Origin of the sequence: Lentzea sp. NBC_00516 (genome assembly GCF_036346835.1) — a bacterium.
Classification (GTDB): domain Bacteria; phylum Actinomycetota; class Actinomycetes; order Mycobacteriales; family Pseudonocardiaceae; genus Lentzea; species Lentzea sokolovensis.
The window spans coordinates 7872874-7986584 of sequence record NZ_CP107840.1 but is presented as its reverse complement, the minus strand read 5'-3'; the positions used below and the strand labels follow the sequence as shown (position 1 = coordinate 7986584).

Genomic DNA, 113711 nt, shown 5'->3' with positions numbered 1-113711 from the left:
GTACAGCAGGTACATCAGCACGGCCACGACGATCGCCGCCGCCGCCGAGAACCACTTCCGGCGGATGAGCTGCCAGACCACGATCACGCCGAGCAGCAGCACCACGCCGTAGACCAGCGCCAGCACCGTCTCGCCGCCCGAACGCAGCTGCAGGCCGTCGGCGTAACCGAACAGCGCCGCACCACCCAGCAGACCACCGGGCCGCCAGTTGCCGAAGATCATCGCGGCGAGGCCGATGTAACCGCGGCCGCCGGTCTGACCCTCCAGATAGGACAGCTGACCGGGGTTGAGCACCAGCGCGGCGCCACCCAGGCCGGCGAGACCACCGGAGACGATCACGGCGACGTACTTGTGGAAGTACACCTTGACGCCCAGCGAGTCCGCGGCGTGCGGGTTCTCGCCGACCGAGCGCAGGCGCAGGCCGAAGCGGGTGCGCCAGAGCAGCCAGTACGACAGCGGCAGCAGCAGGATCGCGAGCATCGTCAGCGGCGAGACGCCGGTGACGAGGCCGCGCAGGATTCCCGCGACGTCCGAGATGAACAGGCGCTGGTCCGCCTCGAGCCCGCCGAGCCAGTCACCGAGGCCCGCCGCCGAGAACGTGTCGAACGGCGCGACCGGCGGAGACTGGCGCGGGTTGTGCGACACCGGCAGGAAGATCAGCGTCGACAGGTACTTCGTCAGACCGGCGCCGAGCAGGTTGATCGCCACACCGGAGACGATGTGGTTGACGCCGAACGTGACCGTGGCGATCGCGTGCAGCAGGCCACCCAGCGAACCGAACACGATCGCCGCGATGACACCGGCCCACGGACCCCACTGGTAGCCGGCCCACGCCGCGCCCCAGGTGCCCATGATCATCATGCCCTCGAGGCCGATGTTGACCACGCCGGCGCGTTCCGCCCACAGGCCGCCGAGACCGGCGAGCAGGATCGGCAGCGCGAGCCGGACCGCCGTCTGGGTCGTGCCCGACGACGTCAGCTGCGGAAAACCGGTCTGGTACGAGGTGATCGACAGCAACGCGATCGCGCCCGCGACACCGAGCATGGCGACGGCCCAGCCGGGAACCTTGCGCTTGCGGGGCGCCGCCGGGATGTGCGGCTTCTCTTCCAACGTCGAGATCACGCGGCACCTCCGACAGTTCCGAGCTCACGGCCGACGCGACGCTGCTCCGAGGCGAGCTCGAAGCGACGCACCACCTCGTAGGCGACGACGACCGACAGGACGATCGAGCCCTGCATGATGGTGACGATCTCCCTGGGCACACCGACGTTGTCGAGCGCGAGGCCCGACTTGTCGAGGAACGCCCAGAGCAGCGCGCCGAACGCGATGCCACCGGGGTGGTTGCGGCCGAGCAGCGCGATCGCGATGCCGGAGAAGCCGATGCCCGCGGAGAAGTTCAGGCTGAAGGTGTGGTCGCGGCCGAGCAGTTCCGGCAGCGAGATCAGGCCCGCGATGGCGCCCGAGAGCAACATCGAGACCAGCACCATCTTCTTGGCGTTGACGCCACCGGCCGACGCGGCGGTCGAGGACTCGCCGGACGCGCGCAGCTCGAAGCCGAACCGGGTCTTGTTCATCATGACCCAGTAGCCGATGCCGAGGGCGATGGCCACGAAGATGAAGCCGAACATCGTGCCGCCGCCACCGAACGAGATGCCGGGCATCCAGCCGCTCTCCGGGATCTCGGCGGTGCGGATGTTGTTGCCCCGCAGCTCACCGAAGACGTCCCGGCGGATCAGGTATGCGGACAGGCCGATCGCCAGGCCGTTCATCATGATCGTCGAGATGACCTCGTTGACGCCACGCGTCACCTTGAGGATCGCGGGGATCGCGGCCCAGGCGGCACCGGCGATCGCGGCCACGATGATGATCACCATCGTGTGGATGCCCGTGGGCAGCGCGATCGAGCCGCCGACGACCGCGGCGACCACGGCCGCGACGCGGTACTGGCCCTCGACACCGATGTTGAACAGGTTCATCTGGAACCCGATCGCCACCGCGAGCGCCGCGATGTAGTAGATGCCCGTCGAGTTGAGGATGTCGACGAACGTCGTGCCCTTGCCGACCTGCGTCACCATCGCACCGAACGCGCTGAGCGGGTTCGCGCCGGAGATGATGAGCGCCACGCCGCACAACAGCAGTGAGAAGACGATCGCCAACGCGGGCGGCAGGAGTTTGCCGCGCAGGTGTCCCATCAGTTCTCGCCTTCCTCGACGACAGCGGTCTCCTGGACCGCTGCGCTCGTGCTGCCCGCACCGGTCATAGCGCTACCGAGGTCTTCGGGCGTGACGGTGTTCGGGTCGGCGTCGGCCACCAGGCGTCCGCGCAGCATGACCTTGATCGTGTCCGACAGGCCGATCAGCTCGTCCAGGTCGGCGGAGATCAGCAGCACGGCGAGACCGGCGGCACGAGCGCGCTTGATCTCGTCCCAGATCAACGCCTGCGCGCCGACGTCCACACCGCGGGTCGGGTGCGAGGCGATCAGCAGCACGGGGTTGCCGGACAGTTCGCGGCCGACGACGAGCTTCTGCTGGTTACCGCCGGACAGCGCGGCGGCGGGCACGTCGATGCCGGGCGTGCGGACGTCGAAGTCCGCGACGATCCGCTCGGTGTCCTTCTTCGCGCCGTCGGTGTCGAGCCAGATGCCCTTGGCCGTGGGCTGACGGGTCTGGTAGCCGAGGATCCGGTTGTACCAAAGGGGTTGCGTGAGCAGCAGGCCGTGGCGGTGGCGGTCCTCCGGCACGTAGCCGATTCCCGCCTCGCGCCGGGCCAGCGTCCCGAGCTTGGTGAGGTCCTTGTCCTGCAACGTGATCGTGCCGCTGCCGGCCTTGCGCATGCCCATGATCGTCTCGACGAGCTCGGTCTGGCCGTTGCCCTCGACGCCGGCGATGCCGACGACCTCACCGGCGCGGACCACCATGTCGACGTCGTCCAGGATCGGCCGCGAGCCGTCCGGCGTCATCAGCTTGAGGCCCTTGACGTCCAGCACGACCGTGTCGGTGACGGTGGACTCGCGGGTCTCCGGGCTGGGGAGTTCGCTGCCGACCATCATCTCGGCGAGCTGCCGGGAGCTGACGGTCTTCGGGTCCGCGCTGCCCACGGTCGTGCCGCGGCGGATCACCGTGACGGAGTCCGCGATCGCGCGGACCTCGTCGAGCTTGTGCGAGATGAACAGGAACGTGTAGCCCTGCTCCTGCATGCCGCGGACGGTGTCGAAGAGCTCGTTGACCTCCTGCGGCACGAGCACGGCGGTGGGCTCGTCCAGGATGATCACCTTGGCGCCGCGGTAGAGCACCTTGAGGATCTCGACGCGCTGCCGGTCCGCGACGCCGAGCTGCTCGACCAGGACGCCGGGGTCGACGTTGAGCCCGGTTTTGCCGGAAAGCTCGATGATGCGCGCGCGGGCCTTCTTACCGATGCCGTGCAGAGCCTCGGCACCCAGGACCACGTTCTCCTGGACGGTGAGGTTGTCGGCCAGCATGAAGTGCTGGTGCACCATGCCGATGCCGGCCTTGATGGCGTCGGACGGGGTGCGGAACCGCACCTGCTCGCCGTTCACCTCGATGGTGCCCTCGTCCGGCGGCTGCATGCCGTAGAGGATCTTCATCAGGGTGGACTTGCCCGCGCCGTTCTCACCGCACAGGGCATGTACCTCGCCACGGCGGACGGTCAGGTGCACGTCGCTGTTGGCGACCACACCGGGGAATCGCTTCGTGATGCCGGTGAGCACCACCGCGGGGGGATCGTCCGTCCGTGCGGACGTGGAACTGCTCATCGTCGAGTGCTCCTCCTACCACGCACCAGGCCCTGTGAGGGCAGATCCTCACAGGGCCCGGCAACGTGCAAACGACTTGAACGGCAGACGGACTACGGCTTGTCCGCGACCTTGATCTTGCCCTCGATGATCTGGGCCTTGTAGCCCTCGAGGATGCCCTGCAGCTTCGCGTCGATCTTGCCACCCGACGTGGCGTAGCCGACACCGTCCACCTTCAGGTCGAAGACCTTCGGCAGCGAGGTGAGGTCGTTCTTCGCGACGGCCTTGATGAAGTCGTAGACCGCGACGTCGACGCGCTTGAGCATCGAGGAGACGATGACGTCCTTCGTGTCGGCGACGGTCGCCTGGTTGTACTGGTCGGAGTCGACGCCGATGGCCAGCACGCCACCCTGCTTGGCGGCCGAGAAGATGCCCTTACCGGACGCGCCCGCGGCCTGGTAGATGACGTCGGCGCCCTTGTCGATCTGACCCTTCGCGGCTTCCTGACCCTTGGGGGCGTCCTGGAAACCGGTGAAGTCACCGGCCGGGGTGATGTACTTCTTCTCGACCTGGATCTTCGGCGCGGCGGCCTTGGCACCCTGGATGTAGCCGGCCTCGAACTTCTGGATCAGCGGGATCTCGACGCCGCCGACGAAGCCCACGTGGCACTTCTTGCTCTGGTACGCGGCGATGACGCCCGCCAGGAAGGAGCCCTCCTGCTCGGCGAACACCAGCGGCGTGACGTTCGCGGCGCCGTCGACGGCCGAGTCGACCAGGCCGAACTTGACGTTCGGGAACTCCGCGGCGACGAGCTTCATCGACTCGGCGTAGGCGAAGCCGACACCGATGATCGGGCTGAAGCCCTCGGAGGCCAGCTGACGCAGACGGGTCTGCTTGGCCGACTCGTCCTCGCTCGGGGCGGCGGACAGCTCGCGCGTGTTCTCCTTCTTCACACCGAAGTCGGTGAGCGCCTTGTCGAGACCGGCGGCGGCGGAGTCGTTGAACGACGCATCGCCACGGCCACCGATGTCGTAGGCCAGACCGACCTTCAGCGTGCTCGCGTCCACCTTGTCACCGTTGGCGGCGCTGGTGTTCGAAGTGGCAGGCGCGGTCGGGGCCTCGGCGAACTCGCAAGCGGCACCAGTACCCGTGCCCGAGCTGGTGTTGCCGCCACCCGAGTCCTTCGCGCAGGCGGCCATAGTCATCACGCTGGTCAACGCGATCGCGGCGACCGCGACACCCCGCATACGACGACGCACGGCTCGTCTCCTCCCTGAGGTTCCTCCCCAACGACGTTGTTGGGTCCTAGACGCGGCACCGTACCTCTTAGTAACCAACCTCGTTGCCGTCAGCACCTACAAAGACCCCTATCGGTTACGCATTCGACGCTTTGGCCGTACCAGTGGTGATCACTCGTGTTCGGCGCGTGGCGAAAACTCCTCTTCGACCGCTTCCTCGTCCCGATCTTCGTCCGAACGGCCCAGTTCCGCCCGGCGTTGAACCGGCCGCGGGCCTCCCGACGTGTACGGGATGGCAAGTGCCCTTGCCGACGACGGCGGCCCGGACCAAGGCGGAGGTCCTGGCCGCCGTCCTCTTGTGCCGTTTTGTGGCGTGGACCGCATTTCGGAATCGATCAAGACCGCTTGGTGGATCGACAGCGTGTCTCATCGATCACAGAGCGGGTGCGCCTGCTGGGTCGGTTCCGACGTGCGGGACTAGGATTTTCCGGTCATGGTCGGGAAGAACTGTTGCCGACCCACCACCACTGACGTTGGAGGTCGCGGCGCATGACCAGCGCAGGCGCACCCGAGCGGTCGGGCACCACCCGAGGGGGTGGGACGCTCTACCGCGGTGATCTGGGCATGTGGTCCTGGGTCGCCCACCGGATCACCGGTGTCCTCACGTTCTTCTTCCTCTTCACCCACGTGCTCGACACCGCACTCGTGCGGGTGTCACCGAACGCGTACGACGCGGTGATCGAGACCTACAAGAACCCGATCGTCAACCTCTTCGAGGTCGGCCTCGTCGGCGCGGTGCTCTACCACGCGTTGAACGGCATCCGGGTCATGCTGGTCGACTTCTGGGAGAAGGGCGCCAAGTACCAGCGGGTCATGCTCTGGACCGTGCTGGCCGTCTGGGTCGTCGTGATGATCCCCGGCTTCTACTTCATGATGGAGCGCACGATCTCCGACCTGGTTGGGGGTCACTGACCATGTCACTCGCACTCGACAAGCCCCGCCAGCCGCGCCGTCCCGCGGCCCGCCGCGGCAACGGCGAGCTCTACAGCTGGCTGTTCATGCGCCTCTCCGGCCTGCTGCTCGTGGTCCTGGTCCTGGGCCACCTGTTCATCATGAACATCCTCGACGGCGGCGTCCACAAGATCAACTTCGGCTTCGTCGCCGGCCGCTGGGCGTCCCCGTTCTGGCAGTTCTGGGACCTCGCGATGCTCTGGCTCGCGCAGATCCACGGCGGCAACGGCGTGCGGACGGTCATCAACGACTACGCCCGCAAGGACTCCACCCGGTTCTGGTTGAAGATGCTGCTCTACGTGTCGATGGTCCTGATCATCTCGCTCGGCACGTTCGTGATCTTCACCTTCGACCCGAACATCTCGAACTGACCCGCGCGGGGAGCCCACCACAATGCAGTTCCACAAGTACGACGTGATCATCATCGGCGCTGGTGGTGCCGGAATGCGCGCGGCGATCGAGTCCGGCCAGCGCGCCCGCACCGCGGTGCTCACCAAGCTCTACCCCACGCGTTCGCACACCGGCGCGGCTCAGGGCGGCATGTGCGCCGCCCTCGCCAACGTCGAGGAGGACAACTGGGAGTGGCACACCTTCGACACGATCAAGGGCGGCGACTACCTGGTCGACCAGGACGCCGCCGAGATCATGGCGAAGGAGGCGATCGACGCCGTTCTCGACCTCGAGAAGATGGGCCTGCCGTTCAACCGGACGCCCGAGGGCAAGATCGACCAGCGCCGGTTCGGCGGCCACACGCGCAACCACGGTGAAGCCGCCGTGCGCCGCGCCTGCTACGCCGCCGACCGCACCGGCCACATGATCCTGCAGACGCTCTACCAGAACTGCGTCAAGCACGGCATCGAGTTCTTCAACGAGTTCTACGTGCTCGACATCTGCCTGACCGAGACGGAGAACGGCCCGGTCTGCACCGGCGCCGTCGCCTACGAGCTCGCGACCGGCGAGATCCACGTCTTCCAGGCCAAGTCCGTCGTGTTCGCGACCGGTGGTTTCGGCAAGGTCTTCAAGACCACGTCGAACGCCCACACGCTGACCGGCGACGGCATGGGCATCGTCTTCCGCAAGGGCCTGCCCCTGGAGGACATGGAGTTCTACCAGTTCCACCCGACCGGCCTCGCCGGTCTCGGCATCCTGCTGACCGAGGGTGCCCGCGGCGAGGGCGCGATCCTGCGCAACGCCTCGGGTGAGCGGTTCATGGAGCGCTACGCCCCGACCATCAAGGACCTGGCGCCGCGCGACATCGTGGCCCGCTCGATGGCCCTCGAGGTGCTGGAAGGCCGTGGCGCCGGCCCGAACAAGGACTACGTGCTGCTGGACTGCACGCACCTCGGTGCCGAGGTCCTGGAGACGAAGCTGCCGGACATCACCGAGTTCGCCCGCACGTACCTCGCGGTCGACCCGGTCGTCGAGCCCGTCCCGGTGTACCCGACCGCGCACTACGCGATGGGTGGCATCCCGACGAACATCCACGGCGAAGTGCTGCGGGACAACGACAACGTCGTTCCGGGCCTCTACGCCGCGGGTGAGTGCGCCTGCGTGTCCGTGCACGGCGCGAACCGCCTGGGCACGAACTCGCTGCTGGACATCAACGTCTTCGGCCGCCGGGCGGGCATCGCCGCGGCGGAGTACGCGCTGTCGCGTGAGGCGCACGTCGACCTGCCGGAGAACCCGGCCGCGTCGGTCGAGGCCCAGGTCGCCCTGGCGCTGTCGGAGCACGGCCAGGAGCGCGTGGCGGACATCCGCACCGAGCTGCAGGCCACGATGGACGCCAACGCGTCCGTCTACCGCACCGAGGACACGTTGAAGAAGGCACTGCACGACGTCCAGGCCCTGAAGGAGCGCTACGCGCACATCTCCGTTCAGGACAAGGGCAAGCGCTTCAACACGGACCTGCTGGAGGCCGTCGAGCTCGGCTTCCTGCTGGAGCTGGCCGAGGTGCTCGTGCACGGCGCACTGGAGCGCAAGGAGTCCCGCGGCGGTCACGCCCGCGAGGACTACCCGAACCGCGACGACACGAACTTCATGCGCCACAGCATGTTCTACAAGCAGGGCGACGGTCTGACCGCGGACATCCGCATGGACTTCAAGCCCGTGACCTTTACCCGGTACAAGCCGATGGAGCGCAAGTACTGATGACCGCCACCGCTGAAACCACTGCAGGCTCGCGCGGCTCTCAGCCGGCGGTTCCGGACGGCGCTGTCACAGTCACCGTCAAGATCCGCCGGTTCAACCCGGAGTTCGACGACGAGCCGCGCTGGGACTCGTTCGACATCCCCGCGCTCCCGTCTGACCGCGTGCTGAACCTGCTGCACCACATCAAGTGGTACGTGGACGGGACTTTGACGTTCCGCCGCTCGTGCGCGCACGGCATCTGCGGCTCGGACGCGATGCGCATCAACGGCGTGAACCGCCTGGCGTGCAAGGTGCTGTTGAAGGACCTGCTCGAAAAGGGCGACAAGCACACCACGATCACCATCGAGCCCATCAAGGGCCTGCCGGTGCACAAGGACCTGCTCGTCGACATGGAGCCGTTCTTCGAGGCGTTCCGCGCCGTCAAGCCGTACCTCGTCACCTACGGCAACGAGCCGACGCGCGAACGCATCCAGTCCGCCGCCGACCGCGAACGGTTCGACGACACGACGAAGTGCATCCTGTGCGCCTGCTGCACCACCTCGTGCCCGGTCTACTGGTCCGAAGGCTCGTACTTCGGCCCGGCGGCGATCGTGAACGCGCACCGGTTCATCTTCGACTCTCGGGATGAGGGTGCTGAGGAGCGGCTCGACATCCTCAACGACATCGATGGTGTTTGGCGTTGCCGGACCACGTTCAACTGCACCGATGCTTGTCCTCGTGGGATTCAGGTGACCAAGGCGATTCAGGAAGTCAAGCGGGCGTTGCTGTTCAAGCGCGTTTGATGGTTTTGGGCCTGGTTGAGGCGCCGCGTTCCCGTTGGGGGCGCGGCGCTTCGCCGTTTGGCGGGGTGATGTCCTGGGTGGGCGGGTGCGGGTCGGCTTGCGTTGGTTTGTCGCGTTCCAGCGGGGTTGGTCGCGTTCCGTGCGAGTGGTCGCCTTGCGAGGGTGGGCGCGCGGGTAGTGACGAAGTGCGGGGTTGCGATTGGGGCTTGACCTTGAGCCTCTAGCTGGGCGCGTAGTCGGCCTCAAAAGCCGGGGTGAAGAGCGCCCCGGCCGAGCCCAGACAGGGTGGCACCCAGCCCCTCAAGGTCAAGCCCCAATCGCCGTGAGCGGGGTGCACCGCTACCTGGCCCTGAAGGTTCAGACGGCTCGCTTCGCATCGCCACGCCAGGCTTCGTACGTGGTTGCTTTGCGAGGGGCCGCGCCTGGCGGCACCGCGCGGGTCGTTTTGCGTTGGCAGGCTCGGCCGTGCGGGTCGGCTTGCGGGCGTCCGTCGCGTCCAGTGAGTGGAGTGGTCGCCTGCCGTGCTTGCGTCACCTTGCGTGCGTTGGTCGCGTTTGGACGTTCAGGCGCCTTGTGCCTCCACTACGTGCACCGGTGGGCGGGGTCTTGCCGCGGCTGCCTTGTGTGCGGCCTTCAGTTCGCATGCCACCGCGTCCGGTTCGTTCCGCAGGCGGGTCGGGAGTGTTTGCAGGACGAGGATTCCCGCTGCCGCGTAACGACTGTTGCGGGCGAGGGTGCGTTCGTAGTCGCGCGGGCCGTAGTGGAATGCTTTTGAGTCGATCTCCCAGGCCAGGCCCACGTCGTCGTACCAGGCGTCGGGTCTGCCGATGAGCACGCCGTCGGCGCTGGTGATCGTGGCGTTCCAGTGGGGTGTGGTCAGGCGGATTCGACGGGAGAGGCGGCGGGCGTCCCGTTCTGCCACGGATTCGGCACGGCCCAGTTCGCGGAGGACGGTGCGGACCAGCTTGGTGCCGAAGCGGTTGGTTCGGGCCTCCGCTCGGAGGTCCTGTGGGGTGCAGCGGCCTCGTTGGACGGCGGCTGCGATCAGGGCGGTGGCCTCGTCCTCGGAGCGCAGGAAGCGGCAGGCGTCGACCACGGCTCGGGCCGCGGACACCACCGGGTAGCCGCCCACGTCTGAGGACGCGGGCATGGGTGATGATCGTTCGAGGATCAGGGTGCCGCTGCCTCGGGCCGTGCCTGGGACCAGGACGTGGATTTCCGGGGCGCGAGTGGGGAGGCCGTGGCGGCGGCAGGCTTCTGCTCCGGTGACCACGGCTCCTGGGCCTGCGCGCAGGAGGGCCGCGGTCAGCTGTTGGTCCGGGGTGGGCGGGCCGTTGTGCAGCAGCACCACTCCTGGGTACATGCGCTGCCACGGCCCGCCCGCGGTACATCGTCGCCACGGATTGGTGACGCCCAGTGACTTCAGGGCGCCGGCACTGATCACGCCGAGATCGCTGCGTTCGCGCAGGTGTTCGATTCGCACGTCACCAGTGTGACGAGGGACACCGACAGTTTTCGGGAATCAGCGCCGGGAAGGTCGCCTGGCGCGGTCGAGCAGCATCAGAGCCGTGCCGCCTACGAGGAGCAGCACGCCGAGCAGGAGCAGCCACGTGGTGGAGGCGCCGGTGTTGGCCAGGCGGTTGTCCTGGTGGACCGGGGGCTTCGCCACCGGCGGAGTCGCGACCAGCGGCTTCGTCGTGTGGGGTGTGGTGGTCTGCGGTGTGGTCGTCGTCGACGTGGTCGAGTCCGGCGGCGTCCAGGTCGTGGTCGACGTCGTCGAACCTGGTGTCGTCGTGGTCGACGACGTGGTCGAACCCGGCGTCGTCGTGGTCGTGCTCGTGGACGTCGAGGTCGTCGTCGTGGTCGTCGTGGTGGTGGTCGTCGAGTTCGTCGAACCCGGCGGCTTCTCGGTGGTCGTGGTCGTCGTGCAAGGGGTGGTGGTCGTTGTCGTCGGGGTGGTCGTGGTCGACGTCGGAGGCTCTTCACCTCTCGGCGACGGCGCACGCCAATCTGGGCGTACCTTCGGGCACCACGCAGCGGCGCACACCTGGCCATCCCCGGAGGCCGAAGCTTCCGGGGCGGCACCGTGCAGTGAGACGAGCGTCAACACTGCCCCGGCGGCGAGCACACCGATATAGGCGATACGTGACATGCCACGGATGGTTGCGCGCGAGTACAGCGGGTCGGGTCAAAAGTGCGCCCACATCACCCGCCAGAGCCGGTGACATCCCCCGATCAGGTCCAGAAGACCGCGATGCCCACGTTCAACACGACCAGCGACGCGGCGGTCGGCAGCAGCCAGGACGGGGCCTTCGGCTTGCTGACGTTGATCGCCACGACGGCGGCGATGGCCACGACGACCAGCAGCTTCACGCCGATCTTGACGTGGTCGTACTTCACCGAGTCGACCAGCGGATCGATGGCCACCAGTGCGACACCGGTCAGCAGCTGCAAGGCCGCGCCGTGCAGCCAGCCCTTGTTGACCGGCGCGTCCTTGCCGGCCCTGGCCTGCAACATGATCATCGCGACGAGCATGCCCATGCCGAGCAGGTGCAGGAACACCAGCAGCAGGCGTACGAACTCCACAGCGTTTTCCTTATCGACGTCGAGTGGCCAGGAATCCCCGCACGCCCAGCACGCCGATGACGGTGCCGAACACGAGCGAGGCGATCACGAGCACCAGGTGGACCGTGAAGAACGCGGTAGGTCCGTCGCTGAACGAACGGGGGTCGTTCCAGATGTTCTTCAGGAAAGTGGGCCAGATCACCCACGACCACAGTCCGAAAGCCACCAGGAAGAGTGACATCGGGCGCGAGAGCTTCACACCGACCAGTATCAGACGTGGTGCGTGCAAGCGGCTAAACGGGGGTGGATAGCCTGAACGTGTGCCCTTCCCAAAACGGCTCATCGTCGCCCTGGTCCTAGCAACGGCCACAGCCGCGTTCGCCGCACCGACGAGCACCGCACAGCAGGCCGCCGGCTCGGCTCAGTGTGAGAACCGCGAGACCCCACCTCCACCGGTGGACACGTCCGAACAGCCGGCGCCCGGCCAGAAGGCCCCGCTAGCGCTCGAGGTGCCGGAAAAGCCCATCGGAGGCGACCGGCTGGGCGAGTGCGGCCTGATCCTGCCGCCGAACTCCGGCCAGCCGCCCAGCGGCATCACCGCGGCGTCGTGGCTGCTCGCGGACATGGACAGCGGCGCTGTCATCGCCGCGTACGACCCGCACGGCCGTCAGCGTCCCGCCAGCGTCATCAAGGTGCTGCTCGCGATGGTCGTCGCCAAGGAACTGCGGGGCGACCTCGTCGTCACCGCCAGCGCTGAGGACACGCAGCAGGAATGCACCTGCGTGGGTCTGAAGGACGGCGGCCAGTACACGGTCCGCCAGCTGCTGCACGGCCTGCTGCTCACCTCGGGCAACGACGTGGCGCACACGCTGGCCCGTCAGCTCGGCGGCGTGCCGAACGCCCTGCGCAAGATGAACGCCATGGCCAAGGAGCTCGGCGCCCTCGACACCCGCGCCGTGACGCCGTCGGGCCTCGACGCCCCCGGCACCAGCACCTCGGCCTACGACGTCGGCCTGATCTTCCGCGGCGCGATGAAGTACGAGGAGTTCTCCTCGGCCATCAAGCTGCAGCAGTCGCAGTTCCCCGGCCGCAACGGCGGCACGATCATGCTGCAGAACGACAACCGCCTGCTCACGAACTACGAGGGCGCGCTCGGCGGCAAGACCGGCTTCACCGACGACTCCCAGCACACGTACGTGGGCGCCGCCGAACGCAACGGCCGCCGTCTCGTCGTCGTCCTGCTGCGCGGTCAGCAGACGCCCACGCGCGTCGACGCCCAGGCCTCGAAGCTGCTCGACTACGGCTTCGCCATGGGCCCCGGCGGCGTCGGCAAGCTCGTCGACGGAGCCCCGCAGCCGAAGCCGAACGTCGTCCCCACCCAGGACAGCGCCGACGCCCAGGACGTGGCGGTCACCGACCCGCGCACGGGCCGCCCGACGCCGACCGCGTTCGGCACCGTCGGCCTGCCCATCACGGCCGTCGCGGTCCTCGGCCTGCTGGCCGGTCTGGTGCTCTTCATCCGCAGCAAGCGCGCCAAGGCTGCCAGGGCACGCCGTCAGGCCGCGCAGGCGGCACAGGGCGTCTGAGACACCTGAGAAGACGGCCCCAGCGCACTCGCGCTGGGGCCGTTCTCGTTCTGAACGCTACTTGCGGCGCCACCGGAGGCCGAGCAGCGCACCGGCCACCGCGCCGGCGCCGAGCATCAACGACGGCGAAGGTCCGGACCGCACCGAGACCACGGGCGCGATCACCGCGGGCGGGGGCGCCTTCACGACCTCGGGCTCGCGGTTCTCCTTCGCGGTGGCCGTCCAGGCCGTGATGAACAGGACGAACTGCGCCACGAGGTTCGCGAACACGAGCACACCGATGACGGACCCGAACGCGGCCGAGGTCGGCGACTTGGTCGTGAACGACAGGAAGATCGTCGCCGTCTGCTTCAGGACCTCGAACCCGACCGCTCCGGCGAACGCCCCGCGGATCGCGCTGCGCCACCCGACGGGCTTGCGCGGCAGCCGCGAGAGCACCCACAGGAACACGAGCCAGTTCGCGAGCAGCGACAGGATGATCGTGCCGATCCGCAGCAGGACGTGCGCCCAGCCGGCGTTCTCCAGCCCCATCCACCTCAGGATCAGCTCCGCGAACCCGGTGCCCAGCGCCGTGATGCCGAACGACAGCACGATCGCGAGGCCCAGACCGACCAACGCCAGCAGGTCGCGCCACAACGTGCCGAGGAACGGCAGGTTCTCCTTCGCGTGGCCCCACTGCGCGGTCAGGGCGTCGCGGAGGTTGCCCATCCAGCCGAGACCGGAGTAGGCGGCGCCGATCAGGCCGATGATGCCGACCGTGCCCTTGGACTCCAGGGCGGTGGTGACGGCGTCGTTGAGCTGCTTGCTCAGGTTCGGGTCCGGCACCGCCTCGGTGATGGCCCCGCGCAGCTCAGCCAGCAGATCCGGCTGCGACTGGAGCACGAAACCCGCGATGGCGAAGCCGATCATCAGGATGGGCACCAGCGACAGCACGCTGAAGTACGTCACCGCGGCGGCGTAGTGCGTGCCGTATCTCTCGGTGAAGCGCTCATAGGCCAGCATGATGTGGTCGAGCCACGCGTACTTCCGCCGCCACTTGTCCACGCGTAAGAAGCTAGTGCACTTGCACTACTCAGGCAGAACAAAGCCGATCTTCTCGTACGTGCGGCGCAACGTGCCGGAGGCGACCTCACGGGCGCGTTCGGCACCGGCGGCCAGAATCTTGTCCAGCGACGCCACGTCGTCGAGGTACATCTTCACGCGTTCCTGCACCGGCGTGACCCACTCGGTGAAGACCTCGCCGAGGTCCTTCTTCAGGTCGCCGTAGCCCTTGCCGTCGTAGTCGGTGACCAGCGACTCGACCGTCCGGCCGGTCAGGGCCGAGTAGATCGTCAGCAGGTTCGAGACGCCCGGCTTGTTCTCGACGTCGAAGAGGACCTCGCGGCCCGTGTCGGTCACGGCGGACCGGATCTTCTTGGCCGAGCGCTTCGGGTCTTCCAGCAGCTCGACGACACCGCCGGGCACCGACTTGCTCATCTTCGCCGTCGGGTCCTGCAGGTCGAAGATCTTGGCCGTGTCCTTGACGATGTACGCCTCTGGCAGGCGGAACGTCTTGCCGTAACGCGAGTTGAAGCGCGTCGCGAGGTCGCGGGTCAGCTCCAGGTGCTGGCGCTGGTCCTCGCCGACCGGCACGTAGTGCGCCTGGTACAGCAGGATGTCCGCGGCCTGCAGGATCGGGTACGTGAACAGGCCGACGCCGACGGACTGCTCCTGACGTGCGGACTTGTCCTTGAACTGCGTCATCCGCGCCGCCTCGCCGAAGCCGGTCATGCACTGCATGACCCAGCCGAGCTGGGCGTGCTCGGGGACGTGCGACTGAACGAACAGCGTCGCCCGATCCGGGTCGATGCCCAGCGCGAGCAGCTGCGCGGCCGAGACACGCGTGTTCTGCCGCAGTTCCTTCGGGTTCTGCTCCACGGTGATCGCGTGCAGGTCGACGACGCAGTAGAACGCGTCGTGCGCTTCCTGCAGAGCCACCCACTGCCGCACCGCACCCAGGTAGTTGCCGAGGTGGAACGACCCGGCCGTCGGCTGGATGCCGGACAGGACGCGGGGGCGCTTGACAGCTTCTACAGGCGCGTTCTCCGTGGACACGAACGAAATCTTCTCAGACCAGCTCGATCAGTGCGGAGCCGGATCACTCTTGGGCGGCGTCCTGGCGAACCAGGTCGATGCGCTGGTTGGCCGCGACGATCGGGGCCGGCTTGCGCCGCTTCACCAGGCCGTACACCAGCCCACCGACGCCTGCCGTCACCGCGATCAGACCCACGGGACCAGCAGCGGTGCCGGTCATGCTGCTTTCGACCGCAGCGCTCAGAACCAGACTCATGCCGTGCACTTGCCGAGCCTCCCCAAGGCACAGATCCACCCCGGAACGGGTGAACCTTGCTGACTGATTGGCCGCCAAGCTACCGAACACCGGTAGCGTCGATGCGCCGAATCAGACTATCGGTCACTCGTGATCAGATAGCACTCGCCCATATGTCGTAGTCCGCTGACGGGCGTTACGCCCTGCGAGCGAAGCCAGCGATTCAAGCTCACGCACAGTACGCGCCGAGCCGTGTTCGGATCCGGCCATGCGGCTGATGGTCTCCTCCATCAACGTGCCGCCGATGTCGTTCGCGCCGCCGTTGAGGATCTCCGCGGTGCCCTCGTCACCGAGCTTCACCCACGAGCACTGGATGTTGTCCACGCGCCCGTGCAGCGCCAGCCGTGCGAACGCGTGCACGGCGCGGTTGTCGCGGCGGGTGGGACCGGGGCGGGCGACTCCTGCCAGGTAGATCGGGGCGTTGCGGTGCACGAACGGCAGCGCGACGAACTCGGTGAGCCCGCCGGTCCGGTCCTGGAGTTTCGCGAGCACCCGGAAGTGCGTGAGCCAGTGGCCGGGGTGGTCCACGTGCCCGTACATCATCGTGCTGGACGAACGAATGCCCAGCTCATGGGCCGTTCCGACGACGTCGAGCCAGGTCGCGGTCGGCAGCTTGCCCTTGGTGAGCACCCACCGCACGTCGTCGTCGAGGATCTCGGCCGCCGTGCCGGGAATCGTGTCGAGGCCGGCTTCCTTCAGCTCGGTGAGCCACTCGCGCACGCTCACGCCGGCCTTCGCCGCGGCGGACACGATCTCCATGGGGCTGAACGCGTGGACGTGCATCTCGGGCAGACGCTTCTTGATCGCGCGCACGACGTCGGCGTAGTAGGTCACCGGCAGCTTGGGGTCGATGCCGCCCTGCATGCAGACCTCGGTGGCACCGTCGTTCCACGCCTCCTGGGCGCGGTCGGCGACTTCCTCCGCGGAGAGCCGGAACGCGTCGGCGTCGCGCTCGCGCTGGGCGAAGGCGCAGAAGCGGCACCCGACGTAGCAGACGTTGGAGAAGTTGATGTTCCGGTTGACGACGTACGTGACGTCGTCACCGACCACCTCGCGCCGCAGGTCGTCGGCGAGGCGGGTCATCACTTCGAGCGCTTCACCGTCGGCCGTCAGCAGAGCCATGGCGGCCTCGGTGTCGTCGAGCAGCGCGGCCGGATCGTTCTCGGCGATCTTCAGTCCACGTTGGACGTCGTCGGGAAGCCGGTGCGGGGCAACGGGAATCTTCAGTTCATCCCAGTCGCCGTAGACCTCGTCGAAGTCGCCGCGGCGGTCGTTCGTGCGGCCTTCGGTGTCGATCGCGGTGTTGAGGTCGGCGCGTCCGTAGGTGTCGGTCCCGCCGTCGGGTTCCTGCCACTCGCGGCCGACGACCTCGGCGTCCGGGTTCGCGAGGCCGTTCTCCAGTGCCAGCGCGGAAACGTGCGCGGTGAGCCGGGTGTCGATCCACTGCCCGACCGTCGCGCGGACGAAGCGCGGATAGACGTTCAGCCGTTCCTGCAAGGAGAAACCGGCCTGCTCGGTGATCTCCGCGAGCTGGTCGACCTGGGGCCACGGCTTCTCGGGGTTCACGTGGTCCGGCGTGATCGGCGAGACGCCGCCCCAGTCGTCGACACCCGCGCGCAGCATCAGGTCGAACTCGCCACCGACCAGGTTCGGCGGCGCCTGCACGCTCACGGTCGACGGCATCACCAGGCGTGCGACGGCGATCGTGGCCGCGAGCTCGGTGAGGTCGGCGTCCGGCATGCCGCGCATCGCCGTGTCCGGCTTGGCGCGGAAGTTCTGGATGATGACTTCCTGGATGTGCCCGTACTGCTTGGCGATCTGGCGCATCGCGAGCAGCGACTCGGCGCGCTCGGCGATGGTCTCGCCGATGCCGATCAGGATTCCGGTGGTGAACGGGACGTTCACGCGGCCGGCGTCGGTGAGGACGCGCAGCCGGACGGCTGGATCCTTGTCGGGGCTGCCGTAGTGCGGGCCGCCCTTCTCGCTCCACAGCCGTTCGGCCGTGGTCTCCAGCATCATGCCCATGCTGGACGCGACGGGCCGCAGCCGCGTCAGTTCCTCCCAGCTCAGCACGCCGGGGTTGAGGTGCGGCAGCAGCCCGGTCTCCTCCAGCACCGCGATGGCACTGGCCCGCACGTAGTCCAAAGTGGACTCGAAGCCGCGTGCCTCCAGCCACTCCTTCGCGGCGGGCCAGCGGTCCTCCGGCCGGTCGCCGAGCGTGAAGAGGGCTTCCTTGCAGCCCTGGGCTGCCCCGGCCCGTGCGATCGCCAGCACCTCGTCGCGTTCGAGGAACGCCGCGGGCACCTTGTGCGGCACGGTCGCGAAGGTGCAGTAGTGACACCGGTCGCGGCACAGCCTGGTCAGCGGGATGAACACCGACCGGCTGTACGTGACGATCCCTGCCCGCCCCTCGGCGAGCAGGTGCGCGTCCCGCACCTTGCCCGCCGCTGTCAGCAACGCGTCCAGGTCGTCCTCACGCGCGTGGAGCAACACGGAGGCCTCTGTCGCGTCGAGCACCGCACCGTCGGCGGCCCGGCGCAGAGCACGCCGCATGGCCGCAGCACTCGGACGGGACTGCGGTGGGGTTAGCGAGATGTCCACTGCCACGTCAACGACCTTAGGCCGCCGAAATTCCTGATCAGGTGTGACTGGCTGTGGGACATCCCACTCAGTGGACGGCGACGAGCAGTTCCGTGTTCCGGTCGAGCGGCGTGCCCAGCGGGTTCGTCCGCGAGTGGATGTCGTTGTAGGTGATCTCCCGGCACAGGCTGGCGAGCCCGGTGTCGCTGCGGTCGTCGTAGTCGACCTGGTAGGGCGCGTCCGCTTCGAGCAACGTCGTGAACAGCGACAACGTGCCGTCACCGTTGTCCGCGACCTCGATCACGCGGGCGTGCTGCGGGTAGTCGACGTGCGCGGCGGTGTTGATCTCCCAGAAGCTCCTGCTCGGCGTGGCGTGCCGGTGCGGGGTGATCACGTTGCGGTGCGTGTGGCCGTTGACCCACGCCAGCACGTTCGGAAAGCGGTGCAGGAGATTCACGAGCGCGTCGCCGTTCATCCGCGGGTCGAGCGGCCGGCGCTTGTCCGGCAGAACGTTGCCCATCGTCGTGCTCGTGTGGTGACTGAAGAGCACGAACAGCTCGTCGGTGACGTTCTGCCGTTGCGGCAAGCCCAGCCAGTCGTAGTAGAGCGAGCTGTTGCGCCTGAGGGTCTTCTCGATCCAGTTCAGCTGATGCAGCCCTATCGAGCCCGTGGAGAACCCTGCGAGGTTCGTGGTGTCCATGCTGATGCCCGTGACACCGGGCGCCATCCGGAACGTGTAGAAGACGTCCACGCCGTCCGCGTTGGCCTCCGTGTAGCCGTGCCCGCCCGACGGCAGATGCTTGCGCACGAACTCACCAGTGCTGAACAGCCTTCGTCGGCTGTCCGGCGTCACAGTCCGGACGACGCCGCCACTCGCGAGGATGGCCATCGCTTCCGGGATCGCCTTGGGATCGTTGAACGCCTGCGCGACCTTGGCGTTCTGCACGGGGTCGCCGAACCCGACGATCTTCTTGCGGCCGGTGTACCAGCTGTCGAGCAGCCCGTCCGGCAGCGCGCCGACCACGCTGTCGTCGTGGTTGCCGATCGTGGAGTACCAGGGGATGGTCAGGCCGGGGCTGGTGAACTCCCGGACCGCCGCATCGAGCAACCCGTTGAGCTGCGGGAAACCCTGTGCCTTGTAATCGTCGCCGCCGCTGAGGTCCGGCTGCCAGAACGTGCTGATGCCCGCGTTCTGCACGCCTTCGTAGCGGGTGTCGCCGGTGTTCGGCGTGATGCGGCCGCCGTTGAGGACCGTGAGGAACCAGTCGAGCTCGATGTTCTCGTGGTTGTCGGTGTTGTCGCCCGTCGTCATGAGGAAGTCGAACGGCCTGCCGGTCAGCGGACCGTTCTTGACGGCGTTGACGCGGCGAACGAGCGACGTCGAGCCCTGCGTGGTGAGCGCTTCCTGCGGCCGGTGAGCGCTGGAGCCCATGATCGGGTGCAGGTACTCGAACCGGAGCGGGCTCTGGGCGTCACAGATGTGCATGTCGCTGAACTGCACGAAGCTGGTGAGCGCTCGGCGCCTGGCTTCCCGGTTGGGCTTGGCCTGGATCAGGTCGCCGCGCACGACCGTCGGCCAGCCCGGCCCCGCCGCGAGCCTGCGGTAGCCGCTGGCGCCGATCGGCGCGGCAGTGACGTCGAGCGTGGTGCCCGCCGTGGACGCAAACGCTTGGCGGTCCAGAAGCGGCACGCCTGCGGCGCCCACACCCATCGCCAAGAGGAACGAACGCCGGTTGAAGCCTGTCATGAGCCGCCCCGATTCATCGATGGTGAATCGTGTTCATATTCGGGGAACGGGCGGGTTGAATCGAGCCGTCAGGTGGGCGACAAGAGCGATAAAGGCTGGTCGGGCTGAGTCAGTCGGAGTAGACGACGGTGACCGGGGCGTGGTCCGACCAGCGCTCGGCATACGTTGCCGCCCGCTCCACCACCGCGGTCTGAGCCCGAGCCGCCAGCCCATCGGTGGCGACCTGGTAGTCGATCCTCCACCCGGAGTCGTTGTCGAAGGCCTTGCCGCGGTACGACCACCACGAGTACGGCCCAACGGCATCGGGGTGCAGCGCGCGCATCACGTCGTTGTACCCGGACGCGAACACGGACGTCAGCCACTCCCGCTCGTACGGCAGGAAGCCGGACTCCTTCTGGTTCGTCTTCCAGTTCTTCAGATCGGCCTGCTGGTGCGCGATGTTCCAGTCACCGCAGACGAGCACCTCACGGCCCGATACGGCCGCCTTCTCTCGCAGCGACACGAGGTACGGCAGGAAGGCCGCCATGAAGCGGTCCTTCTCGTCCTGCTTCTCGGTGCCGACGTCGCCGGACGGCAAGTAGAGCGACGCGACGACGACGCCGGGCAGTTCGATCTCCACGTAGCGGCCGCTCGCCTCGAACTCGGCGGTGCCGAAGCCGACACGGACCGAGGTGGGCTCTACGCGCGAGAGAATGCCTACGCCTGCGCGGCCCTTCAAGGAGGACGGGGCGTACACGCCGAACCAGCCCTCAGGTGAGTGGACGTCGGCAGCCAACTCGTCGGGTTCGGCGCGGACTTCCTGCAGGCACACCACATCCGCGGAAGTCGAAGCGAGCCACGAGAGGTAGCCCTTCTTCGCGGCGGCGCGCAGACCGTTGACGTTGACCGTGGAGACCGTGAGCACGACGAAGGAGCCTACTGGGAGGCCAGACCCCAGGGCTTCGGGTACTCGGCACCGCAGCCGGCGCAGTGCGCGGTCAGGTCGAGGTAGCCGACGAGGGTGGCCATCTCGTCGCGGGGCAGGGCCAGCTGACGCTGACCGTCGATCTCGGTGTAGAGGCCCTGCCACTCGGGGTCGCAGGAGCACTGCGTGACGCCCTTGGCTCTGCCCCACCGAAACATGTTCCGCAGCATGCCCGCAAGTTTGCCAGAGCAGCGGGAAACGAACGCCCGGCCGGAGTTACCTGCAGGTCGAGTCGCTGGTCAGCGCGACGAACGACTGGCTCACCCAGCGCCGATCGCTCAGCATCCGGTAGCCGTTCTCGACGCGGCCCTGCGCGTCGGTCACCGCGTCGCGCGGCATGGTCGAGACGATCGGCTGCATGTCACCGGGCCCTGACCGAACGTTGAGGATGTCCGCGGTCACCGTGATCTTGCAGATCTCCGACCCCTTGTCACTGCCCATCGGTTTGCCGCCGCCCACCGCGTACATGACGCCGGCGACCCCGAGCACACCAATGACGATCATTCCTCGAACCGGAACACCCAGCATCGCGACGCCTCCGCACACAACAAGCCCTGGAACAGCAGATATAGCGGCTGGAGGGCCTGTGTGGACGGCTCGGCGCGGCAACCACCCGCAAGAGGAACCGACCGGGTGACGCACAAAGCGAAAGGCCACCCCGGTGTGACCGGGGTGGCCTTCTCACGTACTCGAATCAGGCGACCGTCAGAACGACGCCATCTTCTTCTTGAGGTTCTCGTCGAGCGCGCCGAGGAAGTCCTCGGTCGTCAGCCACGGCTGCTCCTTGCTGATCAGCAGCGCGAGGTCCTTGGTCATCTGACCGGCCTCGACGGTCTCGATCACGACCTCCTCGAGCGCCTCGGCGAAGCGGATCACCTCGGGGGTGTTGTCCAGCTTGCCGCGGTGCATGAGGCCACGGGTCCACGCGTAGATCGACGCGATGGGGTTCGTGGAGGTCGGCTTGCCGGCCTGGTGCTGGCGGAAGTGACGCGTCACGGTGCCGTGCGCGGCCTCGGCCTCGACCGTCTTGCCGTCCGGCGTCATCAGGACCGACGTCATGAGGCCGAGCGAGCCGAAGCCCTGCGCGACCGTGTCGGACTGGACGTCACCGTCGTAGTTCTTGCACGCCCAGACGTAGCCGCCCTCCCACTTCATGGCAGCGGCGACCATGTCGTCGATGAGGCGGTGCTCGTAGGTGAGGCCCTTGGCGTCGAACTCCGCCTTGAACTCCTCGTTGAACACGCGCTCGAAGATGTCCTTGAAGGCGCCGTCGTAGGCCTTCAGGATCGTGTTCTTCGTCGACATGTAGACGGGGTAGCCCCGCTGCAGGCCGTAGGAGAACGAGGCGCGGGCGAAGTCCTCGATGGACTTGTTGTAGTTGTACATGCCCATCGCCACACCGCCCTCCGCCGGGAACTCGGTGACGACGTGCTCGATCGGGTCCGAGCCGTCCTCCGGCTGGAACGTGATCGTGAGCTTGCCGGCGCCGGGCACCTTGAAGTTGGTGGCCTTGTACTGGTCACCGTGGGCGTGACGGCCGATGATGATCGGCTTCGTCCAGCCGGGGACCAGCCGCGGGACGTTCGAGATGATGATCGGCTCGCGGAAGACGACACCGCCGAGGATGTTGCGGATCGTGCCGTTGGGCGAGACCCACATCTTCTTGAGGCCGAACTCCTCGACGCGCGCCTCGTCCGGCGTGATCGTGGCGCACTTGACGCCGACGCCGTGCTTCTTGATGGCGTTCGCGGCGTCGATCGTGACCTGGTCGTCGGTGGCGTCCCGGTGCTCGATGCCCAGGTCGTAGTACTCCAGAGTGACGTCCAGGTACGGGTGGATCAGCTTGTCCTTGATGAACTGCCAGATGATCCGGGTCATCTCGTCGCCGTCGAGTTCGACGACGGTGCCCTGAACCTTGATCTTGCCCATAATCCTGGGCGCTCCTCTCGCGACGATGCAAGCAGGACAAGCGTACTGGTAAACCGCCGTCCTGTGCCTGCGACCCTGGTTACATCGATTCGACTGGCGCCCAGCACTGCGCCATTGGTGTGAACCGTAGTCCTCTCGCGCACTGGTCACCACGAGAGAGGGCCCCACCAGGCAGGAGTCGATCTTCTTCGCCGATCAACGAGTTCCGCTCCGGCGGCGTTCAAGCAACGACTACTGTCAGCACTGTCGGGTGATCACCGGAAAGGGCGTAAGTGTCAACTGGGCCAACACATGCGATGAGCGGGCTGCTCGCCTGGAGCGCCGTCACCGCGATCGCGTCAACTCACCCGATCGGCCAGCTTTCGCCGCAGAGCTGGGCCGTGGGCGCGGTTCTCGCCACTGGCGCGGCACTTCTGCCCGACCTGGACCACCCCGGATCGACCATCTCGCGCACGTTCGGAGCGTTGAGCAGCGGGCTGTCCGCGGGCATCAACGCGTTGAGCAGCTTCGTTTATCGGACGACGCGGCTGAAGAGAGATTCCAAGCGAGACGGCGGACATCGCGGTCTCACGCACACGCTCGTCTTCGCGTTGTTCGCCGCCGTCTTCACCGCCGCGGTCATCCAGAACAGCCAGAAGTGGGCGCTGCCCGTGCTGATGTTCGTGTTCGCCGGGCTGGCGGTGCGCGGCATCATGAACGACTGGTGCCCCAAGCAGGACGCGTTGCTGATCACCGTGGTGTCGGCGGGGATCACGTGGGCGATGATCGCCTGGACCTCGCAGACGGACGCGTCCGCGGCGGCGTGCGGGATCGCGGTCGGCATCGGGTGTTTCGCGCACTACATCGGTGACGCGATCACCGAGCAGGGCTGCCCGATCCTGTGGCCGATCCCGATCATGGGCAAGACGTGGTTCCCGGTCGCGCCGCCGAAGATCATGCGGATGAAGACCGGTGGCGTCGTCGAGATGGCGATCGTCGGGCCGATCGTGACGATCCTGTCGATCTGGCTGGGACTCGCGGCGTTGCAGGGGACGGGCGCACTGCCGTTCCTGGACTGGGTGGACCTGCTTCCGATCTAGTTCACTCAGCGTCCATCTGCGGCTCACCCATTCGCTCTAGCCTCCACGCACCCCGGCCCGTCGCGTGGAGGTTCAGCCATGTCCGAAGTAGCCCGCAGACGCTTCCTGCAGGGAGCCGGCGTGCTCGGTGTGGCGGGAGCGCTGGGCACCGGGAGCGCTTCGGCGACGTCGCGCTACCAGTGGCTTTCCGGCGATCACCACGCGCACACGCAGTACTCGTACGACGGCATGTACAGCGTCGAGCAGCAGATCCGCGGCGCGTTGCGGCACGGCACGGACTGGCTCGTGATCACCGACCACGGCCACGCGTCGCACGAGGCGCATTCCGTCGAGGCGACGGCGGCGGATCTTCAGCGCGCCAGGCGGAAGTTCCCGCAACTGCTGCTGTGGCACGGGATGGAGTGGAACGTCCCCGGCGCCGAGCACGCGACGCTGTTCTTCGAGGACTGCCGGGACGAGGCCGGGGTGCTGCGCGACTTTGAGCGGCAGTTCGACTGGCGGCTGAACGGCGCCGAGGCCTCGACCCCGGCGAACGAGAAGAAGGCGCTCGACGCGATCCGGTTCCTGCAGACCAAGATCCGCAACGGCACGATGAAGTCCGCGCTGGTGTTCGTGAACCACCCGATGCGCAACGGCCGGGTGTCGCCCCACGAACTCCGCGCCCTGCGCGATCTCGCCCCCGATATCGTTGTCGGCATGGAGGGCGCGCCCGGAGCGCAGGGCGACGGCGACCCGTTGCGCGGTCCGGGCGGCCACCGCGGCGGGTACGCGAACAGCCCCGGCTCGAACTCCTACGCGCCCTACCCCGCCGAGGCCTACAAGACCTACGGCGGCTTCGACTGGATGACGGCGAAGCTCGGCGGCGTCTGGGACTCGCTGCTCGCCGAGGGCCTCGGCTGGTGGATCACGTCGAACTCCGACTCGCACTTCAACTCGCGCGACACGATCGTCCGCGTGCCGGAGCCCGGCGACCAGTTCGACCTGACCGGCAAGCACCTCGACGCGATCGAGGGCGGCGTGCCCCAGGTGCTGCCGCCCTACGTCGACTTCTTCCCCGGCGAGTTCTCCCGGACCGTCGTCGGCGCCACCCGGCGGACGCGCGGCGCCGTGATGGAGGGCCTGAGGGCGGGTCGAGCGTGGGTTTCGCACGGCGGGCTGGTCGATGATCTTCAATTCCACGTTTACGCATCCGGCGGAACCGAGACGATGGGCGGCCGTCTGCGCGTGCGGCGCGGCTCCGACGTGAGCGTGCTGGTCAAGGCACGTCTGGCAACTCGCCCCAACAGCGCCGGTTTCGTGCCACGATTGCGCCGTTTGGACCTCATCAAGGGCGCGGTAACCGGACGATCATCATCTGAAACGTTGGCCACGCCACATGTGAAGGTCGAGCGATCCTACGAGCCGCGCTGGCACTATGCGGTCTTCACGCACACGTTCCGCAACGTCCGGGAGCCTTTTTACCTCCGAATGCGCGGAACCGACGGCAACCGCGGCGCGTTCGAACCGCAGGCGGACACACCCGGAGCCGCGAACCCGTGGGAGGACCTGTGGTGCTACACCAACCCGATCTTCGTGGAGGTCAGGTGACCAGCACCTTCGTCGGCATCGACGCCGGCTATGAAAACCGCTGGGAAGCGGAGAAGATCGCGTTGGAGCTGCACGACACCGTGCTGACCACGGCCCGAACGGTCGTGGTGCACGAGGTCGACAGCCACTTCGCGATGTCCTTCCTCCTGCCAGTACCCCCGTCTGACGCAGTGGTGAACTCACTGGTCGCGCAGGGTTTCGGCGTCTCCGTACGCGGTGCGTCCTCAGCACGTCAGGTAGGCCCGGAGGCGCTTCGAGTAGGCGCCTCCACTGCTGCTGAGGCCCATCAATACCGCCGCGAGGGGCGCGCTCTGCGGTACCAAGGCCAACGGTCGTTGCGCGGCCGTCATGGCGTGTCGGACATCCTCGCGTTCACGGCCATAGAGGTCGTTTTACCGCGCGGAACCCACACCGTCGACACGCGCGGCAACCTGACGCCGTTCTTCCAGGACGGCAAGTTGGTGCTGGTCATCGACTAGGTTTCGGGGTGTGCGTGACATCGCTGTCTTCAGTGGTTCTGCCCATCCCTCACTCGCCGCGGAGATCTGTGGCCATCTCGGTGTCGAGCTCTCCCCCAGCCGCCTGACGCGGTTCGCCAACGACTGCCTGGAAGTGCAGTTGCAGGCGAACTGCCGGGAGCGGGACGTGTTCCTGATCCAGCCGCTGGTGCCTCCGGTGCAGGAACACCTCGTCGAACTCCTGCTGATGCTGGACGCTGCCCGTGGCGCCTCAGCCGCGCGCACGACCGTCGTTCTGCCGCACTACGCCTACGCACGTTCGGACAAGAAGGACGCGCCCAGGATCTCGATCGGCGGCCGCCTGGTCGCCGATCTGATGGTCGCCGCGGGCGCGTCCAGGGTGCTGGCGATGACGTTGCACTCACCGCAGGTGCACGGGTTCTTCTCGGTGCCCGTCGACCACCTGCACGCGCTGCGCGAACTGGCCGCGCACTTCTCCCAGTACGACCTGTCGAACACCGTCGTGGTGTCGCCGGACCTCGGCAACGCCAAGGAGGCCGCGCACTTCGCCCGGATCCTGGGCCTGCCGGTCGCCGCGGGCGCCAAGCAGCGCTTCGCCGACGACAAGGTGCAGATCCAGACCGTGATCGGCGAAGTGGCCGGACGCGACGTGATCGTGCTCGACGACGAGATCGCCAAGGGCTCGACCGTGGTCGAGCTGATCGACAAGCTGCGGGAACGCGGCGCCGGGCCGATCCGGGTGGCCTGCACGCACGGGCTGTTCTCCGCCGGTGCTTTGGACCGGCTGCAGGCGTTCGAGGACGTGCTGGAGATCGTCGCCACGAACACCGTGCCGATCCCGGCGGAGAAGTCCGTGCCGAAGCTGAAGGTGTTGTCGATCGCGCCGGCGATGGCCGAGGCGATGCGGCGGATCAACGTCGGCGAGTCGGTGTCGACGCTGTTCGAGGCCCCCTGACCTACTTGAGGTGCGCGAGTGCCTTGATCAGCCGGTCCCCGACGTCGGCCGGTCCGGGCATCTTGCGCACCACGGCCCGCTGGTGGGCGAGGCCGTGCAGTCCCAGCCACAACGCCACCGCGTCGCCGAAGAGATCGTCGCTGGCGTGCGCGATCCCCTCCTCGACGCACGCGCCGAGCACGCCGACGAGCAGCGTGAACGCCTCCACACCCAGTGAGTCGAGATCGGCATCGGTGATCGAGGTGTCCTCGACCGACGGCGTCCACATGCCGCCGAACATGATCCGGTAGCGCTGCGGGTGCACCTGCGCGAAGTCCAGGTAGGCGTTGCACACCGCGAAGAGCCGCGAGCGCCCGTCCCGGTCCGCCTTGTCGTCGGCCTCGCGCAGGGTGGCGGCGAGCGCGTCCATCTCCTGCTGCACCACGGCCAGCATGATCGACGGCTGGTCCGCGAAGTGCGGGTAGATCGACGGTGCCGCGATCCCCGCCTTGCGGGCGACCGAGCGCAGCGTGACCGCGCGTTCGTCGCCGCCTTCGTCCAGCAGCGCGAGTGCCGCGGTGATGATCTCTTCGCGCAGCTTCCCGCCCTCGCCCCTGCGGTTGCGCCTACGCGGTTCAGTGTTCGTCACGGCCGTAACCATACACCTGAAAGTTTATGGGTGTTAGGCCTTGCGCTCTTAGACTTACGGGCGTTAGCTTATATCCGTAAGCACAGCCGAGACCGAGGAGCCACGATGAACGCCACGACCGCCACCACCCGCGCCACCGAGATCGTTCTGCCCGGTGTGGTCGAGCCGGACGGCCTGCACGTCCGGGTTCGCGACCTGCCCGCGCCGGGCCAGGGTCAGGTCGTCCTGCGGATGAACGCCACGGGCGTCTCGTTCGCCGAGCAGCAGATGCGCCTGGGCAAGTACTACAACCAGCCCGCGTTCCCGTTCGTGCCCGGTTACGACGTGGTCGGCACGGTCGTCGCCGCAGGTCCCGGCGTCGACCGCGACCTGCGAGGACACCGGTTCGCCGTGGTCACGAAGGTCGGCGGGTGGGCGAGCCACCTGATCGTCGAGGCAGCCGACCTGGTGCCGGTGCCGGACGGCGTGGACGCGGCCGCCGCCGAGACCGTCGTGGTCAACGGCGTCACGGCCTGGCAGATGATGTACCGCACGGCGAAGGTCAAGCGCGGCGACACGATCGTCGTGCTGGGCGCGAACGGCGGCGTCGGCTCGACGCTGGTGCAGCTCGCCCGCCACGCCGGCATCAAGGTGATCGGCACGGCCTCCGCCCGCCACCACGACGCGGTCCGCGAGCTCGGCGCGATCCCCGTCGACTACCGCGACCCGAACATGTACGACCGGATCCGCGAGATCGCGCCGGACGGCGTCGACGCGGTGTTCGACCACGTCGGCGGCCCCGCGCTGCACGACTCCTGGCGGCTGCTGCGCCGCGGTGGCGCGCTGGTCAACTACGGCTCGGCCGCGACGAAGGACGAGCCGGGCAGCGGCACGATGGCGGTGCTCAAGCTCTTCGGGCAGCTGATGGTGTGGAACGTGCTGCCCAACGGCAAGCGCGCGGGCTTCTACAACTTCTGGGCGGGCAAGCGCTTCGGCCTCACCGCGTTCCGCGCTCGCCTCCGCGAGGACCTCACGCAGGTGCTCGGCCTGGTCGAGACGGGCGTGCTGACGCCGCAGATCGCCGCGCGCATCCCGTTGTCGGAGGCGGCCTCCGCGCTGGCGCTGGCCGAGTCGCGCACGGTGCTGGGCAAGGTCGTCATCGTCCCGGAGCCGTGAGCAGGCAGGGCTGCCGCCAGTTGATCGTGGCGGCGGCGACCGTCCTGATCGACCGGGACGACGCCGTGACGCTGCGGGCGGTGTCCCGTGAGGCGGACGTCCCCACCTCCGCGATCTACCAGCAGTTCCCCGACGTGCCGGCGATCTTGCTGGCCGTGTGCCACGAGGCCTTCCGCGAACTGGAAGCCGTCGTTCTCGCCGCACCCGACGCCTACGCGGCAGGCCTCGCCTACCTGGACTTCGCCGTCCTGCACCCCCGCCGCTACCGCGTGATGTTCGGTGCGGCCGACCTCTCCGAGCAGGCGCTGCGGCTGTTCACCCGAGTCCTCGCCGACTCCGACCGCGCCATGACGTTCTGGCTGGGCCTGCACGGCCTCGCCGACCAGCGCGCCTCGATCCGCCGCTCGTCCCAGTTCCTCGTCATCGCACCGCGCCTGATCAGTTCACTCGTCTGATCCGACCTTCCGGGAGTCCCCACCATGAACGCCACCGCACTTCGCGTCACCACCGTCGCGTCCACCGAGGTCGACAACCGCGCCGCCTACCTGGGTTTCGCGTTCGCCTACGTCTTCGGTCACGGCGCCGCGCTGCTCTCGAAGTCCGGCGCGGTCCTGATGCCCTCGTGGCTGCCCATCGGGCTGCTCGCCACGGGCCTGCTCGCCGGCACGGTCTTCGCCATGACCGCGTCGCTGCGTGCCCAGCGAGCGGCTTCCGAAGCGCGGCGACGAGCCGAGAAGCTCGTCGGGATGGCCTGGCTCACCGGGTTCACCGCGCTGGCGTTAGCGGTCACGGGCGTGAGCACGGTGTTCGACAAGCCAGAGCTCCAGGGCGTGCTCTGGCCCGCCGGCTCGACCATCGTCGTCGGCCTGATCTACATCGCCGAGGGAGCCATCCGCGGCAACGCCCTGCACTACAACCTGGGCACCTGGCTCATGCTGGTCGCCGCCGCGACGCTGTTCATCCCGGGAGCCGGTTTCTTCGGCACGCTGGCCGTGCTGGGCGGCGGCGCCTACCTGCTGGCGGCGTTCCTGGAGCGTCGTCGCCTTGCCGCGTAAGGCTTTACAGCTGCACTCGCACCGTGACACGACCCTTGTCGTCACGGTGCGATGTCGCATGTCCGGTCCGGTCGGCGCCATCGAGTTCGAGCGTCAACGGACCGCCCGCGTCCTCGAAGTTGCGCCACCACACCTTCGCGTCCGGCATCATCACGCGGATCTCGACGACATCGCCTTTGCGTTGGTAGCCAACGGGTGTGCTGATCGTCCGGCCGGATCGCCTGCCCGTGTAGGTCACGACCGTGAGGCTTTTGCGCACGAGCTTCCCGACGAGCGGCGCGTCACGCAGTCCGACGATCCACTTGTTGACCGTGCGCACCATCGGTCCCTGAACTCTCATGCCTTCCAACGTAGCCTGCTAAGTGGAGACCCCCGTCCGCTTGAGGCGAAGTGAGAAGAAGTGACCGCTGAACCGTCTCAGATGCGCACCGATGCCCGCGAGAACCGGGCGCGGGTGCTGGCCGTCGCCCGCGAACTGTTCGCCGAACGCGGACTGGAGGTGCCGATGGCCGCGATCGCACGCCGTGCCGGAGTCGGCGTCGCCACGCTGTACCGGCGCTTCCCGACCAAGGAATCACTGATCTTGGAGGCCTTCGCCGAGCAGTTCACGATCTGCCAGGGCGTCATCGACGACGCGTTGCGCGACCCGGACCCGTGGCACGGGCTCCGCACGGTGATCGAGAAGGTGTGCCTGCTGCAGGCGGCCGACCGCGGGTTCACCGCCGCGCTCACAGCCTCGTTCCCCGAACTGCACGCCGGGGCACGCGAGCGGACCTGGGAGAAGTTCGCGGCGTTGGTGCAGCGGGCGAAGGACAGCGGGCAGCTCCGTGCCGACTTCTCGCCGCACGACCTGACGCTGGTGCTCATGGCCAACGGCGGGCTTGCCGGCGTGCCCGTGGAGGTCGCGACGGCCGCCTCCCGGCGCCTGGTCGCGTACCTGCTGGAGTCGTTCCGGAGTGGCACGGACGTGCTGCCGCCGCCCGTGCCGCTCAGCCTGGACCTCGTGCTGACCTGATCAATTCGACGCGGAAGTCACGCCTGTCAAGGCGTGACGACCAGGTCGGGCCTGTCGCGCTTGAGTTCGTTCAGGATCTGCCGGAATCCCGGACCTGTCCCCACCGCCGAAACCCTCCGCAGCGAGCCGCGCCACTTCTCGATCCCTTCGAACGAGCGCAGCGTGCAGTTCTCGAACCTCAGATCCACAACAGACTCGGCGAAACCGAGCGACCGCACGTTCTCGAGATCCGATTTGTGGATTGCGAGTTCCGCGAGATGGAACCTCGATCCGATCATTCCCAGACGCTCCTCCGGCCAGCCGTAAAGCCTCAATTTCGCCACTTGAGGCAGAACACGGAAGCCGTGCACGAACTCGACGTCATCGCCGAAGAACTTGAGATCGAGCTGGTTGAGTTTCAGATATCTAGCAGCGCTCAGAGTACGGATGTCATTCACGTACCAGCTCGTTCGTTTCGAGGTCGCGAGCACGACTTCACCGAACGTACGCTCGTCGAACAAGTTCATGCAGTTCAGGAGTTCGTCGAAGACCTGGTCACGAGCATCCGATGCGTACGTCGCCAGCACCGGCAGGGCCTCGTCGAGCCTGGTGAGTCCCAACGTTCTGATCGTTGCCCTGACCTGGTCGATCGTCTGAGGCTGACACCCAGCCAGGAGGTCGAGGACGTACTCACCCGCAGACGCGATCGCCTTCGCCTGCCCCATTGCCGGTGGCAGCAGGCTCGAAGTCTTCATCTCGATCTCACGTCGGAGCGACGGATCCAGTTCAGGCACGGTCTCCAGCGAGGCCAACACGAGCAGCTGAAGATCACCGCGCTTCAGAAGACCGTGGAGCAGTTCCTCACGCTGCCGCTGCGACGCGTGTCCCACCGCCATCACCACGACCTCGTGCCACTGATCCAGGTGCGCGTTCTGGACGACAGTTCCCACGTCGTCGATGTTCATCGCGTCCTGCGCGGCCAAATACTCCTGGAAAGTCCGGTGGATGAAGTCCACGCGCCCGTCGACCGGTTCGCGGAGCAGGCCGGTCCGTTCCAGAAGGTAACGATAGAGATCCTTGTTCCCTGCTTTGACCTGCGGCATCAGATGGACTCGCTGCGCGATTCGGTAAAGCGCCCTCGGTACGTCGACGTCGGTGTACCCGTTGCGGATGAGCCAGTAGGCCAGATCGGCCAGCAACAACAACTTCTCGGTTCTTCCCAGGCCCTCGACCGCGTTGATCCCGCGTTCGACGTCGCGACGTTCCAGCAACATCTGCAGGGCAACGTCGTACAGTTCCATGCGGTTGGACGGCAGAGTGGCTCGACGATCTTGGTGCAGGGCGCACAGCAACGCGCACAGCAGCGGGTAACCAGCGAGCTTGCGCAGGTGGGCGCGACCGGCGAGCAGTCCGAGCAGTCCCTCTTCGTATTCGTGGAGCTTCTGTCTGGACTCGTCGTCAACGCAGGCCAACTGCATCGCCGCGTGCCAACGAGCGACGAACAGCCTCACGTCGCTCCTGCTCATCGGCTGCAGGTCCATCACAGCGAACTGCTCGTCACCCAGCCACTGCGGAGGAGCGCCACCCGGCCGGGACGTGATGATCACCCGGCTCCGCGGAAACGCGCCGATCAGGTCCCGCAGCCACGTTCGCGCCTCATCACGCCGCTCCACGACGAGCTCGTCCACACCATCGATCAACAGGACCGCGTTGCCGTCGCGCAGCTTGTCCTGGACCCACCCACGCGGCATCTCGTCCGCGATGTGTCGACCCACCTCGTCGAGGAATCGTTCCGGCGTCGGCAGGTCCCGGTTGGCGTACCTCCGGAGCGGCACGAAGAAGGGGATCGTGCCGTTCCAGTCCGCCAACGCCTCCGGGAAGTCGCCCAGCGCACTGCGCACCGCAACCCATTGAAGCAGGGTCGTCTTGCCGAGCCCGGCATCTCCTCGGATGAACACGCGTCGCCTGCCTGCGAGCAATTCCTCGATGCGACGCAACGAAGTCGGGGCATCATCGGTGGAGGCGGTGAGGCTGATGTACGCGACCGACAACGGGTATCTGCGACTCACATCGGCGAGCGTCACACCGAACAGCTCGACGCGATCCAGTTTGCGCGCCACGAGTTGCCGGTAGTCGTAGTCGAAGCCAGCACTGCGATCGCGCTGCGGCAGGCGCGCAAGCACCGCGCGGATGCCGTCGAGCATCTCGCGGTCGCGCCGAAGGAGTTCGGTGAGGGCGTTCGTCGAGAACGCCGGCAGACCCCGCGAAATCTCGATCACGTAGCCGCAGCACTCCCGCATCAGCAGGTCGTACAACGCGGTTGTGTCAGCGGAAAGCAGCCTGGTGCGATCCGCGGTGCGGCGCCGGATCGAACGGTCCAGGTGACCTGCGTCGAGGTCCGCGGCGAAAAGGTCTGCCGTGTCCAGCACCGCTTCGTCGAACGTGTCCCGCACCGCGTCGATGGCCGCGAGCTGCTCGTTCTCCTCCAGCCCGCAGAACTCCGCCTCGATGATGGGCTCGAGCCGATCGACCACCGCTTCCGCGAAGCCGTCCAACAAGCGCGTGAGCTTTCGCTTGTCTCGTTCTTTCGTGAACTTGGCCGACAGCTGGTCGACGGTGGCACCGCCGACCTCTGCGAGGACCTTATTGTCGCCGAGCCAGAGCTTGGTCGCCGTGCGCACAGCGACCGTGCCGAGCGCGATCAGCGCGGTTTCGACGGGCATCAGCCCATCCAAACTCATTCGGGGCCGCACAGAGCTACAAGCGCGCCCGACTACCCCGAAAGCACCAACGCCGACCAGTGTTAGCCGGGGTGGGCGCCGACGGTGTCGCGGATCATCGCGCCGAGGTCGGCGGAGCCCATCCGCGCGCAGTGGGCGCAGCAGAAGAACTTGCCCTCCACCTCCACGCCGTGCCCGATCACGCGGCAGTCGCAGTGCTCGCAGCGCGGCGCCAGCCGTTGGATCGCGCACTCGAAGCTGTCGAACGTGTGCACGCCGCCGCCGACGGTGCGCACCTCGAAGGCCATCCAGTACTCGTTGCCACAGACGTCACAGGTCGCCATGCGCGGAAGACTGCGGCAGGTCAGCCGGGTCGGCAACTCGAACGTCGAGCCGCGCGACCAGCGTCTTCGGGGCAATCACCCGATAGGCGTCCTCGACTAGATCCGCGACGACGTCCCAGTCGACCGGCACGTCCAGGTACACGCCAAGCCAGCCGCGGTGGCCGACGTACGGCGGGCGGAAGTAGTTCTCCGGCGCTTGGGCGACGAGGGTTTCCTGGACGCCAGGGCCCGCCGCGCACCAGAACGCGCTGCGGTCGTCGTGGTGGTGGTCGGCTGAGGTCACGAAGGTCTTCTTGCCGCGGACGAACCAGGTGGGTTCGCCGTGACTGAGGCGTTCCGTCACCTCTGGCAGTGCGAGACAGAGGCGGCGCAGGTGTTCGAGCGCGTCCACCCGGACATCCTGCGTCATCTCACCCGTCCACGCAGGTCAGTTCGGGATTCACGCTTCGGCGACAATCCTGCGAGACAGCGCCACCAGCATTCTCGCGGCGGCGAGCGCCGTACCGGCGGAGGTGCCGAGCTACGGATGCTGATCTCGTGAACCCCGTGGCCGGGCACGGTGGCCGGCGTGTCGTAGCTCCACCATTGGCTGCCGCACTTGGCGTACGCGGTGCCGGCGACGGTTCCGTTGACGGGACAACGGTCTTGAGCACCTTGTAGTCCTCGATGCCCGCCTCATATGTGCCAGGCGCGGCGCCGGTCGCCGTGCCGCCGGGCGCCGCCTGGGTGACGCCGGTCCAGCCGCGGCCGTAGAAACCGAGGCCCAGCAACATCTTGCTCCCACGTGTCCGGCGTACCGTCCACAGAGGACGCCGCGTCGTAGAACCTGTCGTAGTCCGCACAGGTGTCGCCGAGCACGCAACGGCCACCGCTCACGTTGCCGAACGCGTAGTTGATGTGCGTGAGCTTGCTCGCCGAGCCGGACGAGCGGATGTTCTTCACGTGGTAATTGCGCTGGTAGACGCCCCATTGCACGAAATAGCCGACGACGCGTTTCGCGATCGCCCGCGCGCCGATCTCCTGCTGTCGCGCGGCTTGCGCCGGGGGTGCCGCGAGGCTCGCTGCCGTCAATGGTCGAACCGGACCCACGGCCGGGCCGTACAAGGAGGGAAGATGCGGCGAGAGCGAAGAAAGGACCCGGGGTGTGGGGTGTCCCCGCTGTGACGGCGATCGACGCGGTTCACGCTCTCCGCGAACAGAGATCCCCTGAGAGAGCGGGACCGGCCGGATTCGAACCGGCGTTCTCCCTCCGTTCGGAGGGCGCGTCAACCACTGCGCTACAGGCCCCTCGCCACCGCGACCTTCACACTAGTCGGCGAACTGCGGGCCGTATGCCCTGCGAAAGTGTTGGACCCAATAAGGTTCACGGACCAACCCCGAACTGGACGGTGTCGTGCCCGGGATCGACTACTACGAGTTGCTCGGTGTCAACCGGGGCGCCAGTGCCTCGGAGATCAAGTCGGCCTACCGCTCTCTCGCCAAGGTCATGCACCCCGACGCGGGTGGGACGTCTGGCGGCTTCCGGCTGCTCCAGGAGGCCTACGAGACGCTGAAGGACCCGGTCCGGCGCGCCGACTACGACCGCCCGGCCAGGCCGGCGCCCACGGTCGTCCGCCCGCAGACACGCCCGCGACCTCGACGAACAGGCCACACAGGCCGTCTTCGGGACTTCGGCGACGACCCGAACTACGCGGCGCCACGCCCCCGCGTCGACCTCGGCTCGATGGAGTGGTGGCACCGCATCGACCTCGGTGCGCGCGTCCGCTACGTCCCCGCCACCGGCCTCGGCCACGCCCCCGCAGCGGCCGCGATCGGTGGGTGGTTCGTCCTGCTCCTCCCGTTGGCGATGCCGCTGTCACCGCTGCTCCTGGCCGTCTGGCTGCCACTCGTGGCGGGCGCCGGTTACGGGGCGTTCCGACTGGTGCGCCGCTACATGACGGTCGCGCGGGCCGAACGGGCGTTCGCCGGCGAGTACGACGGCAACACGATTTTCGGCCGTCCGGGTGAAAACAGACGCGAACGGCTGACCGCCGGACTGCTCACGGAGTACATGACGCAGCTACCGGGCGTGCGCATCTTCCACGGCCTCGCCTGGCCGGGCTCGGTCTTCACCGACATCGACCACGCCCTGCTCTGCGGCCGCCGCCTGGTCCTGATCGAGTCGAAGTCGTGGCTGCCAGGCCACTACTACTGCGACGAGGACGGCGAACTCTGGCGCAACGGCCACCCGTTCCGCGGTGGCGGCTCACAACTGCTCGACGGCGTGGAGCGCTTCGCCGAACTCCTGCCGTGGCTGGAGATCCGCGGCGCCCTGATCGTCTACCCGAGCCGCGCCGGCGAGGTCACCTGCGACGACGACCTCGACTTCGACGTGCCGCCGATGACCCCGGAGCAGTTCGTCAGCGAGATCGGCGACTGGCTGGCCGACGACCCGGCCACCGTCGACCGCGAGGCCCTGCGCGCCCTGGTGCGCCAGGTGATCTCCGAAGTCCGCGTGGCCGGCGCCTGACCGCACCCGGACGACCGACCGGCGTGAGGCCGGACGGAGCAGTTCGTGTCAGGATTGCCGCCATGACCCGCACGTTGTGCCTCGCGCAGAACCCGGACGCGGACGCACTCCTCGCGTCGGACATGTTCGCCCTGCTGACTGGGATGCTGCTGGACCAGCAGATTCCGATGGAGAAGGCGTTCTCCGGCCCCAAGGTCCTCGCCGACCGCATGGGCGGCCTGGACGTGCACCGCATCGCCGAGGCCGATCCGGAGGCCTTCGCCACGATCATGGCCACGCCGCCCGCCGTGCACCGGTTCCCCGGTTCCATGGCCAAGCGGGTGCAGGCGCTGTCGCAGTTCGTCGTCGAGACCTACGACGGCGACGTGACGCGGATCTGGGCCGACGGGGACGGGGCCGCGGTGTTCAAGCGGCTCAAGGCGTTGCCGGGGTTCGGCGATCAGAAGGCCAAGATCTTCCTGGCCCTTTTGGGCAAACAGTTCGACGTCACGCCCGCCGGGTGGCGTGAGGCGGCTGGGCACTACGGGGACGAAGGAAGCCGACGTAGCGTCGCTGACGTGCGCGATCAGAAGTCGTTGCTCGAGGTCCGCGACTTCAAGAAGGCCGCGAAGGCCGCCGCCAAGAAGTAGCACGACTGTTCATCGTCTGGTGCACTGGACGTCCGCCGCCAGCCCGAACGAGGTGCCATCTTGCCTCGTGAGAGAAGGGGCGTTTGCGTTGCGCATCAAGGCGATTGGCGTTTTCACGGTCCTGGCGCTCGGTCTGGGTGCCACGGCGGCTGACGCTGCCACCACGTGGCCCGGTGACTCGGCGACCAAGACTGCTGACGGCACGAACGTGTTCGGCAAGAACCTCAGCGGGTTGTCGTTCGAGAGTGCCGGCGTTGTGTGGGCGGTGAAGAACGGGCCTTCCACGCTCTACCGGCTCGTGCCGAGCGGCAGCACGTGGAAGGTCGACTCGAAGAGGTCGCTCAAGTTCAAGAACGGGAAGGGCGACCCGGACGCCGAGGGTGTGGTGAGCACGCCGGACGGGCTGTTCGTCGTCACCGAGCGGGACAACGACAACGGTGACGTCAGTTCGCCGATGGTGTTGAAGTTCGGCAGTGGCAGCAACGCGTCGGCCGAGTGGAAGCTGCCCGGGATGCCGTCGGTCGACCCCAACGACGGGCCCGAGGCGATCTCGTGGATTCCGGACTCGTTCCTGACCTCGCAGCAGTTCAAGGACGACACCGGCAAGCTCTACGACCCCGCCGACTACCCCGCGCACGGGACCGGGTTGTTCGCGGTCGGGCTGGAGGCCACGGGCGGGATCTTCCTGTACGCGCTGCAGGACGGCGGGGCGAAGCTGGTCTCGAAGTTCGCCGGCGGGCAGGCGCAGGTGATGGACCTGGAGTGGGAGAACAACAGGCTCTGGGCCACCTGCGACAGCAACTGCAGCGGGCGGGCGACGACGCTTGCGATCAGTGACGGCAAGTTCAAGGTGACGGCGACGTACGACCGGCCGTCGAAGCTGCCGAACGTGAACCTCGAGGGCTTCGCGATCTCGCCGAGCTGTGTGAGCGGCAAGAAGGTCGTGCTGTGGTCGGACGACGACAACACGAGCAGTCACGCGCTCAGGAGCGGTTCGCTGAACTGCACGGCCTAGAGGTGGATTGTCGGGGTGCGGAACTATGCTCCCGCGCGTGACCGCACCCCACATCCCCGGCCTGACCGACCTGAGACCGTTGGGCGCGGGCGGGTTCGCCACCGTCTACACCGCCCACCAGGCACAGCTCGGTCGTGACGTCGCCGTCAAGATCGACAACCGGGTGCTCGTCGACGAACGCGACCGGAGGCGGTTCCTGCGCGAGGCGCAGGCGGCGGCCAAGTTGTCGGGCCATCCGCACGTCGTCGGGGTGCACGACGCGAACATCACCGGCCAGGGCACGCCGTACATCGTGATGGAGCTGTGCACGGGCGGGTCGCTCGCCGACCAGCTCGACCGGCAGGGGCGGTTGCACCCCGACCAGGTGCGGGATCTCGGCATCAAGCTCGCCGACGCACTGGCCGCCGCGCATCAGGCAGGCGTGCTGCACCGGGACATCAAGCCCGGCAACATCCTCGTCGACCGCTACGGCACTCCGAAGCTGGCCGACTTCGGGCTCGCGGCGCTGCTCGACGCGCAGGGCGGCAGCACGGTCACGCGTGACGCCCTGAGCCCCAGCTACGCGCCGCCCGAGGCGTTCGCGATGGCCGAGCCGACGCCGCAGGCCGACGTGTACAGCCTCGCCGCGACGCTCTACACGTTGCTCGCGGGCAAGCCGCCGCGTCCGGTGCCGTGGCCGATCACGTCGTTCGACCAGCTCGGCGAGATCCTGCGCCGGCCCGTGCCCGCGGTGCCGGGGGTGCCGGTCGCGTTGCACGAGGCTCTGGCGAGGGCGCTGCACCCGGACGCGAACCTGCGCACGCCGAGTGCCGCACAGCTGCGCGACGAGCTGGTCGACCCGATGCGGATGCCGACCGTGCCGGTCCCTCCCCCGCCCAAGCGCAGGACGTGGCCGTTGGTCGCCGCGGCCGGGCTGGTCGTCGCGATCGTGGCGGGCGTGCTCGTGTGGAACCTCTTCGACAAGGACAAGGCAGAAGCCCAAGGGCCTGGAGCGGCGACGACGCAGCAGGGCGGCGCCGAGGACGTTCCGCCGTTCCTCATGGTGTGCGGCGACAAGTTCTGCGTCGACAAGTCCACCTGCTACGGCGGAATCACACATTCCGGCGGCAACGCCCCCGTCGCCCGTCGTCGTGGAAGCTGCGCTGAAGAGCACTACTGGGAAGCCTTCGCGGGCGGATGGCTGTCCGGCGAGCTTCCCGTCGCTGACCCCGACGACCTGGCGAAGTCCCCCGAGCTCGCGAAGACGTGCACGTCCGAGGTCATGAAGGCCAATACGAGACAGGGTGTGGACACGGCCGGATGGGAGATCACCGCGGTCGGTTTCAAGGACGGTACCCGCAACTACTACCTGTGCTTGGCCAAGAACCCTGAGGTCGGCGAAGACGTGACGAGCGCGTTCGGCAGCTGACTATGATCCGCTGGACAAACATCCTGGGGGGATCATGAAGAAGCTTCGCGCTCTTGTCGCGTGCCTTGCCGTCGCAGGCTCTCTGATCGTGAGCACCCCGGCAGCGCAGGCGGCCGGGAGTTGCTACCAGTCCGGCGGGCAGGCCGGGTATGGAACGACCTACACCTGCAACATCTGGCGCACCAACCACCAGTGGGCCATGTGGGGCCCAGGCACCATCACTCCCGTGGGCAACGTCGACGGCGTGCTCAACGCGGGCAACAGCTGGTTCATCTGCCAGCGCACGTTCGGGATCACGCTGACGTACGGGGTCAACGGCAGCCCTGATCTCGTCAACAACTGGTTCGGCTACACCCTGGGAGACAACGGGTACTGGGGCTGGGTCAGCGCGACGCACTTCTCCGCCGGAGGGAACATGCAGGCGGTTCCCGGACTCGGCTACTGCCCGGCGGGGTTCGGCGACACGCAGACCTATCCCGGTGAGCGGCCGAGGCCGGTCAACTGGCAGATCCCGGGTCCCGACAGGGAGAAGAAGATCCAGATCTCCTAGAAAATCCACTTGCGACGGTCGGTAACGTAGACCGACGTGCGTGTTCACGCCGATTTGATCATTGCTGGATTCCGAAGGTACTCGACCTACCGACAAGCGATGCTGGCCGGAATGACCACGAACGTGGTCTTCGGCCTGCTGCGAGTCGCCGTTCTCGTCGCCGCGCTCAAGGCGGCGAACGGTGAAATCGCGGACTACAACGTCGCTGCCACCAACACTTACGTCTGGATCGGGCAGGGGCTGCTCGGGTTCATCCTGTTGTGGGGAACCAACGAGCTCGCCGAGCGCGTGCGATCCGGTGACGTGGTGGTAGACCTCTACCGGCCGTGGAACCTGCAAGGCGCCCTTCTCGCGGAGGACGTCGGGCGGGGCGGTTTCGCGTTCCTGACGCGGCTCGTCCCGCCGATGGTGTTCGGCATGCTGCTGTTCCCGTTCCAGTTCCCCGAGAACGCGGTGCAGTGGCCGTTGTTCCTGGTCAGCGCACTCATTGCGCTGGTGATCTGCTTCGGCTGCCGGTTCCTCATCGACATCAGCTCGTTCTGGCTGATCGACAACCGGGGGCTCTACGGGTTCTGGAACGTCTCGTCCGGCCTGCTGTGCGGGCTGACGGTGCCCATCGCGTTCTTCCCCGAGTGGGCTCGCGACGTGCTCTGGATGACGCCGTTCCCCTCGTTGCTGCAGGCGCCGATCGACGTGTTCCTCGGGCACGGCGATCCGGTGAAACTCCTGCTCCTGCAGGCGTTCTGGGCCGTGGTCGTCCTGGCGGCCGGCCACTTCACGCTGCAACGAGCGGTGCGCAAGGTGGTGTTGCAGGGTGGCTGACGTCATCTATCCCAGGCTGATCGGCGCACGGCTGAGAAGCCAGATGTCCTACCGCGCGTCGTTCGCGCTCGACCTCGTCACGCAGGTGCTGGCGCAGTGGATCGAGCTGGTCGTCATCCTCGTGCTGTTCGGTCACATCAGCGCGCTCGGCGGGTTCACCAAGGACGAAGTGCTGCTGATGTACGCGTTCGCCGGCTGCGCGTTCGGCATCGCCGACCTCTTCGCCGGGCAGCTCGACAACCTGCCGAACTACATTCGCACCGGCACTTTCGACGTGCTGCTGATGCGGCCGCTCGGCACGCTGCCGCAGATCATGGTGTCGGACGTTCGCCTGCGCAGGCTCGGGCGCATCATCGGCGCGATCGCCGTGATGGTCTACGCGCTGACGCACGTCGGCATCGGCTGGACACCCGCGAAGGTCGCGCTGATCATCGCCACGCCGCTGGCCGGCGCGGTCATCTACGGCGCGGTCTGGGTGGTGGCCTGCTCGGTGTGCTTCTGGATCGTCGAAGGTCGTGAGTTCGCCAACGCGGTCACCTACGGCAGCAACACCTTCACGTCGTACCCGATCAACGTCTACTCGCGGCCGCTGCGCTGGCTGATGGCGTTCGTCGTGCCGGGGGCGTTCGTCGCGTACTACCCGAGCCTCGCGCTGCTCGGGAAGCAGGATCCGCTCGGCCTTCCTGGCTGGGTCGGCTGGACATCACCGCTCGTCGCGGGGCTGGCGGCGGTCGTCGCCGGGTTCGTGTGGCGGTTCGCGGTCAGGCACTACCGGGGAACGGGATCATGATCGAGGTCAGGGAACTCCGCAGGGAGTTCAAGGTCGCCACGTCGAAAGGCCTGCGGCGCAACTACAAGACCGTCACGGCGGTGGACGGCGTCACGTTCGACGTGAAGGCCGGGGAGGCCGTCGGATACGTCGGGCCGAACGGCGCCGGCAAGTCCACGACGATCAAGATGCTGACCGGGATCCTGGTGCCGACCAGCGGCCACATCAGGGTGAACGGCGTGGACTCGTCGAAGCAGCGGCGTGATCTCGCGAAACGCATCGGTGTCGTGTTCGGCCAGCGCAGCCAGCTCTGGTGGGACCTGCCGCTCAAGGACAGCTTCGACCTGCTCAGGTCCATCTACCGCGTGTCAGCGGAGGACTACCGGAAGCGGCTCGACGAGTGCGTCGAACTCCTTGGCCTGCAAGAGCTTCTGATCACACCAGTGAGGCAGCTCTCACTGGGGCAACGGATGCGTGGCGAGATCACCGCCGCTCTGCTGCACGCCCCTGAGCTCCTGGTGCTGGACGAGCCGACGATCGGCCTGGACCTGGAGTCCAAGGAACGCCTCAGGGAGTTCCTCGCGGACATCAACACCCGCCGTGGCACAACACTTCTGCTCACCACGCACGACCTCGACGACATCGAACGGCTGTGCCCGCGGCTGATGGTGATCGACCACGGCCGGGTGCTCGCCGACGGACCGCTGGACGAGCTGCGCGCCGAGGTCACCCCTGACCGCGAGCTCGTCATCGACCTCAGGGAACCCGGCCCGGCACCGGACGTCCCTGGAGTAACGGCGGTGCGCAGCGAGGCCAACGGATTGCGACACCACCTCACGTTCAGGAGAGCGGAGACGACGGCGGCGCAGTTGATCACCCAGGTGGTGCGGCAGGTGGAGGTCCACGACCTCGCCGTCGTGGAGCCGGAAATCGACGACGTCATCCGCAAGCTCTACCAACGGCAACTCGATCAAGACGTACGTCGGTAGAGTCATAAGCAACGAATCCGGACACATCGGGCACAAGGAGAGCGAATGCGCCTAGTTGGACCGCTTGCCGCTGCTGTCATCGCGTTGGGCAGCTTGACGGCGTGCGACACGATCCAGGGCGTCAGCGACACCGCGGACAAGGTGAAGTTGTGCGCCGACGCGATCTCGCTCCTGGGCTTCTCGCCGGACATGAGCGACCCGCAGAAGGCTCTGGAAGAGACCCAGGCCAAGGCGAAGGAGCTCGAGACCCTCGCGAACTCCTCGCCGGACGAGAACGTGAAGAAGGCTCTCGAAGAGGCCGCGAACGGCATGCAGAACGTGAACTCCGCGGCGGACTGGGTGGCCCAGAAGGCCGACCTCGCCGCGAAGGTCTCCTCGGCTTGCGGCGGATGAGCACTTGAGCCCTGTTGCGCGCCTCCGGTGTCGGCCTAGGCTTTAACGCGTTCGACGCGCCAAGCCTCGGCCGCACACCGGAGGTGTTGCAGCACCATGCAAGCAACAGTGGGTGACAGGCTCCATGTCCACAGCCGCTCCATCGGCCTCGAGGAGCGCCTCGGCGAGATCCTCGAGGTGCGCGGGAGCGACGGGCATCCGCCGTACCTCGTCCGCTTCAACGACGGTCACGAGGGCCTGGTGTTCCCCGGCCCCGACTGCGTCGTCGAGTCGCGGGGCACCATCTAACCCAGCACGGTCGCGATGAGCTCCTCGGCCAGCTGAGGAGTCGCTGCCGCCACGCCTGACCACCGGTGGGTCAGGTCGGGTTCGAACGTGAACGGCCGTCCGCGCAGGTCGACCAGCACCCCGCCCGCGGCGGGGACGGTGACCAGCGCCGTCGCGAGGTCCATGATCCGGTGCGTGTCGCTGCCCGGATCGATGAACGCGTCGACCGTGCCTTCCGCGACCAGCATGGTCTCCAGGCATGTCGTGCACAGCACACGGATGCGATCGGCGCGGTTCGCGATGCGCAGCCACGCGTCCTGAGTGCCTTTCTTGGGACGCATGATGCACACGGACGCGCCGTCCAGCGTCGTGCGTCCGGTGGTGCGGAACGACGTCGGCACTCCTGCGCGCGCATGCCACGCACGGCCCGTGTCGAACCACGTCGTGAGAGCTTCTTTTGCCGTGCCGTCTTCGACGAGTGCACCAGCGAAGCAAGAGAGAGGGACGCCGAACGCGGCGTTCGCGGACCCGTCGACCGGGTCGATGACCAGGGTGATCGAGGAACCGTTGTCGACGAACCCGGCTTCCTCGGAGAGCAGGTTCACGCGATTGCGGTGGATGGACTCCAGGATCGCGTCCTCGACGATGCGGTCGACGAGCATCGTCGGTGTTCCGTCCGCGCCGTCCGCCACTTCTTCGCGGAGCTCGAGGCGCGTGTGCAGAGATCGGGCACGCCCGTACGCCGCCGACGCCGCGCGGGCGGCATCAGCGAGCGCAGGGTGCACGTCATCGGAGAGCTGTGGCTGGGGAACGTCCCACGGGATCAGCACGTTCCCCACACTGCCACGAAAAACTCAGATCAGGCCGAGGCCCTTGACCGCGTCGCGCTCCTCGACGAGCTCGGCGACCGAGGCGTCGATGCGGCCGCGGGAGAACTCGTCGATCTCCAGGCCCTGGATGATCTCGTAGGAACCACCCGAGGTGCGGACCGGGAACGACGAGATGATGCCCTCGGGTACGCCGTACGAACCGTCCGACGGAATGGCCATCGAGGTCCACTCGGTGCCGTTGACCCAGTCGTAGACGTGGTCGATGGCGGCGTTCGCGGCCGACGCGGCGGAAGACGCGCCACGGGCCTCGATGATCGCCGCGCCGCGCTTGGCGACGGTCGGGATGAAGTCGTTCTCCAGCCACGCCTGGTCGTTCACGGCCTCGGCGGCGGTCTTGTCGCCGACCTTGGCGTGGAACAGGTCCGGGTACTGGGTGGCCGAGTGGTTGCCCCAGATCGTCATGTTCTGGATGTCCGTGACCGCGACGCCCAGCTTCTTGGCGAGCTGCGACAGGGCGCGGTTGTGGTCCAGACGCGTCATCGCCGTGAAGCGCTCGCGCGGGACGTCCGGCGCGTGCTGCTGGGCGATGAGGGCGTTGGTGTTGGCCGGGTTGCCGACCACGAGGACCTTCACGTCGTCAGCGGCACCGGCGTTGATCGCCTCGCCCTGCGGCTTGAAGATGCCACCGTTGGCTTCGAGGAGGTCGCCGCGCTCCATGCCCTTGGTGCGGGGGCGGGCGCCGACGAGCAGGGCCACGTTCACACCGTCGAACGCGGTCTTCGCGTCGTCGGTGATCGTGATGCCCTTGAGCAGCGGGAAGGCGCAGTCGTCCAGCTCCATCGCGGTGCCCTCGGCGGCCTTCAGCGCGGGGGTGATCTCCAGCAGCCGCAGGTTGACCGGGGTGTCCGGGCCGAGCAGGTGGCCGGAAGCGATGCGGAAGAGCAGTGCGTAGCCGATCTGGCCGGCTGCACCGGTGACAGTGACGTTCACGGGCGTGCGGGTCATGAGCCTTCCCGAATGACGGTCCTCGTTGACGTCGGGCAGGTCGCCCGGCGACCCGCACGTTACCAACACGTGGCCGATGGCAGAGTGTGAGAGTGGACATCCCCGACGAAGAGATCGGCGAGGACTACGCCGACGCCGTCATGCCCGGTCAGCACTGGGAGAAGCGGTCTTTCACCGACTGCGACTTCACCGAGGCCGACCTCCGCGAGCTCGTCACGACGGGGTGCACGTTCACCCGGTGCGACTTCACCCGGACGGATCTCGGCGAGTCGAAGCACCAGGCGACGGCGTTCCGTCAGTGCACCTTCGACCGCACCGTGCTGACGCGGTCGTCGTTCGACTCGTGCAGCCTCATGGGGTCGAACTTCGTCGACTGCGTGCTGCGGCCCGTCACGTTCACCGAGGTGGACTTCACGCTGGCGTCACTCGTGAAGGCGCCGCTGTACGACCTGAAGCTCAGTGGTCAGCGGTTCCGCGAGACGAACCTCGTCGAGGCGGACCTGCGCAACACCGACCTGAGCAAGGCGGACCTGATGGGCGCGCGGCTGCTCGACACCAAACTGGAGGGCGCCGACCTGCGCGGGGCGATGGTGGACGCGAACGGGCTCCGGCAGGCCAAGCTCGCCGGAGCCCTGATCGACATCGACCAGGCGATCGCGTTCGCGGCCGCCTACGGCCTAGTCGTGTCGTGAGGACGGGTGGATGCGCCGGCTCGTCGTGCTGGAACCGCCGCTGACATGGCTGTGGCCGGGATCCGTGCGGATCCCGGCCACCTCAGAACCAAGCGGTCAGTGGTCGGCTGATCCCGTGATCTCCACGAGAACGCCGTCCGCCACCATCTCCTCGACCGCCTTCGGCAGCAGGTAGGCGGTGCCGCCACCGGGCTGCTCGAACCACGGCACGGCCACGCCCGTCAGCACCTCGAGCGGGCGGCGCAACCGGTACACGCGGTACGGGCGGTTGATCCACGACGGCACGAGGCTGCGTTCCGGGAACGGCGTGCCCGCCACGTAGACGAGGTTGCCGCTCTGGTCGCCGTAGCGGTCGATCTCGGTGCCCGCCGGCAGCTCGAACATCTGCTTGTGGCGGAACAACGTCAGCGGCGGCTCGCCCGCGAGCGGCGAGATCGGGAACTTCCGCTTCGACGGTTCCTCCTGCGCCACGGCGGCGGCGACCGGCGAGGGTGCCGGGGCCTGCTGCGGTGCGGGTGGCGGAACCGGCTGCACCTTCGTCGGGGCCGCGGCCGGGGGCAGCGGCGCCTGCTGCACCTGCGTCGGAGCCTGTGCCTGGGGCTGTGCTTGAGGCTGTGCCTGAGGCATCGGCGGGCGCTGCGGGGGAACGGGCCGGCGCGGCTCCTCGCGGAAGCCGTTGGTGATCGGCCTCGGCGCAGGAGGCGGAGGCGTCCGCGGAATCGTGCGGAAGTTGCCCAGCACCAGCCTGCCGACCAGGTACGCCGACGCGTCCTCGACCTTGTCGAACCGCACGGGGTTCTTCGGGCCGTGGTCGAACCAGCACACCTCCCAGCTGTCACCGTCGAGGCGCAGCGTCCAGGTGCGGTCGGCGGGTTCGCCGCCGATCCGGAACACGCCGTGCGGCACGTTGAGGTCGTCGAGCGCGCGGCGGGTGCCCGCCAGCTCGCGGTCCTCCTCCTGCGTGACCTGCCGCGGCGGCTTGACCGGCTCCGGTTCCGGTTCCGGCTCGGGCTCCGGTTCGCTGAACAGCGCCGCGTCGAACTGGGTGGTCTCCTCGGAGCGCGTCGGCGCCGGCGGGGACACGGGAACCACGGGCACGATCGGCAGAACCTCGGCGACGGGCTCCGGCTCCGGTTCGAAGTGCGAGTCGAGCTGCGCCTCGAAGCGGTCCTCGAACTCCGGCTCGAACGCGGTCGCCTCGAAGGAGGTCGTGGACTCGATCTCCTCCTCGGCGAGGTCGGGCTCGTCCTCGGTCACCGCGACGACCGGGTGCTCCTCGGTGACCTCGGCCGGGCTCTCCAGAGGCTCGTCGAGGACCGGGCTCCACGCCATCGTGTCCTGCATGACGTCGCGCGGACGTTCCTCGGTCTCGGCGACCAGGTGGTCCGTGAGCTCCTCTTCGCGGTGGTGCGTGAGGAGCTCGGGCTCGTCCGGCCCTGCGGTGGGGATCTCGGGTTCCTCGGGGACGTCCACGTCTACGTGTTCGTCCTGGAGGTCAATTTCGTTCGGCTTCTCGGCGACGAACTCCGCGACCGGTTCCGGAGCCGGCTCCCGGACGGGCTCCCTGGCGGGCTCCCGGACAGGTTCCCGGACGGGCTCCTGCGTCTCGGCCTCGCTCGGGTGCGGGGCGAACAGGTCCATGCCCGCGCCGTACGTGTCGCGCAGGGTCCGGTCGTCGACGGTGCCGGGCATGCCGTCCGAGTCGAAGACGACCCGGTAGGGAGGGCCGTCGCCGGCCAGCGGCGGCACGGCCACCGCGAGCGTCTCGCCGAGGTCGTCGACGGGCTCGGGCTTGCGCTGCGGCTCCTCGACGACGGGCGGTTCGGGGTAGAACGGCTCGAAGTCGTACTCCTCCTCCGCGTCGTCCGCCGTCTCCGCCGCGGGGGCCTCGAACTTCGTGGCCTCGAACTTGGGGGCCGTGACGAACTGCGTCGCGTCCACCGAGGGCTCGGGCTCCGGTTCGGGCTCGACCGGCGTCGGCACCACGGTGCCGGGAGGCGCGGCGGGAGCGCCCAGGTTCGCCGCGGCGGCGAGCCTCGACTCCTCACTCACCTCCGGCAGGCTGAAACCGGCGGCACGGGCGCGTTCGACCAGCTCGGGCTCGGGCGGCACGCCGTACTTGCGCAGGTAGTACGCGACTCCGGCGGGCCAGATCCACGCACCGTCCGTCTGGAACCCCGACGGCACGACCGGCGGCGCGTCGGGGTGCAGCACGTCGTTGTCGAAGCCACGACCGGCCACGGCGACCGGCGCGTTCGACAGGTACGCGAGCAGCGGCGCGACCTCGGGCTCCGGCACCGGCGGCCGGTTGACCGACGGACGACCGTTCGGTCCGGCGCCGTCGAACACGCGGACGGTCCGGAACACCGGCGTCGGCGGGTTCAGCCTGCGGCGCAGCCACTCAGGGACGTTCTCCTCGATACGCGGGAAGAACCGCATCTCGTCGAAGTACGCCTGCTGGGGAGGTGGCGTCTGCCAGCTCGGCTCCGCGCGGTCGAAGTCGAGGTTGTAGCTGGAGGGGTGGTCGAGCTGGTACCGGGCATTGGTCCAGCTGCCCCGGCCCTCGCGGTGCATTCCGGCCCGCAGGCGCGCGAACAGCGAGGCCGCGTCCTGCGGCACCGCCCAGGCGCGTTTCGAGCCGTCCTGCAGCTTGAGTTCGGCCTCCAGTTCGAAGTACCGGCCGGTGGCGCGGTACTGCGCGGTGACACTGCGCCAGTCCTCTGGTGCGGCCCGCATCAGAGTCAGGCCGATCTGCTTAACCAGAGCGTCCTGCTCGGTAGGGTTCAACGGCTTCGGCTCGGACACGCCAACATCTTCCCCCGCAACTCGCCGGATCGCACACGTCCCCCGCCAATGCGCCGAACGGTGGAGACCCGACCATAACGCGGTGGACGTGCATGGTTAAAGCTGATCAAGAACACTTTCGTCCGATCTGGAGAACATGTGACGCGGTCCTCGCAGGTGACCGGTGGTCTGCTGGCGGCGGCGGGCGGAGTGGCCATCGCGGTCCAGGCGCGTGTCAACTCCTCGCTCGCGCAGTCGCTGGGCAACGGGCTGCTGGCGGCGTTGATCTCCTTCGCCGGCGGGTGGTTCGTGCTGCTCGCGGTGGTCCTGTCCCGGCAGTCCGGACGGGACGGGCTGCTGCGGCTGCGGGACGCGCTGCGGCACCGGCGCATCCGGTGGTGGGAGTGCGTCGGCGGCATCAGCGGCGCGGTGCTCGTCGGCTCACAGGGCCTCGCGGTCGCGACCATCGGTGTGGCGGTGTTCACGGTCGCGGTGGTGATCGGGCAGGTCGTGAGCAGCATGGTCATGGACAACCTCGGGGTCGGTCCCGGCGAGTCGAAGCCGTTTACAAAGACACGTGTCGTCGGAGCGGCCGTCGGTGTTATCGCCGTCACGATCGCGGTGTCGGACCGGTTCACGTCGCCCGGCGGGTTGTGGCTCGCGGTGCTGCCGCTGGTCGCGGGCCTGCTGATGGGCTGGCAGCAGGCGGTGAACGGGCTGGTGCGCGAGGCCGCGGTCAGCTCCGTGGCGACGATCCTGGTGAACTTCAGCGTGGGCACGGCGGCGTTGGCGCTGGTCAACGCCGTGACGTGGAGTGGCGTGCCCGGCGCGTTCCCCTCGCAGTGGTGGCTGTACCTCGGCGGGTTGCTGGGCATCGTGGGCGTGGGCGGCGCGATCACGTCGGTGCGGTTCATCGGCGTGCTGATGGTCGGGTTGTGCGGCGTGTCCGGGCAGCTCATCGGGGCCGTGCTGCTCGACGCGGTGAGCGGGCACCTGGCGTTGCCGACGGTCATCGGCGTGGCGCTGACGCTGGTGTCGGTGGGCATCGCGGCCCTGCCCAATGGGAGGATGAGGACGTGACTGCGACGCTGCTCAACGGCAACGAAACCCGGAACGCGCTGTTCGAGGACCTCAAGGTGCGGGTCGCCGCGCTGCCCGGCCCGGTCGGTCTCGCCACCGTGCTGGTCGGCGACGACCCCGGCTCGCACTCGTACGTCAAGGGCAAGCACCGGGCGTGCGAGAAGGTCGGCATCAAGTCCATCCGGCGCGACCTGCCCGAGTCGATCACGCAGGAGGAGCTGGAAGCCGTCATCGACGAGCTGAACGCGAACCCCGAGGTCACCGCGTACATCGTCCAGCTGCCGCTGCCCAGGCACCTCAACGCGAACGCGATCCTGGAGCGCATCGACCCGGCCAAGGACGGCGACGGCCTGCACCCGGTCAACCTCGGCAAGCTCGTGCTCGGCGAGGACGCGGCGCTGCCCGCGACGCCGCGCGGCATCGTGGAGCTGTTGCGCCGCTACGACGTGCCGATCGCCGGCGCGAACGTCACCGTCGTCGGCCGTGGCGTCACCGTGGGCCGCCCGATCGGCCTGCTGCTGACCCGCCGCAGCGAGAACGCCACCGTGACGCTGTGCCACACCGGCACCAAGGACCTGGCGGCCGAGGTGCGCCGCGCGGACATCGTGATCGCCGGTGCCGGCAGCCCCGGCCTGATCACCGCGGACATGGTCAAGCCCGGCGCGGCCGTGGTCGACGTCGGCATCACCCGCACCGAGGCCGGTCTCGTCGGCGACGTGGCCCCCGAGGTCCGTGAGGTCGCCGGCTGGCTCGCCCCGATCCCCGGTGGCTCCGGCCCGATGACCGTCGCGATGCTGCTGACCAACACCGTCGAAGCCGCCGAGCGCGCCAATGCAGCGGTCTGACGCAGAGGCGCTCATGCCGGAACAGCGCTGGCGCTCAGGTCCCGCGAAGCACCTGCCGTTCGCGCTGGTGCTCGGGGTCGGCGCGCTCGGGCTGGTGCGGATCTTCCAGTACCACTGGCGGCAGGGCGCCGTGCTGCTCGGTGTGTCGTTGCTGGTCGCGGCCGTGCTGCGGATCCTCGTGACCGACGAGCAGGCGGGTCTGATCAAGATCCGCGGCCGTGGCATGGACGCGTTCCTGTACTCGACGCTGGGCATCGTGGTGATCGCCGTCGCTCTGACGATCACCGGCGGCCCGCTCAGCCGATAGCCCGGTCCACCATGACCTCGACCAGCTCGTCGAGGTCCATGGTGGCCACCACGTCCGGCAGCGTCAGCCGCTCGTAGATCAGCCCCGTCATCGCGAAGTACAGCGAGACGACGGTCATCCGGTCGCCCGGCAGCTTCGACTCCTCGTTGAACGCGACGTTGGCCTCGATGTTCTCGGCGATCGTCCGCGTGAGCGCCTGCCGGATCTCCGGCCTCCTGGTGGCCTCCAGCCGCAGCTCCATCATCGCGAGGTAGCAGGCCTTGTCGGCGTCCGCCCGCTTGATGATGTCGTGCATGAACTTCACCGTCAGCGACCTGTCGCGCGGCATCGCCAACGACTGGGCGACCGACTCGTCGGACGGCATGAGCCGGTCGTGCACTCGCGTCATGACGCTCGACATCAGCTCGTCGCGGTTCGCGAAGTAGTTCGACGCCGTGCCCGCCGGCACCCGCGCCTTCGCGTCGATCGCGCGGTAGGTCAGCCCCCGCGCACCCTCTTCGGCCAGGACGTCGATCGCCGCGTCCAGCAGAGAAGTTCGCCGTGCCTCGTTCCGGACCACGATGCCTCCTTGACAACCACTACAGCCATAGTACTACAGTTGTCGTGGTTGAACGAGATCCAGGGGGTTTGCATGCGAAAGCTCGTCTACTACGTGGCCGTCACGCTGGACGGTTACATCGCGGCCGAGGACGGGACCTTCGACGGGTTCGTCTTCGAAGGCGACCACATGGAGGGCATCAACGCCGTGTACGCGGACACGCTGCCCACCCAGTTCCGCGAGGCGCTCGGCCTGCAGGACGCGCCGAACCGGAACTTCGACACGGTCCTGATGGGCCGCAACACCTATCAGGTGCCCGGCGGCCTGGCCTCGCCCTACGCGCACCTGCGCCAGTTCGTCGTGACGTCCCAGGCGCTCGACACCCCGGACGACGTCGAACTGATCGGCGAGGACGTCGTCGGGCGTGTGCGCTCACTGAAGGCGGAGGACGGCCTCGACATCTGGCTGTGCGGCGGCGGCAAGCTCGCGGGCGAGCTCCTGCCCGAGATCGACAAGCTGCTGCTCAAGATCCACCCGGTGGTGTTCGGGCGCGGCATCCCGTTGTTCGACGGGAAAGCCGACATCACGAAGTTCCAGCGCACCAACGCCCAGCTGTTCGAGAGCGGGGTCTCGTTCATGACCTACGAACGCCCCTGAAGCACGCCTGCGGTCACCCAGTGGTCTGAACCTCGTGTGCAACCTCCGGCAGTACCGTGCGTCCTGTGGTTTGTTGCATTGGACAGAATCTGGGGGATTCTCGATGACCTGCATCAGCCGGCGCACAGTACTCGTCGCAGGTGCCTCTGCCGCCGCCGCGACCGCGATCGCCCACACCGGCATCGCGTTCGCCGCGGCACCAGGCACCAGTTCCCTTCCCGGTCAGGGAAGTTTCGTCACCATCGTCGCGCACACCGACGACGACCTGCTGTTCATCAACCCGGACATCCAGCCGTCCATCCTCTCCGGGCTGCCGGTGCGGACGATCGTGCTGACCGCCGACCAGTACAACGGCCACGGGAACATGACCCGGGAGGACCTGGCCGCGAGCGTGCAGGAGGGCCAGCGCTCCGCCTACGCGACGCTCGCGGGCAAGCCGAACAACTGGACCCGCGCGACCAAGGAGGTCGCGACGATGGTCCTCGAGATCGACACCCTCGTGGGCGCGCCGAACGTCCAGCTGGTCTACCTGCAGCTGCCCGACGGCGGCGGCGACCTGCCCGAGCACGACAAGGCGCTCGAGAAGCTGTGGAACGACCCGAACCACGCCGTCCCGGCGATCAGGCCGACGGGCGGGCCGGTCCAGGTCTCGCAGTGGTACAACCAGGCGGACGTGAACAACGTGCTGCTCGCGTTGCTCGACGAGTTCCAGCCGACGGTGATCCGCATCCAGGACCCGGAGCCGTCCCTCAGCTTCCCGAACGAGGGCACCGAGCACACCGACCACGTCCACGCGGCGAAGTTCGCGACGAAGGCCGTCAAGTCCTACGAGGGCACCACCGGACGCGGGTTCGTGCTGCTCACCCGCTACCGCTGCTACAACATCGCCGCGTCGCCCAGGAACGTGCCGGCCGCGTTGGTCGGGCCGAAGAGCGCGGCCTACCAGGCGTACGCCGAGCACGACCCGGTCACGGGCAACGCCTTCGACGAGCACGTGTTCCACAACTACCAGCGGTGGCCCGTCGTCGCGCCGTGGGCGATCGTCGACAGCACGGGCAAGCTGCACGCGTTCGTCGCCGCCGGTGACTCGATCATGTGGTGGCACCAGGCCGTCGGCGGCGCCTGGACGGGCCCGGTGATGCTGCGCGGCGGCACGTTCGCACCAGGTGTCGCCGTGGCTCTCAACGGGTCGGGCCTCGTGCACATCGCCGTGCTGGACCTCGACACCGGCTCGATCCTCGTCGCCGGCCAGTCCTCGCCGGGTGGCGGGTTCGGCTCCTTCGCCGACGTCGGCAACCCGGACGGAGCCACGCCCGCGTTCGGCACGCCAGGTCTCGTGCTCAACGGCGACGGTGGGCTCGAGCTGTTCGCGATCAACAAGGCCAACGGCGTCAGCAACGCCTGGCAGAACGGCGACGGCTCGTTCAGCGGATGGGAAGCGCTGTCGAGCGGCGGTATGACCGCCGTGATCGTGTCGCCCCCTGTCGGCTTCACCTCGTCGACCGGCCGCCTGCACCTGTTCGCCGACAACAACGGTCAGGTCGCCCACTGGCAGCAGAACCCCGGCGCGTCTCTCGGCTACAAGTCGGTCGGGTCCGTCGAGTGCACGCACGCACCCGCCGTCGCGATGGACGGCAACAAGGTTCGCGCGATCGTCCGCGAGCACGGCGACGGCGCCGTCGGCACGATCGCCGAAGGTTCGAGCAACGGCACGTTCGGCGCACTCGCCCACCTCGGCGGGCAGGGCGGCGTCGGTCCGGTCGCGGCGGTGACGTCCGGCGGCGGGACGGCCGCGCGCGTGCTGGCGTTCGCACGCAACGACAGCTACGGCATCAGCGTGGCGCGACAGACCAACGGCAACACGTTCGGCCCGTGGGAGGACCTCGGCGGATACGCGGAGGTCGGTCCTGCCGCCGTGCGCGACGCCTCGGGTTTCGTACGGGTGCTCGTCGTCGGCGCGGACGCGAAGCTCTACGAACGCAAGCAGAGCGCGGCCGGCCCCACGAACCCGTTCGGAGGCTGGCAGGTCGCCGGGAACTAGTTCAACAATTGAATTCGTTCGAAAAAATGATTGACGCCGGACATCGCCCGCCGCAATACTTGTGCCACACACCAAGCCGAAAGGGACAGCCATGACGAGCCAGGACATGCGACGCGGACGCTCCGGCAGCGTCGTCGCCTGCGTGCGCTCATCGCGGCTCCCCAGCTCCTCGCGACCGTTTTCGCAGGTGAGCTCCTTGTAGTGGCCAGCTTCAGGTCACACGGGGAGCCGCCCATCGGGAAACCGATCAGGGCGGCTCTCTTTGTTTGCTGTGCATTTAAATACACCCTTGTAGCTCAATGGACAGAGTGCGGCGCTACGAACGCCGAGATTCAGGTTCGACTCCTGGCAGGGGTACTCACGGGTGCGAGGGAGACGGCAACCCACCTCATTTGGGATGAGGACACACCGCGTTCGACTCGCGGGCATCCGACGGAAAGGCGCCTTCCGGCGCACCGGTAATGCAGGGCAAAGGAGGGCTGGCCGAGTGGTAAGGCACCGGATTGCTGATCCGTGGTCCAGCAACGTCTGGCGCGCGTTCGATCCGCGCGCCCTCCGCGTCCTGGGGAGGATTGGCCGAGCCCGGTAAGGCAGCTGTCTCGAAAACAGTGGTCAGCGCGCGAGCGCTGCGCAGGTTCGAATCCTGCATCCTCCGCTCCACCGTGTCCTCTGAAGTGCTGATGGCAGCACGCCCGACTGTTACGCGGGAGGACCAGGTTCGAATCCTGGCAGGGGAACTTCAGCGGAAGTCCCGTGACTTCGACGGGATCCGCAGGTCCAGGTGCTGCAACCGGTCCGCCAGCAGGCTGACCACGCCCTCCGCCGACTCGACCACGCCCCGCACGAGCATCGCGCCGCTGCCGCGCGCCACCCGCCGGTACCGCGCCCACAAACCCGGCGAGCACACGACGTTCACCATCCCCGTCTCGTCCTCGATGTTGAGGAACGTGACCCCGCCCGCCGTCGCCGGCCGTTGGCGGTGCGTCACCGCGCCGCCGATCAGCACGCGCGTGCCGGGTTCGACGGATGCGAGGGTGGTCACCGGCAGCGCGCCCATCGAGTCCAAAGTGGACCGCACGAACTTGGTAGGGAAGCTGTCCGGGGACAGGCCCGTGGCCCAGACGTCCGCCACCGCCAGTTCGACGTCGTCCATGCCGGGCAACGCGGGCGCGTCGACGCCGACCACGGTGCCTGGCAGGCGATCGGACCTGATGGCGGCCACCGCTCCGGCCGCCCAGAGCGCCTCGCGGCGTTCCAGGCCGAAGCAGGAGAAGGCACCGGCGGTGGCCAGGGCTTCCACCTGAGCCGCTGTGAGCTGCACGCGGGTGCCAAAGTCCTCCATGTCGCGGAACGGTTGCGCGGCAACGATTCGCTCCGCGTCCGCGGCGCCGATGCCCCGGACGGCGGACAGCCCGATGCGGACGGAGTTCTTGCCCTCGAACGGTTCCAGACCCGCCCAGGGAAGCGACCGGTTCACGCACGGGCTGTGCACCGTCACGCCGTGGCGGCGGGCGTCGATCACCAGCGACTGCGGCGAGTAGAAGCCCATCGGCTGGGCCCTGAGCAGGGCCGCGCAGAACGCCGCCGGGTAGTAGAGCTTGAACCACGCGCTCACGAACACCAGGTGCGCGAACGACAGGGCGTGCGACTCGGGGAAGCCGAAGTTGGCGAACGCCAGGAGCTTCGCGTAGATGCGGCCGGCCAGCTCTTCACCGATGTCGTTGGCGGCGCAGCCCTCGTAGAAGCGGTCGCGCAGGCGTTCCATCCGGGCGGTCGAACGCTTGGCGCCCATCGCGCGGCGCAGTTCGTCGGCCTCGGCGGCGGTGAAGCCGGCCACGTCCACCGCGATCTGCATGAGCTGTTCCTGGAACAACGGAACGCCGTAGGTCTTCTTCAGCGCGTTCTCCAGCAACGGGTGGTCGTAGTCCCACTTCTCGACCTCGTTGCGGCGCCGGATGTACGGGTGCACCGAGCCGCCCTGGATCGGGCCGGGCCTGATCAGCGCGACCTCGACGACCAGGTCGTAGAACTTGCGGGGCTTCAGGCGCGGCAACGTCGCCATCTGCGCTCGGCTCTCCACCTGGAAGACACCGACCGAGTCGGCCTTCTGCAGCATGTCGTAGACGGCGGGGTCGGCAAGGTTCACCGAACCCATGTCGACGTCGACGCCTTCGTGGTCGCGGACGAGGTCGATGGCGTAGTGCAGCGCGGAGAGCATGCCGAGGCCGAGCAGGTCGAACTTCACCAGGCCGATGGACGCGCAGTCGTCCTTGTCCCACTGCAGCACCGTGCGCTTGTCCATGCGCGCCTTCTCCACCGGGCACACCTCGCTGACGGCGCGGTCGCAGATCACCATGCCACCGGAGTGGATGCCGAGGTGGCGCGGGAAGTTCTCCAGCTGCGCGGACAGTTCCAGCACGTCATCCGGGATGTCGCAGTCGTCGGTGGTGGTACCGAGCGGGCCCCACCGGTCTATCTGCTTGCTCCACGCGTCCTGCTGGCCCGGCGAGTGGCCGAGCGCGCGGGCCATGTCGCGCACCGCGGAACGGGCGCGGTAGGTGATGACGTTCGCGACCTGCGCCGCGTGCCTGCGGTCGTACTTGGCGTAGACGTGCTGGATGACCTCCTCGCGCCGGTCGGACTCGATGTCGACGTCGATGTCGGGAGGGCCGTCGCGGGCGGGCGCCAGGAACCGTTCGAAGAGCAGGTCGAAGCGGACCGCGTCGACGTTGGTGATGCCGAGCGCGAAGCACACCGCGGAGTTCGCCGCGCTGCCCCTGCCCTGGCAAAGGATGTCGTTGCGCTTGCAGAAGTCCACGATGTCGTGCACGACGAGGAAGTAGCCGGGGAAGCCGAGCTGTTCGATGATCCTCAGCTCGTGCTCGATCTGCCGGAACGCCTTCTCGTTGTCGTCGGGGTACCTGCGCCGCGCGCCCTCATAGGTGAGTTCGCGCAGCCAGCTGATCTCGGTGTGGCCGTCCGGCACGTCGAACGGCGGCAGCTTCGGCGCGACCAGCCGCAGGTCGAACGCCAGCTGCATGCCGAGCAACGCGGCGTTGTGCACGGCGCCGGGAAAACGGCGGAACCGGTGGAACATCTCCTCCCCGCTGCGCAGGAACGCGGCGGGTGACGGCGGCAGCCAGCCGGCCATGTCGTCGAGGCTGCTTCGCGCGCGCACGGCGGCCATTGCGGCGGCGAGCCTGCCACGGCTCGGAGTCGCATAGTGCACCGCATTCGTTGCCACGACGGGGAGTTGCAGCTTCTGGGCCATCGCGTTGAGGATGTCGTTGCGCCTGCTGTCCTCGGGCAGGCCGTGGTCGGTCAGCTCGACGTAGACGCGGCCCCTGCCGAACAGGTCGGTGAGCCTGACGATCTCCTCGAACGCCGCCTCCGGGCCCTCTCTCACCAGCGCGCGGCGGACGGTTCCCTTGCGGCAGCCCGTGAGCACCACGACATCGCCCTTGGTGTCGGCCACGATCTGGTCGATGTCGTAGACGGGTTTGCCCTTCTCGGCGTTGTCGTCGAGGTGGCCGGTGGTGAGCGTGCGGCAGAGCCCGTGGTAGCCGTCCTGTTTGCGGGCGAGGAGAAGCAGGTGGTCGCCCTCGGGATCCGGTTCGCCGTTGGCGGGTCTGCTCAATCCGATGCTCAGCTCGGCGCCGAACACCGTGTGCATGCCGAGTTCCTTGGCGGCCTCGGCGAAGCGGACCACGCCGTACATGCCGTCGTGGTCGGTGATCGCGATGGCGTCGAGCTTGAGCCGTTGCGCCTCCTCGACCAGTTCCTCCGGATGGCTCGCGCCGTCGAGCCAGCTGAAGTTGGAGTGGCAGTGCAGCTCCGCGTACGGGACGCGCTTGCGGGTGACCGCGAGCTCGTCCGCGTGCAGCTCGAACCCCGGTGGGGCGGCGTACCGGTCGCGGTGTCTTCCCCACCCCGGACCGTCGCCGCCGTCGGGTTTCTGTTCGTAGGGCTTGCCGGAGAGCGCCCGTTCCAGCTCCCTCCAGCGGACCGGCGGGTTATTCCAGCCCATCAGGTTCCTTGCGCGGCAACGGGATCAAGGTCTCCAGCAGATCCCAGTACTCGTCGTACATCAGTCGTACACCCCTTCCAGAAACCACCTCTGGTCCCTGCGGATGAGCAGGAACGCCTGGTCGTTCGTCTGCACCTGGATGCGCGCGGCCCGGTGCGGGTCCGGCGCCCACCACCGCTCGTCGACCGGCCACGGCCCGGCCCACGCGGTGATCTCCCGCTTCTTCCCTTTGACCGTCAGGCTTTTCGGTTGTGCGGTGAGTTCGAGACGGCCCGTCACGCCGACCTCGCCGCCTGCCTCGTCCTTCAGGTCCGCGGGATCGTCGGCGAGCGTCGCGGGCGCCCTGGTGAGCCGGCCGGGCCACGGGTGGTCCGGATTTCGAGCGGGCACCCGTTCGTCGCCCCACGGCACGAGCCTGACCTGCTCCTTCGGCCCCCTGCCGCCGTCGATGACCCCGGTGAGCACGCCGTCCGGGCCGAGCAACCCCTGGACGTGCAGCAACGCCCGCACCGCGCGTTCGTCATCGTGGCCCCACAACCCGAGCTGGAGCGCGGTGCCGTTGACGACCTCGACCGGTTCGAGGGTGAGCGTGCGGATGCCGGAGGTGAGGCGTTCGCGGGTGAGCCACCCGTCGAGCTGCCAGCGCACCCGGTCCGCGATTCCCCGTGGCGTCAACGGTTCCGCGGCCCGCCACACCCGATGCAGCTCCTCGTCGTTCTCGGTGCGGGCGTGGATGCCGAGCCGCGTGCACGCGAGACTTCTGGCCGCGAGGTTCTCGTGCAGCCGTTCCGACAGGATCTTCGCGGCGAACGCGGCCGCGTCGATGCGCTCGACCGGGTCGTCGAAGGTCTCGGTGACCGCCAGCTCCGGCGCGGGCCTGCGCTTGTCGAGCGGACGTTCCGGCAACCCGCGGGCCAGCCGGTGCTGCCGGGTGGCCGGGCCGCCGAACCTCGACGCCACCGCGTTCTCCGGCACGTCCGCGAACGCGCCGAGCGTCTTCAGGCCGAGCCTTCTGAGCAGGTCGACCAGATCTGGAGCATCAAGCTCGTGCACGCCCAACGGCCGGAGGAACTCCGGCGTCCGGTCCGGCGGCACGATCACGTTGCGGTGCGCGGCTTTCGTGGCCGCGAACAGGCTGTCGGCCATGCCCACCTGGGCCTCGGTGCCGGCACGGGTCGCGACGTGGTCGACGATCCGTGCGGCCGCCTGCTCCGCGGACCCGAAGTAGCCGACCGGCCCCTGCGCCGGCACCGCGACCAGCCCTGGCAGCACGACCTCGATGCCGGGCGCGAGCTCCTCGACGGCCTCCGCGACCGGCTCGAAGAACCGGGCGTCGCGCTGCGGGTCGTGCTCGAAGGTGATCAGCTCGGGACACATCGCCTCGGCCGCGCGCTTGCGCATCGTCTTCCGGATGCCCTCGGCCCGCGCCACCGCCGAGGTGGACACGATCTCGTTGCCGTCGACCACCGCCACCGGCACGTGCGGGGCGGTGCCGGTGGCGGCGCAGGCGGCGATGACGGGCCAGTCGGGGCACCAGACGGCGAGCAGCCGTGTGTCCGTCACGCCGACGGACCCTTTTGCGCGAGCCTGACCAGGCGTTCCACTGCCTCCGTCCGCCTGGTGACGGCACTGTCCACCCGCCTGGCGGCCAGCTCGTCGGCCCGGCCCGGACCGGCATCAGCCGGCTCGTCGGAGCGGGCCGGTTCGCCGGCCACCAGCGGGAGCTCGATTTCTTCTTCTGTGCCAAAGGTCAGCAGCACGTTCTTCGCGCGCCCTGCCGAACCGCGGCCACCGCTGCGCACGGTGATCTCCTGGCGCCGCAACGTTTCCGCGCCGTCGCGCAACGGGTTCCAGCTCACGGACTCCGCGGTCAGTTCCACGTCGGCCGAGGGCCAGGGGCCGTAGGCGATGAGCACGGAACGGCGTTGGCGGGCGCGGGCCGTCAGTCGGCGGGCCAGCGAGGGAGGGAGCGGGCAGGCGACGGCCACCAGGTCGATGCCGTCCAGCAGGGCCGCGATGACCGGGCCCGGATCGGAGCCGGGACGTGGGACCAGTGCCAGGCGTTGCACCGCGACGCCCAGTTCGGCCGCGGCCAGCACTCCCACCTGGGGCAGACCGACCACGGCGGCCCAGCAGCCGTCCGCGGTCGCACCCGCCAGCAGGGCGAGCAGCAACGATGTCGATCCGCCCACCGACACCGTGCTGCCACGCCGCAAGCCGCCCCACGGGAGCAGGCCCGCCAGTTCCCCGCGAACCGGCAGGACCCGCCCCGTGGTGTGGTCGGTGGTGGTGCTGGTCAACTCGCTGGCCGGGTTCACCCCGAGCGCGGCCAACGACGCCGTTGCCGACCTGGACACTCCACCCACCTCCCTTCACGGACCGTGCGCACCCCTGTGCACGACCGCCGAGGGAAGTTCGGCGACTTGCTTATTCGAACGCTTGTTCGAACGAACGAGATGATCGTAGCGTGTGAACGCACCCCTGTGTCAATCCCAGAGCGTCACCCTTTTGGTGGACACGGCCACACGGGTCCGGAAGCTCCTCTACGGTGCCCTGAGCACTACTGGGAACTGGGGAAATCGTGACTCAACCACCTCCGCACGGCTGGCATCAGCAACAGCCGCCACCACCTCCGCAGGGCTGGCAGCAACAACAGCACCAGGGCTGGCAGCAGCCCGGCTGGGGCCCGCCGCAGCCGCCCAAGAAGAGCAAGGCGCCGCTGGTCGTCGGCATCCTGGTCGGCGTGCTGGTGCTGGCCGGCGTCATCACCGGCCTCGTGCTCTACCTCAACGTCAACAAGGACAGCGGCACCAGCAAGCGCGCCGACGAGCTGCCCTCGGTGTGCGGCAACGTCTCCGAGGCCGCGCTGGCCAAGGCGCGCACGACGAACCCGAACGGCCGCAGCTCGAACGAGACCAAGCTGACCGACGGCACCCGCACGATCTGCACGTGGAACCAGACCAAGGGCGTCGACGGCAAGGGTCACCGCACCACCGACATCTACGTCTCCAGCGAGCAGGGGCAGTCGGGCGAGGCCTTCGACCGGAACGTGGCGCAGCACATGAAGAACACCCAGGGCACGCCGCAGCAGAAGCCGCTCGAAGGTCTCGGTGACCAGGCCACGGCCGTGCTGGTGGAGTCCGACTCGGCGTTCACCGAGATCTCGATCATCGTGCGCAAGGGCGACACCATCGTCGAGGTCGAGCACTTCGGCTGGGACGCGGGCATCTTCACCAACACCAAGCCGGACGTCGCGGAACTCGAAGCCGCCGCGAAGGGCATGGCCGAAGAGATGGTCGCGAAGATCTGAAAGCGAAAGGGCCGCTCCCCCAACGGGAAGCGGCCCTTTCGGGGCGTTTCTAGTGGGCGAAGTGGCGCGTGCCCGTGAGGTACAGCGTGATGCCCGCTTCCTCGGCCTTGGCGATGACCTCGGAGTCGCGCACCGAACCACCGGGCTGCACGACCGCGCGCACGCCGGCTTCCAGCAGCACTTCGAGACCGTCCGAGAACGGGAAGAACGCGTCGGACGCGCCGACCGCGCCCTTGGCCCGCTCACCGGCGCGCTTCACCGCGAGGTGCGACGAGTCGACCCGGTTGACCTGGCCCATGCCGACGCCGACGGTGGCGCCGTTGTCCGCCAGCAGGATCGCGTTCGACTTCACCGCGCGGATGGAGCGCCACGCGAACTCGAGGTCCGCCAGCGTCTTCTCGTCCGCGGGCTTTCCGGCCGCCAGGGTCCAGTTCGCCGGCGAGTCACCGGACGCGTCGATGGCGTCGCGCTGCTGCAGGAGCAGGCCACCGGACACCGGACGCATCTCCGCGCCACCGCGAGCAGGCGCCTCGGCCACGAGGATGCGCACGTTCTTCTTGCGCTGCAACACCTCCACCGCACCGTCCGCATAGGACGGAGCGATGACGACCTCGGTGAAGATCTCCGAGACGAACTCGGCCATCTCCACGGTGACCTCGCGGTTCGCCGCGATGATGCCGCCGAACGCGCTGACCGGGTCGCACTCGTGCGCCTTGCGGTGCGCGTCCGCGATGCTCAGCTCGGACACCGCGATGCCGCACGGGTTGGCGTGCTTGATGATCGCGACGCACGGCAGCTCGTGGTCCCACGCGGCACGCCACGCGGCGTCACCGTCGAGGTAGTTGTTGTACGACATCTCCTTGCCGTGCAACTGCTTCGCCGACGCCAGGCCCACGCGGCCGTCGCCCTGCGTGTAGATCGCGGCGCTCTGGTGCGGGTTCTCGCCGTAGCGCAGCACGTTCGACCGGTTCCAGGTCGCGCCGACCCAGCCGGGGAAGCCACTGCCCTCGTCGTCCGGAGCCAGCGCGTTGCCCATCCACGAGGCCACGGCCACGTCGTAGGAAGCGGTGTGGCGGAACGCGTCGGCGGCCAGGCGCTGCCGGTCGGCCAGGGTGAAGCCGCCCTCGCGGACGTTCTCCAGCACCCAGTCGTAGCGCGCCGGGTCGACGACGACCGCGACGTTGGCGTGGTTCTTCGCCGACGCGCGGACCATCGCGGGGCCGCCGATGTCGATCTGCTCGACGCACTCGTCGGCGTCGGCACCGGACGCGACGGTCTGCGTGAACGGGTACAGGTTCACGACCAGCAGGTCGAACGGCGCGATGTCCATCTCGCGCAGCTGCTGGACGTGCGAGTCCTTGCGCAGGTCGGCCAGCAGACCGGCGTGCACGCGCGGGTGCAGCGTCTTCACGCGGCCGTCGAGGCACTCGGGGAACCCGGTGACCTGCTCGACCTTCGTCACGGGGACGCCCGCGTCGGCCAGCACCTTCGCGGTACCGCCGGTGGACACGATCTCGACTCCGGCCGCGTGCAGGCCGGTGGCCAGTTCCAGCAGGCCGGCCTTGTCGGAGACCCCGATCAGGGCCCGGCGGACCGGTCGCCTCTCGGCAGGAGTGCTCACGGAATGCTCACCTTTCGTCCGTTCACGGTGCAGCCCTCACGGGCGAGCCGGCCGACTGTCTCGACGAGCAGCCGGCGTTCGACGACCTTGATGCGTTCGTGCAGGGTCTCCTCGGTGTCGCCGGGTTCGACGACAACGGCCTCCTGCGCGAGGATCGGCCCCGTGTCGACGCCCGCGTCGACCAGGTGCACCGTCGATCCGGTGACGTGCACGCCGTAGGCCAGGGCGTCGCGCACGCCGTGCGCGCCGGGGAAGGCCGGCAGCAGCGCGGGGTGGGTGTTGATCATGCGGCCGCCGAATCGGGCGAGGAACTGCTCACCGATGATCTTCATGAAGCCGGCGGACACGACCAGGTCGGGCTCGTAGGACGCGACGGCCTCGGTCAAGGCGGTGTCCCAGGCCGTGCGGTCGGCGTGGTCGCGCAGCTTCACGGCGAAGTGGGGCACCCCGGCGCGTTCGGCGCGCTTGAGGCCCTCGATGTTCTCGCGGTCGGCGCCGACCGCGACCACCTCGATCGGGAGGTCCGCGTCCAGCAGGGCCTGCATGAGGGTTCCGGAACCGGAGACGAGTACGACGACGCGCGCCGGTGTGGGAAGCCGAAGTTCGGTGCTCAGCGTCTACTCCTGGTCGTTGCAGCAGCTCAGGAGCAGCCTAGGACGTCACCGTCCCGGCTTGCCGTCCAGGTCCTCCTCGGAGGGCATGCCGAGCATTTCGTCGAACTCCGCATCAAGGTCCTCTTCCTCTTCGAGGTCCTCGTCCGCGTCGTCTTCCTGTTCGTCCTCAACGTCTTCGGCGTCGTCGGCCTCTTCGTCGACGTCTTCGGGCTCTTCCTCGTCGTACTCGTCCTCGTCGTAGTAGTCGTCGTCTTCGAGGTCCTCCTCGACCTCGAACTCGTCCTCGTCCACGACTTCGAGCTGTTCGAACTGTTCGGTGAGCTCGTCGTCCTCGAACACGACGTCCGGGTCGACTGCCTCCCCGTCCTCGTCGTAGTCCGGCTCGACGAACTCGGCGTCGCCCGCCACCGCGGTCTTCTTGCGGTTTCCGCCGAGCCAGGCCACCAGCGCGCCCGGCACCAGCACCCACAGCGCCACGAGCAGCGCGAGCAGGCCCGCGGGCACCGTCACGGGGTCGAACGCGCCACCCGCCAGCCGTCCACCGGCCGTCGCGGCGAGCACCAGGCTGCCCACACCCGCCGTGATCGCCGCCACCAGCACCGCGCGCAGCCGCGAGGTCGGCCGGTCGGACACCTTGCGGCAGGTCCAGCCCACGAACACGCCGATCGCCGCGCCGCCGGCCAGCACGGCGGGACTCCACACGAACGCGCTCTCCGGCATGGCCGCCAGCAGCGGCACCGGGGGCACCGGACCGCCGACGAACCGCGTCGGCGCGACCTCGACCCCGCCCAGCGAGAACCCGGCGCCCACGACGTACGAGAAGCCCGCGATGATCGCGTTCGGCAGGTAGCCGAGGCACAGCAGGAACACGCCGAGACCGACACCGAACGACGGACCGGCCTCCGCGAAGAGCCCGCTGGTCGTCGGCCAGGACGCCGCGAGACCGGCCGCCACCGCCAACGCACCCATGCCGACCAGTGCGAACAACGCCATGAAGCCGGAGCGCAGACCGTGCAGCGCCACCGGGTCGAGCTTGTCGAACACCACCTCGACCAGGCCACAACGGCTGGCGACGCCGATCGTCGCGGCGAGACCGGACACGGCCGCGCAGCCGAAGAACGCGACGGCCGGTGTGGCGCGCACGACGCCCTCGCCCATGACCAGCGCGATCGTCCCGCCGACGACCGCGTGCGATCCGGCGATGCTGAGCACGACACCGCGCGCCTGCAGCGGTTCGTAAAGACCAAGACGGTCGGCGGCACCCGCGGCGGTGCGCGCGACCAGCAGCATCAGCAACGCCGTCGGCAGCAGCGGCAGCACGCCGAGCTGACCGGAGTCGAAGCGCAGCGGCACGTGGTGCGCCGCCAGCCAGGCGGGCGCGGCGGCGCTGAGCACGCCTGACGTGGAGAACTCGGCGTACGTGGCCGTCGCGGAGACCAGCGCGAGGACCGCGGCGACCGCGGCATATCCGACGACCACCGATCCGACCGCGGAGGCGATGAGCACGCGCGTGCGTTCGGACCGCGAGAACTCCGGTGGGCGCACGGTGTTGACCTCGCGGGTCACATCGCGTTGCAGCACGGGCACTTCTCCACTGTGTCAGGCCGCCTGAGCCATTCGGGGCAGGCACGCCGGGTCATACGACAGGGGTGGTGCCGGAGAACCGGCACCACCCCTGAGGTCGAACGGTGTGCGGACCTTACTGCTGCGGTCCGCCGAAGCCGCCGGGCGGCGTGCCCGGCGAGCCGAACTGGCCCGGCTGCGGCATGAAGCTGGTCTGCTGCGGCGGCTGACCCGGCTGGGCGGGCTGCTGCGGCTGCTGACCGAACTGCTGCTGCTGGCCGAACTGCTGAGGCGCCTGCTGCTGCGGGGCCTGCTGGGGCGCGCCGTGCTGCGGGTGCTGGCCCTGCTGCGGGAACGCGCCGGACTGCGGGTTCCAGCCGCCCGGCTGCCCCTGCTGCTGCTGACCCGCGTACGGGTTCGCGGGCTTCGGCTCGAACTTCACGATGCCCTCGGCGAGCAGGAACGCGAGCACGACCGCGGCCGTCTCGAGCAGCGCGACGATGAGCAGCACGATGTCGAGGCCCTGCACGGACGGCGACTTGATGATGCCCTGCAGCTGCAGCAGCGTCTGGACGCCCGCGAGGACCGCGGCGACCGGGACGAAGCCCTTCGGGATGTTGGGCAGCACCGAGAGGCCGGCGAGCATGCCCGCGGCCAGCAGGTACGTCACGTTGCCGCTGACGTCGTCCGCGAACGCGACGAGGTAGGCGACGAGGCCGAGACCCGCCGCGACCAGCGGGAGGATCAGAGCCAGGTTGATGTTGTTGGCACCGGAGGCCCCGTGGGCCGGCGGCGGAGCCTGGTGCTGTGCCGGACCCGGCGGCTGCTGTTGGGGTGCGCCGTAAGGCACGGACATGTCGAGGTCTCCTCCTCAAACCAGGGTGCGTCGATTGACGCTAGCAGTGCTCTGCACCCGCTACTAAGACGATGGACCGATCATGCCGGTTCCGCCATACGAGCGAGGGCTGGACTCCGAAAGTACTCGGAATCCAGCCCTCGTATCGCGCTAAGTGCCTGAGATCAGAGACTCTGCATGATCTCGCGCATCAGGTCGGCCGTCTCGGACGGCGTCTTGCCGACCTTGACGCCGGCGGCCTCGAGGGCCTCCTTCTTCGCCTGCGCGGTGCCCGCCGAGCCCGAGACGATGGCGCCGGCGTGGCCCATGGTCTTGCCCTCGGGAGCGGTGAAGCCCGCGACGTAGCCGACGACCGGCTTGGTCACGTTCTCCTTGATGTACGCCGCGGCGCGCTCTTCGGCGTCGCCACCGATCTCACCGATCATCACGATCGCGGTGGTCTCGGGGTCCGCCTCGAACGCCTCGAGGGCGTCGATGTGCGTGGTGCCGATGATCGGGTCGCCACCGATGCCGATCGCGGTGGAGAAACCGAAGTCCCGCAACTCGTGCATCATCTGGTAGGTCAGCGTGCCCGACTTCGACACCAGACCGATCTTGCCGCTGCCCGCGATGTTCGCGGGGATGATGCCGGCGTTCGACTTGCCGGGGCTGATGATGCCGGGGCAGTTCGGGCCGATGATGCGGGTCTTGTGGCCCGTCGCGACGGCGTGCGCCCAGAAGTAGGCGGTGTCGTGCACCGGGATGCCCTCGGTGATGACGACGGCCAGCTCGATCTCGGCGTCGATCGCCTCGACCACGGCGGCCTTCGAGAAGGCCGGCGGGACGAAGATCACGGTCACGTTCGCGCCGGTGGCCTCCATGGCCTCCTTGACGGTGCCGAAGACCGGGAGGACGGTGCCGTCGAAGTCGACCTTCTCGCCCGCCTTGCGCGGGTTCACGCCACCGACGATGTTCGTGCCGGACGCGAGCATGCGCTTGGTGTGCTTGGTGCCTTCGGCACCGGTCATGCCCTGGACGATGACCTTGCTGGTCTCGTTGAGGAAGATAGCCATCTTGGTCAGACCCCCGCAGCCGCGAGCTCGGCGGCCTTGGCGGCCGCGTTGTCCATCGTGTCGACAACGGTCACCAGCGGGTGGTTGGCCTCGGCGAGAATCGCGCGGCCCTCCTCCACGTTGTTGCCGTCCAGGCGGACGACGAGCGGCTTGGTGGCCGAGTCGCCGAGGATCTCCAGCGCCTTCACGATGCCGTTGGCGACGGCGTCGCACGCGGTGATGCCACCGAAGACGTTCACGAACACCGAACGGACAGCCTCGTCGCCGAGGATGACGTCCAGGCCGTTGGCCATGACCTCGGCGGACGCGCCGCCACCGATGTCGAGGAAGTTCGCGGGCTTCACGCCGTACTGCTCACCGGCGTACGCGACGACGTCCAGCGTCGACATGACCAGACCGGCACCGTTTCCGATGATGCCGACCTCGCCGTCGAGCTTGACGTAGTTGAGGCCCTTCTCCTTGGCCTTCGCCTCGAGAGGGTTCTCGGCCGCCTTGTCGACCAGCTCGGCGTGGGCCGGGTGGCGGAAGTCGGCGTTCTCGTCGAGCGTGACCTTGCCGTCGAGCGCGACGATCTTGCCCTGCGGGTCGCGGACCAGCGGGTTGACCTCGACGAGCGTGGCGTCCTCCGAAACGAAGGTCTCCCACAGCTTGACGATCGTGTCGACGACCTGGTCCTTGACCTCGGCCGGGAAGTTCGCCGCGTCGGCGATCTCCGTGGCCTTGGCCACGTCGACGCCCTTGATGGCGTCGATGGCGATCTTCGCGAGGGCCTCGGGCTTGGTCGCGGCGACCTCCTCGATGTCCATGCCGCCCTCAACACTCGCCATGGCGAGGAAGGTGCGGTTGGCACGGTCGAGCAGGAAGGAGAAGTAGTACTCCTCCGCGATGTCGGAGGCGGGCGTCACCAGAACGCGGTGAACGATGTGCCCCTTGATGTCGAGGCCGAGAATGGCGGTCGCCTTCTCCTCGGTCTCCTCGGGGGTGGAAGCGAGCTTCACACCACCGGCCTTGCCGCGGCCGCCGGTCTTGACCTGGGCCTTGACGACGACGGCCTGGCCGAACTTCGCGGCGATGGCCTTGGCGTCAGCTGGGTTGGTTGCCACATCGCCCGGCAGAACCGGGACGCCGTGGGCGGCGAAGAGATCCTTCGCCTGGTACTCGTACAGGTCCACTCGGGTCTCCTGCGACGTCGGTGTCGGAACACCGCGCCTGGGTGGTCCTCAAGGGGCCGTGCGAACCCACTTGACGCGGCTGGGCCCAGACACTATCGAGCTGCAGGTACCGCTCGCACGCCACCACCGGTGAGGTCGGTCTCAACGGCGGTGAGGTCGATCACGCGTGCGCGCGCGTTACGAGGCAAAGCAGGCCCACGAGACGTTCAGGAGTCTTTTGCGACACGTTTCAGCGGGTCGCGCGAGTCCCCATCAACCCGGCCCCGATCAGCAGCGCCGCGATCGACGCCAGCGCCAGCCACGTGCCGGGCGCGGCCACCGCGCCCTCGACGCGGCCGCCGGTCAGCGGCAGTTCGAGCGCCCGCACGCCGAGCAGCAGCGCGCCGCCCACGAGCGTGGCCGCGCCACGAGCGGGCTTCGACCGGAGCGCGAGCACGAGGGTCATGATCAGCACGATGAGGGAGATCAGCAGGACCGCGGAGACCGTCGGGTCGTTGTCCGGGATCAGGGTCGGTGACGCGTACCTGTCGCCACGCAGGGTCGGCAGCGCGAAGGCACCTGCCGCGAAGAGCCCGGCGAGCAGCACGGCACCCAGTTCGGTCACCGGAACCTGCTCCTTCTTCGTCTCGCCGGCGTTCTCCCGCTCGATCGCGCCCGCGAGGCCCGCACAGGCCAGTGCCAGCAGGCCGAGCGGGATTTCGACGGTCATCAGCCAGAAGCCCGCGCCGGGTTGCGCGACGCCCAGCTGGCTCGCCGCCAGCACGGGTTCGGTCGCGCCCGCCGCGGCGAACTGCATGGCGAAGTAACCGCCCACCAGCGCTGGGCGCACCACGGCGGCCGTGGACGGCAACACCAGGAGAAGTCCCAGCCCGGCGAACGCGAGTCCGGCCGCCCAGAGCAGGTTCACGGACGCCAGATCAGGTGCCACACCGCCCGTGGTGAGGACGAGCTGCGGCAGCAACGCACCGATGAGCATCGCGGCGGCCGAGAGGACGGCGAAGACACCCGCGGCCAGGTGCATGCGCTGAATAGAGGGCAGTGCCGGGTCGCGCGTCTCGTCGCGCTTGCCGCGCAACAGTCGCGCCGTCCGGCCGTAGAGAGGCGTGATGGGCAGCACGAGAGCGGCGACCAGCGCGATCATCGACCCCACGCTGATGCTCAGTCCGGCCGCGACGGTGCCCGCCACCAGCGGCGGCAGCACGACGGCCAGCAACGCGAGCGTCACGCCGATCGTCCCGCCCTGGCGGGTGTCCGGGTCGGGCGAGCTGGCCGCGAGCGCGGTGGCGAGCGGCGCGGCCAGTGCGATCAGCAGACCGCCGGTCAGGCCGAGCACCGGCAGGTCCCACGGCCCGCGGTCCAGCTGGAACGGGTCCGTCGAGATGAACGGCTTGCCCAGCAACCCGATCGCGGCCCACGCGGCGATGATCACCGGCATGGCCACCAGGGTCGGGGGCTCCGACTCGTCCGCGGGCATGCCGGCGCGACCGGCCGCGAGCGCGCCGCCCGCGATCACCAGCAGGTGCCCGGCGATCAGCAGCCAGACCCCCGCCGACGGGACGACCGCGACGAGGGTCGTCGGTCGGAAGAGCTCAGGCCGCGCCACCTTCATCGCGTCGAGGAAGATCTGGAAGTCGCTCAGCAGGCGTCCGACCGCGAAGACACCGACCGCGGCGATCAGTCCGGCTGCCACGAACGGGCGGCCTCGCATCAGCAGCACACCCGCGACGACCGGCGGCAACAGCGCCACCAGGGCGAGCAGCGGCCACGACGTGAAGGCGGGATCCGCGCCGTCGACCACGCCGAGCAGCGGACCGGCCGCCAGTAGAAGGGAGCCTGCCGCGGCGAGTGCCCACGACGTGCGCAGCCTCGCGGCCGCCGGGGTCTGGTTCTCGAGCTCGGTGCGAGTCATCGCGGGCGAACCTAGCAAGACCGGTGTGTGACCGCGTGTGGCTCCCAGGCGTATCAAGACGAATTTCGTTCGCATGTGGAAAACGTCCGCCGGGTACTCCTAGCCCGTGACTTCATCACTTACCGTCGCTCATATGAGCGAGAGCGGCCGGTCGTGGATCACGCGTCTGACGGACGCGGCCCTCGACCGTGCCGGCTGGGGCGTGCACACGGTCCGTGATGTCGCGGAAGAAGTGAAGGTCGCGCTGCGGGCGATGGCCACACCCGGCGGCATGCGCGGGGTCGCGATGGAAGCGGCCTGGCTGACGGCCCACGCGGTGCTCTACCCGTGGGGCGCGATCACCGAACAGCTGCGCACAGACGGCCAGTACCGGCACTACCGCACCGACGGCCTGCCCCCGCGCCAGCGCGGGCTGATGGTTTCGGCGATGGACGCGGCGGGCACCCCGATCGTGTTGGTGCATGGCATCGGGGACAACCGTTCCGCCTTCGCGGTGCTGTCGGGGGCGCTGCGAAGGCGGGGCTTCGGGGTAGTTCACGCCATCAACTACAGCGTGCTGACGGCGTTGACCGGAGACGTCCGCCGCTCGGCCGCGCTGCTCGGCGCCCACATCGAGCGGATCTGTGAACAGACCGGATCCGATCAGGTGCACGTCGTCGGCCATTCGCTGGGCGGGCTCATTGCTCGGTACTACGTACAGCGGCTGCACGGCGACGCCCGCGTTCGCACTCTCGTAACACTGGGCACGCCGCACAGCGGCACGCTCGCCGCCTATCTGCTGCCGACTCCGCTGACCAAGCAACTGCGACCGGGCTCCGAGTTGCTGGAGGAGCTCGCCGAACCGTGCCGGCCGTGCCGCACGCGCTTCGTCGTCGTCTGGTCGGAGATGGATCAGATCATCGTGCCTCAGCGCAACGCCCGACTGGAGCACTCGTCGTTGCACGTCGAAGAGCACCAGATACGTGATTCAGGTCACCTTTCTTTGCCGGTTGACACGAGGACTCTTCACGTAGTTGTGACGGCCATCACCCGATCGGATGACTTGTCAACTCACCCCATCGCCGCTGGCCTTGAGGCGTGTCGAGCGCCTGGCATGACCGACAGTCACAGTTGACAGTTAAAACCCGCTGGTCGCCGCCCATTGGGAGGACATAACGAACTGGGGTTTGCCCTCCGAGGCTCCCAGCCGTTACCTTCCCCCGGTCCGTTGTCACGGTCTGATCACAGAAGGACACCGAGTCAGAACCCCGAATCCTGACTCACCGGGAATCCCCCGCCCGGCAGTCCACAAGATCAGGCTCCCCGAAGGCGGAAGGGCAAGCTTTGAGTCACCACCGCTCCCCCGGCGGCCATGAACGCAGTGCTGCGCTTGAAGAGGCAGTCGACCGCGCCAATGCGCGCACGGTCAGCTCTCACCGGCTCCCCCCGCCTCCCTCGGCGCTTCGCGGACGCATCGTCGTCGCCGCCGTCGCAGTAGGCGCGTTCGCAGCAGCAGGCGCAGGCCAGATCGGCCAGGCCGCAGCGGACGACAGCAGTGACGTCCAGCTCGCGAACCACTCCGGCGGCGCCGCCACCTTCGACGGCGTGGGAGGCGACACCGCCCCCGCCCCGCAGATCCTCGCGGTCTCCAAGACCACCGCGGAGGGTTCCGCCGAGGCTGCCAAGCTCCTGCGCAGCCAGCAGCTCACCACCGAGCGCGAGGCCGTCGAGGCCGAGAAGAAGCGCCCGAAGTTCGTCCGCCCCGCCGCCGGTGACTTCACCTCCGGCTACGGCGGCCGCTGGGGCACCATGCACCTCGGCATCGACATCGCCGGCCCCATCGGCACCCCGATCCTCGCCGCCTCCGACGGCAAGGTCATCGAGGCGGGTCCCGCCTCCGGCTTCGGCCTCTGGGTCCGCGTGGAGCACGCCGACGGCACCATCACCGTCTACGGCCACGTCGACACGTTCAACGTCCGCGAGGGCCAGGTCGTCAAGGCAGGCGAGCAGATCGCCCGCATGGGCAACCGCGGCTTCTCCACCGGCCCTCACCTGCACTTCGAGGTCTGGAACCCCGGCGGCCAGAAGATCAACCCGCTGACCTGGCTGAACGCCCGCGGCGTGACGGTCTGATCCGTTCCGGACCTCCAGGTTCGTCGGTTCTCCGGGCTCATCGGTTCGCGGGGCTTCCGAGCCTCTGGTTCGGGACTTGTTGAACTACGGCTCAGTAGCTTTCTGACGGGATTTCGCTCCTGACCCACCTCGTGGTGTGGGTCAGGGTGCTTGAGAAGCCTCAGAGGGCACTTGTGGCCCAGGAGCCTCTAGCGTCGCTCTAGTCCCGCTCCAGCTGCGCGCTCCGGCTGTGCCACCGCGGGCCCTCTGCCGGGCGAGCTAAGGCCGGGCGAGACCGGGCCGAGCGACCTCAGGCCGGACGAGACAAGTCGCCGCTACGCGCCAGACCGAGCACATGTGCCTGCGCCAGCGTGGGCCGCATGCCTTGCAGGCCCCGCTCTCCGTTGGTTCGTGGTGGCGGAGCAGGGTGCGCCAGGCTTCGACCAGGTTGGTCGTTTCCGGGGATTCCAGCTGGCTGAGGATTGCGAACACACGTTCGTGCAGAGCGCCGGCCAGTACGTGATCCATCTTGAGCTCTCCCGCTGGGGTTGTGGCCTCATGCGGTTGATGATGCTCCGGGGGTCTGACAATTTTTGGACGCGGTGGGGATGACCTGCGTCGATCTTCGCGCTCGCGGCTCTTACGTGGCCCGTGCGTGGCTCTTGCCGGGGCTGTGCCGAAGAAGGCTGTGCCCGTGCCGGACGAGACTGTCCCCAGAAGACCGTCCTGAGAAGACAGTGCGGCCGGACCGCTCTCCCGTTCGGTCCGGCCGCACTTCGCCGCGAAGTTAGGCCCCCGCCGTCCCTTCGCTCCCCTTCGTCTGCAGGCTGCCTGGCTGCCTTGGACCGCCCCGAACGTTCCCTGGCTGTGCTGCTTGCGACACCCACATAGACGCACGTTCTGGCGGTCCGTTGCGCTGGTTTTCAGGATTTTTGGGGGATTTCTTCGGGGGTGGGGAAAGTGCTGGTCACGGGGGTGGGGGTGGTCCGGTTTGGGTGGGGATGTGGCTTGTGTCGTGCACCCGGATGGTGGGTCGTTGGCGTTCCGTAAGTCGTTGGGTGTTGGGGTCGCCTTCGGCGTGCGCATGGGTTGCGCGGGTCGTCCCCCGGTTGCGTTGGCGGCTGCGCGTTGCGAGTCCGTAGGTGGGTCGCCTTGCGAGGGGATGTGGCGGCTGATTCCTGGGGCTCCGCCCCAGACCCCGCCAATCTGATCAAAAACCGGGGTCTACGCCATGCGTAGGTAGATGGCACGCCTGTTGCGTTGGGCGGAGTTGCGTTGCTTTGTGGGGCGCGTTGGTGGGGTGGTTTCGTCACGAGCCGAGCCAAGAGCGGGCCACAGGCAGAAGGGGATGTCAAACGGACGAAAAGCGTGTCCGTTTGACATCCCCTTCTGCCTGCAGCAAGAGCTATGGCACGACTCGTGACGAAACCACCCCACCCAGACCGCACGGTAAAGACGGCTCGCCTTCGGCATCGCTGGAGTGTCAGACCTGCTCTGTACGTTGGGTCGCGGGGGATCCAAATCCGAAGGGGACCCCTGCGCGAGCGTGCCCTCTGCTTCTTTGAGCACGCTCGCTCGTCCCGCCTGCCTTGGCTTCGCGGGCGGGCTGGCCTTGGGGTGGCGTCAGAGTTTTGTCATTGGGACGCTGCCGATCAGCATCAGGCGGACTGTGCCCGAGCCGCCGAAGTCGATCGTCGCGGTGGCTCGCAGGCCCTCGCCGTCCACTGCCATCACTCGGCCCAGGCCGTACTTGTCGTGGGTTACTCGGTCGCCCACTTCCAGCTTCATCGCCGGGCCGTCCTTCCAGCCCGCTTTGCCCGGGGCTGGGCGGGAGAGGCCTCGGGAGGCTATGCCGCCTGAGGCTGAGCGGCCCCACGTCGTGGCTGCTGCTGGGCCTGAGCGTGATGGTTCTACTCGGCGCCAGTCCAGGAGGTCCTGCGGGATTTCGCTCAGGAAGCGGGAGGCCGGGTTTGCTGACGGCTGGCCCCAGGCTGAGCGGACCAAGGCCCTGGAGAGGTAGAGGCGGCGTTGGGCCCTGGTGATTCCGACGTAGGCGAGGCGGCGTTCCTCTGCCAGTTCGGCTGGGTCGCCCAGTGCTCGCATGTGCGGGAAGACGCCGTCTTCCCAGCCCGTGCTGAAGACGACCGGGTATTCGAGGCCCTTGGCCGTGTGGATGGTCATGAGGGTGACCACGCCGTCGGAGTCCGCGTCTGGGATCGAGTCCGCGTCCGCTACCAGCGAGACTCGTTCCAGGAAGGCTGGGAGCGACGGGATCGGTTCCGCGCCCTCGGGAAGCTCTAGTTCGGTGAACTCGCGGGCGACGGTGATGAGTTCGTTGAGGTTTTCGATCCTCGTGTGGTCCTGCGGGTCCTCGCTGGCTTCCAGTTCGGTGCGGTAGCCGGACTTCTCCAGGACCGATTCGAGGATGTCGGCGACGTCTTCCTCGCGCGCGACCATCTCGCCCAGTTGGTCCATCATCTCGACGAAACCGGCGATCGCGTTGCGGGAGCGCGGGTTCAGCATCGGGACTCGGTCGTTCACGGCCTCGCGGAGGGCTGCGGCGAAGCTGATTCGTTCGCGTTCCGCGTAGGCGGAGACGCAGGCTTCCGCTCGTTCGCCGATGCCCCGTTTCGGGACGTTCAGGATTCGGCGGAGTGAGACCGTGTCTTCCGGGTTCGCCAGGGTTCGCAGGTAGGCGAGGGCGTCGCGGACCTCTCGGCGCTCGTAGAAGCGGACGCCGCCGACCACCCGGTACGGGAGGCCGAGGCGGATGAAGATCTCCTCGAAGACCCGCGACTGGTTGTTGGTGCGGTAGAAGACGGCGATCTCGGAGTTGTTGACCTCGCCGCCGTCGACCAGGCGGTCGATCTCGTTCGCCACGAAGGCCGCTTCGTCGTGTTCGTTGTCCGCGACGTAGCCGACGATCTTCTCGCCCTCGCCGAGGTCGGACCAGAGCGACTTGTCGCGGCGGTTCGGGTTGCGGGAGATCACCGCGTTGGCGGCCGTGAGGATGTTCTGGGTGGAGCGGTAGTTCTGCTCCAGCAGGATCGTGGTGGCGTCCGGGTAGTCGCGCTCGAACTCCACGATGTTGCGGATCGTGGCGCCGCGGAAGGCGTAGATGGACTGGTCCGCGTCGCCCACCACGCAGAGTTCCGCCGGGGGGATCTCGCCGCCGGCCTTGCCGACGAGTTCGCGCACCAGGGTGTACTGCGCGTGGTTCGTGTCCTGGTACTCGTCGACCAGGACGTGGCGGAAGCGGCGGCGGTAGTGCTCAGCCACGTCCGGGAAGCGCTGGAGGAGCTCGACGGTCCTCATGATGAGGTCGTCGAAGTCGAGCGAGTTCGACTCGGCCAGGCGGCGCTGGTAGACGGTGTAGACCTCGGCCACCCGGCGTTCCAGGTCGTTCGTGGCCTGGGCGGTGGCGGTCTCCGGGTCGATGAGCTCGTTCTTGAGGTTCGAGATGTGCACGGCGAGGGTGCGGGCCGCGTACTTCTTCGGGTCCAGGTCGAGGTCTCTGGCCACGAGCGTGACGAGGCGGCGCGTGTCGTCGCTGTCGTAGATCGAGAAGTTCGACGACATGCCGAGCGTCTTCGCGTCGCGGCGCATCACGCGGACGCACATCGAGTGGAACGTCGACACCCACATCGAACGGGCGCGCGCGCCCACCATGTCGGCGACGCGCTCCTTCATCTCGGCGGCGGCCTTGTTCGTGAACGTGATGGCCATGATCTGGCCGGGGTGCACGTCACGTTCCGCGAGCAGGTACGCGATCCGCCTGGTGAGGACGCGCGTCTTGCCGGAGCCGGCGCCCGCCACCACGAGCAGCGGTGAACCGGCGTGCTCGACGGCACGGCGCTGCGCGGGGTTCAGGTCGTCGAGCAGGTGGCCCGCGCGGGAAACGGGGGGACTTGAGGGCAAGTCGAACAAGGCGCTCATCGTCCATCCACGGTACCGGGCGGCACCGACAAATCCGGTACCGCCCGACCATGTGTTCGATGAGCAGGAGCTATCAGGTGCTCGTGTCGATCCTGAAGGGCTTCGCCGCGTGCACGGCCGCGTGGCCGTCTGCCTCGGCGTACAGGTCGATGGAGTCCTGGGTCCAGATGGCCTCGGCCTTGGTCTCGACCGTGAGCGTCGGCCACGCCTCCTCGTGCACGATCAGGTGATCCTGCGTGCACGTGAGGCCTTCGGCGCCGATGCCCTCGTTGACGTCGCGGCACGTCCACCCGTCGCCCTCGAAGCCCGTGACCTCGAGGCGGTCGGTCGGGAACGAGATGAAGAGCTGCAGGCGCCGCTCGTCGTGGCGCGCGACGTTCGTGATGTCGACGGCGAACTTCTGCCGGGGGACGAACCCACCCCTGGTGGTCCAGAAGTCCTCCTGGCCGAACCAGCCGGAGACCCTGGTGATCTTGATGGTGGCGAAGTCCGGCTCCGCTGCCGTTGCCGCCGGCGCGACCGTCGAGGACAGCGCCAGAGCTGTCGCCATCCCGAGTGCGTACTTCATATGAACCCCAGGTCTTGGTCTCAGCACGGCATGACTCTATGTCCACACTTGGGCCGTGGAGCTAGAGCAGAAGATGGAATTCTTCAAGCGTTGGTTTCCCACCTGATGAGCCCTTCAACCGCACGGACTTGGCGAGTGCGGGAGGTTCTGTGTCACACTCGATCCATGCGCGCGACGTACTTCGAGTTTTTCTACGGGACCCGGACTCCGGCTCCCGTGGTCGTCTAGCGCTGAAAAGCCACCACGAAGCCCCGGAGTCCTCGGACACCGGGGCTTCGTCGCTTCCGGGCCAGGACTCGAAGAGTCGAGAGGTCACCACGATGGACGCCACCACCACCGAACCCGACATCAACGCGCTGCGCGAGGAGATCGACCACCTCGACGCGGAGATCCTCCGACTCGTGCAACGGCGCGTCGAGGTATCCAAGATCATCGGCGCGGCCCGCATGGCGGCCGGCGGCACGAAGATCGTGCACAACCGCGAGATCGACGTCCTCAACCGGTACCGGCCGCTCGGCACCGAGGGCAAGGACCTCGCGATGATCCTGCTCAAGATGGGTCGCGGCCCGCTCGGCAGGTAGCAGCACCCCACGGGCCCGGCGTCACAGCACGCCGGGCCAAAAAGGCTTCAGGGCGGCGCGCACGCGTTCGAGGTCCACGTCCGCGAGCTGGGAATCGTCCGGCACGTAGGCCAGCGGGTCCTCGAGCAACGGCTCGGGCAGCCGCAGCAGGCCCTCCACCAGCGCGTGCAGGCACAACGCCGAGTAGCCGCGCAGGTAGCCGCCCTCCTGGGTGAGCACCACCCGAGGCCCGAACGACGCCACCCGCCGCCCGATCTCGCGGTACCCGTCCGCCGTGAGGTTGTGGCGCCCGTTGGGGTCGAACGCCGACCCGTCGAACCCGGACGCGCACACCAGCAGGTCCGGCCCGAAGTCGCGCAGCAGCGGGAAAGCGATCTCGTCGAGCGCGCGCAAGTACGTCGTGTCGCCCGCACCGAGCGACAGTTCGATGTTCACGTTCCTGCCGTTGGCGCCTACTTCCGAAGGCGCGCCCGTCTGCGGATGGTTCGTGCCCCACGATCCGTGCCGCATGTGCACCGAGATCGTCAGCACGTCCGTCCGGTCGTAGAACACCTCCTGCGTGCCGTTGCCGTGGTGCACGTCCCAGTCCAGGACGGCGACCCGCATCCCCTGGCGCCGCGCGGTTTCCGCCACCAGCGCCGCGTTGTTCACGAAGCAGTAGCCGTCCGCCATGTCCGGCTGAGCGTGGTGTCCCGGCGGCCGGACCAGCGCGTACGCCACTGGCGCACCGGATTCCAGCGCCGCCAACGCGGTCCCTGCCGCCGCGGACGCGGCACGCCACGTCTCCGGTCCGACGACCGTGTTCACTTCCAGCGCCACACGCTCCGATACGCGCAACGAGTCCAAGTACCCCGCCGTGTGCACGCGCAGTAGCTCGTCAACGGACGCGTGGCGCCCCTCGTGCCACTTCAAATGCGGCGCCACCGGGCCGTGCGTCAGCGCGTGCCGGAACGTGCGCAGCCGCGCCGCCGTCTCCGGGTGCGGTTCGGCGACGTCCAGCCACGGCCAGGAGCCCGGCAGCTCCCACAGACCTTCGCCGGCGTCGTGCTCGAGGCAGTCGTCGTGCCAGAACATGTCCACCCGAATCGGATATCAGGGCGATCACGGATGGTCCACCGAAAAGTTCTGGGGGCACACTGGACACATGGGCCTCATCGCCGCACTGATCGCCATCGCCGGCCTGCTCGCCGCCTTGGCGCACGACGCTTACCTGGGCTTGCTCGGTTCGGCCGCGAACAAGAAGGGCCTCGCCGGAGCGCCCGTCTCGCAGTTCGTCCGCAGCCGCTGGAAGACCGCGATCATCACGACCGCCGGCGCGGTGATCGGCCTGCTGATCACCAACGGCGACTCGCTGGGCGCCGACGTCATCGGTTCGCTGATCGCGGGCGGCAGCGGTCTGGTCGCGCTCAACGGCGTCCAGAACACGCGCAAGCAGCTGAACAGCGGTCAAGCTCAACTCCCGCCGCGCTGACAAACTTCACACAAAAGAGTGTCACTCGTCCTGAACACCCCCTTTTGGTTGGTTCGGTACCTCTAGACGGCCCTACGCTGATTGCGTCGCAGAGGGGTGTCGGGATGGACGAACTGCCGGGCAAGCATCGTCTCGACGACGGGGTCGCGCTGCCGCCGGAGACGCAGCCGCGGCCCGTCGTCGGGGGCGACCGCATCCCGTTGCCGCGCCGCCGTCAGATCGACCCGCTGCAGGACACCGACGGGCTGCGCAAGTTCAACATCGGGCTGGTGCCCGCCTCGGTCACGCCGCCGCGCACCTGGAAGCGCGCGGCCTGGTTCGCCGTCGTCTCGTCGGTGCTCGTGCTGGTCGGCCTGAGCGTCGCCGCGGCCAAGCTGGTCGGCGGTGGCGGCACGACCGAGACGGTCGGGCTGCCCGGTTACCCGTCGGACGTGCCGCTCATCTCCCAGCTGCCCACCGGCGGCACGACCCCGTCCGCCACGGGCACCGCGCCGTCGGCCGCGAAGACCGGGCGGGGCGCTCCCGTGCCGGGCACGGGCACCGGTACCGGCGCGCCCGCCACGAGCGGGCAGGCCTCCGCGTCCGCGCCGAACCCCAAGCCGTCCGGGACGCTCCCGCCGGTCATCACGACCGTGCCGGTCACCCAGGCCCCGGTCGTCGACGGCGGCAAGATCGCCCAGCAGACCGAGACCTTCTACCGAGCGATGGCGACGAACGCGGACACGGCGCTCGCCATGACCACGGACACCGTGCGCTCGAACGCCGACGCGTTGCTCGAGGGCAGGCTCGCCGACATCTCGCTGATCGAGGTCAAGGAGATCGCGGTCGACCCGAGCAAGGGCCTCACCGTCAGCCTGCTGCAGGTGACGAAGAAGGACGGCTCGGTCAGCACCGAGAAGCGCGAGCTCAGCTTCACGCTCGGGGACCTGCCGCTGATCAACAGTGAACGGTTGAAGGCCGGCGGCTGAAGTGGCTAAAGGTCACGCCCGAAGCTACCGAACGTAGTAGTTAGCACCTTTGAGCGAATCCTGAGCACCGCTGGCCGCCACGGACGAGTGAAGTCCACCAAGAAACTGGCGTCTTCAGGTGCGGCCACGGTACGTCTTCAGGTGAACACGGACAGTACGGAGGGCCAGAGCAGTGCAGCGTCCCGCGGCGACGACCGGACGGCGGCACGCCCGCGCCGGCGCGATCAGCGTGGCCGAGCTGATCAAGCAGCAGCCGGCCCCGATGCGCATCCTGTCGAACGAGGAAGCCGCCACCGACGCTCTCGTCACCTCTCTGCTCGGCCCCACCGAGAACATGACCGCGACGACGACCGTGATCCCGGTCGTGCCCGGTCGCCGCCGCCGCACGAAGTCGGGCACCCTCGCCAGGGCAGCCGGCCTGTTGACCGGCGCGATCGTGCTGGTCTCCTCGATCGCGGGCGCGGCGGTCCTCGCGAACAAGCGCCCCTCCAACAACGGCGTCCCCGTCACCGAACGGCCCGTCGCGTTGTCCGGGTCGAGCGCGCTGCGCCCGGACGTCCTGTCAGCTCAGCTGCCGAACGACCGCACGCCGGTGCAGACCACCGCCGTGCCGATGCCGCAGCCGTCCGCACTCCTGTTGCAGACGGCCGACCCCGAACCGTCCACGCCCGAGGTCTCGGTCGGCCCTCAACCGCAGGTCGACGTGGTGAAGCGGTTCTACGAACTGCTCACGACCAAGCCCGCCTCGGCGGCCAAGTTGCTCTCGCCGGAACTGGTCGGCGCGAACCCCGCGGAGTTCGTCCGGTCCTGGGGCACCGTCAGGACTGTGAACGTCGACCAGACGTCGGTGCGGCCGGACGGATCGGTGCTCGCGGTCGTCTCGATGCAGGAGATCGACGGCAGCTGGCTGCGCATCGAGCAGCTCTTCTGGCTGACCAGCACGAGCCAGCCGCGCATCGTCGGCACCGAGGTCCTTTCGGCGCAACGCAGTTAGCCGCGAACATAGGTCGCACCCAACTGGATCGCCGTTCGCAGTCGAACGGTGACCGCTCGTCGCGAAACCCCAGGTTTGATCGTGAAAATTCCCCCATAGGGGTTACATCTCGGGTCACGATTCGGTATCCATATCCCCGCCAGTGCGCGAACGCGAACTTGGAAGGGTGAACGAGCGGTGTCGATTGAGGACCATCGTCGGCGGCTGACAGGGTCGGCTGAGTCGACCGGACAGCTGTCCGTCGCCGAGCTGATCGCCCGCCGCGAGGCGGAAACCGTGGAGATCCCGGTGATCACCGCCGACATGCTCGCCGACGACATCACCCCGGAGTCGTTCGAGCCGACCGTCAAGTTCAAGCCGGTCAAGGCTCCTGGCAGCAAGAAGAAGCAGCCCATGAAGGAGCTGCACATCACCGAGCTGCTGCGCCGGGAAGGCCTCGCCGACGACACCCACCGCGGTGGGTTCACCGTCGGCAAGCTGGCCGCGGCGGCCAGCGGTGGCGTGATCATCTGCGGTTCGGTGGCGTTCGCCGCCTCCTCGTGGCTGTCCTCGCCGGACGAGCGCCCGCTCGCCGAGGTGCGGTTCGACGAGCGCGCCCAGGCCCGTGGCGCCAGCTCCGGCACCGAAGGCGTCGTGAAGCTGCCGTCGAACAAGACGCAGCAGTCCGACGCCACCGAGACCCAGCAGGCCGACCCGACCACCACGAGCCCGACCAGGCGCGTCGAGCCGAACGTCCAGACCCAGCAGCAGCGTCCGACTCAGCAGACGCAGACCCAGCAGACGCAGCAGCCCACCTCCGAGACCTCGACGCAGACCACGCCGCCGTCGACGTCCACGGAGACCAGCCAGCCGAGCACGCCGCCGTCGAGCGAGACGCCTCCGCCGCCGAGCTCGTCCACGGCCACCCCGCCGATCGCCAGCACGCCGCCCACCTCCGAGACCCAGCTGCCGCCGCCGTCCAACCCGGTCGACGTGAGCGTGGACCTCGGCATCCTCGACCCCGTGCTGAACACCGTGGGCGACACCGTCGGCGGATTCGACTTCTTCGCCCCGGTGAACTGACGTACGACACGTAGCTTCAGCGGCCGCCCTCGACAGGTACCCTGTGCGGGCATTCCGGACGACCCGCTGACTACCGCACGAGGAGCACGAGCGTGGGATCTGCTGCCACAGCCGCAGTCACGCTTTCGTGCACCCCTGAGGTGAGCTTGTGACGACGTCCGGCACCTCGGACGGCCGTCTGATCGCCGACCGATACCGCTTCCTCGATCGCATCGGCTCCGGCGCGATGGGCATCGTCTGGCGCGCCCACGACGAACGCCTCGGCCGCGAGGTCGCGATCAAGCAGCTGCTGCTGGCGCCCGGTCTCGACGAGACCGAGCAGGACGAGGCCATCCAGCGCGCCATGCGCGAGGGCCGCATCGCCGCCAAGCTGCATCACCCGAACGCCATCGCCGTGTACGACGTCGTCGAGGAAGACGGCGTCCCGTGCCTGGTCATGGAGTACCTGCCGTCCTACAGCCTGGCCGACGCGCTGGCCGAGGGCGGGCCGATGGACCCGGTCGAGGTCGCCAGCATCGGCTCCCAGTGCGCGGCGGCGCTGGCCGCGGCCCACGCGGCGGGGATCGTGCACCGCGACGTGAAGCCCGGCAACGTGCTGATCGCCGAGAACGGCGTCGTCAAGATCACCGACTTCGGCATCTCGCGCGCCTCCGACGACATCACGGTCACCAAGACCGGCCTGATCGCCGGCACGCCCGCGTACCTCGCGCCGGAGATCGCGCGGGGCCAGGACCCGACGCCGGCCTCCGACGTCTACTCGCTCGGCTCGACGCTGTTCGCCGCGATGGAGGGCGAGCCGCCCTACGGAGTGAGCGAGAACACTCTCGGTGTTCTGCACGCCGTCGCGGCCGGGCGGATCAACCCGCCGACCGTCGACCACCCGCTCTCCGACACGCTGCTGTACCTGCTGAACTTCGAACCGGACGACAGGCCGACCATGGCCCAGGCGCGCGAGGTGCTCAACGCCGTCGCGCACGGCCGTTCGCCGTCGTTCAGCGGCCTGGCGGTGACCGCGGGGCCCGACCCGACGACGGTCGTGGAACCCGACCGGACCCGCGTGGTCCGGCCGGTCGCCAGGACTGCGCCACCGCGCACCGCGCCGCCGATGGCGCCCGCCAGGGGGCAGGACAACAGGCCGCTGGTGATCGCTGCGGTGGTGCTGGCGTTGTTGCTGGTCATCGGTGGTTTGATGGTCGCGCTCGGGGTGTTCAACAAGGAACCGCAGAACCCGTCCGCACCGCCGGCGAGCTCGTCGCAGACGGTAGAACCAACGAGTTCGTTGCCCGAGGTGACGACCACCACGCCCGAGGCAACGACGACGCGCGAAACGACGTCTACAACGACGACGACTACAACTACGACCACCACGACGACTACAACGACGACAACGCCCTCAAAGCCTTCGAGTTCGCCACCGCCCTCGTCACCACCGAGTTCGGTCGCACAGTCGAGCCAGCCGGGCTAAGCATCATTACGTCGTTGAAATCTCGTAAGGTGGGTACCCGCACCGATGGGTGATCTGAACCCGAAGGTGTGATCAGCCGTTGAACAGAGAGCAAGTGACCGCACAGCGGGGAGCAACTGTGACCGACGATGGCCGATTGGTCGCTGGTCGCTACCGATTGAGCCAGCGGATCGGCAGCGGCGCCATGGGCGTCGTTTGGACGGCACATGATGAACGCCTGCACCGCACAGTCGCGGTCAAGCAACTCCTCCTGCAGCCTGGACTAGCCGAAGCTGACACGGACGAGGCCAAGAGACGTGCCATGCGCGAGGGCCGTATCGCCGCGCGCCTGCAACACCCTCACGCCGTCGCTGTTTACGACGTCGCCGAGGACGACAGCCAGCCGTGGCTGATCATGGAGTACCTGCCGTCGAAGAGCCTGTCCGCAGTGCTCTCCGAACGCGGCACGCTCCCGCCACGTGACGTGGCGTCGATCGGCATGCAGGTCGCGTCCGCACTGGCCGCCGCGCACAACGCCGGCATCGTGCACCGCGACATCAAGCCCGGCAACATCCTGCTCGGCGACGACGGCACGGTGAAGATCACCGACTTCGGCATCTCCCGCGCGACCGGTGACGTCACGGTCACCGCGACGGGCATGCTCGCGGGCACCCCCGCCTACCTCGCGCCCGAGGTGGCCAAGGGCTACGACCCGGGCTCGCCGTCCGACGTGTTCTCCCTGGGCTCGACGCTGTACGCCGCGATCGAGGGCGAGCCACCGTTCGGCCTGAGCGAGAACACCATCGCGCTGCTGCACAAGGTCGCGTCCGGCAAGGTGAACCCGCCGCGCAACGCCGGGCCGCTGACCGCGTTGCTGATGCGCCTGCTGCGGGCAGAGCCGGAAGACCGCCCGACCATGGCCGAGGCCCGCGACGCGCTCGCCGCCGTCGCGAACGGCCAGGCCGCCCCCGCCTTCACCCCCGCCGTGGTCGCGCCGACCCACCCGCCGTCGTGGCGCGGTGTGCCGGTGCAGCAGCAGCCGCACCAGGCCGCCACGCGCGCCCTGACGCCGCCGCAGGGGCAGCAGCAGTCGCCGCCGCCCAACGCGACGCGGGTCGACATGCACACGCCGCCGCCGCGCACCGCGCAGCAGCAGCCGTCGAACCACCGCCCGGCCGCCGCGCCGCAGTACTCGCAGCGCCCGAGGCCGGCGGCGCAATCGTCGTCGTCATCGTCGAAGAGCAAGAAGTCGACGATCTACACCGCGCTCGCCATCGTGGCAGCGGCGGTCGTGGGCATCATGTTCGCGAGCATGCTGTCGAACGGCGGCGACGGCGGCAACGACAACAACGCGGGCGCGAACACCTCGACGCAGCAGACCCAGGGCAACAACCCGACCAAGCAGTCGACGCCGCCGAAGTCCGCGGGCAAGGCCGGCCAGTGGACGAGCTCGCCCCAGCCTGACGACATGAAGGCGTTCCTGGAGGAGTACTTCGACACCGCTCCCAAGTCCCCGGAAGAAGCCTGGAAGCTCGGCAACGGCAACTTCCAGGGCAGCTTCCCCGGCGGCTACAGCGGTTTCCAGAGCTTCTGGTCGGGCATCAAGGAAGCCAAGATCGTCAAGGCCACCGAAAAAGAAGGCTTCTACTGGGAAGTCGACGTCGAGTACACGAAGAAGAGCGGCGGGACGACCTCCGAACGCCGGGGCATCTCGTTCGAGTGGAAGAGCCCGAACTTCCTCATGCACAACGACAAGTTGCTCGGCTCCTACTGATCGCGGCCCTGGTCAGGAGGCCCGTGCGGCCTTCTCCAGGGCTTCCGCGAGAGTGAGTACAGCGGGATTCCGCGCGGCATCCTCGCGATAGACCACGTGAATGTGCCGGACCGGTTCGGGATTGCGCACCTTCCGCAGAACAACGCCGGGGTGCGCATATCCCAGGCCGAGCCGGGGAATGATCGTGACGCCCAGTCCGGCCGCCACGAATCCCTGCGCGGTCGCGTAGTCGTCGCTTTCCACGGCCACCTGCGGCGAGAATCCAGCGCCCGCGCAGGCATTTCGCACCAGGTCCGCGCACGGACCGGCGGCGCCGCAGTCCGCGTCGATCCACGGCTCGTCGGCCAGTTCGCCGAGATCGAGCACGCGCTTGCGGGCCAGGACGTGGCCCCGCGGGAGCACGGCGTAGAACGGGTCGGCGAGCAGGTGCCGCGCGACCATGCCCTCCGGCGCGGGGGCGTCCGGTTCGAGGACGGTGATCGCCACGTCCGCGCGGCCCGCCGCCAGTTCGACGAACGGGTCGGTCGGCTCGGTCAGCTTCAGGTCGAGTTCCACGCCCGAGCGCTCGGCCCGGAACGTCGCCACCGCGGGCGGCACGAGCGCCGCTCCGGCCGTCGCGAAGTAGCGGACGCGCAGGGTGCCGGCGCAGCCGTTGCGCAACGCCGTCAGGGCGCTCTCGGCCTCCGCCAGCTGCTCGGCGAGGCGGCCGGCGTGCTCGGTGAGCAGGCGTCCGGCCGCGGTGGGGCGGACTCCCCTGCCGACGCGTTCCAGCAGCGGCAGTCCCGCCTGCTTCTCCAGGCTCGCGACCTGCTGCGAGATGGCGGACGGGGTGTAGCCGAGGTTGGTCGCGGCAGCGGTGATGGAACCCGTGCTCACGACGGCCCTGAGCACCTGCATTCGTCGCACGTCCAGCATGCCTCGACCTTACAGCGGTGCTTAAAGGTTCAGCACAACAATTAAATTGTTATTAGGTGTCGGCGGGCGCATGGTTGACACGTGAACCAACGCGGAACGTTGATCAGGATGGGCGTGCTCGCCCTGCTGTGGGGATCCAGCTTCCTGTGGATGAAGCTCGCGCTCGGGAGTCTCGCGCCACTGCAGATCTCGTTCGTGCGGACGTTCTTCGGGGCGCTCGTGCTGTTCGTCGTGCTCGCACTGGCGAAGATGAGCCTGCCGCGCGACCGCAAGATCTGGGGTCACATGCTCTTCGTGGCCTTCTTCGGCAGCGCCGTCCCGTTCACGCTGTTCGCGTTCGGCGGCCAGACCGTCGATTCGGGCGTCTCCGGGGTGCTCAACTCCACGACGCCGCTGTTCGCGCTGGCCATCGGCCTCGTGCTCGGTTCGGAGAAGATCAGCAATCTGGTCCGCATGCTCGGCCTCGGACTCGGCTTCGCGGGCGTGCTGGTGATCTTCGCGCCGTGGCAGTCGGCCAACAGCATCGCGAGCTGGGGTGCGGTGCTGTGCCTCATCGGCGCCGCGAGCTACGCCATCGGCTACTCCTACGCCGGCCGCTACCTGGTCAACACGGGCGCCACCTCGACGCAGCTCGCCGCCATGCAGCTCACGACCGCGATGGGGATGCTGCTCCTGGCGACGCCGTTCGGCGGCCTGCAGCCCCTGCACCTGCACTGGGTCGGCATCATCGCCGTGATGATCCTCGGCGTCTTCGGCACCGGCGTCGCGTTCATCCTCAACTACCGCGTCATCGCCGACGAGGGCGCCACGACGGCAACTACCGTCGGTTACCTTCTGCCCGTTGTTTCGGTACTCCTTGGAGCGATCTTCCTCGGAGAGCAACTCAACGCAAGGGTCGTCGCCGGCATGTTGGTGGTGCTCCTGGGCGTCGCGTTGACCCGGAGGAAGCCCGTCGCGGCAGGTCAGACCATCTCACCAAACGAGACACGCGACCTGGTCAAACGCTGAGGGGTGAGACGCACGTCTCCCCCGTTAGGATGGTTCCGAGACGAATCGCGTCCTTAACGGGCTGGTTGGCCGTCTCCTCTTTGTGAGCGGCAATGGAGACCAGCCTGGGAAGGACATCGACATGAACAACGAGAACCTGAAGGTCACCACCCGGACGACTTTTCAGCTTTTGGCCCCCGGAGCCGCGCCGGCGCCGGTGGAGGCCGAACTCGTCTACGACCCCGAGGACCCGTACGCGGTCGCGGTCATCTTCTTCACGGGCTCCGGCCGCGTCGAGTGGATGTTCGCCCGCGACCTGCTGGCCGATGGTCTGCTGACGCCGTCCGGTGAGGGCGACATCCTCGTCCGGCCCGCGTCCGACGACCCGGAGCGCGTCCTGGTCGAGCTGAACGCGCCGACCGGGTTCGCCATCCTCAGCGCCGTCGCCGAGGACGTGGCGGAGTTCCTGGACAGCTCCTACGACGTCGTGCAGCCGGGCGAAGAGGACCTGTGGATCGACTTCGACCGTGAGCTGCAGAAGCTGGTCTCGACGATCGACTAGTCCCCTGGCGATGTTCCGGGGTGGTTCTACGGGCGCGGGACGAGGTGCCGGCACGCGGGGCAGCGTTGCCGACCAGCTCGTCACCGGAGACCACCGGGAACGGCGCGGTGTGCACGTCGTGGGCAGCGGCGAACGCACGTCTCAGCAGGTCGAGCGGGTCACAGAGACAGTCCCCACCGGTGACTTCGGCTCGGAAGCACGGCAACACCCTCCCGCCACAGCGACGGACGTGTCACTCCTCACCGACCGTCGGTGGCGCGACCGGGTCAACACTTTCTTCAGACGTCATCCCTGGTCATGATCTCGGCTACGGGGGAACCTCCGATGCTCGTCTGCGCGATTGATTAGTCTCAGGGTGTGACAACCATCGGGGGCCGCTACACGCTGCTGGAGCGCATCGGCAGCGGGGCGATGGGGGTGGTCTGGCGGGCACGGGACGAGGTGCTGGCCCGCGAGGTCGCGGTCAAGGAGCTCGTCACCGGCGATCACCAGCGGGCGATGCGGGAGGCGCGCAACGCCGCGCGGCTGCACCACCAGCACGCGATCGCCGTGTTCGACGTCGTGGGCAGCGACGACGAAGAGCCGTGGATCGTCATGGAGTACCTGCCGTCGCACAGCCTTTCGGCGCTGATCGCCGAGCGCGGGCCGCTCAAGCCGGCCCAGGCCGCGAGCATCGGGGGCAAGGTCGCCTCGGCGCTGGCCGCGGCGCACGCCGCCGGGCTGGTCCACCGCGACGTCAAGCCCGGCAACGTCCTGATCGGCCACGACGGCACGGTCAAGCTCACCGACTTCGGCATCTCCAAGGCGACCGGCGACGGCACGATGACCGACACCGGCATGATCTCGGGCACCCCCGCCTACCTCGCGCCCGAGGTGGCGCGCGGTGAGCAGCCCGGCGAGGCGTCCGACGTGTTCTCGCTCGGCGCCACGATCTACACGGCCATCGAGGGCGAGTCGGTCTTCGGGCCCAGCGACAACAGCTTCGGGCTCCTCTACCGCGCCGCCAGCGGCCAGCTCCGCGATCCCAAGAACGCGGGCGAGCTCACGCCGTTGCTGCTGCGGCTGCTCTCGCAGGACCCCGAGGACCGGCCGAGCATGCAGGAGGCCGCCGAGCTGCTGGCCTCCGAGCCGCAGCCGTCGCAGCCACTGGAGATCCCGCAGCCACCACGACGCAGGCGCAAGGCACCGAACCGCCGGATCCTGGTGATCCTCTCGGTCATCGCGGTGCTGGCGATCGGCGGTGGCGCGGCGGCCGCGTACTGGAACGGCACCGGCAACCGCAGCACCCCGGTCAACCAGGCCGACTTCACCCAGCAGCAGCCGGTCTACTTCTCCGCGGACCAGGCGAACGGCTTCGTGCAGGACCACTACCGCCTGCTGCCGAACAACGCGGAAACGGCGTGGCGGAACCTCTACGGCCAGGCCGCCGAACCGCAGGGGGACTACCTGCAGCGCTGGAGCACCTACTCGAGCGTCACCATCGCGGGACCGGGGACGGTGCGGTCGGAGGGCCGGAACTGGGTGGTCAACATCGGCCTCGCGACGACCAAGAACGGCGTCACCGAGAACGGCGTCTACGACATCGAGGTCGCCGCGGTCGACAACCAGATGAAGATCGTCAGCACCAAGCGGGTCAGCTGAGCAGCCAGAAGCTGCCGCCACCGACGACCACGCCCATGACCGACCCTGCCAGCACCTGCGCCGTCGTGTGATCACCCAGCTCGACGCGGGACCAGGCCACCAGAGCGGCCGGCAGCGCGAGAAGCAGCCACCACGGCCCGTAGACGATCGCCAGCGTCACCACCGCGGCCCACGCCACGGCGGCGTGCAGCGAGATCTTCCACTTCAGGCCGAACGTGATCGCCATGCTGACGACCAGCGAGGCGAACATGCTGCCCGCCAGCGCGAGCATGTTCCGGGGCGCGTCACCCAGGAACATGATCACCGTGCCGGCCGCCAGCGACGCACCTGCCGTGACCAGCGGAACAACCCGGCCTTCGCGGTTCGTGACGTGGTGGCCGTCCCATTTCCCCTTGCGGGCGCCACGCACGATGACGGCCATAGGGATGACGGACGCCGTCACGGCGACCACGAACCCCCACAGCAGCGTCTTCCAAAAGCTTTCCGTCGCGGCCGCAACGCCGAACGGCAGCAAAATCACCCAGACCCACGGCGCCAGCACCTCGGTGGCACCGCGGGCGACCTTTTTGATCAAAGTCCCCTCAGACCAGTCTGCGATCAGTGGCCCAGCGGGAGAGCTCGTACCGGTTGGAGAGCTGGGTCTTCCGCAGGACGCTCGACACGTGCGTCTCCACCGTTTTCACGCTGATGAAGAGCTCGGACGCGATCTCCTTGTAAGCGTAACCACGCGCCAGCAGCCGCAGGACGTCGCGTTCGCGCGGCGTCAGCAGGTCGAGCTCGGGGTCGCTGATCGGCGCGGCGCCAGGCCTGTCGGCGAACGCGTCCAGCACGAAACCCGCCAGCCGCGGCGAGAACACCGCGTCCCCCTCCGACACCCGCACGACGGCCCTGACCAGCTCCTGGCTGGAGATCGTCTTCGTCACGTAGCCGCGCGCACCGGCGCGGATGACGTTGATGACGTCCTCGGCCGCGTCGGAGACCGACAGGGCGAGGAACGTGACCTCGGGGATCTTGGTGCGGATCTGCCGCAGCACCTCGGCGCCGCCACCGTCGGGCATGTGCACGTCCAGCAGCACGACGTCCGGCTTGTGGTGCGCGATCCCCGCCACCGCCTCGCCGACGCTGCCGGCCTCGCCGACGACGTCCACCTCGTCGGTGATGGTGTCGAGCTCCGCCTTCACGCCTGCGCGGAACAACGCGTGGTCGTCCACCAGGAACACCCTGACGCTCATGTCCTGGCCTCCGTCTTCCTCGGCATCTCGAGCTGCACCTCGGTCCCCTCTCCCGGAGCCGTGCGCAGTCGCACCTCCCCGCCGTGCCTCGTCATTCTCCCCCTGATGCTGCCCGCGAGGCCATGCCGGTCGTCCGGAACCGCGTCGGGGTCGAATCCCTTGCCCCGGTCGCGCACGAACACCGTGACCTTCTCCGGCTCGACCTCGGCGTAGACGCTGACCTCGGCCACCCCCGCGTGCTTGGCCGCGTTGACCATCGCCTCCTTCGCCGCCTGAACCAGCGCGAACATCCCGTCCTCCAGTTCGGCGTCCCCGACGACGACCTGCGAGACGGCGATGGCGAAGCCGTCCTCGACCTCCGCGCACACCTGGGCGATCGCGACGCTGATGGAATGCGGTTGCTCGCCCACCTCACGGCCGTAGAGCCAGCCGCGCAGCTCGCGTTCCTGGCTGCGGGCCAGGCGCTTGACCTCGCGCGGCGACTCGGACTGCTTCTGGATCAGGGCAAGCGTTTGCAGCACGGAGTCGTGCAGGTGGGCGGCGATCTCGGCGCGTTCCTCGGTGCGGATGCGCGCACGGCGTTCCGAGTCGAGGTCGCGGACCAGCCGCATCCACAGCGGCACGGTCAGCACCGCGACACCGATCAACGTGGCCAGCACGGAGAGGATGACGGTCGAGAGGTTCTGGACGGTGTCGTTCACCACGAGGAACGCGGCGACCCCCGCCACGACCAGCGCGCCTCCCGCGACCGTCCGCACGATCCCCGTCTTCCCCTGCGAGAAGGCCCCGTCCCTCCAGCGGCGTCGCTGTGCCTCGTCCGCCTCGCGCCACACGAGCGCGGCGCCCACGAGTGCCACGGCGATCGGACCGGTGATCCAGCCGCTCCACGTCCCGCCGATCAGGCCGGTGAAGACCGCGACGCCGACGCCCAGAGCGGCGAGGCCGACGGCCTGCTGCCACTCCTTGCGGTCCTTGTCGGTCTCCGGCTCCGCCACCGCGGACTGCGGCACGAACATCCAGAGCAACGCGTAGGCGATGATCCCGACCCCGCTGAACGCGGCGAACACGGCGAAGATCGCGCGCACCCAGAAGACAGGTGCGCCGAGATGGTCGGCCAGTCCGCTCGCGACGCCCGCGACCACCCGGCCGGTGCGGCGACGGCGCATCGGCTCAATGCGTGCACTCACCATCCGATCGTCACACGTCCCGGCGAGTTGTTCATCAGGGATGACCCCGGTTCCGCGAATCAGGGCTGGTCCCTGATGTGGTTCCAGGCGTGACAGCGCAACCTTGTCAACGTGAGCGGGACTGAGAAGGCGATGCAGGGCGTGGCGGACACGCTCAGAGAGTTCTGGGCCCACCGTCCGGTGCGGCCCCGTGCAGGACGCAAAGCCGGCGGCGTTGCCACCGGGATCGCCCTGCGCTTCCAGATCGACCCGGTGATCGTCCGGATCGCGTTCGTCGCACTCGCGTTGTCGGGTGGCGTGGGCGTTCCGCTGTACCTCGCGGGCTGGCTGCTGCTGCCCGAGGAGGGCGACGAGGTCTCGCCCCTGGAGTCGTTGATCAACAAGGGTCACAGCTCGATGCCCCAGGCGCAGACGGTGCTGCTGGGCTTCCTGATGTTCCCCGCGCTCGCCTTCACGTTCGGGAGCGGCGGGTTCCAGGTGGTGGTGACGCTGGCCGCGGCGGTCGCGTGCGTCTACCTGCTGCAGAAGAACCGTGGGCACCTGCAGCCGGCGACGACGCTCTCCGACTCCGCGACACCCGTGACGCCACCGGTGCCGGGGGCGCCGGCCTGGGACCCGCTGGGTGCCGCACCGTTCGCGTGGGACCTGCCGGAACCGACCCCGAAGCCGCAGCCACCGGCCCCCAGGCCGCCTCGCGGACCGCGCATCGGCCTGATGACGCTGGGCGTGGCGACGCTGGTGGTCGCCGGTTCCGCGATCGCCGGTGCCTGGGCGCCGTGGTTCACGGTGCCGCACGTCATCGGCCTGGTGCTCGCGGTGCTGGCGGCGGGCCTGCTCCTCGGTTCGTTCACCGGCGGCGGCCGCGGCCTGATCTGGCTGATGATCCCGCTGTCCGTGGTGGGCTTCGGCATGACGGCGATCGACTTCGACGGCAGCCCGTCCAGCCTGAGCAGCTACAACGAGAAGCCGAAGTCCGTGTCCGACGTGCGCGACCGGTACGAGACGAGCGTGGGCAGCGTGCAGCTCGATCTCCGCGACCTGCCCGACTCCGGTTCGGTGAAGACCGCGATCGAGGTCGAGCTCGGCGAGGTGCAGGTGCGCGTGCCCAAGAACGCGGACGTGACGTACAGGTGCGAGGCGTCGTCCATCGGCGAGCTCGACTGCCTGGGCAAGCGGGCCGAGGGCAGCAGCGTGGACGTCAGCGGCAAGGACCTCGGCGAGAACGGCGAGGGCGGCCTCCAGATCGAGCTCGACGTGCAGGCCAGCGTCGGAGAGGTGAAGGTGCTCCGTGACTGAGCAGGTGATGCGCAGGCGGATCGACCCGGTGACGCTGGTCTTCGGGATCGGCGGCGGGCTGATGGCGGCCTACGTGCTGAGCAACGGGTCGTTCTGGTTCGACTTCCGATGGGCGCTGGGAGGGACGGCCATCGTGGTCGGGCTGGTGCTGCTGACGAACTCGATCAGACGCAAGACCCACGAATGAGAAAGGGCCCCGGTCAGCTGACCGGGGCCCTTCCACTTTCGGGTGGCTGCCGCACGGATCCCCTTTCGCCCGTCACGGCTGCTCCTAATGTGCTCCCGGTCTGCCGCTACGAGGAGGGAGCTCATGACCGATGGAGGCGACGGTCTGGAATCGGTGACTCCGCTTGACGGAGGTCTGCCGATGACCGCCCGCCAGGAGCAGTTCAGCCTGGCGTTCGTGAGGATGATCGCCGCCGCAGCCGGCTGTTCGATCAAGTCGCACGAGACGGACTACGACGGCGTGGACATCACGATCGCCTCATCGACCGAGTACGAGACGTACTACTGCCCGCAGTTCGAACTTCAGCTCAAATGCACCACCCAGCACGACCGGCTCCGCGACGCGCACTTCGCGTGGAAGATGGAACGTGATCCGTTCCTGAAGCTGACCCACGGCAAGCGGTACAACGAGGCGTTTCTCGGTGTGCTTGTGATTCCTCGCGACGATGAGCCGTTGGTGAAGCTGAGCGAGGAGGGTCTCCTCTCCTCCAGTCGCATGTACTGGGAACACGCCAAGCTTCTGGGTGACATCAGCGACGGCGCCACCAGCAAGACAGTGCATCTGCCGAGAACTAACCTCTTCGACGTAGACAGCTTGCAGAGCACCATGCAAAGGGTCGGCGAAGGAGGTGTGTGGTGAGCAGCCCATCAGTCGACGACTACCGCGAGCTCGCCGACAGCCTCCACCCGTTGGCCGTGCAGCAGTACCTCGCCGCCAACAACTGGCAGCTTGAAGCGCAGGTTCCCGACGTACGGCAGATCTGGCGCCTGAACGACGAGGCGCGGGTCATGCTTCCGCTGGCCACGGACTTCGTCGACTTCGCCCAGCGGTTCCGCGACACTCTGCGCGCCCTGGCCACCGTGTACGACTGGGATCCCGAACGCCTGGCCGAGAAGATCACCGCTACCCGCGCCGACCTGTTCTTCGTCCGCTTCGACCAGGCCATGGTCGACGGCACCCTTCCGTTCAAACAGGCGGAGACGGCGCTGGACGGCCTGTTCAAGATGATGAAAGCGGCCGCGACCTCGGCTGACGATCCGACCCATTCCCACCGCGGACGCCGCTCCAGCACCGTGACCGACTTCCTCGACGAGGACATACGTCTCGGGCACACGAAGCGCGGCAGTTTCGTTTTCACCGTCGTCACTCGGCTCGGAGATCCGTTGCCCGATCACGAAGACGGCTCTCGTACGACCCCGTTCCCACGACGTGTGATGGAAACGCTGGCCACAGGCTTGCACGCGGCCAGAGACCTGTCGCTGAACTGGGACGCTCTCGCCGTCGAACGCGCCGCTGAGCGCGGCCTCAGCGCGAACCTCGTCGAGTCGCTCCAAGACCTGACGGAGTCGGACTCGTTGCGCGAACTGGACCTGTCCTTCGACTGGGCGGCCGGTGAACCTCGGCCGAAGGTTCCCGCCTCGCGCATCGTGGTCAACCGTGACGCCATGGCCGGTCTGTCGCGCGTTAGGGAACGCCTGGTTCGGCGTGAGGAGCCACCGCGCACGGAGACCATCGTTGGTCAGGTTCGGTCGCTCACTCGAGAAGACTCCGGTGGAGACGACCAGGAAGAGACGACGATCATCTTGAGCGCCGAGGTCCGAGGAAGGGCGCGGAAGATCCACATCCTTCTGGGCGGCGAGGACTACGACTGGGCGATCTTCGCCCACCGGAACAGGTTGCCGTTCACGGTCACCGGCAACCTGGCCTTCGAACGGGGAGCTTGGCGCCTGACAGGCCCGGTGGCCGTCGACTCCAGCTTCCTGCAGCATCAGCAGCGTTGAATGAGAAAGGGCCCCGGTCAGCTGACCGGGGCCCTTTTCACGTCTCTACTCCCACTCGATGGTGCCCGGCGGCTTGGACGTCACGTCCAGCACCACGCGGTTGACCTCGGCCACCTCGTTGGTGATCCGGGTCGAGATCCGCTCCAGCACCTCGTACGGCAGGCGCGTCCAGTCCGCGGTCATCGCGTCCTCGGACGACACCGGGCGCAGCACGATCGGGTGGCCGTAGGTCCGGCCGTCGCCCTGGACGCCGACGCTGCGGACGTCCGCGAGCAGCACGACCGGGCACTGCCAGATCTGCCGGTCGAGGCCCGCCAGGGTCAGTTCCTCGCGGGCGATGGCGTCGGCCTGGCGCAGCGTGTCGAGGCGGTCCTGCGTGACCTCGCCGATGATCCGGATGCCGAGGCCGGGGCCGGGGAACGGCTGGCGCTGCACGATCGTCTCGGGCAGGCCGAGTTCGGTGCCGACGCGGCGGACCTCGTCCTTGAACAGCGCGCGGAGCGGTTCGACCAGCTCGAACTGCAGGTCGTCCGGCAGGCCGCCGACGTTGTGGTGCGACTTGATGTTCGCGGTGCCCGCGCCGCCGCCGGACTCGACGACGTCCGGGTAGAGCGTGCCCTGGACGAGGAACTTGTAGTCGCCCTCGGCCTTGAGGTCGCGCTCCGCCTGCTCGAACACGCGGATGAACTCGCGGCCGATGATCTTGCGCTTCTCTTCGGGGTCCGTGACGCCGGCCAGGGCGTTGAGGAAACGCTCGCGGGCGTCGACGGTCACCAGGCGGATGCCCGTGGCGGCCACGTAGTCGCGCTCGACCTGGGCGCGCTCGCCGGAGCGCAGCAGGCCGTGGTCGACGAAGACGCACGTGAGGCGGTCGCCGATGGCGCGCTGGACCAGTGCTGCCGCGACGGCGGAGTCGACGCCGCCGGACAGGCCGCAGATCGCCTTGCCGTCACCGATCTGCTCACGGATCCGGGTGACCTGCTCGTCCACGATGGACGACGTCGTCCACTGCGGACGGATGCCCGCGATCTCGTGCAGGAACCGGCGCAGCACCTCCTGGCCGTGCGGCGAGTGGTGCACCTCCGGGTGGTACTGCACACCGGCGAACCGGCGCTCCCTGTTCTCGAACGCGGCGACCGGCGCGCCCTCACTGGTCGCGGTGACGGTGAAGCCCTCGGGCGCCTTCGTGACGGCGTCGCCGTGGCTCATCCACACCGGGTGGCTCGCGGGGAGTTCCTGGTGCAGCGCGCCGCCCTCGGTGGGCACGCTCAGGTCCGTGCGGCCGTACTCGCGGGTGCCCGTCTGTTCAACCGAGCCGCCAAGTGCGCGCGCCATGGCCTGGAAGCCGTAGCAGATGCCGAAGACCGGGACGCCGGTCTCGAACAGCTTCGGGTCGACCTGCGGGGCGTTCTCCGCGTAGACGCTCGACGGGCCACCGGACAGAACGATGGCCAGCGGGTTCTTGTCGAGGATCTCGCTCACGGTCGCGGTGTGCGGGACGACCTCGGAGTAGACCTGGGCCTCGCGGACGCGGCGGGCGATCAGCTGCGCGTACTGGGCGCCGAAGTCGACGACGAGAACAGGGCGGTTGCTGGTGTCGGACACGTCGCCAAGGATCTCATGCGTGGACGGTGAACTGCTGACCGGTGGCGGGCTGAACCAGGTGTTCAGGGTGGGTGACGCGGTGCGCAGACCGGCAGGGCCGTGGGCGCCTCGGGTGCACGACCTGTTGCGACGCTTGGCACCGCTGGGGATCGCGCCGGTCCCGCTGGCGCTCGACGACGAGCACGAGCTGCTCACCTACCTGCCCGGTGACGTTGGCCACGTGTTCCCGTCCGGCGACGCGCCGCTGATCGAGTCGGCGCTGCTGCTGCGGCGGCTGCACGACGCGACGGCCACTCTCGTCGGCGAGCTGAACGGGTGGCAGTTCGCCGCCCGCGAACCAGTCGAGGTGGTGCTGCACGGTGATTTCGCGCCGTACAACATCGTGTTCCACGACGGGTCGCCGACGGGCGTGTTCGACTGGGACGGCGCGCATCCGGGTCCGCGCTGGTGGGACGTCAGCTGGGCGATCATCCAGTTCGTGCTGGGACTGCCGGACGAGCGCGAACGGCGCACGCGGCTGTTCTGTGAGACGTACGGGATCGAGTACGACCGCGAGCACGTGCTGATCCGGTTGGACGACACGATCCAAACGATCCGGGAGGATCCGAGGTTCGTGCTGCAGCGGGCAGAAGGGCATGTTGACCACTACTTGGATCTCATCAGGTACGTGCAGGCCAGTAGGGCTTAACGTGATCCTATGGACGCGTTCACACCGCAACCCAGGCCGTGCTGGGTCGCCGGCCGCCCCGAGCAGGGCGAGCAGGCGTTAGAGGTCCTCCACCCGTTCGACGGCACCGAGGTCGCCTCGGTGGCCGTGCCGGGCAGAGATCAGGTGGAACGCGCGATCGCGGCGGCCGCGTCCGTCGCGAAGGAGTTCCGGCGAACACCCGCGCACGTGCGCGCCGAGGCACTGCTGCAGGTGTCGCGGACGCTGGCCGAACGCGCGGAGGAGATCGCCGAGACGATCACCGCCGAGAACGGCAAACCGCTGAAGTGGGCCGAGATCGAGGTCTCGCGCGCGGTCAACACGTTCCGCTTCGCCGCCGAGGAGGCGCGCCGGTTCACCGGTGGGCTGCAACGGCTCGACACCGAGGCCGGTGGCGTGGGGCGGATGGCGATCGTCCGGCACGTGCCGCGCGGGCCGGTGCTGGCCGTGGCGCCGTTCAACTTCCCGCTGAACCTGGTGGCGCACAAGGTCGCGCCCGCGCTCGCGGTGGGTGCGCCGGTGATCGTGAAGCCCGCTTCTGCCACACCGCTTTCCGCGTTGTTGCTGGGCGAGATCCTGGCCGAGACCGGACTGCCGGAGGGCGTGTTCTCGATCCTTCCCGTGCGCGGCAAGGACATGGACGTCCTGGTGCGCGACGAACGGCTGCCGGTGATCTCGTTCACCGGGTCCACGAAGGTCGGCTGGTCGCTGATGGAAGCCGCGCCGCGCAAGCACGTCGTGATGGAGCTGGGTTCCAACGCGGCGGCGATCATCTGTCCTGATTGGACGGACCTGGACCACGCGGCGCAGCGCGTCGCGACGTTCGGCAACTACCAGGCCGGGCAGTCGTGCATCGCCGTGCAACGGGTGATCGTGGACCGCTCGAAGGCCGACGAGTTCGTGCCGAAGCTCGTGGAAGCCGTTGCCGCGCTGAAGACCGGGGACCCGCACGACCCCGAGGTCGAGGTCGGGCCGTTGATCGACGAGGACAACGCCCGCCGCGTCGAGGAGTGGATCAACATGGCCACCGACGTCGGTGCACGGGTGTTGCTCGGCGGCAAGCGGACCGGGGCGACGGTCGAGCCGACGGTGCTCACGGACGTGCCCAGGACCGCCAAGGTCTGGACCGAGGAGATCTTCGGACCGGTGCTCGTGGTGTCCGTCGCGGACGGCGTGGAGGACGCGTTCGCGCAGGCCAACGACTCCAAGTACGGGCTGCAGGCCGGGGTGTTCACGCGGGACGTGCAGGTGGCGTTCGAGGCCGCGGCCGAACTCGAGGTCGGCGGCGTGATCATCGGTGACGTGCCGTCGTACCGCGCGGACCAGATGCCGTACGGCGGCGTGAAGGGGTCGGGCACCGGGCGTGAGGGCGTCCGGTCGGCGATGGAGGACTTCACCGAGGAACGCGTGACCGTGCTGACGGGCATCCAGCTATAGGCCCTGCGGAAACGCCAGCACGCGGTCCGGGTCGTACCTGTTCGCGACTTCCCTGAGTCGCGCGAGATTGCGGCCGTAGTAGGCGGTCGGCCAGTCGGGCATCTCCGGGTCGATGTAGTTCACGTACCCGGTGGTGCCCGCGCCGAGCCCGTCGCGGACGCCGGCGAGCAACGCCCGTGCCCGGTCTTCCGTCAGGTCACCGAGGTTGACGAAGATCTGGGCGCTCGCCGTGGCGTCGCGATGCGGGAACGCGGTGGCGTCCGGCGCGACCCGTTCGATCGCGCCGCCGAACGAGTCGAACTGGATCATGGCCGGGGGCTGCCCGTCCATCAGCTCGGCGATCTTCGACCCCGGCACGTGGGCGTGCAGCATCCGTGACGACGCGACGTACGGCTCGCCCGAGTCTTCAGGGCCGGCGTAGTGACGCATCGCCTGCAGGTAGGTCATCTCCTCGACCTCACGTGCGGCGGGCGGCATCCGGTCCAGCAGCCGGTGCAGGTCCTTCGCAGTGCCTGCGTACGTGCCTTTGACGCTGGGCACCGACTTCGGGCCCGAGTCGACGCGCAGGCTCGACCACAGCTCGTCCGGCGCGTCCGCCATCCACTCCTGCCAGGCGTCGGTGACGTCCGCCGCCGTGCCCGCCGGGTGGTCGAGACCGAACACCACCAGGTCCGGCGCCGGATCGGTGCTGAAGGTGAACTCCGTGACGATGCCGAAGTTGCCGCCACCGCCGCCTTTCAACGCCCAGAACAGGTCTGGTTCCTCGTGCGCCGAGGTCGTGCGCAGGACGCCGTCCGGAGTGACGATCCGCGCCTCGGTCAGGTGGTCGCAGGTCAGGCCGTACTTGCGGGAGATCACGCTGATGCCACCGCCGAGCGCGAGCCCGCCGATGCCCACCGAACGGCACGTGCCCGCGGGCAACGCCCGACCGGCCGCGCCGAGTGCCTCGTAGATGTCGTACATCCGCGCGCCACCGCCGATGATCGCTTTCTGACCGTCGACCCGCACGTACGACAACCCTGCGAGGTCGACGACGAGGCCGTTGTCCGGCGTCGAATAGCCCGCGTAGCTGTGACCACCGCTGCGCGCGGCCACCGGAATGCGCTGGCGTGCCGCGAATTCCAGGCATTCCTGCACGTCCTCCACGCGCTCGCATCTCGCTGTCGTGGCCGGTTTCAGGTGTGCGTAAAGGGTGTTCTGCGGCAACCGGTGCCGTTCACCAGCCAAGCGCACGGCGCTTCGTCTCCTCGTCGTCGTTCCCGGCGACGTGGCCGTCCGGTCTGATCAGCAGGCCGTCCCGGACCGTGAAGCCAGGCCCCGCCGTACGTGATCCTTGGACCAGTACACCGCCGTTCTCGTAGGCGAACGGGGTGAAGAGCTTGCCCGAGTCGATGCCCTCGCCGGTTTCGAGCGCGTGCTGCCGGTGGGCTCGTTCTTCTGGAGTGCCCGGCACGAGGAAACGCATGGTGTCGCCCGTGATGCGGAGGTTCTCGTCGGCGGCGGCACCGCGTTCGGTGTCGTAGGAGTCGAGGAGGTGCGGGCCTGCCTCACCCCTGCGGTCGGCGGCGATCTTCCAGGCCGCGTTGTCGGCGTCGCAGATGCCGGAGTTCAGGCCGCGGGCGCCGAACGGGCTCATCACGTGCGCGGCGTCACCGGCGAGCAGGACTCTCCCGTCACGGAACCTCGCAGCTCGGCGCTGGTGGAAGCGGTAGGTGGACTGCCAGACGATCTCGTACGGCCGGTCGCCGACGATCGCGCGGACGTGGTCGTCGGTGAGCTGGACGTCCTCGGCGACCTGCCAGTCGATCCGCCAGACGCCCTTCGGTTGCGGGTGCAGGAGGACCTGCCGGCCCGGATTCCAGGGCGGGTCGAAGTAGAAACGGCGTTCGGGCGTCTCGAAGTCCAGGTCGACGCGGACGTCGGCGATGATGAACCTGTCGTCGAACGAGAAACCCTCGAACGGGATGTTCAGGAGCTGCCGCACCTTTGAGTGCACGCCGTCCGCCGCGATGCAGTGACTCGCCCTGATTCCATCCTGTGTGGACACTCCGTCGTCGCGCTGGACAAGGGTTTCCACCGCGTGCCCGTAGCGGAGTTCGATGAGCGGTTCGGCGCGGACCCGTCCCTCCAGCAGCTGCTCGACGACGGTCTGCGGGGTGTTCACGAACGGCGGGAAACCCAAGGCCGGCGGGAAGGTCAGGGTCAGGACCTCGCGGTCGCGGTGGTAGGTGCGGCCGGTGTACCAGGTGACGCCCGCGTCGGCGACGGCCTGCCCGACGCCGATCCGTTCGAGGATCTCCAGCACGTCGCGCTGGACGCAGATCGAACGACTGCCCGTCTGCGCACGCCTCGGCTCCTTCTCCAGGACGACGCTGGGCACGCCGGCCCGCGCGAGGAACAGCGCGGCGGCGAGGCCGACCGGTCCGGCACCCACCACCAGGACCGTCACTGCAGGGCGTCCCAGACGGCGCGGTCGCGTTCGGCTGTCCAGATCTCCGGCCAGTCCCTGCCGTCGCACTCGTCCCAGTAGCGCTTCACGTCGAACGGCAGGCAGTGCTCGAAGATCGGCCAGCGCCCGTAGCGGTCCACGAGAGCCTGGTGGGCCAGTTCGAAGGCCTGCTTGAGCGTGCCTCCCTCGGCGTGGACCCCGCCGACCGTGCGGCGCAGTTCGTTGAGGAAGTGCCTGCTCTGGTTGATCGCGGCCTCGACCTCGTAGCGGTCGCGGGCGACCTTGCCGCGTCCGCCGACGAGGACCTCGGCGCCCAGTTCCTCGATCTCGTCCAAAGTGGACGTTGCCCACTCGTCGTGGAACGCGTCGCCGGTGTAGAGAGCGGCCTGCGACTCGACCAGGTCGCCGGCGAACAGGATGCGTTGCTGCGGCAGCCACGCCACGATGTCGCCGGCCGTGTGCCCGCGCCCGAGGAACTGCAGCACCAGGTCGCCGCGCTCGTCGCCGAGTGGAATCGTCATGCGGTCGGAGAACGTGAGCGTCGGCCACGTCAGGCCGGGGATCTCCTCCGGCGACTCGAAGAGCCGCGGCATGCGGCCGAACTCGCTCTCCCAGTCCTGCTGCCCGCGTTCGGCGATCAGCACCCGCGTCATCTCGTGCGCGACGATCTCCTGGGCGTCGAACGCGCTGGCCCCGAGCGTGCGCACGGCGTGATAGTGGCTGAGCACGAGGTACCGGACCGGCTTCTTGGTGTGCTTGCGGAGCTGCGTGAGCCACCGCCGCGCGGCCGCGGGTGTGGCACGCGCCTCGAAGCAGATCAGGAAGTCCTCGGCCTCGATGGCCGCGACGTTGGGGTCGCCTTCGGCGGTCAGGGTGTAGACGCCCTCGGCGAGTTCGACGAAGACCTCGTCCTTGGGGGCGAGGTCGGCGCTGGAGGCAAAAGGCTTTTTGGCCATGCGTCCACCGTGTCAGGACGCCTTCACGATCGGCAACCGCAAAGCGGCTGGAGCTTGATCGGGAACCGCCGGGTTCTTCGGCTTCGTCGGATTGATCCTGCGGTAGGGCAGGCCCTGCTCCGGCCGCTGGTCCTGCTCGCCCTTGTTCGGCCACAGCGAGAACGCCCGCTCGGCCTGCGCGGTGATCGTGAGGCTCGGGTTCACGCCGAGGTTCGCACTGATCGCGGCACCGTCCACAACGGACAGTCCGGGGTAGTTGAAGACCCGGTGGTACGCGTCGATCACGCCCTGCTCCTCGCCGCTCGCGATCGCGCAGCCGCCGATGAAGTGCGCGGTCAGCGGGATGTTGAACAGCTCGCCCCACGTGCCGCCGGCCATGCCGTCGATGTGCTTGGCGGCCAGCAGGTTCGCCTCGTGACCGGCCGGGATGAACGCCGGGTTCGGGTCGCCGTGCCCCTGCTTGCTGGTGAGCTTGCCGCGCTTGAGGAACGTGGTGATGGAGTTGTCGAGACTCTGCATGACCAGCAGGATCACGGTCCGCTCGCTCCACCGGTGCACGCTGAGCAGCCTCAGCAGCCGAAGCGGATGCCGGACCGCCTGCTTGATGAACTGCAACCACCGCGGCGTGCTCAGCGCGCCGTCCGTGGCGAGGGTCTGCAGCATGCCCATGGCGTTGCTGCCCTTGCCGTACCGGACGGGTTCGATGTGCGTGATCTCGTCGGGGTGGATGGAGCTCGTGATCGCGACGCCCTGCGTGAAGTCGGTGTCCGGGTCGACCGTGTAGCGCGCGGCCCCGATGATCGACTCGGAGTTGGTGCGGGTGAGCTCGCCGAGCTTGGCCGAGATCTTCGGCAACGTCGTGGCCTTCGCCTTGTGCAGGAGCTGCTGGGTGCCCCACGTGCCGGCGGCGATCACGACCTGGTCGGCGGTGAAGGTGGCCTTGGCCTTGCCACCGGTCATCTTCGTGTCGATGGTCCAGGTGCCGTTGTTCTCCTTGAGCTGGGTGACCGTGGTCAGCGGGAAGACCTTCGCGCCGAGCTTCTCCGCGAGGTAGAGGTAGTTCTTGACCAGGGTGTTCTTCGCACCGACCCGGCAACCCGACATGCAGCTGCCGCACTCGGTGCACCCGGTGCGTTCCGGCCCGGCGCCACCGAAGTAGGGGTCCGCCGCCTTCTGGCCGGGCTCGCCGAAGAACACGCCGACGGGCGTCGCGTGGTAGCTGTCCTCGACCCCCATGTCCTTCGCGACCTTCTGCATGACGACGTCGCTCGGGGTCGTCGTGGGGTTCGTGACCACACCGAGCATCCGGCTCGCCTGGTCGTAGAACGGCTCCAGTTCGTCCTGCCAGTCGGTGATGTGCGCCCACTGCCGGTCCTCGTAGAACGGCTTGAGCGGCCGGTACAGCGTGTTCGCGTAGACGAGGCTCCCGCCGCCGACGCCCGCGCCGGCGAGCACCATGACGTTGCGCAGCAGGTGGATGCGCTGGATGCCGAAGCACCTGAGCTGCGGCGCCCACAGGTACTTGCGGAGATTCCAGCTGGTCTCGGCGAACTCGTCGTCGGCGAACCGTCGCCCCGCCTCCAGGACGGCGACGCGGTAGCCCTTCTCGGTCAGGCGGAGCGCGGCCACGCTTCCGCCGAACCCGGAGCCGACGATGACGACATCGAAGTTACCGGCGAGTTCACCCATGAACCGGAGAGTAGGCGTTACTTCCGGTAACGCCTAGTCCCCTATCGGTTCAGACGGGCGAGGCACGCTCACGAAAGCGGTCCAGAGGTCCACCGCCTGCTCCAGGTTCAGCGCCGCGACCTGCTCCAGAGGGATCCCGGCGGTGTGCACGAGACGCTGCGCCAGCCAGTCGGGGACCGGCTCCCGCGGCGGGACCTCCTCCACGACCACGTCGCCCGCGAGGCGACCGAGCCTGCCGATGACATCGGCCAGTTTGGCCAGCGTGGAGTCCTCGTCAGCCATCGACGCGATCCTCGCGGATGCCTCGGCGTAGACCTCGGCATCAGAGCGCGCGCCCGCGCACCAGACCTCACAAATCTCGATCGCGCCGTCAGACGTGACCCGGTAGACGATCCGCCAGTGGTTGCGCCCCACCACCAACTTGCGAAATCCGGTCAACTCGCCACCGAGCGGGTGCCCGGCCTCCGGATTGTCGAGCAGGATCTGGATCTTCTTGAGAACCTTGGGCACGACATCAGGGCCAAGGCGACGCAGGTCATCGACAGCCGCGTCGGTGAATAGAACGTCAGCCATCGAGCGAGTCGTCGTCCTCCACCGCTGCCAGCGACTCACGGGTGTGCCCGAACGCCGCCAGCACGTCGTCGAAGGACGTGCGCCGGCCCGAGTCGACAGCCGACCGCGCCAGCACGAGCGCCAGATCCCTCAGATCCGCCGCCGCTTCGTCGATCTCGGCCAGGCGACTCATCGCGACGACAGCGGCCACCGGACGACTGTGCCGCGTGACGACCACCGGACCACCCTGCTCGGCGTCAGCGACCAGCCCGGCGACGCCACGTTTCGTGGCCTCCGTGACGGTCAGCTCGCGAGCCTCGTGAATTGCGGTCACGTACAGAACTATACAGAAAATCTGGACAGAAGGTCGAGGGTGCGCGGGCAGGCGCACCCGTCGACTCAGAAGACCAAGCCCTCGATCACCCACACCATGAACGCCACGGCCAGCGCCGTGATCACCAGCCCACCGCAGACGAACAGGGTCAGCATCTTCCAGCCGATGCCCCCGACTCGCTCGTCGACCTCCTCTGGCGCTTCCTCGATCTCGAACTCTTGGACTTCGGCGTCCGGGTCGATCGTGTCCACATCGCTGTTCTTGCCGTCGCCGAACAAGGCATCCAGTTCCACGCACAAAAGGACGCGCGGAGTAGCCGTCTGGTTGCAAGATCAGGTTTGGGCCCACGCGGCGATCGGGAGGCTGAGGTAAACGCCCACGTCAGCGAGGCCGCAAGCGTCGGCGATGGTCTTGCACAGTTCGTCGACCCGGTCCTGGCGGTTGGCGGCGCGGCTCTCGAACCACTTCGAGCGGACCTCGACAACGATGTCCATGCCGCTGACGTCGAACGGGCCGCGCGGGCGGAAGCGCAGTTCCACGTCGCCGGGCCGCAGGTCGCCGTTGTAGGGCTCTTCCGGGCACTCGACCGCCACCGAGACGGCGTGCGGGAGCATTGCCGCCAGTTCCTTGAGCACTGCGTGGGGGACGTGGGGTGCGTAGGTGATCTCGACGAGCGGCACGGCGTCCAGCAAAGCAGAGGGGCGCGTCCCGGCTGGAACGCGCCCCTCTGCGAGTTGATCTCTCAGCCGCGGATGGTCAGGCCGACCTTCTGGAACTCCTTGAGGTCCGAGTAGCCGGTCTTGGCCATGGCCCGCTTGAGAGCGCCGAACAGGTTCGTCACGCCGCGCGGGTCGGCGGACGGGCCGAACAGCAGCTGGCGCAGGTCGAGCTCCTGGTCCACCGCGTCGGCGACGAGGCTGCGCGGCACGGACGGGTGCGCGGACGACGCCGTCCAGTACAGGCCCTGGCCCGGTGCCTCGGTCGCGGCGGCCAGCGGCTCGCCGAGCATCACGGCGTCGGCACCGCAGGCGATGGACTTCGCCACGTCGCCCGAGGTCGTGACGCCGCCGTCGGCGATGACGTGCACGTAGCGGCCGCCGGTCTCGTCGAGGTAGTCGCGGCGCGCGGCCGCGGCGTCGGCGATCGCGGTGGCCATCGGCACGCCGATGCCCAGCACCGAGTCGGTGGTGGTGACGCCGGGCGTGTAGCCGTACCCGACGATCACGCCCGCCGCGCCGGTGCGCATGAGGTGCATGGCGGTGCGGTAGTCACCGACACCGCCGGCGATCACCGGGATGTCGAGGTCCGCGATGAACGACTTCAGGTTCAGCGGCTCGCCATCACGCGACACGTGCTCGGCCGAGATGATCGTGCCCTGCACAACCAGGATCTCGACGCCCGCGGCCAGCAGGTCCGGCGTCAGCTCGGCAGCGCGCTGCGGGCTGACGCGGACCGCGACCGTGACGCCCGATTCGCGGATCTGCTTGACCGCCTCGGCGATCAGGTCCATCCGCAGCGGCGCGGAGTGCAGCTCCTGCAGGACCTTCACGGCCGCCGCCGGGTCGTCGCTGTCCTCGGTCGCCTGGACCAGGCGGAACAGCGCCTCGTCCACGTCGCCGTGGCGGGCCCAGAGGCCCTCGGCGTTGAGCACACCGAGGCCACCGAGCTCACCGATCGCGACCGCCGTGCCCGGCGACACGATGGCGTCGGTCGGGTGGGTGATCAGCGGGATGTCGAAGCGGTAGGCATCGATCTGCCACGTCGTGGAGACGTCCTTCGACGACCTCGTCCGACGCGACGGGATGATCTCGATGTCGTCCAGCTCGTAGGCCCGCCTCGCGGTCCGGCCCATGCCGATCTCGACCAGATCGCGCACCTGTGGTTCCTCTCCAAAGCTTTAGAACGAGCCTTCAACCAGCCCGAACACCCTAACGGGTGGTGTAGTTCGGGGCTTCGACGGTCATCGTGATGTCGTGCGGGTGGCTTTCCTTCAGGCCGGCCGCGGTGATGCGCACGAGCTGCTGGTTCTGCAGCTCGGCGATCGTGTGGGAGCCCGTGTAGCCCATCGCCGCGCGCAGACCGCCGTTGAGCTGGTGCACGACCTGCGACAACGGGCCGCGGAACGGCGTGCGGCCCTCGATGCCCTCGGGGACGAGCTTGTCCTCGTTGAGGACGTCGTCCTGGAAGTAGCGGTCCTTCGAGAACGACTTGTTCTCGCCACGGGACTGCATCGCGGCCAGCGAGCCCATGCCGCGGTAGGTCTTGAACTGCTTGCCGTTGACCAGGATCAGGTCGCCGGGCGCCTCCTGGGTGCCCGCGAGCAGCGATCCGAGCATCACGGCGGACGCGCCGGCCGCGATGGCCTTGGCGATGTCGCCGGAGTACTGGATGCCGCCGTCACCGATCACCGGCACACCGGCAGGGGTGCAGGCCAGCGACGCCTCGTAGATCGCGGAGATCTGCGGCACGCCGACACCGGCGACGACGCGCGTGGTGCAGATCGAGCCGGGACCGACACCGACCTTCACGCCGTCCGCGCCCGCGTCCACCAGCGCCTGGGCACCGGCCCGCGTCGCGACGTTGCCGCCGACGACGTCCGCCGAGTCGCCGAGCTCCTTCTTGATGCGGGCGACCATCTCCAGCACGCCGCGCGAGTGCCCGTGGGCCGTGTCGACCATCAGCACGTCCACACCCGCCTCGGCGAGCGTCATCGCGCGGACGAACGAGTCCTCGCCCACACCCACGGCGGCGGCGCACAGCAGACGGCCGTCCGGGTCCTTGGTGGCCATCGGGTACTGCTCGGTCTTGACGAAGTCCTTGACCGTGATCAGGCCCTTGAGCTTGCCGTCACCGTCGACGATCGGCAGCTTCTCGACCTTGTGGCGGCGCAGCAGGCCGAGCGCGGCCTCTGCCGAGACACCGACCTGCGCGGTGACCAGTGGGCCCTTGGTCATGACCTCGATCACGCGCTTGGAGTGGTCGAGCTCGAACCGCATGTCGCGATTCGTGATGATGCCGACGAGCTTGTTGCTCTCGTCGGTCACCGGCACGCCGGAGATGCGGTAGCGGGCGCACAGCGCGTCCACCTCGGCCAGCGTGGCGTCGGGCGAACAGGTGACCGGGTCGGTGACCATGCCGGCCTCTGACCGCTTGACGGTCTCGGCCTGCCGGGCCTGGTCCTCGATGCTCAGGTTGCGGTGCAGCACGCCGATGCCGCCCTGACGTGCCATCGAGATCGCCATCCGGCCCTCGGTGACCGTGTCCATGGCGGCGCTGGCCAGCGGAATCCTGAGGGTGATGTTGCGCGAGATCCTGGTGCTCGTGTCGACGCCACTCGGAACGACGTCGGACTCGGCAGGCAGCAGGAGCACGTCGTCGAAGGTCAGCCCCAGCATGGCGAACTTCTGCGGGACTCCATCAGCGTTGAGCTCGCTGGTCATAGCGGGTGACATGCCTTCCGTCGTGCGGTCTGCGCTCTGCCTGCCCTTTTGGGGTCCTGCGTGTCCAGTTTCCGCAGGCGGAGGCGGTGCGACCCATGGTATCTGGACGACCGAGGGGGTACGGCGGGTACCGTGCGGGGTCGTGCCGCACGACGCGTTGCCACCAGACCCCTTCGCGGGTGACCCAGAAGACCCCGCACTCTCCCTGGGCGAACCGCACCACGACCATCCCCCGATGGACGAAGACGAGCGAACAGAGCTGGTCAGCGACCTGAGCGACCTCGCCGTCTATCAAGCGCTGCTGGAACACAGAGGCGTGCGCGGCATCGTCGTGGACTGCGGCGAGTGCGAGGAACCGCACTATCACGACTGGGCACTGTTGCGAGCCTCACTCGAACAACTCCTCGCCGACGGCCGCATGCGCCCGCACGAGCCGGCCTTCGACCCGAACCCCGGCTCCTACGTCAGCTGGGAGTACTGCCGGGGATACGCGGACGGCGTCACGGCCAGCGAGTCGGCCCGCTGACCGCTGGACCGGTCACATTCCACCTGACGTGTGAACGCCTGAGCATGTGAACGGCCCCTGACCTCGAAAGATCAGGGGCCGTTCACACTGCGTCTCAGTTGGAGCCGGTCGTCTCGCCGACGGTCTCACCGATGCCGGTCGACCCGGTCTCCCCACCGGGGTCCGGCGGCGGAGGCGGCGGCGGGTTCTCCTCGCCGTTCGACGTCGGCGGCGCCGGAGTCTCCGACGAGGGCGGCGTCGACGGCTGCGTGGTCGACGGCACGCTCGACGGCTGCGTGGAGGACGGCGTCGTGGGCTCCGACGTCTTGGTCGGTTTCGGCGGCTTCGGCGTCGTCGTGGACGGCGGCGTCGAGGTGTTGGTGTCGAGCTCCTTTTCGAGCTCCTTGTGCTTCTCCTCGAGCTTCTGCTTGCCGTCGGCCGTGGACACCGACTCGAGGCTGGCGCCGATCTTGTTCAGCTTCTCCCGGGCCTCGTCGACCTTGCCCTCGCGCAGGGCGAGGCGGGCCGACTCGAGGTCGGTGTTGATGATGGCCGCTGCCTCGATCGACTTCGCGTGCTCGGAGTACAGCACTCGCGTGAGACCCCAGAGCGCGTCGCCGGGCTGGGCGTCGCGGGCCACGAGGCTCACGCCGGTGAAGGCGATGGCCAGGACCGCCGCGGCGCTCGCCAGCGGGATCAGGAAGCGGTGCCTGCTCACCGGCTGCGGGCGCGCAGCCTGGATCGTGGCGATCGCCGTGTCGGTGTCGACGAGCTCGCCGAACGGCTCGGTCTCCACCTCGTTGCGCCATGCGAGCAGCAACGCGTTCAGCTCGTCATCGGCCACATTGCCGGCCGCGCCCGGTGTCGCCGACCCCAGCGCGTCCAGCAGCCTGTCATCAGCCTGTACAGCCGAAAGATCATCTGCGACGGGTTCGTGCGGGGCTCTATCGTCCTGTCCGCGCACTTCCTCGTCGTCCTTCCCGTGTTCGTCGGCCACTCAGACCACCTCCTCCGCTGCCAGCGACTTGCGCAGTCGAGCCAGCGCACGGTGTTGCGCCACCCGAACCGCACCCGGAGTCGAACCAACCGCCTCGGCAGTTTCCTCGGCGGACAGTCCGACCACCACCCTCAACAGCAGGATCTCCCGCTGCTTCTCCGGCAGGACGCGCAGTAGGACGGCCATCCGCTCGGAGAGTTCGCCCTGCATCGCCCGCTGCTCCGGACCAGCTTCGGTCTCCGGCGCGTCGGGAACTTCGGGAACGGGCTCGGAGCGGTTCCTGGCGGCAGACCGATGTGCATCGGCGACCTTGTGCGCCGCGATCCCGTACACGAAAGCGAGGAAGGGCCGACCCTGATCGCGGTAGCTGGGCAATGCCGTGAGCACCGCGAGACACACCTCCTGGGCCACATCGTCCGCCGAAGCGAAGCTTCGCTCCTGCCTTCCAACTCGGGCGCGGCAGTACCGCACCACCAGAGGACGAATGGAGGCCAGCAGGCGTTCGATCGCCTGGCGGTCGCCGTCGACGGCCGCGCCCACTTCGGCGTCCAGTCCGTCCCCCAAGTTGGTCATCGCAGACAACAGCCCTGGTGTTACTTGTTGGCGTACCGACATAGAACAGCACGAGTCACTCACAGCGACCCGTTGCAGCGCCTTCACCGTACCGGTCTTCAGGCCTTCTGTTCATAGGCGGGGTATGGACACCCCGCGTGAACAGCAGACACGCCCGAACGGCTGACAGCCCGGCGACATTGTCACCGGGCTGGGCTAATTGCGCGACCTGAGGAACACCGGTCGCACGAGTGAGCCCTCTCACGCCACCGGCCCCGCTTCCCCACATGCGGCATATGAGGATGCGGGGCCGGTGCGGCGAGAGCGACTACTGAACGAGGCCTCGCCGGAAGCCGTGCGCGACCGCTTGAGCGCGGTCACGAACACCGAGCTTGCGGAAGAGACGACGGGCGTGCGTCTTGACCGTGTCCTCCGACAGGTAGAGCTCGCGGCCGATCTGGCCGTTGCTCTTGCCCTGGCTCATGCCACGCAGCACCTGGAGCTCACGCTCCGTGAGCTGCACTCCGGGGTCGGAGGGCTGACGAGGCGCCGGCACCGAGGTGCTGGCGAGCGTGTGCGCGAGGGCCGCCACAAGCTCGGGACGCGACGCGTCCCACCTCAGGTAGCCACGAGCGCCGCCGGCGATCGCCGCGGCGATGCTTCCGGCGTCGTCGGGGGCTCCGAAGACGATGACGTTTGCCTGCGGATTCGCTGAGACGAGCCGACGGGTAGCTTCAACCCCGGTCGGGACAGCGCGCTGAGTTCCCACCAGCACGACGTCGACCGGCTGCCTTGAAAAGCGAGCCAACAACTCGTCACCGTGCGCTACGCAGTCGATGCGGCTGACCCCAGGGACAGCCGACATCACGCGGGTGAGACCCTCCCGCACGCTGCGCCGGTCGTCGCAAATAAGGACCGTGGTCACGAGGACTCCTTTCCTGCAGCCGAGTGACGTTCCATCTCCCCTATCGGACGCTGGCGGGCCAACCTTGACACGATCCGGTGCTTAATCCGTCAAGAAGTTCGTCTGAGGGTCTGCGTTCGGGGGTTCCCCGGAACGGAGCAGCCCGGTCGGCACCCACGGGGAATCAAGGGCGACCTGTCGGCTGACCGCATCAGCTCTGCGTAACACGCAGCTCAGGGCCTCCGTCGCCCGGTCGATGGCGACTGCGCCCACCGTGGGGGCATGACCCACCAGGACAAGAGCGCTCGGCCAGATCAACGGATGAAGTCCCTTCCCGGCGCTGTGATTTAGCTCACACTCGACCAGTTCAACCCCGCGGTTCAGGCCGTCGGGTGTCCCCCACACGACCAACGAGGTGCCCAGAACGAGTGCCGACTTGAGCTCGTGCCGGAGCGCCTTTCTGCTCGTCGCCACGGCGTGAGCAGCCTCAGCGGGCGCCACCGCGGCCTGCGCCCGGCCGGACGCCAGCTCGATCTCGGCGGTCACCCAGCCCTTGCGGACCTCACTCCTCCACGAGTGCGTCTCAACTCGTGCGAGCAACCCGCGGGCCTCTCCCAGGCGTTGAGCACCCAGCGAATCGGCCGCGAGACCGAGCAGGGCGTCCATCCGGGCACCCGCGGCGTCGATCCCGTCCGGGTCGCCGCGGTCCGCGGACCGGACGCGGGCGAGCGCCGCTCCGTCGAGGGGACGGGCGAGGTGATGGGCCCCTAGCTGACGGTGGTGCGACGCGCGAGTCGAGAGGGAGAGGGACGCGATCACCTGGTCGGGGTCGTGGCGGAGCGCGTCCAACGCGGTGGCAGCGGCCGCGTAATGGCCCTGACCACCCAGAACGACGGCCGCGAGCCACCGGGCCCGAGAGCTGGGGGACGCCAGCGCGGCCCAGACGTCGAGATCGGGTGAATCACCGAAGGCGGCCCGGCGCAGCTCCTGCTCCATCACGGCGAGGAGTCTGCCGTCAGGTGAGGGACCGTGGGTGCGAGGCCTCAGGTGACGGCCGACTCCACCGCGTCCACCGCGGCAGCGAGGTCCTCCACCCGCTCCGCCGGAGCCGTCACCACACCACGCCTCCAGCCGGGCCCGCCCACGAACAACCTCACCTGCTGCCGGGTGCGCGGCAGAGCGGTGATCACCCCCGGATCGGCGTAGCGCGGCAACTGCGCCCACAGCACCACCGCGGCGGGCGCGGTACGGCGTACGGCGGCGGCCAACGCGTCCACGGGCAACGCCGCCCCGAGCTGCCGGACGACGACGCCTCGGCGCGCCAGTTCCGCGGCCAACGGGTAGAGGGGAAGGTTGTGCCTCTCCTCCGGCATGCACGCCAGCAGCACGGGCCGATGGTTGCGTCCGGAGGTGACGAGCGGTGTCGCGCGCACGAACGCCGCGAGCACGCACTCGTTCAGCAGGTGCTCGACCTCGACGCCGGCCCCGGAGAGCTGCCACCGCGCGGCGACGGCCGTCAGCACCGGTCGCACGACCTCGTTCCAGGTGGTGATCACGCCGTCGGACGCCAGCGAGTCGGCGAGCATCCCCTGGACGGCGATGGAGTCCATCGCGATGGCCGCGCGGCCCAATCCGCGCGCCAATCGAGACGCTCCTGGCAATTTCAGTCCACGTCCACCCGATGGTGCGACGGGAACCACTCCGGGTGTCATCGACGATTTCGAGTCGAGCGCGAAACGGGCGGCTTCGGCGGAAGACGCGCCACGCAGAAGAGCGCGTTGCATCAATTCGAGGCGGGCCACGTCCGGGGGCCCGTATTTCCGGTGCCGCCCCACGGTGTGGCCGGTAGGACCGAGTCCGTAGCGGCGGTCCCAGGTGCGCAGGGTGGCGGGTGCCACGCCGAGTCGCCTGGCCACCGCGGCCACTGAGAGAACGGGCTCACTCGTGTGACTCCCGGCAGAGGTGTGCTCCGGCGGTGTCATCACGAGAGCCATGTTCCGTTCACCTCATCCGGGCGGCAACTCCGGGCGGTGAGTGATCGAACACGCGTGCCGTCACCCATCAGTTGATAAGGGTCTTCAGCCTCTTGAACAAGTTTTGACGCGGTTCTACGGTGGATCATCGTTAAGCCGAATGGAGCAGTCGTCACGGAGGCGGTCTCGATGGCGGACACCCGAAGGCTCCCCGGTCCCAACGCAGACGTGTGGGACTGGCAGATGCGCGGTTCGTGCCGGGGCATGGACAGTGCGTTCTTCTTCCACCCCGACGGTGAACGGGGCCCGGCGAGATCTCGGCGGGAAGCTCGCGCCAAGGCCGTCTGCCTCGCCTGCCCGGTGTTGGAGATGTGTCGCAGGCACGCGCTCGCGGTGCAGGAACCGTATGGAATCTGGGGCGGGCTCTCGGAATCGGAGCGCGACCACATCATCAAGGCACGAAAGCGGCAATTGGCAATAGTCTGAACAATAAAACCGGGGCGGCACCAAACGAAATGGTGCCGCCCCGGTTTTATTTGAGCTCGAACTTCAGCCCTCGAACCTCACCCGCGAGTTCGCGCCGGTCGTCCGGTCACCCGCTCGGGCCGAAATCGGCGGAGCCCATTTCGGTGCGAGCGAGTCGGCCGGACGGCCGGCTTCCCGGCGAACTCGCCGCCGTCTGCGCAGCAGCGGCCAGAGACTCAGTGGCCGTGCCCGTGTCCGTGGCCGTGTCCGGCCGCGGAGGAAGCGGGCTCGTCCGCCTTCTTCTCGACGATGGCGCTCTCGGTCGTGAGCACCATGCGCGCGATGGAGGCGGCGTTCGCCACGGCGGAACGCGTGACCTTGACCGGGTCGATGATGCCCTGCTCGAGCAGGTCACCGAACTCCAGCGAGGCGGCGTTGATGCCGAAGCCCCACTCGCCCTCGCGGACCTTGTTCACCACGACGGCGCCTTCGAGGCCGGCATTCGCGGCGAT

112 protein-coding genes, 5 tRNA genes and 1 pseudogene (2 of these 118 only partly in view) are annotated in these 113711 nt (G+C 68.4%); 55 read left to right on the top strand and 63 right to left on the bottom strand.

The window, feature by feature from the left end:
- From OG205_RS36905 to OG205_RS36890, 4 genes are all read right to left on the bottom strand, one after another.
- Positions 1-1122 carry the 5' portion of an ABC transporter permease gene (locus OG205_RS36905; protein WP_330272467.1) on the bottom strand. The gene continues 132 nt to the left of window position 1, outside the view, so only the first 1122 of its 1254 coding nucleotides appear in the window; it begins with the start codon at positions 1120-1122; its stop codon lies beyond the left edge, outside the window.
- A complete protein-coding gene (locus tag OG205_RS36900) occupies positions 1119-2192 on the bottom strand; it encodes an ABC transporter permease (protein WP_330272466.1) in 1074 nt (357 codons plus the stop codon). The genes OG205_RS36905 and OG205_RS36900 overlap by 4 nt, the downstream gene beginning before the upstream one ends.
- The gene (locus OG205_RS36895) at positions 2192-3772 is read right to left on the bottom strand and encodes an ABC transporter ATP-binding protein (protein WP_330272465.1); all 1581 of its coding nucleotides are present in this window, start codon (positions 3770-3772) and stop codon (positions 2192-2194) included. Before OG205_RS36895 ends, OG205_RS36900 begins: the two co-directional genes overlap by 1 nt.
- Before the next feature lie 92 nt (positions 3773-3864).
- Positions 3865-4998 carry a BMP family lipoprotein gene (locus OG205_RS36890; RefSeq protein ID WP_330278308.1) on the bottom strand — a complete coding sequence of 378 codons (1134 nt, stop codon included), beginning with the start codon at positions 4996-4998 and terminating at the stop codon, positions 3865-3867.
- 540 nt (positions 4999-5538) lie between these two features.
- On the opposite strand from OG205_RS36890, the gene sdhC reads away from it, so the two are divergent.
- The 4 genes from sdhC to OG205_RS36870 are packed head-to-tail and all read left to right on the top strand — an operon-like array spanning position 5539 to position 8930.
- The gene (gene sdhC / locus OG205_RS36885) at positions 5539-5961 is read left to right on the top strand and encodes a succinate dehydrogenase, cytochrome b556 subunit (RefSeq protein ID WP_093591546.1); all 423 of its coding nucleotides are present in this window, start codon (positions 5539-5541) and stop codon (positions 5959-5961) included.
- A gap of 2 nt (positions 5962-5963) precedes the next feature.
- Positions 5964-6371: a succinate dehydrogenase hydrophobic membrane anchor subunit gene (locus OG205_RS36880; RefSeq protein WP_285643312.1), complete on the top strand. Its 408-nt coding sequence runs from the start codon at positions 5964-5966 to the stop codon at positions 6369-6371.
- A 22-nt stretch (positions 6372-6393) separates the two neighbouring features.
- Positions 6394-8148, top strand: coding sequence for a succinate dehydrogenase flavoprotein subunit (gene sdhA / locus OG205_RS36875; RefSeq protein ID WP_330272464.1), 1755 nt, complete (start codon positions 6394-6396; stop codon positions 8146-8148).
- Positions 8148-8930, top strand: coding sequence for a succinate dehydrogenase iron-sulfur subunit (locus OG205_RS36870; protein WP_330272463.1), 783 nt, complete (start codon positions 8148-8150; stop codon positions 8928-8930). The genes sdhA and OG205_RS36870 overlap by 1 nt, the downstream gene beginning before the upstream one ends.
- A 562-nt stretch (positions 8931-9492) precedes the next feature.
- Here OG205_RS36870 and OG205_RS36865 read toward each other — a convergent pair.
- Together OG205_RS36865 and OG205_RS46855 are read right to left on the bottom strand one after the other, a co-directional pair.
- Positions 9493-10413, bottom strand: coding sequence for a hypothetical protein (locus OG205_RS36865; RefSeq protein WP_330272462.1), 921 nt, complete (start codon positions 10411-10413; stop codon positions 9493-9495).
- Positions 10414-10452: 39 nt separating this feature from the next.
- Complete coding sequence (locus tag OG205_RS46855) at positions 10453-10530, bottom strand: hypothetical protein (RefSeq protein ID WP_406601764.1); 78 nt, start codon at positions 10528-10530, stop codon at positions 10453-10455.
- Here OG205_RS46855 and OG205_RS36860 point away from each other — a divergent pair.
- Entirely contained in the window at positions 10499-11068 is a 570-nt protein-coding gene (locus tag OG205_RS36860; protein WP_330272461.1) for a hypothetical protein, read from the top strand. The two genes, OG205_RS46855 and OG205_RS36860, sit on opposite strands and share 32 nt — an antisense overlap.
- A 97-nt stretch (positions 11069-11165) precedes the next feature.
- Here the strand turns inward: OG205_RS36860 and OG205_RS36855 are convergent, their stop codons facing one another.
- Positions 11166-11516, bottom strand: coding sequence for a hypothetical protein (locus tag OG205_RS36855; RefSeq protein ID WP_319975046.1), 351 nt, complete (start codon positions 11514-11516; stop codon positions 11166-11168).
- A 10-nt stretch (positions 11517-11526) separates the two neighbouring features.
- Positions 11527-11754, bottom strand: coding sequence for an SCO4848 family membrane protein (locus OG205_RS36850; RefSeq protein ID WP_319975045.1), 228 nt, complete (start codon positions 11752-11754; stop codon positions 11527-11529).
- Between the two features lie 61 nt (positions 11755-11815).
- Here OG205_RS36850 and OG205_RS36845 point away from each other — a divergent pair, with 61 nt between their 5' ends.
- The gene (locus OG205_RS36845; RefSeq protein WP_330272460.1) at positions 11816-13081 is read left to right on the top strand and encodes a D-alanyl-D-alanine carboxypeptidase family protein; all 1266 of its coding nucleotides are present in this window, start codon (positions 11816-11818) and stop codon (positions 13079-13081) included.
- A gap of 57 nt (positions 13082-13138) precedes the next feature.
- On the opposite strand, the gene yhjD is transcribed toward OG205_RS36845, so the two are convergent.
- The 9 genes from yhjD to OG205_RS36800 all read right to left on the bottom strand — a co-directional run bounded on the left by yhjD (position 13139) and on the right by OG205_RS36800 (position 22669).
- Positions 13139-14125, bottom strand: a complete 987-nt coding sequence (gene yhjD, locus OG205_RS36840) for an inner membrane protein YhjD (RefSeq protein WP_330272459.1) — start codon at positions 14123-14125, stop codon at positions 13139-13141.
- Positions 14126-14149: 24 nt separating this feature from the next.
- Entirely contained in the window at positions 14150-15175 is a 1026-nt protein-coding gene (gene trpS / locus OG205_RS36835) for a tryptophan--tRNA ligase (protein WP_330272458.1), read from the bottom strand.
- Positions 15176-15218: 43 nt separating this feature from the next.
- Positions 15219-15410, bottom strand: coding sequence for a hypothetical protein (locus tag OG205_RS36830; RefSeq protein WP_330272457.1), 192 nt, complete (start codon positions 15408-15410; stop codon positions 15219-15221).
- A gap of 123 nt (positions 15411-15533) precedes the next feature.
- A complete protein-coding gene (locus OG205_RS36825) occupies positions 15534-18056 on the bottom strand; it encodes a bifunctional FO biosynthesis protein CofGH (RefSeq protein WP_330272456.1) in 2523 nt (840 codons plus the stop codon).
- Positions 18057-18117: 61 nt separating this feature from the next.
- Entirely contained in the window at positions 18118-19776 is a 1659-nt protein-coding gene (locus tag OG205_RS36820; protein ID WP_330272455.1) for a TIGR03767 family metallophosphoesterase, read from the bottom strand.
- A gap of 109 nt (positions 19777-19885) precedes the next feature.
- The gene (locus tag OG205_RS36815) at positions 19886-20680 is read right to left on the bottom strand and encodes an exodeoxyribonuclease III (protein ID WP_330272454.1); all 795 of its coding nucleotides are present in this window, start codon (positions 20678-20680) and stop codon (positions 19886-19888) included.
- An 11-nt stretch (positions 20681-20691) separates the two neighbouring features.
- Entirely contained in the window at positions 20692-20910 is a 219-nt protein-coding gene (locus OG205_RS36810) for a hypothetical protein (RefSeq protein WP_319975036.1), read from the bottom strand.
- 46 nt (positions 20911-20956) lie between these two features.
- Positions 20957-21244 (bottom strand): SH3 domain-containing protein, encoded by a 288-nt coding sequence (locus OG205_RS36805; protein WP_330272453.1) that lies wholly within the window; start codon positions 21242-21244, stop codon positions 20957-20959.
- Positions 21245-21445: 201 nt separating this feature from the next.
- Positions 21446-22669 (bottom strand): NADP-dependent isocitrate dehydrogenase, encoded by a 1224-nt coding sequence (locus OG205_RS36800; protein ID WP_330272452.1) that lies wholly within the window; start codon positions 22667-22669, stop codon positions 21446-21448.
- Between the two features lie 272 nt (positions 22670-22941).
- Here OG205_RS36800 and OG205_RS36795 point away from each other — a divergent pair, with 272 nt between their 5' ends.
- From OG205_RS36795 to OG205_RS36780, 4 genes are all read left to right on the top strand, one after another.
- Positions 22942-23748 (top strand): metal-dependent hydrolase, encoded by an 807-nt coding sequence (locus OG205_RS36795; RefSeq protein ID WP_330272451.1) that lies wholly within the window; start codon positions 22942-22944, stop codon positions 23746-23748.
- 78 nt (positions 23749-23826) lie between these two features.
- A complete protein-coding gene (locus OG205_RS36790) occupies positions 23827-25335 on the top strand; it encodes a PHP domain-containing protein (protein ID WP_330272450.1) in 1509 nt (502 codons plus the stop codon).
- Positions 25332-25814 carry a hypothetical protein gene (locus OG205_RS36785; protein ID WP_330272449.1) on the top strand — a complete coding sequence of 161 codons (483 nt, stop codon included), beginning with the start codon at positions 25332-25334 and terminating at the stop codon, positions 25812-25814. The genes OG205_RS36790 and OG205_RS36785 overlap by 4 nt, the downstream gene beginning before the upstream one ends.
- 10 nt (positions 25815-25824) lie before the next feature.
- Positions 25825-26769 carry a ribose-phosphate diphosphokinase gene (locus tag OG205_RS36780; RefSeq protein ID WP_319975030.1) on the top strand — a complete coding sequence of 315 codons (945 nt, stop codon included), beginning with the start codon at positions 25825-25827 and terminating at the stop codon, positions 26767-26769.
- Between the two features lies 1 nt (position 26770).
- Here the strand turns inward: OG205_RS36780 and OG205_RS36775 are convergent, their stop codons facing one another.
- Positions 26771-27397 carry a TetR/AcrR family transcriptional regulator gene (locus OG205_RS36775; protein ID WP_330272448.1) on the bottom strand — a complete coding sequence of 209 codons (627 nt, stop codon included), beginning with the start codon at positions 27395-27397 and terminating at the stop codon, positions 26771-26773.
- Between the two features lie 105 nt (positions 27398-27502).
- Here OG205_RS36775 and OG205_RS36770 point away from each other — a divergent pair, with 105 nt between their 5' ends.
- The 3 genes from OG205_RS36770 to OG205_RS36760 are packed head-to-tail and all read left to right on the top strand — an operon-like array spanning position 27503 to position 29607.
- Positions 27503-28552 (top strand): medium chain dehydrogenase/reductase family protein, encoded by a 1050-nt coding sequence (locus OG205_RS36770; protein WP_330272447.1) that lies wholly within the window; start codon positions 27503-27505, stop codon positions 28550-28552.
- On the top strand, positions 28549-29007 hold the full coding sequence (locus tag OG205_RS36765; RefSeq protein WP_330272446.1) for a TetR/AcrR family transcriptional regulator: 459 nt from the start codon (positions 28549-28551) through the stop codon (positions 29005-29007). The genes OG205_RS36770 and OG205_RS36765 overlap by 4 nt, the downstream gene beginning before the upstream one ends.
- 24 nt (positions 29008-29031) lie before the next feature.
- Positions 29032-29607, top strand: coding sequence for an ABC transporter permease (locus tag OG205_RS36760; RefSeq protein WP_330272445.1), 576 nt, complete (start codon positions 29032-29034; stop codon positions 29605-29607).
- 4 nt (positions 29608-29611) lie between these two features.
- Here the strand turns inward: OG205_RS36760 and OG205_RS36755 are convergent, their stop codons facing one another.
- Positions 29612-29947 (bottom strand): nitroreductase/quinone reductase family protein, encoded by a 336-nt coding sequence (locus tag OG205_RS36755; protein ID WP_330272444.1) that lies wholly within the window; start codon positions 29945-29947, stop codon positions 29612-29614.
- A gap of 60 nt (positions 29948-30007) precedes the next feature.
- Between OG205_RS36755 and OG205_RS36750 the strand changes: the two genes are divergently transcribed.
- Positions 30008-30622 carry a TetR/AcrR family transcriptional regulator gene (locus tag OG205_RS36750; protein ID WP_330272443.1) on the top strand — a complete coding sequence of 205 codons (615 nt, stop codon included), beginning with the start codon at positions 30008-30010 and terminating at the stop codon, positions 30620-30622.
- A gap of 26 nt (positions 30623-30648) precedes the next feature.
- On the opposite strand, the gene OG205_RS36745 is transcribed toward OG205_RS36750, so the two are convergent.
- From OG205_RS36745 to OG205_RS36720, 6 genes and pseudogenes are all read right to left on the bottom strand, one after another.
- Positions 30649-33324, bottom strand: a complete 2676-nt coding sequence (locus OG205_RS36745; protein WP_442916852.1) for an NACHT domain-containing protein — start codon at positions 33322-33324, stop codon at positions 30649-30651.
- An 80-nt stretch (positions 33325-33404) separates the two neighbouring features.
- Positions 33405-33665: a hypothetical protein gene (locus OG205_RS36735; protein ID WP_030478439.1), complete on the bottom strand. Its 261-nt coding sequence runs from the start codon at positions 33663-33665 to the stop codon at positions 33405-33407.
- Positions 33652-34074 (bottom strand): MmcQ/YjbR family DNA-binding protein, encoded by a 423-nt coding sequence (locus tag OG205_RS36730; protein WP_330272440.1) that lies wholly within the window; start codon positions 34072-34074, stop codon positions 33652-33654. The genes OG205_RS36735 and OG205_RS36730 overlap by 14 nt, the downstream gene beginning before the upstream one ends.
- A 140-nt stretch (positions 34075-34214) precedes the next feature.
- Positions 34215-34444 (bottom strand): annotated as a pseudogene (locus tag OG205_RS46850) (glycosyl hydrolase family 18 protein); the annotation flags it as partial.
- A complete protein-coding gene (locus OG205_RS36725) occupies positions 34341-34736 on the bottom strand; it encodes a hypothetical protein (RefSeq protein WP_442916876.1) in 396 nt (131 codons plus the stop codon). The gene OG205_RS36725 and the pseudogene OG205_RS46850, both read right to left, overlap by 104 nt.
- Before the next feature lie 144 nt (positions 34737-34880).
- Positions 34881-34953, bottom strand: a tRNA-OTHER gene (locus OG205_RS36720).
- Positions 34954-35058: 105 nt separating this feature from the next.
- Here OG205_RS36720 and OG205_RS36715 point away from each other — a divergent pair.
- The 10 genes from OG205_RS36715 to OG205_RS36670 all read left to right on the top strand — a co-directional run bounded on the left by OG205_RS36715 (position 35059) and on the right by OG205_RS36670 (position 43037).
- Positions 35059-36174, top strand: coding sequence for a J domain-containing protein (locus tag OG205_RS36715; RefSeq protein ID WP_330272439.1), 1116 nt, complete (start codon positions 35059-35061; stop codon positions 36172-36174).
- A 62-nt stretch (positions 36175-36236) separates the two neighbouring features.
- The gene (locus OG205_RS36710; protein WP_093591464.1) at positions 36237-36803 is read left to right on the top strand and encodes an HhH-GPD-type base excision DNA repair protein; all 567 of its coding nucleotides are present in this window, start codon (positions 36237-36239) and stop codon (positions 36801-36803) included.
- Between the two features lie 67 nt (positions 36804-36870).
- Entirely contained in the window at positions 36871-37818 is a 948-nt protein-coding gene (locus tag OG205_RS36705; RefSeq protein ID WP_330272438.1) for an esterase-like activity of phytase family protein, read from the top strand.
- A gap of 37 nt (positions 37819-37855) precedes the next feature.
- Complete coding sequence (locus OG205_RS36700) at positions 37856-39226, top strand: serine/threonine-protein kinase (protein WP_330272437.1); 1371 nt, start codon at positions 37856-37858, stop codon at positions 39224-39226.
- 88 nt (positions 39227-39314) lie between these two features.
- On the top strand, positions 39315-39776 hold the full coding sequence (locus OG205_RS36695; protein WP_330272436.1) for a hypothetical protein: 462 nt from the start codon (positions 39315-39317) through the stop codon (positions 39774-39776).
- Positions 39777-39887: 111 nt separating this feature from the next.
- Entirely contained in the window at positions 39888-40598 is a 711-nt protein-coding gene (locus OG205_RS36690) for an ABC transporter permease (protein ID WP_330272435.1), read from the top strand.
- Positions 40591-41388, top strand: a complete 798-nt coding sequence (locus tag OG205_RS36685; protein WP_330272434.1) for an ABC transporter permease — start codon at positions 40591-40593, stop codon at positions 41386-41388. Before OG205_RS36690 ends, OG205_RS36685 begins: the two co-directional genes overlap by 8 nt.
- The gene (locus tag OG205_RS36680) at positions 41385-42356 is read left to right on the top strand and encodes an ABC transporter ATP-binding protein (protein WP_330272433.1); all 972 of its coding nucleotides are present in this window, start codon (positions 41385-41387) and stop codon (positions 42354-42356) included. Before OG205_RS36685 ends, OG205_RS36680 begins: the two co-directional genes overlap by 4 nt.
- A 45-nt stretch (positions 42357-42401) precedes the next feature.
- On the top strand, positions 42402-42749 hold the full coding sequence (locus tag OG205_RS36675; RefSeq protein ID WP_319975015.1) for a hypothetical protein: 348 nt from the start codon (positions 42402-42404) through the stop codon (positions 42747-42749).
- A gap of 96 nt (positions 42750-42845) precedes the next feature.
- Complete coding sequence (locus tag OG205_RS36670) at positions 42846-43037, top strand: DUF1918 domain-containing protein (protein ID WP_319975014.1); 192 nt, start codon at positions 42846-42848, stop codon at positions 43035-43037.
- On the opposite strand, the gene OG205_RS36665 is transcribed toward OG205_RS36670, so the two are convergent.
- Both OG205_RS36665 and OG205_RS36660 read right to left on the bottom strand, forming a co-directional pair.
- The gene (locus OG205_RS36665) at positions 43034-43855 is read right to left on the bottom strand and encodes an inositol monophosphatase family protein (RefSeq protein WP_330272432.1); all 822 of its coding nucleotides are present in this window, start codon (positions 43853-43855) and stop codon (positions 43034-43036) included. The two genes, OG205_RS36670 and OG205_RS36665, sit on opposite strands and share 4 nt — an antisense overlap.
- 15 nt (positions 43856-43870) lie before the next feature.
- Positions 43871-44851: a malate dehydrogenase gene (locus OG205_RS36660; RefSeq protein WP_090067175.1), complete on the bottom strand. Its 981-nt coding sequence runs from the start codon at positions 44849-44851 to the stop codon at positions 43871-43873.
- Positions 44852-44991: 140 nt separating this feature from the next.
- Here OG205_RS36660 and OG205_RS36655 point away from each other — a divergent pair, with 140 nt between their 5' ends.
- Positions 44992-45543 carry a pentapeptide repeat-containing protein gene (locus OG205_RS36655; protein ID WP_330278307.1) on the top strand — a complete coding sequence of 184 codons (552 nt, stop codon included), beginning with the start codon at positions 44992-44994 and terminating at the stop codon, positions 45541-45543.
- A gap of 96 nt (positions 45544-45639) precedes the next feature.
- Here OG205_RS36655 and OG205_RS36650 read toward each other — a convergent pair whose 3' ends face one another.
- Entirely contained in the window at positions 45640-48348 is a 2709-nt protein-coding gene (locus OG205_RS36650) for a glycohydrolase toxin TNT-related protein (RefSeq protein WP_330272431.1), read from the bottom strand.
- A 138-nt stretch (positions 48349-48486) separates the two neighbouring features.
- On the opposite strand from OG205_RS36650, the gene OG205_RS36645 reads away from it, so the two are divergent.
- From OG205_RS36645 to OG205_RS36635, 3 genes are read left to right on the top strand one after another with little or no spacing between them, the layout of a single operon-like run.
- Positions 48487-49407, top strand: coding sequence for a DMT family transporter (locus tag OG205_RS36645; protein WP_330272430.1), 921 nt, complete (start codon positions 48487-48489; stop codon positions 49405-49407).
- On the top strand, positions 49404-50252 hold the full coding sequence (locus tag OG205_RS36640) for a bifunctional methylenetetrahydrofolate dehydrogenase/methenyltetrahydrofolate cyclohydrolase (RefSeq protein ID WP_330272429.1): 849 nt from the start codon (positions 49404-49406) through the stop codon (positions 50250-50252). Before OG205_RS36645 ends, OG205_RS36640 begins: the two co-directional genes overlap by 4 nt.
- A gap of 13 nt (positions 50253-50265) precedes the next feature.
- Complete coding sequence (locus OG205_RS36635) at positions 50266-50559, top strand: DUF3017 domain-containing protein (protein WP_330278306.1); 294 nt, start codon at positions 50266-50268, stop codon at positions 50557-50559.
- Here OG205_RS36635 and OG205_RS36630 read toward each other — a convergent pair.
- Positions 50549-51118, bottom strand: a complete 570-nt coding sequence (locus tag OG205_RS36630) for a TetR/AcrR family transcriptional regulator (protein ID WP_330272428.1) — start codon at positions 51116-51118, stop codon at positions 50549-50551. The two genes, OG205_RS36635 and OG205_RS36630, sit on opposite strands and share 11 nt — an antisense overlap.
- Positions 51119-51190: 72 nt before the next feature.
- On the opposite strand from OG205_RS36630, the gene OG205_RS36625 reads away from it, so the two are divergent.
- From OG205_RS36625 to OG205_RS36600, 6 genes are all read left to right on the top strand, one after another.
- On the top strand, positions 51191-51754 hold the full coding sequence (locus tag OG205_RS36625; RefSeq protein WP_330272427.1) for a dihydrofolate reductase family protein: 564 nt from the start codon (positions 51191-51193) through the stop codon (positions 51752-51754).
- A gap of 103 nt (positions 51755-51857) precedes the next feature.
- Positions 51858-53795 (top strand): PIG-L family deacetylase, encoded by a 1938-nt coding sequence (locus OG205_RS36620; RefSeq protein WP_330272426.1) that lies wholly within the window; start codon positions 51858-51860, stop codon positions 53793-53795.
- A 285-nt stretch (positions 53796-54080) separates the two neighbouring features.
- Positions 54081-54152 (top strand) — tRNA-Arg (locus tag OG205_RS36615).
- A gap of 116 nt (positions 54153-54268) precedes the next feature.
- Positions 54269-54353: transfer RNA gene (locus OG205_RS36610), tRNA-Ser, on the top strand.
- An 8-nt stretch (positions 54354-54361) separates the two neighbouring features.
- Positions 54362-54450: transfer RNA gene (locus OG205_RS36605), tRNA-Ser, on the top strand.
- Between the two features lie 10 nt (positions 54451-54460).
- Positions 54461-54532: transfer RNA gene (locus OG205_RS36600), tRNA-Asn, on the top strand.
- A gap of 2 nt (positions 54533-54534) precedes the next feature.
- Here OG205_RS36600 and OG205_RS36595 read toward each other — a convergent pair.
- The 3 genes from OG205_RS36595 to OG205_RS36585 are packed head-to-tail and all read right to left on the bottom strand — an operon-like array spanning position 54535 to position 60179.
- Positions 54535-57822: an error-prone DNA polymerase gene (locus OG205_RS36595; RefSeq protein ID WP_330272425.1), complete on the bottom strand. Its 3288-nt coding sequence runs from the start codon at positions 57820-57822 to the stop codon at positions 54535-54537.
- A gap of 60 nt (positions 57823-57882) precedes the next feature.
- A complete protein-coding gene (locus OG205_RS36590) occupies positions 57883-59385 on the bottom strand; it encodes a DNA polymerase Y family protein (RefSeq protein ID WP_330272424.1) in 1503 nt (500 codons plus the stop codon).
- On the bottom strand, positions 59382-60179 hold the full coding sequence (locus tag OG205_RS36585; RefSeq protein WP_330272423.1) for a hypothetical protein: 798 nt from the start codon (positions 60177-60179) through the stop codon (positions 59382-59384). The genes OG205_RS36590 and OG205_RS36585 overlap by 4 nt, the downstream gene beginning before the upstream one ends.
- Before the next feature lie 224 nt (positions 60180-60403).
- Between OG205_RS36585 and OG205_RS36580 the strand changes: the two genes are divergently transcribed.
- Positions 60404-61132, top strand: coding sequence for a hypothetical protein (locus OG205_RS36580; RefSeq protein ID WP_330272422.1), 729 nt, complete (start codon positions 60404-60406; stop codon positions 61130-61132).
- Between the two features lie 49 nt (positions 61133-61181).
- Here OG205_RS36580 and purH read toward each other — a convergent pair whose 3' ends face one another.
- The 7 genes from purH to OG205_RS36545 form a co-directional block, all read right to left on the bottom strand.
- Positions 61182-62753, bottom strand: coding sequence for a bifunctional phosphoribosylaminoimidazolecarboxamide formyltransferase/IMP cyclohydrolase (purH, locus tag OG205_RS36575; protein WP_330272421.1), 1572 nt, complete (start codon positions 62751-62753; stop codon positions 61182-61184).
- Entirely contained in the window at positions 62750-63367 is a 618-nt protein-coding gene (purN, locus tag OG205_RS36570) for a phosphoribosylglycinamide formyltransferase (RefSeq protein WP_330278305.1), read from the bottom strand. Before purN ends, purH begins: the two co-directional genes overlap by 4 nt.
- A gap of 45 nt (positions 63368-63412) precedes the next feature.
- On the bottom strand, positions 63413-64948 hold the full coding sequence (locus OG205_RS36565) for a cell division protein PerM (RefSeq protein ID WP_330272420.1): 1536 nt from the start codon (positions 64946-64948) through the stop codon (positions 63413-63415).
- 118 nt (positions 64949-65066) lie between these two features.
- Positions 65067-65786, bottom strand: coding sequence for a DUF5336 domain-containing protein (locus OG205_RS36560; protein WP_330272419.1), 720 nt, complete (start codon positions 65784-65786; stop codon positions 65067-65069).
- Positions 65787-65950: 164 nt separating this feature from the next.
- Positions 65951-66838 carry a succinate--CoA ligase subunit alpha gene (sucD, locus tag OG205_RS36555; RefSeq protein ID WP_319974999.1) on the bottom strand — a complete coding sequence of 296 codons (888 nt, stop codon included), beginning with the start codon at positions 66836-66838 and terminating at the stop codon, positions 65951-65953.
- 5 nt (positions 66839-66843) lie between these two features.
- A complete protein-coding gene (sucC, locus tag OG205_RS36550; RefSeq protein ID WP_089915033.1) occupies positions 66844-68010 on the bottom strand; it encodes an ADP-forming succinate--CoA ligase subunit beta in 1167 nt (388 codons plus the stop codon).
- A gap of 229 nt (positions 68011-68239) precedes the next feature.
- Positions 68240-69919 (bottom strand): hypothetical protein, encoded by a 1680-nt coding sequence (locus OG205_RS36545; protein ID WP_330272418.1) that lies wholly within the window; start codon positions 69917-69919, stop codon positions 68240-68242.
- 133 nt (positions 69920-70052) lie between these two features.
- Between OG205_RS36545 and OG205_RS36540 the strand changes: the two genes are divergently transcribed.
- Positions 70053-71033: an esterase/lipase family protein gene (locus OG205_RS36540; protein ID WP_330272417.1), complete on the top strand. Its 981-nt coding sequence runs from the start codon at positions 70053-70055 to the stop codon at positions 71031-71033.
- 209 nt (positions 71034-71242) lie between these two features.
- Complete coding sequence (locus tag OG205_RS36535) at positions 71243-72031, top strand: M23 family metallopeptidase (RefSeq protein WP_330272416.1); 789 nt, start codon at positions 71243-71245, stop codon at positions 72029-72031.
- Positions 72032-73633: 1602 nt separating this feature from the next.
- Here OG205_RS36535 and pcrA read toward each other — a convergent pair.
- Positions 73634-75946: a DNA helicase PcrA gene (pcrA, locus tag OG205_RS36530; protein ID WP_330272415.1), complete on the bottom strand. Its 2313-nt coding sequence runs from the start codon at positions 75944-75946 to the stop codon at positions 73634-73636.
- A 73-nt stretch (positions 75947-76019) separates the two neighbouring features.
- On the bottom strand, positions 76020-76514 hold the full coding sequence (locus tag OG205_RS36525) for a hypothetical protein (protein WP_330272414.1): 495 nt from the start codon (positions 76512-76514) through the stop codon (positions 76020-76022).
- Positions 76515-76663: 149 nt separating this feature from the next.
- On the opposite strand from OG205_RS36525, the gene OG205_RS36520 reads away from it, so the two are divergent.
- Positions 76664-77095, top strand: coding sequence for a chorismate mutase (locus OG205_RS36520; RefSeq protein WP_330272413.1), 432 nt, complete (start codon positions 76664-76666; stop codon positions 77093-77095).
- A 21-nt stretch (positions 77096-77116) separates the two neighbouring features.
- On the opposite strand, the gene OG205_RS36515 is transcribed toward OG205_RS36520, so the two are convergent.
- Positions 77117-78169, bottom strand: a complete 1053-nt coding sequence (locus OG205_RS36515; RefSeq protein ID WP_330278304.1) for a histone deacetylase — start codon at positions 78167-78169, stop codon at positions 77117-77119.
- Between the two features lie 70 nt (positions 78170-78239).
- Between OG205_RS36515 and OG205_RS36510 the strand changes: the two genes are divergently transcribed.
- From OG205_RS36510 to OG205_RS36485, 6 genes are all read left to right on the top strand, one after another.
- Positions 78240-78566: a hypothetical protein gene (locus OG205_RS36510; RefSeq protein WP_319974988.1), complete on the top strand. Its 327-nt coding sequence runs from the start codon at positions 78240-78242 to the stop codon at positions 78564-78566.
- Positions 78567-78670: 104 nt separating this feature from the next.
- Positions 78671-79534, top strand: a complete 864-nt coding sequence (locus OG205_RS36505) for a hypothetical protein (protein WP_330272412.1) — start codon at positions 78671-78673, stop codon at positions 79532-79534.
- Positions 79535-79706: 172 nt separating this feature from the next.
- Positions 79707-80528, top strand: coding sequence for a hypothetical protein (locus tag OG205_RS36500; RefSeq protein ID WP_330272411.1), 822 nt, complete (start codon positions 79707-79709; stop codon positions 80526-80528).
- Between the two features lie 177 nt (positions 80529-80705).
- Positions 80706-81590, top strand: coding sequence for a hypothetical protein (locus tag OG205_RS36495; RefSeq protein WP_330272410.1), 885 nt, complete (start codon positions 80706-80708; stop codon positions 81588-81590).
- Between the two features lie 148 nt (positions 81591-81738).
- The gene (locus OG205_RS36490) at positions 81739-83055 is read left to right on the top strand and encodes a serine/threonine-protein kinase (RefSeq protein WP_330272409.1); all 1317 of its coding nucleotides are present in this window, start codon (positions 81739-81741) and stop codon (positions 83053-83055) included.
- Positions 83056-83239: 184 nt separating this feature from the next.
- On the top strand, positions 83240-84808 hold the full coding sequence (locus OG205_RS36485; RefSeq protein ID WP_442916636.1) for a protein kinase domain-containing protein: 1569 nt from the start codon (positions 83240-83242) through the stop codon (positions 84806-84808).
- 12 nt (positions 84809-84820) lie between these two features.
- Here OG205_RS36485 and OG205_RS36480 read toward each other — a convergent pair whose 3' ends face one another.
- A complete protein-coding gene (locus OG205_RS36480; protein ID WP_330272407.1) occupies positions 84821-85723 on the bottom strand; it encodes a LysR family transcriptional regulator in 903 nt (300 codons plus the stop codon).
- A gap of 81 nt (positions 85724-85804) precedes the next feature.
- Here OG205_RS36480 and OG205_RS36475 point away from each other — a divergent pair, with 81 nt between their 5' ends.
- The 3 genes from OG205_RS36475 (at position 85805) to OG205_RS36465 (ending at position 88913) form a co-directional block, all read left to right on the top strand.
- On the top strand, positions 85805-86731 hold the full coding sequence (locus OG205_RS36475; protein WP_330272406.1) for a DMT family transporter: 927 nt from the start codon (positions 85805-85807) through the stop codon (positions 86729-86731).
- 121 nt (positions 86732-86852) lie between these two features.
- Positions 86853-87272 carry an SsgA family sporulation/cell division regulator gene (locus OG205_RS36470; RefSeq protein ID WP_093591358.1) on the top strand — a complete coding sequence of 140 codons (420 nt, stop codon included), beginning with the start codon at positions 86853-86855 and terminating at the stop codon, positions 87270-87272.
- A 357-nt stretch (positions 87273-87629) separates the two neighbouring features.
- Entirely contained in the window at positions 87630-88913 is a 1284-nt protein-coding gene (locus tag OG205_RS36465; protein ID WP_330272405.1) for a serine/threonine-protein kinase, read from the top strand.
- Here the strand turns inward: OG205_RS36465 and OG205_RS36460 are convergent.
- From OG205_RS36460 to OG205_RS36450, 3 genes are read right to left on the bottom strand one after another with little or no spacing between them, the layout of a single operon-like run.
- Entirely contained in the window at positions 88906-89487 is a 582-nt protein-coding gene (locus OG205_RS36460; RefSeq protein WP_330272404.1) for a hypothetical protein, read from the bottom strand. The genes OG205_RS36465 and OG205_RS36460 overlap by 8 nt on opposite strands.
- A 7-nt stretch (positions 89488-89494) precedes the next feature.
- Entirely contained in the window at positions 89495-90145 is a 651-nt protein-coding gene (locus OG205_RS36455; protein ID WP_090067146.1) for a response regulator, read from the bottom strand.
- Positions 90142-91335, bottom strand: a complete 1194-nt coding sequence (locus OG205_RS36450) for a PspC domain-containing protein (protein WP_330272403.1) — start codon at positions 91333-91335, stop codon at positions 90142-90144. Before OG205_RS36450 ends, OG205_RS36455 begins: the two co-directional genes overlap by 4 nt.
- Before the next feature lie 108 nt (positions 91336-91443).
- Between OG205_RS36450 and OG205_RS36445 the strand changes: the two genes are divergently transcribed.
- From OG205_RS36445 to OG205_RS36430, 4 genes are all read left to right on the top strand, one after another.
- Positions 91444-92628: a PspC domain-containing protein gene (locus OG205_RS36445; protein WP_330272402.1), complete on the top strand. Its 1185-nt coding sequence runs from the start codon at positions 91444-91446 to the stop codon at positions 92626-92628.
- Complete coding sequence (locus OG205_RS36440; RefSeq protein ID WP_330272401.1) at positions 92621-92815, top strand: hypothetical protein; 195 nt, start codon at positions 92621-92623, stop codon at positions 92813-92815. Before OG205_RS36445 ends, OG205_RS36440 begins: the two co-directional genes overlap by 8 nt.
- A gap of 87 nt (positions 92816-92902) precedes the next feature.
- A complete protein-coding gene (locus OG205_RS36435) occupies positions 92903-93493 on the top strand; it encodes a DUF4365 domain-containing protein (RefSeq protein ID WP_330278303.1) in 591 nt (196 codons plus the stop codon).
- Positions 93490-94635, top strand: coding sequence for a hypothetical protein (locus OG205_RS36430; protein ID WP_330272400.1), 1146 nt, complete (start codon positions 93490-93492; stop codon positions 94633-94635). Before OG205_RS36435 ends, OG205_RS36430 begins: the two co-directional genes overlap by 4 nt.
- Positions 94636-94680: 45 nt before the next feature.
- Here the strand turns inward: OG205_RS36430 and guaA are convergent, their stop codons facing one another.
- Positions 94681-96240: a glutamine-hydrolyzing GMP synthase gene (guaA, locus tag OG205_RS36425; RefSeq protein ID WP_330272399.1), complete on the bottom strand. Its 1560-nt coding sequence runs from the start codon at positions 96238-96240 to the stop codon at positions 94681-94683.
- Positions 96241-96259: 19 nt separating this feature from the next.
- Between guaA and OG205_RS36420 the strand changes: the two genes are divergently transcribed.
- Both OG205_RS36420 and OG205_RS36415 read left to right on the top strand, forming a co-directional pair.
- On the top strand, positions 96260-96928 hold the full coding sequence (locus OG205_RS36420) for a phosphotransferase family protein (RefSeq protein WP_330272398.1): 669 nt from the start codon (positions 96260-96262) through the stop codon (positions 96926-96928).
- Between the two features lie 9 nt (positions 96929-96937).
- Positions 96938-98383, top strand: a complete 1446-nt coding sequence (locus tag OG205_RS36415; RefSeq protein ID WP_330272397.1) for an aldehyde dehydrogenase family protein — start codon at positions 96938-96940, stop codon at positions 98381-98383.
- Here OG205_RS36415 and OG205_RS36410 read toward each other — a convergent pair.
- The 10 genes from OG205_RS36410 to guaB form a co-directional block, all read right to left on the bottom strand.
- Complete coding sequence (locus tag OG205_RS36410; protein ID WP_330272396.1) at positions 98378-99616, bottom strand: FAD-binding oxidoreductase; 1239 nt, start codon at positions 99614-99616, stop codon at positions 98378-98380. The genes OG205_RS36415 and OG205_RS36410 overlap by 6 nt on opposite strands.
- Positions 99600-100832: an FAD-dependent monooxygenase gene (locus OG205_RS36405; protein ID WP_330272395.1), complete on the bottom strand. Its 1233-nt coding sequence runs from the start codon at positions 100830-100832 to the stop codon at positions 99600-99602. The genes OG205_RS36410 and OG205_RS36405 overlap by 17 nt, the downstream gene beginning before the upstream one ends.
- On the bottom strand, positions 100829-101788 hold the full coding sequence (locus OG205_RS36400) for an MBL fold metallo-hydrolase (protein WP_330272394.1): 960 nt from the start codon (positions 101786-101788) through the stop codon (positions 100829-100831). The genes OG205_RS36405 and OG205_RS36400 overlap by 4 nt, the downstream gene beginning before the upstream one ends.
- 12 nt (positions 101789-101800) lie before the next feature.
- Positions 101801-103477, bottom strand: coding sequence for a GMC family oxidoreductase (locus OG205_RS36395; RefSeq protein WP_330272393.1), 1677 nt, complete (start codon positions 103475-103477; stop codon positions 101801-101803).
- Positions 103478-103510: 33 nt separating this feature from the next.
- The gene (locus OG205_RS36390; RefSeq protein WP_330272392.1) at positions 103511-104050 is read right to left on the bottom strand and encodes a type II toxin-antitoxin system RelE family toxin; all 540 of its coding nucleotides are present in this window, start codon (positions 104048-104050) and stop codon (positions 103511-103513) included.
- Positions 104043-104363: a type II toxin-antitoxin system Phd/YefM family antitoxin gene (locus OG205_RS36385; protein WP_330272391.1), complete on the bottom strand. Its 321-nt coding sequence runs from the start codon at positions 104361-104363 to the stop codon at positions 104043-104045. The genes OG205_RS36390 and OG205_RS36385 overlap by 8 nt, the downstream gene beginning before the upstream one ends.
- Positions 104364-104428: 65 nt before the next feature.
- Positions 104429-104656 carry a hypothetical protein gene (locus OG205_RS36380; RefSeq protein WP_330272390.1) on the bottom strand — a complete coding sequence of 76 codons (228 nt, stop codon included), beginning with the start codon at positions 104654-104656 and terminating at the stop codon, positions 104429-104431.
- A gap of 39 nt (positions 104657-104695) precedes the next feature.
- Positions 104696-105043, bottom strand: a complete 348-nt coding sequence (locus OG205_RS36375; RefSeq protein WP_330272389.1) for a hypothetical protein — start codon at positions 105041-105043, stop codon at positions 104696-104698.
- 62 nt (positions 105044-105105) lie between these two features.
- A complete protein-coding gene (locus tag OG205_RS36370; RefSeq protein ID WP_330272388.1) occupies positions 105106-106239 on the bottom strand; it encodes a GuaB3 family IMP dehydrogenase-related protein in 1134 nt (377 codons plus the stop codon).
- 52 nt (positions 106240-106291) lie between these two features.
- Positions 106292-107803, bottom strand: coding sequence for an IMP dehydrogenase (gene guaB, locus OG205_RS36365; RefSeq protein WP_330272387.1), 1512 nt, complete (start codon positions 107801-107803; stop codon positions 106292-106294).
- A 142-nt stretch (positions 107804-107945) separates the two neighbouring features.
- Here guaB and OG205_RS36360 point away from each other — a divergent pair, with 142 nt between their 5' ends.
- Positions 107946-108329 (top strand): DUF5319 domain-containing protein, encoded by a 384-nt coding sequence (locus OG205_RS36360; protein WP_330272386.1) that lies wholly within the window; start codon positions 107946-107948, stop codon positions 108327-108329.
- Between the two features lie 94 nt (positions 108330-108423).
- Here OG205_RS36360 and OG205_RS36355 read toward each other — a convergent pair whose 3' ends face one another.
- From OG205_RS36355 to OG205_RS46845, 5 genes are all read right to left on the bottom strand, one after another.
- Positions 108424-109305, bottom strand: coding sequence for an anti-sigma-D factor RsdA (locus tag OG205_RS36355; protein ID WP_330272385.1), 882 nt, complete (start codon positions 109303-109305; stop codon positions 108424-108426).
- Positions 109306-109878, bottom strand: a complete 573-nt coding sequence (locus tag OG205_RS36350; protein WP_191298233.1) for a sigma-70 family RNA polymerase sigma factor — start codon at positions 109876-109878, stop codon at positions 109306-109308.
- Between the two features lie 307 nt (positions 109879-110185).
- Entirely contained in the window at positions 110186-110782 is a 597-nt protein-coding gene (locus OG205_RS36345; protein WP_030471988.1) for a response regulator transcription factor, read from the bottom strand.
- An 81-nt stretch (positions 110783-110863) separates the two neighbouring features.
- Positions 110864-111757, bottom strand: coding sequence for a hypothetical protein (locus OG205_RS36340; RefSeq protein ID WP_330278302.1), 894 nt, complete (start codon positions 111755-111757; stop codon positions 110864-110866).
- A gap of 47 nt (positions 111758-111804) precedes the next feature.
- A complete protein-coding gene (locus tag OG205_RS46845; protein WP_442916851.1) occupies positions 111805-112743 on the bottom strand; it encodes a MerR family transcriptional regulator in 939 nt (312 codons plus the stop codon).
- A 180-nt stretch (positions 112744-112923) separates the two neighbouring features.
- On the opposite strand from OG205_RS46845, the gene OG205_RS36325 reads away from it, so the two are divergent.
- Positions 112924-113220, top strand: a complete 297-nt coding sequence (locus OG205_RS36325) for a WhiB family transcriptional regulator (RefSeq protein ID WP_330272384.1) — start codon at positions 112924-112926, stop codon at positions 113218-113220.
- Positions 113221-113435: 215 nt separating this feature from the next.
- Here OG205_RS36325 and groL read toward each other — a convergent pair whose 3' ends face one another.
- Positions 113436-113711 carry the end of a chaperonin GroEL gene (gene groL / locus OG205_RS36320; RefSeq protein WP_330272383.1) on the bottom strand. It continues 1353 nt past the right edge of the window, so 276 of the gene's 1629 nt are visible here — the last part of the coding sequence; the start codon falls outside the window, past its right edge; the stop codon is at positions 113436-113438.

What these genes read in the sequence shown, in the direction of transcription:
- OG205_RS36900 (WP_330272466.1), bottom strand. Translation starts at nt 2,192, where the DNA reads ATGGGACACCTGCGCGGCAAACTCCTGCCGCCCGCGTTGGCGATCGTC.
- OG205_RS36895 (WP_330272465.1), bottom strand. Translation starts at nt 3,772, where the DNA reads ATGAGCAGTTCCACGTCCGCACGGACGGACGATCCCCCCGCGGTGGTG.
- OG205_RS36890 (WP_330278308.1), bottom strand. Translation starts at nt 4,998, where the DNA reads ATGCGGGGTGTCGCGGTCGCCGCGATCGCGTTGACCAGCGTGATGACT.
- sdhC (WP_093591546.1), top strand. Translation starts at nt 5,539, where the DNA reads ATGACCAGCGCAGGCGCACCCGAGCGGTCGGGCACCACCCGAGGGGGT.
- OG205_RS36880 (WP_285643312.1), top strand. Translation starts at nt 5,964, where the DNA reads ATGTCACTCGCACTCGACAAGCCCCGCCAGCCGCGCCGTCCCGCGGCC.
- sdhA (WP_330272464.1), top strand. Translation starts at nt 6,394, where the DNA reads ATGCAGTTCCACAAGTACGACGTGATCATCATCGGCGCTGGTGGTGCC.
- OG205_RS36870 (WP_330272463.1), top strand. Translation starts at nt 8,148, where the DNA reads ATGACCGCCACCGCTGAAACCACTGCAGGCTCGCGCGGCTCTCAGCCG.
- OG205_RS36830 (WP_330272457.1), bottom strand. Translation starts at nt 15,410, where the DNA reads ATGAGTCTGGTTCTGAGCGCTGCGGTCGAAAGCAGCATGACCGGCACC.
- OG205_RS36820 (WP_330272455.1), bottom strand. Translation starts at nt 19,776, where the DNA reads ATGACAGGCTTCAACCGGCGTTCGTTCCTCTTGGCGATGGGTGTGGGC.
- OG205_RS36810 (WP_319975036.1), bottom strand. Translation starts at nt 20,910, where the DNA reads ATGCTGCGGAACATGTTTCGGTGGGGCAGAGCCAAGGGCGTCACGCAG.
- OG205_RS36805 (WP_330272453.1), bottom strand. Translation starts at nt 21,244, where the DNA reads ATGATCGTCATTGGTGTGCTCGGGGTCGCCGGCGTCATGTACGCGGTG.
- OG205_RS36800 (WP_330272452.1), bottom strand. Translation starts at nt 22,669, where the DNA reads ATGGGCAAGATCAAGGTTCAGGGCACCGTCGTCGAACTCGACGGCGAC.
- OG205_RS36790 (WP_330272450.1), top strand. Translation starts at nt 23,827, where the DNA reads ATGTCCGAAGTAGCCCGCAGACGCTTCCTGCAGGGAGCCGGCGTGCTC.
- OG205_RS36770 (WP_330272447.1), top strand. Translation starts at nt 27,503, where the DNA reads ATGAACGCCACGACCGCCACCACCCGCGCCACCGAGATCGTTCTGCCC.
- OG205_RS36760 (WP_330272445.1), top strand. Translation starts at nt 29,032, where the DNA reads ATGAACGCCACCGCACTTCGCGTCACCACCGTCGCGTCCACCGAGGTC.
- OG205_RS36755 (WP_330272444.1), bottom strand. Translation starts at nt 29,947, where the DNA reads ATGAGAGTTCAGGGACCGATGGTGCGCACGGTCAACAAGTGGATCGTC.
- OG205_RS36745 (WP_442916852.1), bottom strand. Translation starts at nt 33,324, where the DNA reads ATGCCCGTCGAAACCGCGCTGATCGCGCTCGGCACGGTCGCTGTGCGC.
- OG205_RS36735 (WP_030478439.1), bottom strand. Translation starts at nt 33,665, where the DNA reads ATGGCGACCTGTGACGTCTGTGGCAACGAGTACTGGATGGCCTTCGAG.
- OG205_RS36730 (WP_330272440.1), bottom strand. Translation starts at nt 34,074, where the DNA reads ATGACGCAGGATGTCCGGGTGGACGCGCTCGAACACCTGCGCCGCCTC.
- OG205_RS36710 (WP_093591464.1), top strand. Translation starts at nt 36,237, where the DNA reads ATGACCCGCACGTTGTGCCTCGCGCAGAACCCGGACGCGGACGCACTC.
- OG205_RS36690 (WP_330272435.1), top strand. Translation starts at nt 39,888, where the DNA reads ATGACCACGAACGTGGTCTTCGGCCTGCTGCGAGTCGCCGTTCTCGTC.
- OG205_RS36680 (WP_330272433.1), top strand. Translation starts at nt 41,385, where the DNA reads ATGATCGAGGTCAGGGAACTCCGCAGGGAGTTCAAGGTCGCCACGTCG.
- OG205_RS36675 (WP_319975015.1), top strand. Translation starts at nt 42,402, where the DNA reads ATGCGCCTAGTTGGACCGCTTGCCGCTGCTGTCATCGCGTTGGGCAGC.
- OG205_RS36670 (WP_319975014.1), top strand. Translation starts at nt 42,846, where the DNA reads ATGCAAGCAACAGTGGGTGACAGGCTCCATGTCCACAGCCGCTCCATC.
- OG205_RS36660 (WP_090067175.1), bottom strand. Translation starts at nt 44,851, where the DNA reads ATGACCCGCACGCCCGTGAACGTCACTGTCACCGGTGCAGCCGGCCAG.
- OG205_RS36655 (WP_330278307.1), top strand. Translation starts at nt 44,992, where the DNA reads ATGCCCGGTCAGCACTGGGAGAAGCGGTCTTTCACCGACTGCGACTTC.
- OG205_RS36635 (WP_330278306.1), top strand. Translation starts at nt 50,266, where the DNA reads ATGCCGGAACAGCGCTGGCGCTCAGGTCCCGCGAAGCACCTGCCGTTC.
- OG205_RS36625 (WP_330272427.1), top strand. Translation starts at nt 51,191, where the DNA reads ATGCGAAAGCTCGTCTACTACGTGGCCGTCACGCTGGACGGTTACATC.
- OG205_RS36620 (WP_330272426.1), top strand. Translation starts at nt 51,858, where the DNA reads ATGACCTGCATCAGCCGGCGCACAGTACTCGTCGCAGGTGCCTCTGCC.
- OG205_RS36595 (WP_330272425.1), bottom strand. Translation starts at nt 57,822, where the DNA reads ATGGGCTGGAATAACCCGCCGGTCCGCTGGAGGGAGCTGGAACGGGCG.
- OG205_RS36560 (WP_330272419.1), bottom strand. Translation starts at nt 65,786, where the DNA reads ATGTCCGTGCCTTACGGCGCACCCCAACAGCAGCCGCCGGGTCCGGCA.
- sucD (WP_319974999.1), bottom strand. Translation starts at nt 66,838, where the DNA reads ATGGCTATCTTCCTCAACGAGACCAGCAAGGTCATCGTCCAGGGCATG.
- OG205_RS36545 (WP_330272418.1), bottom strand. Translation starts at nt 69,919, where the DNA reads ATGACTCGCACCGAGCTCGAGAACCAGACCCCGGCGGCCGCGAGGCTG.
- OG205_RS36540 (WP_330272417.1), top strand. Translation starts at nt 70,053, where the DNA reads ATGAGCGAGAGCGGCCGGTCGTGGATCACGCGTCTGACGGACGCGGCC.
- pcrA (WP_330272415.1), bottom strand. Translation starts at nt 75,946, where the DNA reads ATGAGCGCCTTGTTCGACTTGCCCTCAAGTCCCCCCGTTTCCCGCGCG.
- OG205_RS36525 (WP_330272414.1), bottom strand. Translation starts at nt 76,514, where the DNA reads ATGAAGTACGCACTCGGGATGGCGACAGCTCTGGCGCTGTCCTCGACG.
- OG205_RS36515 (WP_330278304.1), bottom strand. Translation starts at nt 78,169, where the DNA reads ATGTTCTGGCACGACGACTGCCTCGAGCACGACGCCGGCGAAGGTCTG.
- OG205_RS36510 (WP_319974988.1), top strand. Translation starts at nt 78,240, where the DNA reads ATGGGCCTCATCGCCGCACTGATCGCCATCGCCGGCCTGCTCGCCGCC.
- OG205_RS36505 (WP_330272412.1), top strand. Translation starts at nt 78,671, where the DNA reads ATGGACGAACTGCCGGGCAAGCATCGTCTCGACGACGGGGTCGCGCTG.
- OG205_RS36485 (WP_442916636.1), top strand. Translation starts at nt 83,240, where the DNA reads ATGGGCGTCGTTTGGACGGCACATGATGAACGCCTGCACCGCACAGTC.
- OG205_RS36480 (WP_330272407.1), bottom strand. Translation starts at nt 85,723, where the DNA reads ATGCTGGACGTGCGACGAATGCAGGTGCTCAGGGCCGTCGTGAGCACG.
- OG205_RS36470 (WP_093591358.1), top strand. Translation starts at nt 86,853, where the DNA reads ATGAACAACGAGAACCTGAAGGTCACCACCCGGACGACTTTTCAGCTT.
- OG205_RS36455 (WP_090067146.1), bottom strand. Translation starts at nt 90,145, where the DNA reads ATGAGCGTCAGGGTGTTCCTGGTGGACGACCACGCGTTGTTCCGCGCA.
- OG205_RS36450 (WP_330272403.1), bottom strand. Translation starts at nt 91,335, where the DNA reads ATGGTGAGTGCACGCATTGAGCCGATGCGCCGTCGCCGCACCGGCCGG.
- OG205_RS36435 (WP_330278303.1), top strand. Translation starts at nt 92,903, where the DNA reads ATGTGCTCCCGGTCTGCCGCTACGAGGAGGGAGCTCATGACCGATGGA.
- OG205_RS36415 (WP_330272397.1), top strand. Translation starts at nt 96,938, where the DNA reads ATGGACGCGTTCACACCGCAACCCAGGCCGTGCTGGGTCGCCGGCCGC.
- OG205_RS36400 (WP_330272394.1), bottom strand. Translation starts at nt 101,788, where the DNA reads ATGGCCAAAAAGCCTTTTGCCTCCAGCGCCGACCTCGCCCCCAAGGAC.
- OG205_RS36395 (WP_330272393.1), bottom strand. Translation starts at nt 103,477, where the DNA reads ATGGGTGAACTCGCCGGTAACTTCGATGTCGTCATCGTCGGCTCCGGG.
- OG205_RS36390 (WP_330272392.1), bottom strand. Translation starts at nt 104,050, where the DNA reads ATGGCTGACGTTCTATTCACCGACGCGGCTGTCGATGACCTGCGTCGC.
- guaB (WP_330272387.1), bottom strand. Translation starts at nt 107,803, where the DNA reads ATGACCAGCGAGCTCAACGCTGATGGAGTCCCGCAGAAGTTCGCCATG.
- OG205_RS36350 (WP_191298233.1), bottom strand. Translation starts at nt 109,878, where the DNA reads ATGACCAACTTGGGGGACGGACTGGACGCCGAAGTGGGCGCGGCCGTC.
- OG205_RS36340 (WP_330278302.1), bottom strand. Translation starts at nt 111,757, where the DNA reads ATGGAGCAGGAGCTGCGCCGGGCCGCCTTCGGTGATTCACCCGATCTC.
- OG205_RS46845 (WP_442916851.1), bottom strand. Translation starts at nt 112,743, where the DNA reads ATGACACCGCCGGAGCACACCTCTGCCGGGAGTCACACGAGTGAGCCC.
- OG205_RS36325 (WP_330272384.1), top strand. Translation starts at nt 112,924, where the DNA reads ATGGCGGACACCCGAAGGCTCCCCGGTCCCAACGCAGACGTGTGGGAC.